The sequence below is a fragment of the Streptomyces sp. NPDC041129 genome (assembly GCF_055592265.1).
This window is the reverse complement of sequence record NZ_JBVIYV010000012.1, coordinates 55247-138270: the sequence shown is the minus strand read 5'-3', so window position 1 is coordinate 138270 and position 83024 is coordinate 55247. Positions and strand designations below refer to the sequence as shown.

The 83024-nt window shown below is 68.8% G+C and carries 79 protein-coding genes and 19 pseudogenes (1 of these 98 cut by a window edge); 59 read left to right on the top strand and 39 right to left on the bottom strand.

Features of this window, described 5'->3' with window-relative positions; translation table 11 throughout:
• The 3 genes and pseudogenes from ACZ6B1_RS30875 to ACZ6B1_RS30865 form a co-directional block, all read left to right on the top strand.
• On the top strand, nucleotides 1-2658 hold a 2658-nt coding region (locus ACZ6B1_RS30875), incomplete at its 5' end, for a Pls/PosA family non-ribosomal peptide synthetase (RefSeq protein ID WP_468783745.1).
• Between the two features lie 73 nt (nucleotides 2659-2731).
• On the top strand, nucleotides 2732-3931 hold the full coding sequence (locus tag ACZ6B1_RS30870) for a cysteine desulfurase-like protein (RefSeq protein ID WP_468783743.1): 1200 nt from the start codon (nucleotides 2732-2734) through the stop codon (nucleotides 3929-3931).
• Nucleotides 3932-4102: 171 nt separating this feature from the next.
• Nucleotides 4103-4197, top strand: a pseudogene (locus ACZ6B1_RS30865).
• Between the two features lie 130 nt (nucleotides 4198-4327).
• Here the strand turns inward: ACZ6B1_RS30865 and ACZ6B1_RS30860 are convergent.
• The 3 genes from ACZ6B1_RS30860 to ACZ6B1_RS30850 form a co-directional block, all read right to left on the bottom strand.
• Entirely contained in the window at nucleotides 4328-4735 is a 408-nt protein-coding gene (locus tag ACZ6B1_RS30860) for a hypothetical protein (protein ID WP_468783741.1), read from the bottom strand.
• Nucleotides 4736-4872: 137 nt separating this feature from the next.
• Nucleotides 4873-5439: a thioredoxin family protein gene (locus ACZ6B1_RS30855; protein WP_468783739.1), complete on the bottom strand. Its 567-nt coding sequence runs from the start codon at nucleotides 5437-5439 to the stop codon at nucleotides 4873-4875.
• A 250-nt stretch (nucleotides 5440-5689) separates the two neighbouring features.
• Nucleotides 5690-5863 carry a hypothetical protein gene (locus ACZ6B1_RS30850; RefSeq protein ID WP_468783737.1) on the bottom strand — a complete coding sequence of 58 codons (174 nt, stop codon included), beginning with the start codon at nucleotides 5861-5863 and terminating at the stop codon, nucleotides 5690-5692.
• Nucleotides 5864-6198: 335 nt separating this feature from the next.
• On the opposite strand from ACZ6B1_RS30850, the pseudogene ACZ6B1_RS30845 reads away from it, so the two are divergent.
• From ACZ6B1_RS30845 to ACZ6B1_RS30825, 5 genes and pseudogenes are all read left to right on the top strand, one after another.
• A pseudogene (locus ACZ6B1_RS30845) lies at nucleotides 6199-7290 on the top strand (pre-toxin TG domain-containing protein); the annotation flags it as partial.
• An 88-nt stretch (nucleotides 7291-7378) separates the two neighbouring features.
• Nucleotides 7379-8044: a polymorphic toxin-type HINT domain-containing protein gene (locus tag ACZ6B1_RS30840; RefSeq protein ID WP_468783735.1), complete on the top strand. Its 666-nt coding sequence runs from the start codon at nucleotides 7379-7381 to the stop codon at nucleotides 8042-8044.
• Complete coding sequence (locus ACZ6B1_RS30835; protein ID WP_468783733.1) at nucleotides 8041-8463, top strand: DUF4279 domain-containing protein; 423 nt, start codon at nucleotides 8041-8043, stop codon at nucleotides 8461-8463. The genes ACZ6B1_RS30840 and ACZ6B1_RS30835 overlap by 4 nt, the downstream gene beginning before the upstream one ends.
• 248 nt (nucleotides 8464-8711) lie before the next feature.
• Nucleotides 8712-9185, top strand: a complete 474-nt coding sequence (locus ACZ6B1_RS30830) for a VOC family protein (protein WP_468783731.1) — start codon at nucleotides 8712-8714, stop codon at nucleotides 9183-9185.
• A gap of 624 nt (nucleotides 9186-9809) precedes the next feature.
• A complete protein-coding gene (locus tag ACZ6B1_RS30825; RefSeq protein ID WP_468783729.1) occupies nucleotides 9810-11024 on the top strand; it encodes an MFS transporter in 1215 nt (404 codons plus the stop codon).
• Between the two features lie 402 nt (nucleotides 11025-11426).
• On the opposite strand, the gene ACZ6B1_RS30820 is transcribed toward ACZ6B1_RS30825, so the two are convergent.
• Nucleotides 11427-11768 (bottom strand): hypothetical protein, encoded by a 342-nt coding sequence (locus ACZ6B1_RS30820; RefSeq protein ID WP_468783727.1) that lies wholly within the window; start codon nucleotides 11766-11768, stop codon nucleotides 11427-11429.
• Nucleotides 11769-12292: 524 nt separating this feature from the next.
• Between ACZ6B1_RS30820 and ACZ6B1_RS30815 the strand changes: the two genes are divergently transcribed.
• From ACZ6B1_RS30815 to ACZ6B1_RS30790, 6 genes and pseudogenes are all read left to right on the top strand, one after another.
• Nucleotides 12293-12778 carry a DUF427 domain-containing protein gene (locus ACZ6B1_RS30815; RefSeq protein WP_468783725.1) on the top strand — a complete coding sequence of 162 codons (486 nt, stop codon included), beginning with the start codon at nucleotides 12293-12295 and terminating at the stop codon, nucleotides 12776-12778.
• A 396-nt stretch (nucleotides 12779-13174) separates the two neighbouring features.
• Entirely contained in the window at nucleotides 13175-13759 is a 585-nt protein-coding gene (locus ACZ6B1_RS30810; RefSeq protein ID WP_468783723.1) for a DinB family protein, read from the top strand.
• Nucleotides 13760-13895: 136 nt separating this feature from the next.
• Nucleotides 13896-14087, top strand: a pseudogene (locus ACZ6B1_RS30805) (hypothetical protein); the annotation flags it as partial.
• Nucleotides 14088-14327: 240 nt separating this feature from the next.
• Nucleotides 14328-15530 carry a hypothetical protein gene (locus tag ACZ6B1_RS30800; protein WP_468783721.1) on the top strand — a complete coding sequence of 401 codons (1203 nt, stop codon included), beginning with the start codon at nucleotides 14328-14330 and terminating at the stop codon, nucleotides 15528-15530.
• 187 nt (nucleotides 15531-15717) lie between these two features.
• Nucleotides 15718-16239 carry a hypothetical protein gene (locus tag ACZ6B1_RS30795; protein ID WP_468783720.1) on the top strand — a complete coding sequence of 174 codons (522 nt, stop codon included), beginning with the start codon at nucleotides 15718-15720 and terminating at the stop codon, nucleotides 16237-16239.
• A 60-nt stretch (nucleotides 16240-16299) separates the two neighbouring features.
• On the top strand, nucleotides 16300-16437 hold the full coding sequence (locus tag ACZ6B1_RS30790; protein ID WP_468783718.1) for a hypothetical protein: 138 nt from the start codon (nucleotides 16300-16302) through the stop codon (nucleotides 16435-16437).
• Between the two features lie 301 nt (nucleotides 16438-16738).
• On the opposite strand, the gene ACZ6B1_RS30785 is transcribed toward ACZ6B1_RS30790, so the two are convergent.
• Nucleotides 16739-17464, bottom strand: a complete 726-nt coding sequence (locus ACZ6B1_RS30785) for a DUF2625 domain-containing protein (RefSeq protein ID WP_468783716.1) — start codon at nucleotides 17462-17464, stop codon at nucleotides 16739-16741.
• A 20-nt stretch (nucleotides 17465-17484) separates the two neighbouring features.
• Between ACZ6B1_RS30785 and ACZ6B1_RS30780 the strand changes: the two genes are divergently transcribed.
• Nucleotides 17485-17634, top strand: coding sequence for a hypothetical protein (locus ACZ6B1_RS30780; protein ID WP_468783714.1), 150 nt, complete (start codon nucleotides 17485-17487; stop codon nucleotides 17632-17634).
• Nucleotides 17635-17788: 154 nt separating this feature from the next.
• Here ACZ6B1_RS30780 and ACZ6B1_RS30775 read toward each other — a convergent pair.
• The 3 genes and pseudogenes from ACZ6B1_RS30775 to ACZ6B1_RS30765 all read right to left on the bottom strand — a co-directional run bounded on the left by ACZ6B1_RS30775 (nucleotide 17789) and on the right by ACZ6B1_RS30765 (nucleotide 20886).
• Nucleotides 17789-18572: pseudogene (locus ACZ6B1_RS30775) on the bottom strand (TIGR03084 family metal-binding protein).
• A gap of 431 nt (nucleotides 18573-19003) precedes the next feature.
• Nucleotides 19004-19948, bottom strand: a complete 945-nt coding sequence (locus ACZ6B1_RS30770) for an MBL fold metallo-hydrolase (RefSeq protein ID WP_468783712.1) — start codon at nucleotides 19946-19948, stop codon at nucleotides 19004-19006.
• Nucleotides 19949-20088: 140 nt separating this feature from the next.
• The gene (locus ACZ6B1_RS30765; RefSeq protein ID WP_468783710.1) at nucleotides 20089-20886 is read right to left on the bottom strand and encodes a DUF427 domain-containing protein; all 798 of its coding nucleotides are present in this window, start codon (nucleotides 20884-20886) and stop codon (nucleotides 20089-20091) included.
• Nucleotides 20887-21099: 213 nt separating this feature from the next.
• On the opposite strand from ACZ6B1_RS30765, the gene ACZ6B1_RS30760 reads away from it, so the two are divergent.
• From ACZ6B1_RS30760 to ACZ6B1_RS30730, 7 genes and pseudogenes are all read left to right on the top strand, one after another.
• On the top strand, nucleotides 21100-23283 hold the full coding sequence (locus tag ACZ6B1_RS30760; RefSeq protein ID WP_468783708.1) for an MMPL family transporter: 2184 nt from the start codon (nucleotides 21100-21102) through the stop codon (nucleotides 23281-23283).
• Between the two features lie 77 nt (nucleotides 23284-23360).
• On the top strand, nucleotides 23361-23588 hold the full coding sequence (locus ACZ6B1_RS30755; RefSeq protein ID WP_468783706.1) for an aldehyde dehydrogenase family protein: 228 nt from the start codon (nucleotides 23361-23363) through the stop codon (nucleotides 23586-23588).
• Between the two features lie 72 nt (nucleotides 23589-23660).
• A pseudogene (locus ACZ6B1_RS30750) lies at nucleotides 23661-23771 on the top strand (aldehyde dehydrogenase family protein); the annotation flags it as partial.
• A gap of 164 nt (nucleotides 23772-23935) precedes the next feature.
• Nucleotides 23936-24025 (top strand): annotated as a pseudogene (locus tag ACZ6B1_RS30745) (hypothetical protein); the annotation flags it as partial.
• 166 nt (nucleotides 24026-24191) lie between these two features.
• Nucleotides 24192-24317 carry a hypothetical protein gene (locus tag ACZ6B1_RS30740; RefSeq protein WP_468783919.1) on the top strand — a complete coding sequence of 42 codons (126 nt, stop codon included), beginning with the start codon at nucleotides 24192-24194 and terminating at the stop codon, nucleotides 24315-24317.
• 156 nt (nucleotides 24318-24473) lie between these two features.
• Complete coding sequence (locus ACZ6B1_RS30735; protein WP_385015158.1) at nucleotides 24474-24674, top strand: DUF6229 family protein; 201 nt, start codon at nucleotides 24474-24476, stop codon at nucleotides 24672-24674.
• Nucleotides 24675-24775: 101 nt separating this feature from the next.
• Nucleotides 24776-27613, top strand: a complete 2838-nt coding sequence (locus tag ACZ6B1_RS30730; RefSeq protein ID WP_468783704.1) for a type 2 lanthipeptide synthetase LanM family protein — start codon at nucleotides 24776-24778, stop codon at nucleotides 27611-27613.
• 39 nt (nucleotides 27614-27652) lie between these two features.
• Here the strand turns inward: ACZ6B1_RS30730 and ACZ6B1_RS30725 are convergent, their stop codons facing one another.
• The 3 genes from ACZ6B1_RS30725 to ACZ6B1_RS30715 all read right to left on the bottom strand — a co-directional run bounded on the left by ACZ6B1_RS30725 (nucleotide 27653) and on the right by ACZ6B1_RS30715 (nucleotide 31087).
• Nucleotides 27653-28231 (bottom strand): GNAT family N-acetyltransferase, encoded by a 579-nt coding sequence (locus ACZ6B1_RS30725; protein ID WP_468783702.1) that lies wholly within the window; start codon nucleotides 28229-28231, stop codon nucleotides 27653-27655.
• An 800-nt stretch (nucleotides 28232-29031) separates the two neighbouring features.
• Nucleotides 29032-30114 carry a hypothetical protein gene (locus ACZ6B1_RS30720; RefSeq protein WP_468783700.1) on the bottom strand — a complete coding sequence of 361 codons (1083 nt, stop codon included), beginning with the start codon at nucleotides 30112-30114 and terminating at the stop codon, nucleotides 29032-29034.
• 655 nt (nucleotides 30115-30769) lie between these two features.
• Nucleotides 30770-31087, bottom strand: coding sequence for a DUF6924 domain-containing protein (locus ACZ6B1_RS30715; RefSeq protein WP_468783698.1), 318 nt, complete (start codon nucleotides 31085-31087; stop codon nucleotides 30770-30772).
• Between the two features lie 218 nt (nucleotides 31088-31305).
• Here ACZ6B1_RS30715 and ACZ6B1_RS30710 point away from each other — a divergent pair, with 218 nt between their 5' ends.
• The 4 genes from ACZ6B1_RS30710 (at nucleotide 31306) to ACZ6B1_RS30695 (ending at nucleotide 34770) form a co-directional block, all read left to right on the top strand.
• On the top strand, nucleotides 31306-31869 hold the full coding sequence (locus ACZ6B1_RS30710) for a hemerythrin domain-containing protein (RefSeq protein ID WP_468783696.1): 564 nt from the start codon (nucleotides 31306-31308) through the stop codon (nucleotides 31867-31869).
• Nucleotides 31870-32089: 220 nt separating this feature from the next.
• On the top strand, nucleotides 32090-32602 hold the full coding sequence (locus ACZ6B1_RS30705) for a hypothetical protein (protein ID WP_468783694.1): 513 nt from the start codon (nucleotides 32090-32092) through the stop codon (nucleotides 32600-32602).
• A 441-nt stretch (nucleotides 32603-33043) separates the two neighbouring features.
• Nucleotides 33044-33916 carry an SDR family oxidoreductase gene (locus tag ACZ6B1_RS30700; protein WP_468783692.1) on the top strand — a complete coding sequence of 291 codons (873 nt, stop codon included), beginning with the start codon at nucleotides 33044-33046 and terminating at the stop codon, nucleotides 33914-33916.
• Between the two features lie 428 nt (nucleotides 33917-34344).
• Nucleotides 34345-34770, top strand: a complete 426-nt coding sequence (locus ACZ6B1_RS30695) for a hypothetical protein (protein WP_468783690.1) — start codon at nucleotides 34345-34347, stop codon at nucleotides 34768-34770.
• Nucleotides 34771-35566: 796 nt separating this feature from the next.
• On the opposite strand, the gene ACZ6B1_RS30690 is transcribed toward ACZ6B1_RS30695, so the two are convergent.
• Together ACZ6B1_RS30690 and ACZ6B1_RS30685 are read right to left on the bottom strand one after the other, a co-directional pair.
• Nucleotides 35567-36322, bottom strand: a complete 756-nt coding sequence (locus ACZ6B1_RS30690) for a DUF6585 family protein (protein ID WP_468783688.1) — start codon at nucleotides 36320-36322, stop codon at nucleotides 35567-35569.
• A gap of 352 nt (nucleotides 36323-36674) precedes the next feature.
• Nucleotides 36675-37472, bottom strand: a pseudogene (locus ACZ6B1_RS30685) (LysR substrate-binding domain-containing protein); the annotation flags it as partial.
• Between the two features lie 5 nt (nucleotides 37473-37477).
• On the opposite strand from ACZ6B1_RS30685, the pseudogene ACZ6B1_RS30680 reads away from it, so the two are divergent.
• The 4 genes and pseudogenes from ACZ6B1_RS30680 to ACZ6B1_RS30665 form a co-directional block, all read left to right on the top strand.
• Nucleotides 37478-37579: pseudogene (locus ACZ6B1_RS30680) on the top strand (enoyl-CoA hydratase-related protein); the annotation flags it as partial.
• 127 nt (nucleotides 37580-37706) lie between these two features.
• Nucleotides 37707-37919 (top strand): hypothetical protein, encoded by a 213-nt coding sequence (locus ACZ6B1_RS30675; protein ID WP_468783917.1) that lies wholly within the window; start codon nucleotides 37707-37709, stop codon nucleotides 37917-37919.
• A gap of 115 nt (nucleotides 37920-38034) precedes the next feature.
• A complete protein-coding gene (locus ACZ6B1_RS30670) occupies nucleotides 38035-38280 on the top strand; it encodes a hypothetical protein (protein WP_468783686.1) in 246 nt (81 codons plus the stop codon).
• A gap of 408 nt (nucleotides 38281-38688) precedes the next feature.
• Complete coding sequence (locus ACZ6B1_RS30665) at nucleotides 38689-38958, top strand: hypothetical protein (RefSeq protein ID WP_468783684.1); 270 nt, start codon at nucleotides 38689-38691, stop codon at nucleotides 38956-38958.
• A gap of 109 nt (nucleotides 38959-39067) precedes the next feature.
• On the opposite strand, the pseudogene ACZ6B1_RS30660 reads toward ACZ6B1_RS30665, so the two are convergent.
• Nucleotides 39068-39520: pseudogene (locus ACZ6B1_RS30660) on the bottom strand (YidB family protein); the annotation flags it as partial.
• 119 nt (nucleotides 39521-39639) lie between these two features.
• On the opposite strand from ACZ6B1_RS30660, the gene ACZ6B1_RS30655 reads away from it, so the two are divergent.
• Nucleotides 39640-40305, top strand: coding sequence for a nitroreductase (locus tag ACZ6B1_RS30655; RefSeq protein ID WP_468783682.1), 666 nt, complete (start codon nucleotides 39640-39642; stop codon nucleotides 40303-40305).
• A 69-nt stretch (nucleotides 40306-40374) separates the two neighbouring features.
• Nucleotides 40375-40779, top strand: coding sequence for an IS5 family transposase (locus ACZ6B1_RS30650; protein ID WP_468783680.1), 405 nt, complete (start codon nucleotides 40375-40377; stop codon nucleotides 40777-40779).
• Between the two features lie 103 nt (nucleotides 40780-40882).
• On the opposite strand, the gene ACZ6B1_RS30645 is transcribed toward ACZ6B1_RS30650, so the two are convergent.
• The 3 genes from ACZ6B1_RS30645 to ACZ6B1_RS30635 form a co-directional block, all read right to left on the bottom strand.
• Nucleotides 40883-41302, bottom strand: coding sequence for a hypothetical protein (locus tag ACZ6B1_RS30645; protein ID WP_468783678.1), 420 nt, complete (start codon nucleotides 41300-41302; stop codon nucleotides 40883-40885).
• Between the two features lie 84 nt (nucleotides 41303-41386).
• Nucleotides 41387-41809, bottom strand: a complete 423-nt coding sequence (gene gvpJ, locus ACZ6B1_RS30640; RefSeq protein WP_468783676.1) for a gas vesicle protein GvpJ — start codon at nucleotides 41807-41809, stop codon at nucleotides 41387-41389.
• Between the two features lie 234 nt (nucleotides 41810-42043).
• Nucleotides 42044-42307: a hypothetical protein gene (locus ACZ6B1_RS30635; protein ID WP_468783674.1), complete on the bottom strand. Its 264-nt coding sequence runs from the start codon at nucleotides 42305-42307 to the stop codon at nucleotides 42044-42046.
• 206 nt (nucleotides 42308-42513) lie between these two features.
• Here ACZ6B1_RS30635 and ACZ6B1_RS30630 point away from each other — a divergent pair, with 206 nt between their 5' ends.
• Both ACZ6B1_RS30630 and ACZ6B1_RS30625 read left to right on the top strand, forming a co-directional pair.
• Nucleotides 42514-43704, top strand: coding sequence for a PP2C family protein-serine/threonine phosphatase (locus ACZ6B1_RS30630; protein ID WP_468783905.1), 1191 nt, complete (start codon nucleotides 42514-42516; stop codon nucleotides 43702-43704).
• Between the two features lie 12 nt (nucleotides 43705-43716).
• A pseudogene (locus ACZ6B1_RS30625) lies at nucleotides 43717-43845 on the top strand (fic family toxin-antitoxin system, toxin component); the annotation flags it as partial.
• A 175-nt stretch (nucleotides 43846-44020) separates the two neighbouring features.
• On the opposite strand, the gene ACZ6B1_RS30620 reads toward ACZ6B1_RS30625, so the two are convergent.
• Nucleotides 44021-45763, bottom strand: coding sequence for a serine/threonine-protein kinase (locus ACZ6B1_RS30620; protein WP_468783672.1), 1743 nt, complete (start codon nucleotides 45761-45763; stop codon nucleotides 44021-44023).
• An 87-nt stretch (nucleotides 45764-45850) separates the two neighbouring features.
• A pseudogene (locus tag ACZ6B1_RS30615) lies at nucleotides 45851-46021 on the bottom strand (dihydrofolate reductase family protein); the annotation flags it as partial.
• Nucleotides 46022-46428: 407 nt separating this feature from the next.
• On the opposite strand from ACZ6B1_RS30615, the gene ACZ6B1_RS30610 reads away from it, so the two are divergent.
• The 4 genes from ACZ6B1_RS30610 to ACZ6B1_RS30595 all read left to right on the top strand — a co-directional run bounded on the left by ACZ6B1_RS30610 (nucleotide 46429) and on the right by ACZ6B1_RS30595 (nucleotide 50177).
• Nucleotides 46429-46629: a hypothetical protein gene (locus tag ACZ6B1_RS30610; protein ID WP_468783670.1), complete on the top strand. Its 201-nt coding sequence runs from the start codon at nucleotides 46429-46431 to the stop codon at nucleotides 46627-46629.
• 12 nt (nucleotides 46630-46641) lie between these two features.
• Entirely contained in the window at nucleotides 46642-46830 is a 189-nt protein-coding gene (locus ACZ6B1_RS30605; RefSeq protein WP_468783669.1) for a DUF6879 family protein, read from the top strand.
• Nucleotides 46831-47040: 210 nt separating this feature from the next.
• Nucleotides 47041-47784 carry an HAD family hydrolase gene (locus ACZ6B1_RS30600; protein ID WP_468783667.1) on the top strand — a complete coding sequence of 248 codons (744 nt, stop codon included), beginning with the start codon at nucleotides 47041-47043 and terminating at the stop codon, nucleotides 47782-47784.
• A complete protein-coding gene (locus ACZ6B1_RS30595; protein ID WP_468783665.1) occupies nucleotides 47781-50177 on the top strand; it encodes a glycoside hydrolase family 65 protein in 2397 nt (798 codons plus the stop codon). Before ACZ6B1_RS30600 ends, ACZ6B1_RS30595 begins: the two co-directional genes overlap by 4 nt.
• Before the next feature lie 702 nt (nucleotides 50178-50879).
• Here the strand turns inward: ACZ6B1_RS30595 and ACZ6B1_RS30590 are convergent.
• The 6 genes from ACZ6B1_RS30590 to ACZ6B1_RS30565 form a co-directional block, all read right to left on the bottom strand.
• Nucleotides 50880-51302, bottom strand: coding sequence for a hypothetical protein (locus ACZ6B1_RS30590; protein WP_468783663.1), 423 nt, complete (start codon nucleotides 51300-51302; stop codon nucleotides 50880-50882).
• A gap of 160 nt (nucleotides 51303-51462) precedes the next feature.
• Nucleotides 51463-51753 (bottom strand): hypothetical protein, encoded by a 291-nt coding sequence (locus tag ACZ6B1_RS30585; protein ID WP_468783661.1) that lies wholly within the window; start codon nucleotides 51751-51753, stop codon nucleotides 51463-51465.
• A 585-nt stretch (nucleotides 51754-52338) separates the two neighbouring features.
• Nucleotides 52339-52482: a hypothetical protein gene (locus ACZ6B1_RS30580; RefSeq protein WP_468783659.1), complete on the bottom strand. Its 144-nt coding sequence runs from the start codon at nucleotides 52480-52482 to the stop codon at nucleotides 52339-52341.
• A 34-nt stretch (nucleotides 52483-52516) separates the two neighbouring features.
• A complete protein-coding gene (locus tag ACZ6B1_RS30575; protein WP_468783657.1) occupies nucleotides 52517-53089 on the bottom strand; it encodes a hypothetical protein in 573 nt (190 codons plus the stop codon).
• 223 nt (nucleotides 53090-53312) lie between these two features.
• The gene (locus ACZ6B1_RS30570) at nucleotides 53313-53774 is read right to left on the bottom strand and encodes a hypothetical protein (protein ID WP_468783655.1); all 462 of its coding nucleotides are present in this window, start codon (nucleotides 53772-53774) and stop codon (nucleotides 53313-53315) included.
• Between the two features lie 238 nt (nucleotides 53775-54012).
• Nucleotides 54013-54249 carry a hypothetical protein gene (locus ACZ6B1_RS30565; RefSeq protein ID WP_468783653.1) on the bottom strand — a complete coding sequence of 79 codons (237 nt, stop codon included), beginning with the start codon at nucleotides 54247-54249 and terminating at the stop codon, nucleotides 54013-54015.
• 691 nt (nucleotides 54250-54940) lie between these two features.
• Between ACZ6B1_RS30565 and ACZ6B1_RS30560 the strand changes: the two are divergent.
• Nucleotides 54941-55243, top strand: a pseudogene (locus ACZ6B1_RS30560) (WhiB family transcriptional regulator).
• Nucleotides 55244-55419: 176 nt separating this feature from the next.
• Here ACZ6B1_RS30560 and ACZ6B1_RS30555 read toward each other — a convergent pair.
• Together ACZ6B1_RS30555 and ACZ6B1_RS30550 are read right to left on the bottom strand one after the other, a co-directional pair.
• A complete protein-coding gene (locus ACZ6B1_RS30555; RefSeq protein ID WP_468783651.1) occupies nucleotides 55420-55632 on the bottom strand; it encodes a DUF4287 domain-containing protein in 213 nt (70 codons plus the stop codon).
• 69 nt (nucleotides 55633-55701) lie between these two features.
• A complete protein-coding gene (locus ACZ6B1_RS30550; protein ID WP_468783649.1) occupies nucleotides 55702-56373 on the bottom strand; it encodes a DUF998 domain-containing protein in 672 nt (223 codons plus the stop codon).
• 117 nt (nucleotides 56374-56490) lie between these two features.
• On the opposite strand from ACZ6B1_RS30550, the gene ACZ6B1_RS30545 reads away from it, so the two are divergent.
• The 4 genes and pseudogenes from ACZ6B1_RS30545 (at nucleotide 56491) to ACZ6B1_RS30530 (ending at nucleotide 59161) form a co-directional block, all read left to right on the top strand.
• On the top strand, nucleotides 56491-57114 hold the full coding sequence (locus tag ACZ6B1_RS30545) for a TetR/AcrR family transcriptional regulator (RefSeq protein WP_468783647.1): 624 nt from the start codon (nucleotides 56491-56493) through the stop codon (nucleotides 57112-57114).
• A 334-nt stretch (nucleotides 57115-57448) separates the two neighbouring features.
• Nucleotides 57449-57751: a DUF4259 domain-containing protein gene (locus tag ACZ6B1_RS30540; RefSeq protein ID WP_468783645.1), complete on the top strand. Its 303-nt coding sequence runs from the start codon at nucleotides 57449-57451 to the stop codon at nucleotides 57749-57751.
• A 489-nt stretch (nucleotides 57752-58240) separates the two neighbouring features.
• Nucleotides 58241-58415 (top strand): annotated as a pseudogene (locus ACZ6B1_RS30535) (pentapeptide repeat-containing protein); the annotation flags it as partial.
• A 383-nt stretch (nucleotides 58416-58798) separates the two neighbouring features.
• The gene (locus ACZ6B1_RS30530) at nucleotides 58799-59161 is read left to right on the top strand and encodes an STAS domain-containing protein (RefSeq protein ID WP_468783643.1); all 363 of its coding nucleotides are present in this window, start codon (nucleotides 58799-58801) and stop codon (nucleotides 59159-59161) included.
• A 345-nt stretch (nucleotides 59162-59506) separates the two neighbouring features.
• Here the strand turns inward: ACZ6B1_RS30530 and ACZ6B1_RS30525 are convergent, their stop codons facing one another.
• Entirely contained in the window at nucleotides 59507-59857 is a 351-nt protein-coding gene (locus tag ACZ6B1_RS30525; protein WP_468783641.1) for a helix-turn-helix transcriptional regulator, read from the bottom strand.
• Nucleotides 59858-59986: 129 nt separating this feature from the next.
• Here ACZ6B1_RS30525 and ACZ6B1_RS30520 point away from each other — a divergent pair, with 129 nt between their 5' ends.
• Complete coding sequence (locus ACZ6B1_RS30520) at nucleotides 59987-60466, top strand: STAS domain-containing protein (RefSeq protein WP_468783639.1); 480 nt, start codon at nucleotides 59987-59989, stop codon at nucleotides 60464-60466.
• 133 nt (nucleotides 60467-60599) lie between these two features.
• Nucleotides 60600-60697: pseudogene (locus tag ACZ6B1_RS30515) on the top strand.
• A gap of 766 nt (nucleotides 60698-61463) precedes the next feature.
• On the opposite strand, the gene ACZ6B1_RS30510 reads toward ACZ6B1_RS30515, so the two are convergent.
• Nucleotides 61464-61733 (bottom strand): DUF4190 domain-containing protein, encoded by a 270-nt coding sequence (locus ACZ6B1_RS30510; protein WP_468783637.1) that lies wholly within the window; start codon nucleotides 61731-61733, stop codon nucleotides 61464-61466.
• A 231-nt stretch (nucleotides 61734-61964) separates the two neighbouring features.
• Nucleotides 61965-63221, bottom strand: a complete 1257-nt coding sequence (locus ACZ6B1_RS30505; RefSeq protein ID WP_468783635.1) for a PP2C family protein-serine/threonine phosphatase — start codon at nucleotides 63219-63221, stop codon at nucleotides 61965-61967.
• 203 nt (nucleotides 63222-63424) lie between these two features.
• Between ACZ6B1_RS30505 and ACZ6B1_RS30500 the strand changes: the two genes are divergently transcribed.
• The 3 genes and pseudogenes from ACZ6B1_RS30500 to ACZ6B1_RS30490 all read left to right on the top strand — a co-directional run bounded on the left by ACZ6B1_RS30500 (nucleotide 63425) and on the right by ACZ6B1_RS30490 (nucleotide 64349).
• Complete coding sequence (locus ACZ6B1_RS30500) at nucleotides 63425-63595, top strand: hypothetical protein (RefSeq protein WP_468783633.1); 171 nt, start codon at nucleotides 63425-63427, stop codon at nucleotides 63593-63595.
• Nucleotides 63596-63758: 163 nt separating this feature from the next.
• Nucleotides 63759-63887: pseudogene (locus ACZ6B1_RS30495) on the top strand (IS5/IS1182 family transposase); the annotation flags it as partial.
• A 93-nt stretch (nucleotides 63888-63980) separates the two neighbouring features.
• Entirely contained in the window at nucleotides 63981-64349 is a 369-nt protein-coding gene (locus ACZ6B1_RS30490; RefSeq protein WP_468783631.1) for a hypothetical protein, read from the top strand.
• A 21-nt stretch (nucleotides 64350-64370) separates the two neighbouring features.
• On the opposite strand, the pseudogene ACZ6B1_RS30485 reads toward ACZ6B1_RS30490, so the two are convergent.
• The 4 genes and pseudogenes from ACZ6B1_RS30485 to ACZ6B1_RS30470 all read right to left on the bottom strand — a co-directional run.
• Nucleotides 64371-64550: pseudogene (locus ACZ6B1_RS30485) on the bottom strand (ATP-binding protein); the annotation flags it as partial.
• 157 nt (nucleotides 64551-64707) lie between these two features.
• Nucleotides 64708-65577: a hypothetical protein gene (locus tag ACZ6B1_RS30480; RefSeq protein WP_468783629.1), complete on the bottom strand. Its 870-nt coding sequence runs from the start codon at nucleotides 65575-65577 to the stop codon at nucleotides 64708-64710.
• 96 nt (nucleotides 65578-65673) lie between these two features.
• The gene (locus tag ACZ6B1_RS30475) at nucleotides 65674-70221 is read right to left on the bottom strand and encodes a caspase, EACC1-associated type (protein WP_468783627.1); all 4548 of its coding nucleotides are present in this window, start codon (nucleotides 70219-70221) and stop codon (nucleotides 65674-65676) included.
• A 3-nt stretch (nucleotides 70222-70224) separates the two neighbouring features.
• Nucleotides 70225-70617: an effector-associated constant component EACC1 gene (locus ACZ6B1_RS30470; RefSeq protein WP_468783626.1), complete on the bottom strand. Its 393-nt coding sequence runs from the start codon at nucleotides 70615-70617 to the stop codon at nucleotides 70225-70227.
• 271 nt (nucleotides 70618-70888) lie between these two features.
• Here ACZ6B1_RS30470 and ACZ6B1_RS30465 point away from each other — a divergent pair, with 271 nt between their 5' ends.
• The 3 genes and pseudogenes from ACZ6B1_RS30465 (at nucleotide 70889) to ACZ6B1_RS30455 (ending at nucleotide 72052) form a co-directional block, all read left to right on the top strand.
• Nucleotides 70889-71176, top strand: coding sequence for a SpoIIE family protein phosphatase (locus ACZ6B1_RS30465; protein ID WP_468783624.1), 288 nt, complete (start codon nucleotides 70889-70891; stop codon nucleotides 71174-71176).
• A gap of 5 nt (nucleotides 71177-71181) precedes the next feature.
• Nucleotides 71182-71590 (top strand): annotated as a pseudogene (locus tag ACZ6B1_RS30460) (PP2C family protein-serine/threonine phosphatase).
• A 252-nt stretch (nucleotides 71591-71842) separates the two neighbouring features.
• Nucleotides 71843-72052 (top strand): hypothetical protein, encoded by a 210-nt coding sequence (locus ACZ6B1_RS30455; protein ID WP_468783622.1) that lies wholly within the window; start codon nucleotides 71843-71845, stop codon nucleotides 72050-72052.
• Nucleotides 72053-72508: 456 nt separating this feature from the next.
• On the opposite strand, the gene ACZ6B1_RS30450 is transcribed toward ACZ6B1_RS30455, so the two are convergent.
• Together ACZ6B1_RS30450 and ACZ6B1_RS30445 are read right to left on the bottom strand one after the other, a co-directional pair.
• Nucleotides 72509-73864, bottom strand: a complete 1356-nt coding sequence (locus ACZ6B1_RS30450) for a DUF8189 domain-containing protein (RefSeq protein WP_468783620.1) — start codon at nucleotides 73862-73864, stop codon at nucleotides 72509-72511.
• Nucleotides 73865-74182: 318 nt separating this feature from the next.
• Nucleotides 74183-75418, bottom strand: a complete 1236-nt coding sequence (locus ACZ6B1_RS30445; protein WP_468783618.1) for an esterase/lipase family protein — start codon at nucleotides 75416-75418, stop codon at nucleotides 74183-74185.
• A 373-nt stretch (nucleotides 75419-75791) separates the two neighbouring features.
• Between ACZ6B1_RS30445 and ACZ6B1_RS30440 the strand changes: the two genes are divergently transcribed.
• Nucleotides 75792-76004: a cold-shock protein gene (locus tag ACZ6B1_RS30440; RefSeq protein WP_468783616.1), complete on the top strand. Its 213-nt coding sequence runs from the start codon at nucleotides 75792-75794 to the stop codon at nucleotides 76002-76004.
• A 307-nt stretch (nucleotides 76005-76311) separates the two neighbouring features.
• Here ACZ6B1_RS30440 and ACZ6B1_RS30435 read toward each other — a convergent pair whose 3' ends face one another.
• Nucleotides 76312-77064, bottom strand: coding sequence for a helix-turn-helix transcriptional regulator (locus ACZ6B1_RS30435; protein ID WP_468783614.1), 753 nt, complete (start codon nucleotides 77062-77064; stop codon nucleotides 76312-76314).
• Between the two features lie 120 nt (nucleotides 77065-77184).
• Between ACZ6B1_RS30435 and ACZ6B1_RS30430 the strand changes: the two genes are divergently transcribed.
• The 6 genes and pseudogenes from ACZ6B1_RS30430 (at nucleotide 77185) to ACZ6B1_RS30405 (ending at nucleotide 81267) form a co-directional block, all read left to right on the top strand.
• Complete coding sequence (locus ACZ6B1_RS30430; RefSeq protein ID WP_468783612.1) at nucleotides 77185-77736, top strand: DUF2231 domain-containing protein; 552 nt, start codon at nucleotides 77185-77187, stop codon at nucleotides 77734-77736.
• 76 nt (nucleotides 77737-77812) lie between these two features.
• Complete coding sequence (locus tag ACZ6B1_RS30425; protein ID WP_468783610.1) at nucleotides 77813-78268, top strand: hypothetical protein; 456 nt, start codon at nucleotides 77813-77815, stop codon at nucleotides 78266-78268.
• Nucleotides 78269-78357: 89 nt separating this feature from the next.
• Nucleotides 78358-78651: pseudogene (locus tag ACZ6B1_RS30420) on the top strand (GTP cyclohydrolase I); the annotation flags it as partial.
• A 72-nt stretch (nucleotides 78652-78723) separates the two neighbouring features.
• Nucleotides 78724-78975: pseudogene (locus tag ACZ6B1_RS30415) on the top strand (thioredoxin domain-containing protein); the annotation flags it as partial.
• Between the two features lie 72 nt (nucleotides 78976-79047).
• Nucleotides 79048-79824, top strand: coding sequence for a hypothetical protein (locus ACZ6B1_RS30410; protein ID WP_468783609.1), 777 nt, complete (start codon nucleotides 79048-79050; stop codon nucleotides 79822-79824).
• Between the two features lie 1023 nt (nucleotides 79825-80847).
• Nucleotides 80848-81267, top strand: coding sequence for a CBS domain-containing protein (locus tag ACZ6B1_RS30405; RefSeq protein WP_468783607.1), 420 nt, complete (start codon nucleotides 80848-80850; stop codon nucleotides 81265-81267).
• A 278-nt stretch (nucleotides 81268-81545) separates the two neighbouring features.
• Here ACZ6B1_RS30405 and ACZ6B1_RS30400 read toward each other — a convergent pair whose 3' ends face one another.
• A complete protein-coding gene (locus ACZ6B1_RS30400; RefSeq protein WP_468783605.1) occupies nucleotides 81546-81785 on the bottom strand; it encodes a hypothetical protein in 240 nt (79 codons plus the stop codon).
• Between the two features lie 118 nt (nucleotides 81786-81903).
• Here ACZ6B1_RS30400 and ACZ6B1_RS30395 point away from each other — a divergent pair, with 118 nt between their 5' ends.
• A complete protein-coding gene (locus tag ACZ6B1_RS30395; RefSeq protein ID WP_468783603.1) occupies nucleotides 81904-82317 on the top strand; it encodes an SRPBCC family protein in 414 nt (137 codons plus the stop codon).
• A 369-nt stretch (nucleotides 82318-82686) separates the two neighbouring features.
• Here the strand turns inward: ACZ6B1_RS30395 and pdxR are convergent, their stop codons facing one another.
• Nucleotides 82687-83024, bottom strand: partial view of a MocR-like pyridoxine biosynthesis transcription factor PdxR gene (gene pdxR / locus ACZ6B1_RS30390; protein WP_468783601.1) — the 3' portion only. Its footprint extends 1105 nt past the window's final position; the window shows 338 of its 1443 coding nt (coding positions 1106-1443); its start codon lies off the right edge, out of view; its stop codon occupies nucleotides 82687-82689.

Here is an 83024-nt window from a genome sequence, read left to right as displayed (position 1 = left end):
ATGGCGCAGTTCTGTGCTCGGGTGCGGAAGCGGGACGACCTGCCGACGGTGTCGATGAAGGACATCTACCGGTACCCGACGATCCAGAGCCTGGCCGAAGCGTTGACCGCCGGCGCTTCCCCCCGGGCGCCAGCGGGCACTCCAGCCGACGTGATGGTGTCGACGGATTCGTCGACCGGCACAGTGGCGCTGCTGGCTGAGGTGCTGGCCGGTGTGCTGCGTGCCGAGCGGGTGCCGGTGGACGGCGACTTCTTCGCAGATCTGGGTGCTGATTCGCTGGTGATGGCGCAGTTCTGTGCTCGGGTGCGGAAGCGGGACGACCTGCCGACGGTGTCGATGAAGGACATCTACCGGTACCCGACGATCCAGAGCCTGGCCGGAGCGTTCACTGAGGCACCCGCTGCCGTCCAGTCCTCGGAGCCCTCGCAAGCCCCGTCACAGAGCGATTCACGCGTCCCTGCGGAGAGCGGCTCCCGGCCCGTCCTGTCGGCTGCGCCCCAGTGCGGCCCATGGCGGCACGCGCTGTGCGGGACGGCTCAGCTACTGATGTTCCTCGTCTTCTCCTCTCTGGGAGCCACGATCGCCGTCCTCGGCTACGAGTGGACCTTGGAAGGCAAGGGGCCGGCAGGCACCTACTGGAGGGCGGTGCTGTTCAGCGCGGCGTTCTTCGTCGGCGCCTGCGCGTTGCCCGTCGCGGCCAAATGGATGATCATCGGCCGCTTCACTCCTCGCCGGATCCCCCTGTGGGGTCCCGCCTACCTGCGCTTCTGGTGCGTCAAGACCCTCATCCGCACCAGCCCGGTACGTCTGTTCATCGGTTCACCGCTATACGTGCTTTACCTCAGAGCGCTCGGCGCGCACATCGGAAAGGGCGTCACCTTCCTGTCCCGAACCGTCCCGGTCGGCACCGACCTCCTGACCATCGGTGACGACACGGTGGTCCGCAAGGACGTGCTGTTGTCCTGCTATCGCGTGCACGACGGCTACATAGAGACGGGCCCCGTCACCCTCGGCGACGATGTGACCGTCGGCGTTCAGGCCGTCGTCGACATCTACACGTCGATGGGTGACCACAGCCAACTGGGACACGCCTCCTCCCTGCACTCGGGGCAGGCGATTCCGGCCGGAGAGTCGTGGCATGGGACGCCGGCGGAGCCGACGACGACCGACTTCCGCACCGTCGAACCCGTCGCGTGTGGCCCCCTTCGCAAGGTCCTCTACAGCCTGTCGGAACTGCTGGCCCTGCTGCTGGTGTACCTGCCCCTGGCACTGGCCGGCGTGAGCCTCGTCTTCACCGCGGTGCCGCAGCTCAACGCGGTGTTCACGCCGGGGCCCCAAGCCTTCACCAGTCCCGCGTTCTACGTCGAGGCACTGGCCGCGTCCCTGGTGGCCTTCTTCGGGGGCATCGTCGCGGGACTGCTGATCGTAGGCACGGTCCCGCGGCTGCTCAGCCTGGCGATCGAGCCGGGCCGGACCTACCCGCTGTACGGCTTCCACCACGGCATCCAGCGGGCGATCACTCGGCTGACCAACTTCAGGTTCTTCACCACACTCTTCGGCGACAGCTCCGCGATCGTGCACTATCTGCGGTGCCTGGGATACGACCTGTGCCATGTCGAACAGACCGGGTCGAATTTCGGCTCGGTCGTCAAGCACGACACCCCGTACCTCAGCACCGTGGGCACCGGGACGATGGTCGCCGACGGGCTCTCCATCATCAACGCCGATTTCTCCAGCTCGTCCTTCCGGCTCTCCCGCACCTCGATCGGGCCGAACAACTTCATCGGTAACCGCATCGCCTACCCCGCGGGCGGCCGGACCGGCGACAACTGCCTGCTCGCGACCAAGACCATGGTCCCCGTCGACGGCCCGGTACGCGAAGGCGTCGGACTGCTCGGCTCACCCAGCATCCACATCCCGCGCTCGGTACTGCGCGACACCCGCTTCGACCAGCTCGCCCAGGGCGCTGAAATGCGCCGCCGACTCGCCGCCAAGAACAGGCACAACGCGGTCACCGCGAGCCTGCATCTGCTGGCGCGCTGGTTCCACTTCTTCGTACTCGTCCTCATCGCCATGACCGCCGTCGAGCTCTTCCCGACCCTCGGTGCGCCGGTCTATGCGCTGGCGGGCCTGCTCACCGTCGTGTTCACCGTCTTCTACTTCGCCCTGATCGAGCGGACCGTGACGGGATTCCGTCCGCTCAGATCGCTGTACTGCTCGATCTACGAGCCCGATTTCTGGGGCCACGAGCGCTACTGGAAGCTGACGTCGCACGAGTACGTGCAGGCCTTCAACGGCACGCCGTTCAAGGCCCTGGTCTGGCGGCTGCTGGGCGCCAGGATCGGACGCCGGGTCTTCGACGACGGCTGCGCGATCACCGAGCGGACCCTCGTCAGCATCGGAGACGGAAGCGCTCTCAACGCCGGCAGCGTCATCCAGTGCCACTCGCAGGAGGACGGCACCTTCAAGTCCGACCGCGCCACGATCGGCGCGGGCGCCACCATCGGGGTAGGAGCCCTTGTGCACTACGGCACCACGATCGGCGACCGGGCACAACTCGCCCCCGACTCCTTCCTGATGAAGGGGGAGGAAGTCCCCCCTGAGACACGGTGGGAGGGAAACCCCGCCCAGGAAGCGGGTGTCGTCCGCGATCGGTAGGTCCACCGCCCGATCTGCAGCTGACCGTCCAGAGGCCCCGCCCGACCGCTGTCCCTCCCGAAAAGCTGAGGCCATGGCCATCGACCTGAACGCTCTGCGAGCCCACTTCCCCTCCCTCGACACCGGCCTTGCCTTCTTCGACGGCCCCGGCGGAACCCAGACCCCCCGCCCCGTCGCCGACGCCATCACCGCCACCCTGACCGGCCCCCTCTCCAACCGGGGCGTCACCAGCCCGCCCGAACTCAATGCCGAACACTCGGTGGTGGCGTTCCGGTCCGCCTACGGCGACCTGCTCAACGTGCCCGCCGACGGCATCGTCCACGGTCGCAGCGCCACCCAGCTCACCTACGACTTCTCCCGTCACCTCGCCAAGGACTGGAAGAGCGGCGACGAGATCGTCCTCAGCCGTCTGGACCACGACTGCAACGTCCGCCCCTGGGTTCAGGCCGCCCAGCGCGCCGGCGTGACCGTCCGCTGGATCGAGATCGATCCCGACACCACAGACCTCGACCTCGGGTCCTTCCAGCGGGCACTCTCAACGCGAACGCGTCTGGTCGCCCTCACCGCGGCCTCGAACGTGCTGGGCACCAAGCCGCCCGTCCCGCAGATCGCCGACCTGGCGCACGAGGCCGGCGCCCTCGTGTACGTGGACGGCGTGCACTATGCCGCCCATCACCTGGTCGACGTGTCCGCCCTGGGCGCGGACCTGTTCGTCTGCTCCCCCTACAAGTTCCTCGGACCACACTGTGGCGTGCTCGCAGGCTCCCCCGAACTCCTCGAGACGATCCAGCCCGACAAGCTCGTTCCGTCGTCCAACGCGGTGCCCGAGCGCTTCGAGTTCGGCACTCTGCCCTACGAGATCCTGGCGGGCGCCACCGCCGCCGTGGACTTCCTCACCGCCCTCGACCCCGGCACACGGACGACGCGTCGAGAGCAGCTCACTCAATCGCTGGGCTCCCTCCACGCACACGAGCAGACCCTCCGTACCAGGCTGGAAGAGGGTCTGCGAGCCTTCGGAACCGCAGTCACCCTGCACTCCAAGGCAGCCGACCGCACCCCGACCCTGCTGATGAGCTTCGACGGACGTGACGCCCGCCAAGCCCAGGCGCACCTGGCCGCTCGCGGCGTGGTGGCCCCTGCGGGTTCGTTCTACGCGTACGAGCCCTTCGACGCCCTCAAACTCCAGGACCCCGCACTGCGAGCCGGCCTCGCGCCGTACAACACCGTCAACGACGTAGACCGGCTCCTCGAGGGCCTGTCCACGTTGGTCTGATCCGGGCCGGGCAGAACGAACCAGCACGCTCGCATCGTCCATGTCGTCCATCGGGCCGCGCACCATCAGTTCTCGGGGCGTCGAGTGACGAGCGTGTCAGGGCGCCGTCAGCGGGTCCTGCCACAGTTGGTCCTGTGAACGGCAGCGGAGAGTCTCCGCAGCCGGGAACAGGGAGAGGTGCCCGGAGTGGTTGATCGGGGACCAGCGAGCTCGCCTCACGGTCGGGCCCTTCGGGGCCCACGCAGGTTCGAATCCTGCCCTCTCCGCCGTAACCCCTGAAGGGGCGGTGCGAGCTGCCAGGGGCCGTGCATCAGCCCGCGAGTCACCGGGCACCGTCATGTCTGCTACTCACTTCCGGGTGCCGGGCGCGCGCCGTACCCAGAACCCACGCATCGGCTAGCCGTCGGCCGGAAGCGTCAAGGTGACGGCACGATCGCGTACGGGTAGCAGACACCCCTCGCGCTCGCTGCACGCGCCGTAGGTGAGGAACACCCGCGCCCGGTCACGGTCCGTGCCCTCGACCCGCCGGACGGGGAGTTCGAGGGTGACCCGGCCATCCTGATAGACCGGCAGCCGGACGTGGAGGCCCTCGGGGCGCAGTACGCGCTCCTGGGCGTCGGTGGTCGCCGGGCCCGTGGGCCGCAGGGCCCCCGCAGCGCGGATGCGGGTCGGGATGCCGATTCCGTCGACGCCGCCGTCGGGAAGGGCCAGGCTGTACAGGTGGAAGCCGGACCGCTCGGGCCGCAGGTCGGCGAGGACCCGCAAGTCGTTGTCGCGGGACTCCACCCGGACCGACACAGTCACGCCACCGTCCGAGAAGGGGGCGGCCACGGCGGCGGGACCGCTTTCCCGAACCCCCGCACAGCCGGTGAGAGGAAGGGCAGCCAGCGCCAGCGTGAGTGCCACGCTCGTGGTCGCTCCGCCGGCTCGGAGCCGGGCGATCACGCCCATCGCTTCAAGAACTCCTCGACCTGGTCGGCCGACATGGTCCGCGCATTGGCGAACTCGCCCCGGTCCGTAGCCACCTTGGTCCTGCCGGAGGCAGGGTCGAGGACGACCAGTGCCGGTATACCACTCGTCTGCAGGTTCACGTAGCGCGCGGCTACATCCAGATTGTGATCGAACTCGCCGACGTCAACGGTCACTACGTGGTACCTGGCAAGCGTCGCGGACGGCCCCGGATCCTGGAAACGCGCGCCCAGGACACGGCAGTCCAGACACCATTCGGCGCCGAAATCGATGAGGACGGGACGGCCGTCCTTCTTCGCTGCCTTGAGAGCGGCCTTGATCTCCGCTGCGGCGTGTGCGTGTGGGTCGTAGCCGTGCGGCGGCTTCGCGGGCGCGGCGGACGCCGTGGGCGTGGCGGGCGTCGCCAACCGGGTGGCGGGAGCAGCCGTGACGGAAGGAGGGGTTTTGTGGGATGTGGTGGGCGCACCGGCACAGCCGGTGAGTGCCAACAGAGCGGTTCCGGCCGACAGCAGCGTGGCCGGGAACAGGTGACGCCTCACGTGACTCCTCGTCGTCTCTCCGTCAAAGTCGGCCTGTGCGGGCCTCGAGGCCGTTCCCATCCGCGTGCGGCCTCTTCGGGGGCTGGATGCGCACGGGTGATCCAATCACGCGTTCGACAGCCAGGCGTACCGGTTTTGACCTGCCTTGTGTCCAACCACAGGACACTGCGCCGCGATCGACCTCTGGCGGCTCGTAGGCGGCGCCGCCTTCTTCGTAGCGTGTGCCCTCGGGCGGATACTCATGGCACGTTCAGGGCGTCGCGTACGGCAGCCGCAGACCGAAGTCGATGCTCCGATCCGCCTCCCGGAGGATGCGAGCGGCTTCGGCGTTCACCTCAGCGGGGACATCGCCGCGTTCCCCGACGAGCTTGTCGTAGATCGGTGCATCGCCCCAGGTGTACCGCATGTGGTCCTGCTGATTCACTGCCGTGTCCCTTCCCCGTGTACACAAACGGCTAGTGAGTCTACGGGCGCACGGCAGGCTCGGTTGTCCACCCTCAGACCCCGGCGTCCCTACCGCCCCGGTGGTCTGCCTGACCTGCCCGCCCCCCCACCCGCGTCTCGTACCGGTGCAGGCGGTGCCCTCGTCATGTCGCCCCGCAAGGCGCTCAGTTGAGCATGACCGAAGGTAACGGTCTACGGTGACGGCGACCACGCGTTCGATACGCGCGCAAGACCAGGGCGGCCCGGCCGCCCAGGGGGAAGCGCCGACCCACGCCGCACGACGCGGCGCTGTGAGGTCTGCGCCCTGAGGAAGAAATGTACCTGCACGCAAAACAACAGATCGTCACGCTCGCGACCGCCTTGTTGCTGACCGTGGGCGCGGGCACCGCCGCGGCGGCCGGACCCGCGCCGAAGCACGAACCCGAGCCCACCCTGCTGGAGATCGCCACCAAGGTGGCGCAGTACTCCGACTGCGGTTCCCAGCCGCTGCTGGAACGGCCCGCCTGCCTCAAGGAGTTCGCCCTCAAGTCCGCCAAACTGGGCCTCGGCGTGGGCGTCTTCCTTTACGTCACCCGTGACGCGATGAAGGACGAGGGCGCCTCTTTCAACGGACTGGAGAAGGAGCTGACCGAGCTGTACAAGCTCAAGCCCCAACTCCTGCTCGATCCGGACAAGGAGCCGGACCCGGAGAAGAAGAAGCAGATCTTCGAGCAGACGCTCAAGGCGCTCAAGGCCGCCAAGCCGCACATGGACAAGCTGCGCACCGACCTCGTGAAGGCGTCCCGCTTGCTCGACGCCCACACCGAGTCGGTCGAGGCCCTGGCCGTGCTCGCCGTGGTGGTGGGGGACTACTACCCGGACCCCAAGCCCGTCGACGACCGGCCGCCGAAGGACACCTGGGACATCGCGGGCTTCTTCAAGGACGTCGGCAAGAGCCTGGACCAGATCAACGCCGGCTTCGACAAGATGAACGGCGCCCTCGATGACATGAACAAGGCCACGGCCGAGGTCAACAAGGGCCTGGACAAGGCCAACAAGGGCATCGAGAAGGCCAACCGGGGGATGGACAAGCTCAACGAGGGGATCAAGGAGGCCAACAAGGGGCTGAACGAGACCAAGAAGGCCGTCGACGGCATCGGTAAGGGTGCGTCGAAGCTCCACCAGGTTCCCGAGTTCGACTTCGACTTCTCGCGCCTCGCCGACCGGATCGGTTCGAAGGACACCACTCCCGAAGAACGGGCCGCGCAGGAGCGGCGGATGTCGCTGCTGCTCAACCTGCTGCCCGGGATCGGCGACGGCAAGGGCGTCCTCGAAGCCATCATCGGCACCGATCTGGCCACCGGCGAGAAGGTGAGCAACACCGACCGCCTGCTGGGCTCGCTCGCGGTCATGCGCTGGCTCAAGTACGGGGGCAGGTTGCTCCCGGAGGACATCCGCCCGCAAGGGCGACAAGCCGCCCCCGTGCAACAGCTTCCCGGCCGGCACACGGGTCCTCATGGGCGACGGCACCACCACCCTGCCTATCGAGGAGATCACGGCCGGCGACAGTGTCCTGGCCGGCGACCCGCAGACGGGGACCACCGGCGCGCGCTCGGTGGAAGACACGATCTACACCCCCGAGGACGAGGACTTCACCGGCGTGCGCCTGGCCGGCGACGCGGGCGACGGAGCGCCCGCGCTCACCGCGACCGACCACCACCCCTTCTGGGTGGAGAACCGCGGACGGTGGACCGACGCCCGCGACCTGAACTCCGGTGATACCCTCCGCGCCCCCGACGGCACCGGTGCACGGATCGACCAGGTCACGCACTGGAAGGAGCCGGAGGGCGCCTACAACCTGACCGTCAACGACCTCCACACCTACTTCGTGCTGGCGGGGACGACTCCCGTACTCGTCCACAACGCGTCGTGTGATTTCATCCGCGGAGAGATCCCCGACGCCGCGGCCATCGACCGCGGCTCACTGGTCAAGATCAAGGAGAAGCAGCTCGAGAAGGCGCTGAAGAGCGTCGGCGAGGACCCGCACGCCTTCAAGGCCGACTGGGTGGGGAAGAACAACGTGTCGCGGTTCGACGCGATGCGCGACGGAGAGGGCAGGGTCGTCCTCGTGAGCAAGGACGGAAAGATCTTGGTTCCGACCAACTACAGGTACCGGCCATGAGCGCCTTCCGGATGTACCTGAGGGTCGTCAGCGAGTCCCTGCAACCGGAGGAGATCTCCGCGCGGCTGGGGACCGGGCCCGACGAAGCGACCGCGATGGGCAGCCGCCGGCGCCCCCAGTCGCCGCCGCGCGCGCACACGACCTGGATCCGGCACGCCTCGGCCACGGACGGACCGGGACGGCCGGAGGATCTCGAACCCGTGATCCTCGGCTGGGGACCGAAGTTCGCCGCGGCCCTGGGACGCCTGGCCGACTCCGGCGACGCCGAGATCTCCCTGGCGATCGTGCAGGAGCTCACCGACCCGGAGGACCCGCAGCAGAAGGGCATCTGGCTGGGCGCGGCCCTGCTGGCCTGGCTCGCGGAGGCTGGAGCGTCGCTGGACATCGACCAGTACGTGTATTTCTGCGACGACCAGTGAGCGGTTCGCTGGTCGGGAAGCGGGCACTGCCCGGGAATTCCTGACGCCTCAGGGCCCGACCGGGCCGAGACCCCGGTGTCCGCGGAACACCGGGCGCACCGGGGTCTCGGCCGCACAGGGAAAGCAGCCTCCGCGCTGCTGAGGCGGCGTCCACGTCGGACCGCTTCTCCGCGGCAAGGAGCGGGCCCCGGCAAAGGGGCGTGCCGACTGAGAGTGCCGCACGGCCATCTGCGCCGTACGCTCGACACATGTCCGACGTCATGTCTTCGGGCGCAACGGCCGACGACCTTCCCGCACCGGCCGAGGGCTTGGTGCTCACGCACTTCCTCACGGTCAGCGACGTCCCCCGCTCACGGGCGTTCTACGCCGAGGTACTGGGTGGGAGGGTGGTACTGGATGAGAACCCCTGCATCGTCAAGGTCGCCAACGGCTGGATCATCATGAACCCGGGCGGCGGGCCCACCGACGACAAACCCGATGTCGTCCTGCGCACTCCGGAGGACCCCCACACCGTCTCCAGCTTTCTGAACGTTCGGGTGGCCGACATCCACGCCTTCTATGCCACGGCGAGCGCCAAGGGAGCCGAGTTCCTCACCCCGCCCATCGACCGCCGCGCCGAGTTGCGCTGCTACATGCGTGATCCGGACGGCTACCTCATCGAGGTGGGCCAGGCCACGGGGCTGCTCAAAGGCATCCTGGCGCGCGTCGACACCGAAACCTGACGAAGGCGCCCCGTCCGGGATACGTCCCTCATGCCGCACGACCAGGCATGAGGCCTCAGTCCGGCCGCCTTCGCAGCGGAGCAGGCTGACGATCAAGCAGCCGGAACCCGACGACGACGATCGCTACCAGGAACTCGTCACCGACGCCACCCCGGTGATCGCCGCGTTCGGGCCGGGCCGTTCGCTGGTCTCCCAGGCGTAGCGGAGACACGTGTGCCAAGGTGGACGTCCTGCCCTACCCAGGCGTCCACGAGCGCCGGCTCATCGCCCGCGGCCAAGGTTGTCACCAGGCTCCCGCCTCGGCGAGACGCCTGGAGGCAGCCGGTGGCGCGTCCGGACGGTGACCCTCCGGGTCGATGGCGGAGTCCCAGCGGCTATCCTTGCTCACCGGCCGGGGCCGACTGCCGCAGCCAGGGTGTCCGGGCCCAGCCCGATGCCGCACATCGCCAGGCGATCTTGGAATGGATTCCTCCGCTCCAGTGCTGCATCCCTATGGGCTCCCCCTCTTCCCAGGGCGCTTCGGGTCATGACGACTGGCGCGACCGGGCGAGGAAACCGCGGACGAGTCCGCACCGCCCCGCCCCTGGTCCCCGGCCCGTCGTCTTTGAAAGGTTCTCCTGCACCATGCCCTTGGCTCTGCTGGCCCTGGCTGTCGTCGCGTTCGGCATCGGCACGACCGAGTTCGCCACCATGGGGCTGCTGCCCCAGATCGCCGACGGAATCGGTGTGTCCGTACCGCACGCCGGCAATGTCGTGTCGGCGTACGCGCTCGGTGTCGTCGTGGGCGCTCCGCTGCTGACGGGCATATGCGCGCGTGTCCCGCACAAGCGGTTGCTGCTGCTCCTGAGCGGACTGTTCGTGATCGGCAACACGGCGTCGGCCCTGGCCCCCGACTTCGGCACGCTCTTCGCCGCCCGCTTCCTGGCGGGTCTGCCGCACGGTGCGCTGTTCGGCGTCGGCGCCGTCGTTGCCTCGCGGCTGGTCGCTGCGGACCGGGCGGCACGCGCCGTGTCGAAGATGTTCCTCGGACTGACCGTCGCCAATATCGTCGGGGTTCCGGCCGCCACGGCCCTCGGCCAGCATCTGGGCTGGCGCTCCGCCTACGGGGCGGTCGCCGTCATCGGACTCGTCGCGCTGGCCGCGCTGGCCGCCTTCGTCCCGCACCAGCCGCGCGGGGAGCAGTCCGGCATCCGGCACGAGCTGCGGGCCATGGGCAACAAGCAGGTCGTCATCGGTCTGGCCACGGCCGTCGTGGGCTTCGGCGGATTCTTCGCCGTGTACAGCTACCTCGTCCCGATGCTCACGCACCTGACCGGAATCTCCGACTCGTCGACGACCTGGGTGCTCGCGCTGTACGGCGTCGGCATGACGCTGGGCACCCTGATCGCCGGACCGCTCACCGACCGCGCACTGCGCCCGACGATGTACTGGGGACTCATCCTGCTGGCCGCGGCCCTGGTGGCGTTCTACTTCGCGGTCCACAGCACCGTCCCTGCCCTGGTGACGATCACCTTCATCGGCGCGATGGGCTCCCTCATCACCACACCCGTCCAGATGCTGCTCATGGCCAAGGCCAAGAACGCCCCGACGATGGCGGCGGCCTCCAATCACTCGGCCTTCAACCTGGCCAACGCGGGTGGTGCCTGGCTCGGCGGCTTGGTCATCTCGGCCGGCTGGGGCTGGGCCGCGCCCAACCTGGTCGGCGCGGCGCTCGCCGTGGCCGGTCTGGGTCTAGCCTTCACGGGCGGTGCCATGGACCGGGGTCAGCGGCGCTCCGAAGTGATCACGCAGGCATCGCCGGCGGCCGAGCGGAAGGCACCGGTCCCCACCGCGGACTGACCGGGCGAACGGGACTCTCTGCGTCCCGGCGGGGCGTCGTGTCCGGCAGCCAGGCGGGGGTACCCGGACCGGCCTGGTCCCGTGGCGGCCGCGGCGGGGTGCGCCGGCCTTGTAGTCCTTGGGGCCGAAGACGCTGCTCATCTCGTGGTCAGGGACGCAACCGGGCGGACCGGGGTTGCCGGCGCCCACAGTGATGGCCAGGACCGAGCGGTCGCCGCCCGGACCAGTGATCTGGCGCTGCACGAGCAGCGCTTTCGCCGTGCTACGCAGGCGAGTTGCTGCTGCGGCCCCGGACCGGCGTCCAGACCTCCTGTGTGCGGGCCCGGCACCCCGCCGCGCCTGCGACATGCTTGGGGTGCGGATAGGGCCGCATGGTCGTCGCCCTTCCCACGGCATGAGGGGTCAGGTGAGAGCGTTGCGCAGGTATGCGGGCAGTGCCTGACAGATGGCCGGGTCCGCTTTCCAGTCAGGGTCCATGAGTTGACCGGGGGTGATGACGCACTGGCCGACGCTGTCGGCGCGGACGACAACGCGGAACGTTTCACCCCGGCTGTCCCGGCCGGCGAGGTATGCGGCGAGGACGGCCCGGCCCAGCTCGGTGGGATCCACGTTGGTGGTCGCACGACCGAAGTCTTTGCAGATCCACACGCCGCTGAACCGTTCGTGCATCAGGATTTCCCACCGCACGCAGCTGGTCATGTCTTCGCCGAACACAACCGCGATCATCCCCCGCGAGTCGGCCACCCGTACCGCTACCTGCGAGTACTGGCCGGAAAGCGCGCCTGCATGTGCTCAGTTCGTGAGATTCGGGAAGCTACCGCGGCGGTGATCAGGGCCCAGCAGGACGCCAGTGTGTACAGGCCGAGGTCCTTGGCGCACTGCACGATGGCCGCCGCTGTCTCGGTCGCGCCGGCGAGCTGTGCGCTGACACCCCAGGTGCCGCTGACAGGAGCGCCGGATCCTGCCATGGCGGTGTGAGATTGATCCAGATCGCCACGGTCGACAGCCAGCGTGGACCCCGAGGATCCACCGCGCACCGCACGCAGACCTCAGTTGCGAACACTCCGGCCGCCCCTCCCGCCGAGACGCCGAAGATCGGTCAGCTTCGATTCGAAGCCACCTGGCCTGCGAGTTCGCCCGTTGAGCCGGCAAACCCCGTCACCGCCGATCCGGCCAATTCGAAGTGCGCCTCATCCGAAAGGCCGTGATGTACGGAAGAGGAGATGAACACGCCGAGCAGTAAGGTCCACGTACCACGAGGAGACGGTATGGCCGATTTTGCCGATTGCGAAGTCGAGTCCGTATGGGACTATCCGCGGCCGCCCGCCGTGCTGCCGGACAACCGCCTTGTCCGAGTGGAGTGCGGTGGCCAGGTGGTGGCCGAGACAAGGCACGCGGTCCGGGTACTGGAGACCAGTCACCCTCCGACCTTCTACATTCCGCCGGAGGACGTCCGGTCGGATCTGCTGTTCCTCACCGAGGGCCGCACCTGGTGCGAGTGGAAGGGCAGCGCTCGTTACTGGGATGTGATCGTCGGTGACGTAGTGCGAAGGCGGGCCGCTTGGAGTTACGCGAACCCCGAGCCCGCCTATTCGGTCCTCGAGGACTACTTCGCCTTCTACGCGAGCCGTGTCGACCGCTGTCTTGTCGGCGGCGAAGAGGTACAGGCTCAGGAGGGGGACTTCTACGGCGGCTGGGTCACCAAAGATGTGCGAGGGCCCTTCAAGGGCGCGCCCGGAACGCGAGGGTGGTAGGCAGATCTCGCAGCAACCACTCAGGTCGGCAACCGCCGTCTTTGGCAGTCTCGTGATGACCGTCCGCAGCCGAGGGCCGAGCTCCGGCGGAAGGGCCCAGGCTGAAGCAGGGGAGTGTGCGGCGGCCAGCAGCAGGTCGCCCGCGGAGAAGCAGAGGTCGAGCAGCTCGGCGACGGCTTCCACAACGCGGTCCAGGCGGTCGCCCGCGTGCACGACCCCGCTCGCGCCGCATCAACACCCTCCGAGATCTTCGCCCCGGTGCTGATGTCGCCTGGCGTCGTGGGCCGCGTGCCGCCGTCGGGGCGGCGGCCATTGCCAGGCCGCGGCTCTGCCAGTCGTCGCCGACCACGTACGGGATCTTAAGACCACGAGCAGCCCGTGGCAGGCTCATGCCGCGTGATCGATGAATTCGCGAAGGACAACCTGCACGGGAGACTGCGGCGGGACCGCACGGCGCTGCTCTGGAAACTCGACGGCTTGTCCGAATACGACGCCCGCCGACCTTTGACGGCGACCGGGACCAACCTCCTCGGCCTGGTCAAACACGTGGCCACCGTCGAGGCCAGGTACTTCGGCGAGGTCTTCGACCGCCCTTCCCCGGAACCGCTGCCCCGGTGGCAGGACTACAACGGCGGCGATCTGTGGGCGACCGAGGACGAGACCCGCGATCAGATCATCGGGTTCTACCGGCGCACGTGGGAACACTCTGACGCGACGATCAACGAGCTTCCCCTCGACGCCCCCGGCCACGTGCCGTGGTGGCCGGAGCCTGATCCCAACACGAACCTGTTCGCCATCATGGTCCATGTCCTCGGCGAGTCCATCCGGCATGCCGGGCACGCCGATATCCTGCGCGAGGGCCTGGACGGCCGGACCGGGGTGCGCGCCGAAAACGAGAAGCAGATCGACGAGGAAGCCCGTGCAGCCCACTGCGCGAAGATCGAGCAGGCCGCCAGGTCGGCCGCACCCATCAAGGCCTAGAGGTCGTCTCACGTGACTTGATGTCGTGCGGGCCGACGTCGCGGCACTCGACGGTGAGGTCCTGGTCTCGATGAAGACCTCCTCGCGTGGCACCCCGGAGTCGCGGACGGCGTAGCCGACCTCGCGCTCGTTACCGGAAATCCGGCTGCGCAGCGCGCCTGGCGACAACATCTTCGCCCCACCCTTCGCGCCGCACCGTGATGAAAACCCCGATCCCGCAGAGGAGGCCGTGGTCGTCGTCGCCCGCGGCACCCAGGAAGCGACCATGGTGAACCTCCCACAGAAAGCCCCTGCCCTCTCAATCAGAGCCACGGCCGGCGCTGGATGAGTGGGCCGACCGGTGGAATGGGTGTGGTAATCCCGCCGGAATGTGTGCAGTGATCGCTTGGATCACTCAGTGCACCGCGTGGATCACTCGGAGCATGGTGATCGGATGCCGGTGTACAGCCAGGAAGGTGATCATGTGACGACTTCCCCAGGGTCCGACCCAGGGACCCGTTCCGGCGCGTACGTGATGGGGCGAAGAGGCCTGAGATGCCCATGCTCGCGGACGGAAATGGTATGGGTCGTGCTGGTCCTGCTCGCGACGGCGGTGCCCGTGGGCTTGTGCGGCTTCAAGGACTTCAGCCAGGCTCTGACTTTCGCGGGTTGCGTCACCGGAGCGGCCCTCATGCTGGCGGCTCTCATCATGCTCGTGGGTATCGGCGCGGTCGTGGACTGCTGGGTCCGCGGGCCGAGTTCCAACTTTCGAGTGGTCGCGCTGATCTCCACCGGCGTGGCGCTGCTGACGAACGTCCTGCTCGCGTTACAGGCATGGAATGACGGCGAGAAAGCCGTCTATCAAGTACTGTCCATTGTGCTCAGCGTAAGTTCGCTATCCACTGTCGTCCTGGTGTGGCGAAGACTGGATGAGATCCCCACTCCGAAGCGGGTAGCTGCGGCACTCATCATCTCCACGCTAGTAGCGGTCGCCAATTTCGGCTACCAGTACCTTTTCCAGCCGTACCGGCGTGAGGTCACCCCTCTCGTGCAACTGAACCCGGGCAAGGCAGCGCTCAGTGCGGACGGCAAGATGTTTTCCGTGCCGGTCGACATCAAGCTCGTGAATCACAGCGATACGGGCTTCTACGTGCTGGGCGCCGAGTTCCATGCCATGGGAGAGGACGTGACGGTGAGCCCGACGGACCGGTCCCCGGCGAAGTGGCGAAAGGACGCCGAGCAATGGGCTCAATACCGGGAGAAGCACCCGCTCACCCGCAGGGAGGTCTACCAGCCGGGCAAGCTGGTGGCGGCGCAGCCGTGGATGCTCCCCGGAAATTGGGTCGAGGAGAACGACGAGTTGCTCACGCGGACCGTTGTTCAGCTTCCCAGCGATACGAATTTCGACAAGTTGACGTTCTACGCCACACTGAACCTGGCGCGCAAAGACCGGCTCAATATGGATTCATTCGGAGGCTCCAGCTACTCCTGGCGGGGCGTTGCGGTGCCCCAATGGATGGACCGAAAAGAGCTCGACACCATTATTCAAACGGCCGAGATGCAAGAAAGTAATGCGATCGATCACATTACGAGAAAGAAGCGCCGCATCACTACCTATTGGCGCTTTGGCGCACATGGTGTAGACGTGGTGCCGGTCATCGCGCCAGTAGGTGAGGAAAACCGTACGCCCTCCGTGCAGGAGGACCGCGAGGTGCGGAGCCGCTACGGCCTGCTCGACGTCTTGGCAGGCCCGGTCGAAGTGACCCTCGACGAGATCAAGGCTCGGCGCTGACCAGCCCCTGCGGTCACATCATGTGATCCCCACGTCGCGCAACGGCGCCCACGATCGCGCGGGTCGCGCCCGGGCACACCAGGCCGCCGCAGCCGGCTCGTGGCACCCAGGCTTTGCCGTCGGCGATTCCCCTGGTCAAGGTTGAGTGCGGCGGGAGTTACTCGGGTGAAGGTGAGTACGGGTACTCATGTGGGCAGTGATCAGCGTCCTGCATCTTTCGTGCATGCGGTCGACATCCCTCTCGAAGCCTGTTCTGGTGGCCGCGCTCGGCTGCGTCGTCCTGTCCGGCTGCGGAACTCAGAACGCCGATCCCTCGGATGCTCCCGAGCCGCCGAAGTCGACCCCTTCCCGTGCCAAGCTCAAGTCGCTCCGGGAAGTGCCGCTGACCGACATCGAGAAGTGCGGCGGCAGAGCACACGCAAAGCGAGTCAGCGAGGCGTTCAAGAACACGAAAACGACCAGCTACCAGGCCATGCATAAGAAGCTGACGGGCCTGGACTACCCGGCATCGCGGATTCACCAGATGCCGAGCCATGCGGGCGCGCCACGGGCAAGGCTCGACCTGCGCTTCATGGGCGACCACTTGGCTTTGGAGGTCACCGGCACCAGCAGCGGGGCGACCGTCGAAGCGTTCGGGGCTCCGGAGGCGGAGGACGTGAAGTTGGCCGACGTGAAACGGAAGCCGAAGCCGGACGCGCCCAGGTTTTGACCCGCACTCGTCGTTCGCCCCGGACGGACGCTGCGCCGCCGCAGACAGTCGCCCCAGGCCGTGACGCTGCCCCTGGCCTTCGCCGGGACCAGCCGATGGAACAAGAGGTGCCGCCTGTCCGAGCCGTCTTCACACGACGACCTGCGCACTGCCGCCTACGGGCTCATGGACGCCGCAGGACTACAGGGGGACGCCTGACCGGGCTCCGACTGCGGCGGAAAGAGCGGCACGACACCGACACCGAGACCGCCCAGCAGATCACCCTCGACCACTCCGGCGAGGCCCGCTTGGTGGCCGAGGCCGCCATCGACCGGGTCTGGGACGAGTTCGGCGCCCAGGCCATCGGTCGCGCCGCAGCGTTCCCAGCCGCTTCCTGACCCGCACGGCCTGACGGAGGCTGCGCAGGGGCGCCCACACCGCAGAGCCGGCACTGCCCATGAGTGCGGGAATCCGGAAGTCTCACGTCAGATTGGCGGCCCAGAGGTCCGACCGAGGCACCTCACGCCTCGCCGAGAAATCCGGGATCTGCCGGCCCCATCTGCCGGGCGAAATCGGCTGCCACCCCGATGACCTCACGGATCGGCACCGCCCGTCGGCTCGTGGCTGCGAGATCCGCTTGGGCTTCTTTCGACCACAGGAACGGAAACACGGTGATTCCCTGGGACGGGGCGAGGGCGGCCGCCTCATGGCGCCAACCGGGCCAGCGCAGGCCGTCATAGAACGTCTCCAGTCGGCCCGAGAGCAGCCAGGAAACCCACTCGGAGAAGCCCATATCCATGGCTTCCCACTCAAGCGTGTCAGGAGCGAAGTAGGTCATCTGCCCGGGAACCCCCGGCCGGCCCGCTGCCGAAGGGTCATGGCCGTTCAGCGCGAAGACCCCGCCCACGACGTCGTGGGCGGCGACGAGACCAGTCGCAGGATGCCACGCGGGATCGAAGACCGCGGGAAACCTGTTGATCCGCCCCAGGCTCGGCACAGTCCCCTCAGCGGCTGAACCACCGCCGAACACTCGAACCCACCCATCGTCCAGGAGCAACCCGCCCGTGTTCAGAACGAGAGCACCGAGTACCGATCGCGCCGTGACCTGCATCTGCAAGAGGCACCGACGTCCCTCACGCCGGTCGGCAGGAAGCACCTCCGCGGGCACGGTTGTCGCCGCAAGCGCCTCCTGAAGCTCAGGCCATGCCGGATCATCCACATCGGCCAACTCGTCGATCTCTCGCATCCGAGGATGATCGCATCGACATGCTCAAGCTTGCCGTGAGGGTGCCACCGCTCGCCGAGGCCAGGGAGCCTTCGCGGGGGTCCGGCGCCGTGCCCCACCCCACCGGCGCCGGCGAGGGCGCCCACCCGTGCCGCGGACTGATCGCCTCCGGCAAGGAAGAAGGCGCGTAGGGCGCTACTGGTTCGCGGCCTGGCGTGAGTCGCCGACGGCCTCGGAGTTGTCGCACCGGCACACACGACGCGATCATTCCGGGACCGTCGCCGTGTCCGGAGGGCAGATCGCAACCGTCACGGGTCTCGCACGGCCCAAAGCCCCGACACGCTTTCAGAGGAAGACGCGCGCCACCTCCAGCCATTTCTGAGCGTCCTCGCCGGTCGCCGTCATGTCGGTCTCGGACCAGGGGCGACGCCGGGTGACACACAGGCAGAAGTCGATGGCGCCGCCCTGTACCCGTTGCGCGGCGGCCTCGGGGCCCCACACCCAGGTCCGTCCGTCAGGTGCCGTCAGCTCGACGCGGAAGGGGTCCGCCGGCTCAGGCAGTCCGACGGCGGCGAAGGACAGCCCCCGTCCCAACACCCCCAGCGACGCCACGTGCTGCAAGTCGATCCGTCGGGCGGTGCGCCACGCCCACCGCATCGAAGACGTCCTGCCCGTGTGCCCAGGTTTCCATCAGACGAAGTGGCGCCATCAGAGCGGGGGTCACCTTCGACATGTACCAGGGGAATGCGTGGTTCCATGGCGTGTCGCGCAGTGCCGCCGCCAGTTCCGCTCGACCGGCCCGCCACTCGTCCAGGAGTACTGACCGCGGTAGGGCCGCTCCCTCGGCGGCGGCCCTGTCTGCGTACCCGCTGCCTTCGGCTTCCGCCCGCCTGAGCTCGGCGTCGAACGCGTCCGGAGTGCGTAAGGCGCTGAGTGCGTTCGCGTCCGCCCAGGCGAGGTGGGCTATCTGGTGGGCGACCGTCCAGCCCGGCGCCGGTGTCGGTATGGACCAGTCGTCCACTGCCTCGACCAGGACATCGAGTTCGTCGCCCTCAGCCACCAGCGCGGACAGGACATCGGCGTCATCTACATCGGGGACGGCGCGGTTGTAGTTCAACATGTGCGCCATGGTCCAACCCCTTCCTGACCACTACCGGCATGATCGCCTGGTCAGGCGCAGTACTCGCGCCACGAGGTTGCGACGGCGGCTGGTGTCGCCTCGGCATGTTCCGCTCCCTGCCTGACGTGCCGTCGGGCAGGGAGCGGATTCGGCGGAGTCGGCTCGGAGTTGCCAGGGGCGGCGCCGAGGCCGAGCACCCGCTGGGTGCCGTCGAGACCGCAGTGGTCGCCGGCAGATGGGCCGCGCCAGTAGCCGTGCCCGGCGGCGTCAGCTCTTCCTCACCCGTGTTCTGCGTCTGGTGCCGGGCGTGCGTGCTGCGTGAGGTGGTCCGGTGCCCTGGCCTCATCGCCTCCGTCTCACCCGCCACCCTCCAGCGCCTACTGGGCAAAGCTCACGGACGGCTCGCAGGGTGCTTCCTGGTCTTCGGCGAGGTCTCGCCCTCAGGCCAGGCAGGTGAGGGGGCGTCCACCGTTGTAGGCGACCATGTCGCCGAGGGCGGCCGCTGCGTCGATGGTCCGGCCGAGCGGGCCGTCCTCCAGCTCCGCGTACGCCCGGTGCAGGTTGCCGACGATGCGCTCGGCGTCGAGCAGCCCGGCGTACTCGCCCAGGTCGGTCTCGCGGGCGGTCTCCAGGGGCGTCAGCCCGGCTTCGCGACCCGCCTGGGCGGTGCGCTGCACGAACCGCAGGTAGCCGAGCACCTCGTCGATCAGCTCGGGACCGGTGACCCCGCCGTGGCCGGGGACGATGGTCGTCGCGCCCAACGGCTTGACCACCTCTTCCAGCACCTTCACGGCACCGGCCACGGAGCCCTGCAACAGGAAGGGCGTGCCGCCGTTGAACAGCAGGTCGCCGCTGAACAGGACCCCCCGTTCGGGCAGCCAGACGATGGAGTCGTTGGTGGTGTGGGCGGCCGTGCCGACGTGGCGCACCTCGCTGCGCAGGTCGTCGGACCACACCGTGACGCCCTCCGTGTAGGTGAGGAAGGGCGGTTCGATCGTGACGTCACCCCACTCGACGTCGGTCCAGAACGCGGCCGCCGCGCCCGGCTCGCCCCATTGCAGGACGCTCGTCCTGGTCGCCTCGTGGCCGACGATGGTGGCGCCGTCGAACAGGTGGTTGCCAAAGGTGTGGTCGCCGTGGTGGTGGGTGTTGATCAGGGTCCGTACCGGCTGGGACGTGACGGTGCCGATCGCGTCCAGGTAGGCCCGCGTGCGCCGCACGGTCGAGCAGGCGTCCACGCTGATCACGCCGCGCCGCCCCACGAGGAATCCGGTGTTGTTGATCCACCAGCTGCCGTCGGGCTGTACGTAGGCGAAGACGTTCTCGCTGACCTCCTCGACTCGGGGCGGAGGAAGGAGGTTGACGTCGTGGTGGACACTGCTCACTGCGAACTCCTGTCAGGAGGAAGGGAATCTCCCCGAGCGGGAAGGTAACTCCCGGCCGGACTCGTCGAACTCCGCGGGGATCATCGCACCGGAGATCCACCAGCCGGTACCCCGACCCGGGGCGACCGGCGGCCGGCGCCTCAGGAGCGCCGGGTGAAGTGGGTGACCGGGCGTTCCAGTCGTTCGCCGTCCACGATGATCTCGACCGCCTCGTTATAGAACGCGAGCAGCCCCCTGACCGCGCCCACCTGGGGCAGCGGATCGGCGTAGCTCCACAGTACGTCGGCCGGGACGTCGTCCCCGCCGCGCCAGGACCAGTACGCGGCGGTGCCCTTGTAGGGGCAGCCGGTGCTGTGGTCGGTGGGCTCGAACAGGTCCAGGCGGACGTCCTCGCGGGGAAGGTAGTAGCGGGTGGGCAGGCCCGTCTCGAAGAGCAGGACCGGGTGGCGGGTGTCGGCGACCGGTGTGCCGCCGATCTCGACCTGGACGTGCCGGCTGCTGGGGAGGGCGTCGACCCGCTTGTGCGGGTCGCGGGGGTGCACGAAGATCTCCTCTTCCTCCTCGTACCAGTGGTCGAGGCCGGTGCCGGTGCGCCAGGCCCACTCGAATGCGATGTGGTCCGCCAGGGCGTCCGAGGGGAAGGTCCAGGCGGCGTTCGCCCGCGACGCGCCGCCGGCCTCCAGATCGTAGAAGACCGTCGACCCGGTGTGGGTCCCGGTGGGCGGGTTCCGCGCCGGACGCAGCAGGTCCTCGCGGACCTCGCCGTGCGGAAAGGCGTACAGCGGCACCGGTACGCCGGGTTCCCACACGAGGACGGGACGGCGGCTGTCGACGACCGTGACCCCGGCCGTACGGCCGCGCACCCAGCGGCCGCTGGGTTCCCAGAGGATGCCCTCGGGAGTGCGGTGCGGCGGCCCCGAGACGCTGTTCGTGGTCATGTCCGGTGCTCCTTCCGGCCCCGCCGGCGGCGCCGCCCGATATCCGGTCGTGCCGTGGCGCGCCTGCTGGAATGATCCCCTTGCGTGGTCACTACTCTGTGACCCTAAGACAACCATTCGGCCGGTGCGTTGGACGCGCGCCGGCCGGGGTCGCCGATGCCGGGGACCGCTCCCCGGGCTGCGGTGATCTTCCTGTCCAGGAGGACCCCCCGCATGTTCCGACGCATAGGCAACGCTGTCGTCCGACATCCCGTCTGGACGATCGTGGCCTGGCTGATCGCCGCGGTGGCGATCGTCGCCACCGCTCCCGGCCTGCCTTCGAACAGTGACGAGAGCAGTTTCCTGCCGAAGAGTTACGAGTCCATCAGAGCGGCGGACCTGCAGCAGAAGGCGTTCCCCAGCGCCTTCACGCCGTCCGCGATCGCGCTGTACCAACGCACCGACGGCGGTCGGCTGACCGACGCCGACAAGCAGGACGTAGCCCGGATCACCGCCGAGTTGGGCAAGAAGCACATCGACCAGGTGCAGAAGGTCGTCCCCGGCCAGCCGTCCAAGGACGGCAGGTACGACCTGACCCTGGTCCAGATGGACAGCAAGAAGGCCGGCCAGCCCGAACAGGCCGACGCGGCCAAGGTGTTGCGCGACGACGTCAAGCAACTCGCCAAGGGCACGCACCTGGAGGTCAAACTGGGCGGCTCCGCGGCCCAGGCACTCGACCAGCAGGACTCGTCCAAACGCGGACAGGCACTGATCGGCATCGGCACCTTCGTCATCATCCTGGTGACGCTGCTGATCATCTTCCGGGCGCCGATCCTCGCCATCCTGCCGCTCATCCTGATCGGCCTGGTGTCCGCCGTCGCCAACGGGCTGATCGCCTATGCCACCAAGCTGTTCGACCTCCAGGCCAACAGTTCGATCTCGTCGATCCTGATCGTCGTACTCTTCGGCGTGGGCACGGACTACTTCCTGTTCCTGATGTTCCGCTACCGCGAACGCCTGCGCGCCGGCGACGAACCCAAGCAGGCCATGGTCAACGCGGTCGACCGGGTCGGTGAGGCCATCGCCTCGGCCGCCGGGGCGGTCATCATCGCCTTCCTCGCGCTGGTGCTGTCCACACTCGGCTTCCTCAAGCAGATGGGACCGGCGCTCGCCATCGCGGTCGCCGCCACGCTGGTCGCGGGCCTGACCCTGATCCCGGCCGTGGTCTCGCTCATCGGACCGAAAGTCTTCTGGCCGTCCAAGTCCTGGCAGCGGGAACCGGAGAACGCCCGCTTCGCCGCCCTCGGCCGCGGGGTGCAGCGCCGCCCGGCGCTGACCGCCGGACTGTCCGGACTCGTCCTGGCCGTGCTGTCGCTGGGCATTCTCAACTTCAACGCCACCTTCGACCTGGCGTCCGGCTCCATGCCCAAGACCAAGGAGTCCATGGTCGCCCAGGACGAGATGCAGAAGGCGTACTCGGCGGGCGCGGCCGCTCCCACCGACGTCTACCTGTCCAGCACCAACGGCAAGCCGCTGGACCGGGCCGCGTTCGACTCCTACGCGCGCAAGCTCCGTGCCGTGGACGGGGTCGCGGACGCCCGGATGACCCAGGTCAACAAGGCGGGCACGACCGCGGACTTCACGGTCACGCTGAAGTACGAGGCGTCGACGGACAAGGCCATCGACGCCGTGGGCCGGGTGCGCGACGTCGCCCACGCCGACGCCTCCGACGGCACCGAGGCCCTGGTCGGCGGCATGTCCTCGATCTACAAGGACATCGACGCCGCGGTCAACCACGACTACCGCACGGTCTTCCCCGTCGCCGCGATCCTCATCATGATCATTCTGGGGCTGCTGCTGCGCAGTGTGGTCGCACCCTGGTACCTGATGGCCTCCGTCGGCCTGGGCTTCGGCGCCACCCTCGGTGCCACCGTGTGGATCTTCCAGAACGGCCAGGGGCATTCGGGCCTGATGTTCATGCTGCCGGTGATCATGTATCTCTTCGTGGTCGCCATCGGCACCGACTACAACATCCTCATGATCGCCCGGCTGCGCGAGGAGGCCCGCGAGGGGCGCGAGCCCCGCGAGGCCGCCGGCATGGCACTCCGGCACGCCGGGCCGACCGTCGCCGCGGCCGGCTTCATCCTGGCGGCCACCTTCGCCACGATGATGCTGGCGGGCAACTCGCTGCTCACGGAGATGGGTTTCGCCGTCTCCTTCGGCATCGCGGTCGCCGCCTTCGTGATGTCGATGTTCTTCACGCCCAGTCTCACGGCGCTCATCGGGCACGCGGCCTGGTGGCCGGGGCACGGTGACCGGGCCGCCGGGACCGGGACCGGCTCCGCCGGTGCGGACCCGGCACACGGGGGCGAGGGCCGCGACAGCCTCGCCCACGATTCCGCGGGCCGCGGCAACTAGCGGCAGCGCGACGAGCGGCCCCGCCGGGCGGTGTTCCGGCGGGGCCGCTCCCGTTCGGCCGGGGCCCGAGGGCTTCCGTGAGGTGGCGCCGGGGGCAGCAGGGACGGGGCTGGGGGTTCTGCGGTGAGGGTCTCAAACCGTCCGACGGCACGCCGTCCTCCGCCGTGCTGCCGGCCCGGCCGGCCGCCGCGCACCTGCCGCCCGGTGTCCTCAACGTGGTGTGCGGCGACCGCGACACCGGCGGCCTGCGCGTCGCCCAGCCCTGTGTCCGTCTCTTGGCCGTCACCGCAGGCGTCTGGGCCTGACAGCAGATCGCGCCGCCATGGCGGCCCCCGCCCTCTGGCGCCTGCACCTGGAAACCGGCGGCAACGCGGTCGGTGCTGGTCCACGAGGACGCTGGTCTCGATGACACGGTCGAGCAGTTGTCGTCCCTGGCCTTCTGCACCGCGGGCCAGGACTGCACGGCCGCCACCCGGATCCTCGTGCACCACGGGGCCCACGGAGGTGTTCCTCGAGGCCTTCGCCGACCGGGCAGCGCGGCGGACGCCGGGCGCTCCGGACGACGAGCACGCCGATTTCGGCCCGCTCGCCGGCGCCGCCCAACTCGCCACCTTACGACTCCTGCCGGAGCAGGCTCCCGGACCATGCCGGGGTGGTCCCCAGAGGCCTGGCGCTGCCCGGCCCCGGCTTCTTCCACCAGCCCACGGTGGTGGCCGGTGTCAGGCAGGAGGACGAAATCGTCCGCGGCGAGGTGTTCGGTCCGGTCGTCACGATCCAGCCGTTCACGCGGAAGGCCGAGGATTTCGGATGGCGAACACCGTTCCGCAGACTCTGGCCGCAAGTGTGTGGACCCGCGACCACGACCGGGCCATGCGCGCGAGCCGAGCGTTGCATACGGCATCGTCCGGGTGACCATCCATGGCACGAACGCCTCGGAGATACCCCTCGGTGGAGTGCGTCACTCCGGCTGCGGCAGCGATCCGTCCCTCACCGGACTGCTCGACTACACGCAGGTCAAGCACCTCATGTTGTGAGGGGGCGGCGGGCGCGCCGTACCGCCCCGGTTTCCTGTGGGGGGCATCAGTATTACCGGCGGACTGTGGCCGGATCAGGCATCTGACGGGTGTTCGGATGTCGCGATACTCGGGAGGCCGGGCAGTCCGCCCGAACTCACCCTCCGGAGGCCGTAGATGCCGCAGTCCAGTGTTCACACCGCCGCCGTGCTCGAAGCCTGGCTGTCGGGCGCCGAGAGCGCCCAGGGCCAGATCAACCCTGCCGGCCCGCTGTACGTCGGCGGCGCCGCCACGGAGGCCGCGCTCACCGACCCCAGCGACTCCCTGTACGGCTTCTGTTCCAGCCCGAGCGGGTCGCACGGCAGCTGGTGCTGCTGATCGGGTGAGTGGGGGAGCCGTGCGCGAGGCGGCGCGGCTTCCCCGTCCTGTCGGTGGGGCCCCAGCGGGGCGTGGACGTGGTGTGAGGGAGACGGCGAACGGTGAGCGGACCGGTGGCACAGCGGCAGGAGACGGGCGAGACCGAGTGGTTCGCCCGGCCCGTACGAAACATCGCCCGGCCGTGGCGGGACGAGCTCGCCCGGCGGCTGGCCGCCGTGGACGACCTGAGCCGCGCGGAGCGCGTCACGGTGCTGGAGGCCGGTCACACCGCGCTGCTCCGGTCCCTGCACGCCAAACTGTCCCGCCTGTTCTTGATCGAACTGCACGCGCTGCGCATGACGGCCGGGGGCGGAGCCGTACCCGAGGACGCGGGGGCGGGCACCGACACACGGACCTGGACCGAGTTCATCGAGCAGGCCGGGGAGGACGGCTACCTCGACCGGCTGGCGGGCCGGTACCCGACCGCCGCAGCCCGCGTCGCCTCGGTGGCCCGCCTGTCGGTGGCGGCGACGACCGCTTTCGCGCAACGGCTGGCCGAGGACCGGGTGTTGCTCCGCCGGCTGCTGGGGGAGCAGGCGGGCGAGTTGCGCGCCGTCACGTTCGGGGCGGGGGACAGCCACCGGGGCGGCCTTACGGTCAGCCGGGCCGACTTCGCCGGCGGGACCGTGATGTACAAGCCGCGTCCGCCGGAGACCGACGTGGCGCTCGGCGGGCTGCTGGACGAGATCTACGCCGACTTCCCCGGCGCCCCGGCGCCCCGGGAACGCATCCGGGTGCCGCGCATGCTGGGGCGCGGAGGTTACGGCTGGGCCGAGTTCGTCGGCCACCGCTACTGCGCCGACGACACCGAACTCGCCGCGTTCTACCGCAACATCGGTCACTGGCTGGCCGTCCTGCGCTTCACCGGCGGCACCGACATGCACGCCGAGAACATGATCGCCGCAGGCCCGGTGCCCGTGATCGTGGACGCCGAGACGCTCTTCGACGCCCCCGGTCCCTTCCCGCCCAGCGGCCGGGGCGACGCGGTGGACGTGGCGGCCGCCGCGATCCGCCGCACGGTGCTGCGCACCGGGCTGCTGCCCGTGCGCGGCACCGGCTTCGCGCTCGGCGGGGTGGACATCTCCGGGGTCGGGGCGCTGCCCGGACAGCAGCCGCTGATCCCGAACCCGGTGATCGCGCACGGCGGCACCGCGGCGGCACGCTTCCAGGTGGACCTGGTGGCCATGCCACGTGCGGGCAACCACCCCAGTCCCAACCCCGTGCTGAGCGCGTACTGGGACCGGGTCCTCGCGGGCTTCAAGGAGATGACCGCGCACCTGCGCCGGCCCGGGACCGACCCCTGCCGGCTGTTGCGCCGTTTCGAGGGTGCCCGGGCGCGCCGGATCCTGCGGCCGACGCAGGCGTACGTCGACATCGGCCGGATGCTGTGGCACCCGGCGTCGCTGCACGACGAGCCTGCGGCCGTGGAACGGGCCCGGGACATCCTGCGGCGCAACGCCGAGGTGCTGCCCGGCGCGCCGACGGACCGGGAGACGATCGACGGCGAGATCGCGGATCTCCTGGTCGGCGATGTCCCCATGTTCACCTTCACCGTCGACGCGGCGGCCGTACGGGCCACGCTCGAGGACTGGCGTACGGCGGACCTCGCGCTGGAGGAGTCGGTGATCCAGGACGCGCTGGTGGGTGCCTACCTCAACGAGCGCTCGCTGCCCGCGCGGGTGCAGGAGGCCGCGCGCGATCCGCACGCACGCGACGCGGAGCGGCGGCGCCGGGAGCTGGCCGCGCGGATGGTGCGGCGGTTGTGCGACGGCGCGGTGCGCGGCGAGGACGGCACGGTCACCTGGATCAGTCCGGTCTTCACACCCGCGGGATGGTCCATCCGGGTGCTGCCCGCCGACCTGTACACCGGGCAGGGCGGGGTGGCCCTGACCCTCGCCGAGTACCTTACCGAGGCGCGCGCCGGACGAGCCGACGAGGTGCCGGGCGTCGCCGAGACGTTCGAGGGCGCGCTGCGGGTGCTGGCCCTCACCGAGGAGCGGACGCCGACCCCCTCGGCCGGGGCATTCAGCGGCGCCGCGTCGCAGGTGTGGACCTGGCTGGCGCTGCACCGGGTGCTGGGCGAGGACCGGCTGCTGGGGCGGGCGGCCGGCCGGGCTGAGCTGCTGGAGGGCCCGCTCGTCGACGACGACATCGAGGTTGACCTGCTGAACGGGGCAGCCGGCGGCATCGTCCCGCTGCTCGACCTGGCCGAGGCGACAGGACAGGACCGCTGGCTGGCCGCCGCCGCGCACATAGGGCGAAGGCTGATCGGGCTGGCCGCCGTGGACGCGAGCGGCGCGCGCTGGACGACCCGGCTCAACCCCGAGGGCATCGGGGGCTTCGCCCACGGCGCGACCGGCATCGGCTGGGCGCTGGCCCGGCTCTCCCTTAGCGAGGCGGGGTCAGTGGCCGAGCGGCGTGACTGGAGCCGGCTCGCCGAGCGGGCCTTCGCCTACCAGGAGTCCCTCTGGCGGCCCGGAGCCCGCAACTGGCAGGACGTCCGGGTCGGCGCAGAGGAGGACTTTTTCACGAGCTGGTGCCACGGCAGCGCCGGGATCGGGATCGGCATGCTCGACCTCCACCGGCGCACCGGCGATCCAGCCTGCCTGGACATGGCCCGGCGGGCTGCGGCCGCCTGCGCCGCCGAGGGCTTCGGCTGGAGCCACACACTGTGCCACGGGGACCTGGGGCTGTGGCAGTTCCTCACCGCCATGGAGTTCGGCGAGCGCGCCGAGCTGGACGGCGAGATCCTCACCAGTCTGGAACAACGCGGCCCGGTCGGCGGGCTGGCCCGGGAAGCCTTCTCCCCGAGCCTCATGTCAGGGCTCGCGGGCGTCGTGCACACGCTGCTGCGCATGCACCCGAAGGCTTCCCTGCCCGATCCCCTACTCCTCGACTGACCCGCCGGGGGCCCCGGATCAGCCCGTCGCAGGGCAAACTCAGTGGCCGGGAACCGGCTCGGACGACGGCTGCCACTCCCGCCTGATCAGCCCGTAGACCCACGAGTCAGACACCTCGCCGTTGACGACGCAGTCTTCCCTCAACGTCCCTTCACGAACGAAGCCGAGCTTCTCCAGCACGCGGGCAGAAGCCACGTTGCGCGTATCGGTCTCAGCTTGGACGCGATTCAGGTCCAGCGTGTCGAATGCCCACCGCAGCAGAGCGCGCGCGGTCTCGGTCGCGTAGCCGTGGCCCCACGCTGCCTCGTCGAAGCAATAGCCGAGCGACGCGCTGCGGTAGTCCGGATTCCACCTGGTCAGGCTGCACCAGCCGATGAACGCCCCGTCGGAGACCCGATCTACGGCCAGCCGCGCCCCGGTGCCGTCCTGTGCCATCTGCCGGCATGCTGTGATGAACTTCTCGGCGCGCACGCGTTCGCTCCACGGTGGCGAGTCCCAGTAGCGCAGCACGTACGCGCTGCTGTGCAGTGCGAAGAGGTCGTTCGCATCCGCGTCTTCGAAGGCACGCAGTCGAAGGCGAGCGGTGTGCAACGAGGGGGTGGGCAGCGATGTCCTCATGTTCCCTCCCCTGAGCGGTGGCCGATCAATCAGACATCCGATGCGGGCCACTCACAACGGGTTTTCTCAGGGGCCGGTAGAACGACGCGTCCGCTCATCGGCACGACCGAGCGCCCCGGAGGCAGGCAGCTCCACGACCCTCTCCCGAGCCCCTTCGGCCTGCCCGGTGATCTCCCGCTCCTCCAGCCGCGCCGGCAGTACCCCCGCCGTCAGCTTCCCACCATGCTCCGCGCCAGGGCGGCCGGGGAGGTGCCAGTCAGCATCTTCGGCACCCGGTCGCTCATCGCCCACCCGGGATTCGGCCGAGGGCCCGTGCTCAGAGTTGCGCACCAGCCTGCGGTGGAGAGTTGAGCCTTCTTTGGTCAGAACACCGCCAGACGGGACGGCGTCAACGGTTACGGATTCTCGTGGTCTCGGCGACGGTCAGCATGTACGCGGCGCCTGACACTCCCCAAATCCCGCATGCCGCGCCCATGACCTGACATGGCGCGAGCCGATGCTCGCTGCGGCCGTGAACATTCCGCGCTACGTGTACTGGCTTGAGGAACAACGCCGCTGGAAGGCGGGGTTGGACCCCTACTCCGGCGAGCCACGCCCAGGTGACCAGTTGCCCGCACTCGACCGGGGCGGACGCGTGGCCGATCCGGCCCGGTGCGGGGCATGCGGCCCGGATGCAGCGAATTCCGTCGGTTTCCCCCTGTCCTCCGGTTCGGCAAGCTCGAATGGTGCTGCCACTGAACGTGTCGACCGCAGTCGCGGCGCACCGCATGCTTCCACTCGTCCAGCAGAGGATCGCAGCACTACGGCTGGAAGGCTTTGATCGTCGTCTCGACCATGTTGGCGACCGGCATCAACTCGGGCATCGTGGGATTCCCCGGCACTTTCAGGTTCTGCCAGATCACTGCAAAATCGATGTCGCGGCCTCTGTCATGTGCGATCAGCGCCTCCGAGACCACCCGCTCGATCACGCCGGCGCTGTTCCGCTTAAGCGGACCGATTCCAACCTTCGAGTGCGTTGCGGAAATATCCCCGTTAGGCCAGATAAACAGCTGATGAAACCAACTCCGCCCGCCCGGCGTCAGCATGGGAATCAGGTCGGTGAGGCTGCCGCTCTCCAAGGTTCCGGAGAACATTCGCGTGAGGAGCTTCGCCATGTCCACAGCTGTCGTGGCCTGGGCAACGAGCGCATCATTGACGGATGCGATCGTCACCGGGGTCCATTGCCCGATGTAGTCGCCGGCAAGCCAGATGCCGCGCTGGTTCGCTTCATCAAAGAACCCGTCGTCACCGGCCTTGGCGTTCATGAACCCGAAGGTGACGCCGTGGATGCACTCCGCCGCAGGGGCGTCCTGCTGTTGGATGAGCATTCCTCGGAGCTGGGTCCGGTAGCCGAAAGTGAAGTCGACGCCGACCGGCGTCCCGCTCACGTCGAGCTGCGGTTCGAGAACCGTCTGATATGCAGGAATGATCTTGGCTTCGTCGGACTCGTTCGGGTAGGTCGCCAGGATTTTCGCAGGCGTGGCGCTGCGGATCTCACCGTTGAACTGGCTTGCCAGGGCTGCAAAGAAGTCATCCGATGTGGCGGGTGCCTGGGAAGCGCGCAGGCCTTCAGCGAAGAATCTGAGTGTATGTGCGGCATACATGGCTAAGAGCTTGACCATGCTCGCGGAATAGTGGACCTCATTGTGGCGATGCCCGGCCCATGGCAGTGATTCGTTGCCCGTCAGTGCGACTACGGTGAGACCCACCCGCTCCAGCGCTGTGAGGTCTGAGCCCGACAGTCCGTTCATGAACGAATCGAGTGCGTCCTGCATGCTCCTATTGCGTCCCGGGTCACCCTCCGGCTCAAGGTTGTCCGGATAGGCACCGGTGAACATTTCCATGGTCGTTTGCTCCTTATCTGTGTGTACAGGGCCGACGGAGTCGTCAGTCATGGTGTGCTCCATTCAGCCTGACTCTGTGAAACAGGGTCGGCCTTCGGTGGGCCGCAACGTCGCAACTCAGGACGAGAGTTGCTAATAGGAGTGCCTGTCTCATCAACGCATCGCGCCCGCCGCGCCTGCCGTAAACGGGGATCCTGGGGTCGCTAACCCAGACAATCTTCGCGTTCGCAAGGCCTTCGTCTCCACGATGAAACGGCTCGTCTCATCCCGCAACCGGGTCCGACCGCTGAGGTGGTTCTGGACATGGGATCGGTTGGACGAGCAGGTCAGGGCGATTCCATGACTGTGTGACCCGCAGTCCCAAGCGCGGCTTTCCGATCACCCGATCGGTGGGCTGGTCGTGGGAGATGGGCAGATTCCTGATGCCGCGTGGGCGGTGATCGAGCCGTTGCTGCCGCCGGTGGGTGGGGGCCGGCCAGGGGCAGGTGACGTGATCACCCCATGTCATGGATCTCCACGGCGATCCAGCTCATCATCGATCCGACCGGCGAGGTTCTGTGGATCTCGCCCGCACTGCCAGGCGCGTCATCGCTAAAGCCGTCCTCACCCCGGAGAGGCAACGCTGAAAGCGTTCATTGACTGAAATGTCAGGAAATCACCGAGCGGGAACCCTGAACGTCCGCCCGGGCTCGTCCGAGAGGTCCGCAGCTAGAAGCGGGTGACCCGGATCCTGCACCGCGGATGCGTCAGCGAGGAACATGTAGATCAGCTGGTCGTCTTCGCCCGCAGCAGCCTCTTCAGCCAACAAGGCCTGGACCTCCACGCCAGCAAAGCGAAGCTCGCTGACATACGTGGCATGGGTGTACTCACAAGCTGCGTCGAGTGCGACTCGAACCGCGTCCCAAGCTCCCTCGTCACCGAGGTGGGTACGCAGGACCAGCGAGGTCAGGTCATCGGGCTGAGGCAGAGGCATCTCGCGATCTCTCTCTTCCGCTGATTCCGTCCTAGTCCGTCAGTCTCATGCAGGCCGCCTGATGCGTACGTCCGCCAACCCCATGAAACAAGGGTGACGAGGTGCGTCCGATCGTATGAGGAGGGGGAGACAGGCCTGCATGATCCGCGTCGGATGGGCACACCTGTCTGGTGGGCGGGATGGTCCCGCCTGCGCGACCAGTGAGAGGCGGCTGGACGATGGGGCATGGCGGAAACGTGATCGACGAGCTGATGGCTGATCATCGGGAGGTCGAGGAGATGTTCGACCGGCTCCAGGGGATGACGACCGGCAGCGGGCAGGAACTCCGGAACCTGGTGGACGAGATCACCATCGAGCTGGTTCGGCACTCAGTGGCCGAAGAGCAGCATCTGTATCCGGCGGTGCGCGAGCACATCGAGGGCGGCGACCGGATGGCAGACAAGGAGATTGAGGATCACAGAAAGGTTGAGATGATCCTCAAGGAGCTGGAGAAGACAAGCACGGACGACCTCCCGACGAGCCCGCTGCTGCCGCAGCTCATGGACGAGGTGACCGCCCACGTCCAGGACGAGGAGAACAACCTCTTCCCGATGCTGCGCCAGGCCTGTTCATCCGAGGCACTGAATGATCTCGGAGACAAGATCAGGCGTGCCAAGGCCATGGCCCCCACCCGCCCGCACCCCTCCGCTCCCGACACACCGCCGGCGAACAAACTTCTCGCTCCGGGTGCCGGCCTGGTGGACCGGGCCCGCGACTTCGTCACCGGCCGCGGCAAATCCTGACACCCACAGCCGTCGACAGACGAGGCTGTTCGGGCCCGGCTCGCAGACCTTCGAGCCGGGCCCCGGGCCCCGACCAGCTGTGGTGTGACCTGGGCCCTTTTCCCGGCTTGCACAGTTGCTTACCGTGGTGCGTTCACGAGCGGGGCAGCGCGGCTCCGCGACGCAGCTCGCGGAGCCGATCACCGGCCCCCGGTGAGCACGCTTTCAAGGAACGCCCGCCGTGCCCGACGACCTGACACCTGTCATAGCCGCCTCCACCCGCTGGCTGCTGGCCGCCTACCCGCCCCCGCCGGGCGCTCTCAGCCGGGCACTGGCCGAGGCACAGGCCCGACAGGCCGCCACGCTCGCCGCCGTCCTGCGCTACCCCACCAGCATTGACGTCCAGCTCCTGCACCTGCTCGCCCCGAGCGGATCCCACCGGCTGGACTGGCTCACCGGATGCGACCCGCATCCAGATGACACTGATTGGCGGACCTGGGTCGACGAGACCGTCGTCAGCTGGGCAGCCTGCCTTCTGGCTGATCTCGCCCTGGCCGCCCGCGCCCATCACGCCATCACCGCCCCCGAGCACCACGGGGAAGCCGGCAGCCCACTGCGGCTGACCGACCCCAGCCGCCGGGACACCGAAGCCGCCCCCCTGCTCCGCCACCCCGACCTGCTCGAGAGCATCGCCGGCCTGCACCGGCGCCAGCTCATGGAACTCCTGGAAACCGACCGCGCTGGACTGACGTGATCTCCTTGCCGCGGCGCGACGGCGGAGGCTGAGCAGAGCGAGCAGGTCGTCGCCTGCCGTAAGCGGGCAGGCGGGCGGCTGTGCCCCCCTGCTCGGCTCAGGCGGGCAGGCGGGCGGCTGTCCCCCCTGCTCGGCTCAGGCGGCCGCATCCGGCACCGTGGCTCGAGGCCCAGCTTCGGTTCGGTCCGCAGTGGCTGCCCTGCATGCCGTAGATGACGCCTGCGTGCCCAGCACCAGCTTCGGGGACACCGACGCCGGCGGACTTCTTCGCCTCCGCCTGGACGGCGATACCCCCTGCGGCGGGGCGGCGCACCTCGGCCGCCGCTCCGATCTCCAGCCGGCGCACCCCGACCGTTTCCCGGTGGTGTGTGTGGCAACCCGGGGGCCGTCGAAGTGTCGCTGCCCCGTGTGTCACGGAGCGTTTGCCCGAAAGGGGATTGCATGAGCCAGCATCCCGTGCACAAGTATCCCGAGCCCGACTTCCCTGACCAGGATCAACAGCACCCAGGCTGGACCGGCCCCATGGACCCGCCGCCTGACCACGGCGAGGATACCTACGAGGGCAGCGGACAGCTGGAGAACCGGGCGACGGTGGTGACCGGCGGAGACTCGGGCATCGGCCGTGCTGTGTGCCTCGCTTTCGCCCGCGAAGGAGCTGATGTTCTCTTCTCCCATCTTCCAGAGGAGGAAGAAGACGCTCATGAGACGGCGCGGCTCGTGGAGGAAGCGGGCCGCAAAGCGGTCGCCGTGCCGTGCGACATCCGGAAGGAGGAGCAATGTGACCGGCTGATCGAACGTGCCGTCGGCGAGTTCGGGCGCATCGACGTCCTCGTCAACAACGCCGCCTACCAGATGTCACAGCCGGACGGCATCCAGGCGATCACCACGGATCAGTTCGACCGGGTCCTGCGGACGAACCTCTACGGCATGTTCTGGCTGTGCAAAAAGGCGCTCCCGCACATTCCGGAGGGTGGCTCCATCATCAACACCACCTCGGTGCAGGCCTACAAGCCCAGTCCGCACCTGCTGGACTACGCAACGACCAAGGGGGCGATCGTCACATTCACCCAGGGGCTGGCGCAGATGGTCGCGTCCGACGGCGTCCGGGTCAACGCCGTGGCACCTGGACCCGTGTGGACGCCGCTGATCCCGGCGACGCTTCCCGACACGAAAGAGTTCGGGAAGCAGGCCCCGTTGGGGCGGCCGGCCCAGCCCGCCGAGATGGCGCCCGCGTACGTCTTCCTTGCGTCTGAGCGGGCGAGTTTCATCACGGCGGAGATCTTGAACGCCACCGGTGGAACGCCGCTGCCGTGACGGCTCAACGTGTCGAAGTCGGCCACCCGCAGACGACGCGTATCTGAGATGTCAGCGAGGTCGGGCTTTCCTCCTGGGCTGGTCCGCGAGGCCGGGGTGACTCGCAGTTCGGAGTCTGCGTGACCGCTGAACCCGGAAGAGTGGACAGCATCAACAGCAGTCGACGGGTGGTGAGACCGGAGCTTGATGCTGTCCAACGAGGTCGGCTCGGTGTCGGTTCTCAGTGGGCGACGACGCGCACAGGGTGCAGGTGCTGGTCGGTGGCATCTGGGAGGAACATACCGGCCGCGACTCCTGTGGTTGGTGATCGGACGCCGTGACCGTTTCCGGCCCAGGTCGGCCGATCAGCCATCTGTAGATCACCGCAGCTTTCCAAGCTGAGAGCTTGTCAGCACGGCGGGTCATTCACGCTGGGTAGGGTTGGCTGGATGTGTTACCTGGCAGAAGTGTTCATCATCGGGGCCCTGGAGCGAGGCCGGCCAGTGGAACAGTTCCTCGGTGCGACCGGCGCCTCGGGACGGCTTGGGGTCAGGTACGTCGAGGTCCGTCCAACGAAGGCGTCATATGAGGTCTACGTCCATACCGTCGAGGACGTCGGCCATGAGAGGTTCTTCGACCTGGTCGAGTTCCCACCACTCAATGCCGACGAGGACGAGGAAGGGTTCGGCCGACTCGTGGCCGCGGCAGAGCGCCCATCTACCGCACTGGCGGCTGCCGAGCAGGTAACGGGCGCAGTGCGGTGGAGGTGGGTCAATGAGACTCTGGCCCAGGACGAGTATCGCGACTTCGTTCGAGCAGGCCGACCTGAGGATCGGTCCGCCGACGGACACCCCTGGCCAAGTCGCGTCAGCTAACCGTCCATGAACACAGGTGAACCCCCCTAGACACGGTCCGTCCGCCCGCACCCCATAGATCGGCGGGTTGCAGATGGGGTCGCAGTGTCCGAGGAGCTGGCGTTTGCTGCCGCGCGGAGCAGCTCCGCAGTGTCATCGAGCACGGCCGCCGCCGCATCTGGATCGAGGTCCTCGCTGCGGCCCGCTGAGAGGGGGCCGGCCCGCGGCCGATGGCGGTCCGGCCGGTAGGGCACGGCACTTGAGGTGCGGCCCCATCCTTATCAGGTCGATCACGGGGCACCGTCAGCACTGGGCAACCGCCTTGGCACCTCGACGGATGGTCCGCTTGGACCCGGCGCCGGCCGTCGCTGTCCGCCCTTGTTGGTGTCAGACGCTGGTGTCAGAGTCCTCCGCATGCCCGGTCCTAGCGAGGGGCTTGTGTAGAGGTCACCATGATTCGGCCTGCAAGAACAATCGGATCACCTCCACGAAGATCCATGTGGAGAACCCCAGACAGGCAAGCCACAGGCCCCACAGGATCCAGCGGGCCTCTCGTCGCATATGCATGAGGCGATCATCCTCACTCCTGGCGCTGTCGTCGGCCGGTTTCACAGCCACGCGGCAGCAGTGGGCGTCACCCTGTAGCACTAGTTTGGAAGATCGTGGATGCGGATGGCGGTTGACCTGGTGAGACGGCAGCTCGACGTGGTTCCCCGTTCTTTCCCGCCGTGCGCTGCTAGCAGCAGTACGCCGGCTGGGGAGGGCTCCACATCTGCGACTGCCCCTCCATGCGTTGCCCTTGACCGCGCTCCGGCCGTCAGGCGTCCTGGCGCGGGCCGCCGTATCGGAGCTGCTCCATGAGGGCGAGGAAGAGGAAGAAATTCGGGATCTTCTTGACCGGAATCCTTGCCCAGGGCAGTTTCTTGCCGGCCTTGCGCAGCACCAGCACTCCCTGTGAGAGCTCGGCCTTCTCGATCTGCGGCCACGTCAGGCTGTCCTTTGAGGTGGCCACACCGCCCAGGTTGACCGAGAGCTCCCCGTAGGCCAGGGTCCCGCCCTGCTCCAGCCCGGCGAGTAGTCCGGGGAGCTGTGCCCGGGTGATCTCCTGCTGCAACGCCGGGCCCCAGCGCTCGGGCTGGTCGTAGAAGCCGGTCACCTTGAGCGTCGTACCGTCCGCGCGATAGAGCGTGTAGACGTAGGTGGTGCCGACATATATGCCGTTTGCGTACCGCTCGGTGATCTCCTGAAGCACCGTCATCGTGTCCCAGCGGAAAACGGACACTTCGCCGCTCTTCCCCACCTCGGCCAGGCCATGTTCGAGGAGGTGCAGTCGGCGGCCGGCCTGCTTGCGCGAGAGATTGGGCGTCTGGGCGGCGAGCCAGAGGAAGTAAGCGCCCAGGGGAGGAAGGATCAGGGAAACGGTCCCCATGAGCAGAAGGGCAGCGATCCGCACAGGGCCGACACGCTTGGGCAGGAACGTCTCACGCAGTTGTCCGAGCCCTTCGGTCCCCAGAGGTGCCGTCGGGGGGGCTGATGACTGCCCGGAGTCTTGCTGAGCGGCGGATTTCACCATGAGTTGTGCTCCATACTTGGTGTTTCAGAAATTCAGTGACCATTGTGCGGTCGGACCCGACAGCGGTACGCGTCGGGGGGCTTGGCGGCCACCGGAACCGGCACGCCGGCCGAGGATCCACAGCTTCCGTCTCACCTGCACCCAGCACTCTCCCCAGCTCCCATCCCGTACGCCGTCGACCCACACACCGTGGAGCGGGAGTGGTTCATGGCGTCCAGATGGAGCGCGCCACTGTACGAACGACCTGGACGCCATGGGCCGCGTCTGCTCGGCTCTGCCTGGGTCGATGGTGTGCGGGATGGGAGCCCGCAGTATCCGCCACAACGGATCCGCGGTCGGCGACCGCACCCACCTACCGGACCCAGTCATCCCCGGGCTTGATGAATGCCTGCCGGCTGTACGCAAGCAACTCACGTATCCCGGGACTGTGCGCGCTCTTCCAGATCAGGGCGAGCATTGCGGGTGTATCGACGTCATCGATGGTGTGTGCGGTGAGCCGGTCACGGTAGCGCGCGGCCATGGAGTCGCTGAGGATGGCTACGGCGAGCCCGCGGGCGGCGAGATCGGCAATGGCGTCGGCGGCGCTGGCTTGAAGTGCGATCGTGGGTTGGAGGCTCTGTGCGGCGCAGGCCTGGTCGAATACCGTGCGCATGCCGGTGCCGCGCGGCATGCACACGATCGGGTGTGCAACTAGGTCACGCAAGGCGACCCGTCGCTGTTTCGCCAAGGGGTGACCGGCCGGGACTGCCGCGACGAGCCGCTCGCTGATGAGGGTCAGCGCGTCCAGCCCGTCGGGGGTGGCGGTTGCGGCCCCGATGAGTGCCAGGTCGATGGTGCTGGCGCGCACCTTCTCGATGAGCCGGTCGGAGCTGTCCTCCACCAGTGAGATCTCCACGCCGGGATGCGCTTGGTGAAACGTGGCGAGGGCGTCGAACAGCGGCGTGAGGGTGCAGCCGATGACCATTCCGACGGTGAGCCGACCGCGGATCAGGTCGGTCACCTCGCCCAACGCCTGGCCGACCGCCCCAGCGGCGGCGAGCGCGGAGCGGGCGTGTTCGAGCGCGGCCTTTCCCGCGACCGTGAGGGTGACGGTGCGGGCCGACCGGTCGAACAGCTCGGCGCCGAGTCCCCGTTCCAGCTGGCGGATCTGGGTGACGGGGCTTCGCCGGCATCACACGCGCCCGGATCAAGACCCCGCTCATCGCCGCCGTCGAGGGCTATGCGCTGGGCGGAGGAACCGAGATGGCACTCGCCTGCGTCTCCGAAAGGGCTGTTGGTCATCTCTGCCCGGCGGCCGTTTCGGGCGGCACGATGCCGTAGTGGACCTCGGTCTGGCCGAAGGTGGCGTTCCGCGCAGACCAGTGCGGGACGCCGGCTGGCGGAGATGCGACCGGCGAACGTGCGCAGCCAGTGGCAGCCCACCGAAAATCACGTCATCGGCGGTGAGTCGGAACAGCTCGGCGGCCACGACACGGCAGAGGTCGCCGCGTACAAGTATCCGCGAAAGGTATGGTTCGTGGACGCACTCCCCAAGGGACCGACCGGCAAGATCGTCAAGCGGGAGATCGTCCCGCCCAATGAGCCGGACACGCGATGAGGCGACTGGGCTCGTTCACGCCGGCAGCGTCTCGTCTGCTGGTGGCACAGGCCGTGCCGCCCGAGTGCGCAGGCCAGGCACTGAGTGCAGCAGATCGCAGCAGGCCCGCCCGGAGGTGACCACGGCGGTCCACGAGAACATGCCCTCGGCGCTGGCCGAGCGTCCGCCGTGCCTCGAGGCCGCCGCCCGCTACTGCGCCTGCCCTGTCCCCGAGTGCACGCCCGCCCTGCAGGACAGGGTCGACGAGCTGAGCGCTCGGCGGGACGCGATGCTCACGGCCCTGCCGGCCGTGCGTGCCCGGCACGACCCCTCCGCCCCGCACGGTGCGGCAGCCGGTCCCGATCCCGAGCAGGGACCGTGAGGCGGCGTCAGGGGAGACTGGCAATGCTCGAAGTCAGCTGTGGCGGCCGCCTGTTGTCCGTGAATCTCTACTGGACGAATATGGGTGTTTCCCAGGAGAACGACTGCCCTTCCCCGTAGGAGCCCTGGAGTACGCAGTGCGTACCGGCAGTGGCCTCACTGCCGGCTGGTCAGTACCGGTCACGCTTCCGTGGGACAGCATGACCGCGCCCGCGCTGGCGTCGTTCAAGGGCAAGCTCCACTGCGTGTATGTCCGGCCCGACCAGGCGGTGATGTGGACGGTCATGGACGGAACGACCTGGAGTGAGCCCCAACAGATCCACGGGTGGGCTTCCCTCTACGCGGTCGCGCTTTGCGAGTTCAGCGGCAAGCCCCACCTCGCCCTGACCGGTAGGGACGACGTACTGCGATGGGCGACCACCAGCAACGGCACCTCTTGGACCGAGGTGACGTCGGCACCATCAATGCGTGGCCCAGCCCGCACGGCCCTGCCCTCGCCGTCCATCAGGACGACCTGTGGGTCTTCCACCGCGATACGGAGGGCCCGCTGCGCTTCTGCCGAGAATCCCAACACTGGGGCGCCTTGAATTCTGTCGGCTGGCAAGCGCTGGCGAAGCCCCTGGACGAACCGTCAGCGGCCTCCCACAACAGCAAGCTCTACGTGATGTACCGCAGCTGAGCCCCGCAGTACGTGAACACCGCTGTGCGGCGGCCCCGCCCCCGGTCGGGGCCGCCGCACGCGGTCGTCACCGACTGTGGCTCCGTGCCCTGGACCTTGCTCTACTTGGCTACTGGAGAAGCTTCAGAACGGCGCTCGGAAGCAGGTTTGCCTGCGCGATGACGGATGTACTCGCGCACTGGAGCGTTGGGGACAGTACGAGCACAGGCTGCGCCGGGGAGATGGCCTCCTTGGCTGCCTCAGCGGGAAGGGCATCAACCAGTGGCGGGATCTCCTCGGCGAGGTTGGCCGCGACCTCCGCTTCACTCAGGCCGGCCTGTTCAGCCAGGGCGCTCAGCTCATCCGGTGCGATCTGGGCGGCGATGTCTCGCCACTGATGGGGCTCGTTAGCGCCTTCACCGGCCCACTGGTCGGCCTTCTCCGGGATGACGTGCCGGACTCCTCGTCTGCACGGGTAACGGCGGGTTCGGCGGTTGCTGTAGCCCTTGTAGGCGCTGACACCGCCCGGCTTGGTGCGCGGCCTGCCGCAGGTCAGCCGCGGCACGCGGATCCTGTCCAATACTCCTCATAGTCGTATCAACGACTGACTGATCGTCGGAACGTCGTCCAGCCCCCAGCGATGCTCGGTCCTGACCGCTGAATACGGTGGAGGGGCCCGGTTGAATGAGAGGACGCGAAGACGTGGATGTGTATGAGGCCGTCGACAGCCGCCGGGCCGTACGGGCGTTCAGCGATGAGCCGGTGCCCAAGGAGGTCCTCGAACGAGTGCTGACCGCAGCAACGCGGGCTCCGTCCAGCGGGAACCTCCAGCCGTGGCACATGTATGTCGTGAGCGGCGAACCCTTGGCCGAACTGAAGAGGCGCGCGACGGCCAGGGCACTGGCGGGAGACCCGGGTGATGAGCGGGAGTATCCGATGTACCCGGACGAACTGACCTCGCCGTATCTGGACCGCTTCTCCGCTGCGGCGGCTCAGCGATACGGAGCGCTGGGGATTGAGCGCGACGACGCCGACCGGCCCCGGAAGATCGCTACCTTGAACTCGGAGGCGTTCGGAGCGCCGGTCGTCTTGTTCTGCTACCTCGACCGGACGATGGGGCCCGGACAGTGGGGTGATGCGGGGATGTACTTGCAGACGGTCATGCTGTTGCTGAGGGCGGAAGGGTTGCACAGCTGCCCCCAGGTGATGTGGACCATGTACCGCAAGACCGTCAGCCGAACAGTCGGAGCCGATGACGAGCTTGTGCTGTACTGCGGCATCTCAGTGGGATTTGAGAAGGAAGGCGTGCCAAGGCTGCGTACCGGGCGGGCGGACATGACGGAAACGGTGATCTTCATCGGAGTGTGACCGCTGACGGCCGAACCGACAGGGCAGGCCTAGAGATCGTCTTCAAAGGTGATCAAGTGATGAGGGATCATGCTTGTCGTGGTGCGTCGTCATGAGCTTTCGGATGCCGAGTGGGCGGTGTTGTCGCGGTTCCTGCCGAGTTCGGGGACCGCGGGGCGGCCCCGTTTGGACGACCGGGTGGTACTGCACGGGATCGTGTGGAAGCTGCGGACCGGATCGGCCTGGCGTGACGTGCCGGAGCGTTATGGCTCCTGGCAGACCTTGTACACGCGTTTCCGCAGGTGGACTCTGGACGGCACGTTCTCGCGCATGCTGCGGGCCATCCAGGCGGAGAGAGACGCGGCCGGAGACATCGACTGGCTCGTCTCGGTCGACTCCACCATCGTGCGGGCACACCAGCACGCCGCCGGCGGCAAAAAGTGTGAGCGGGCTGGTGCCCAGGGCAGCGGCAACGTCGAGAGCGAGATGGAATGAGGCCGACGTCCATTCACTCTCGGCCTCATCGTGTCGCGCCGTGTCGTCCCATGCCGGCGACAGCCTCAGCTACTCCCGTCGGGCCCTTTCCAGTGGCAGTGGTTCACCCAGCGTGAAGAGATTGTCTTCGACCTCGCCGGTTGCGCAGCACGTCACCCCTCTCAGCGATGAGCCAGGCCGACCCGTCGCCCTGCGCGCCGTAGTAGTTGGCCTGCGCCCTGCCGTATTGCGTACTCAGTTCGGTGCACAGACGTAGCACTTCGTCGCTGCGCTCACCGTCGCACGGATCGCACCACCAGCCGACGACCCGCGTCCACCCGTAAACTTCGGGGCTCACGTATACCCGAGCAAGGCCGTCGGGATTTCCGCCCGCTTCCCCGTGGCCGTCCTCGTCGATGATCGCTTCGGCCTCCGCGAACGTCAGGATCCTGAGCTGTGACCGGTAACATGGTGTCGTCGTATGGATCGACGCATCCGAGCAGGGGGCGACACCCGCCTGCTCGATCTCCGCTCCTATCCGCATCAGGCGGAGCACAACCTCTTCACCGTGGTCGGCGCGGCCACCTCGCCCTGGCGCATCACCCCTACGGCCGCGGGGGCCCCTCCGTCATTCCTCTCTCCTGCGCGGGGCCCGGTCGTCCTGCCGCTCCCGGCCCTCGCCGCGGGCCTGGTTGAAGGCGTCGGAGATGGTCTCCGCAGCGCCGGAGAGTGCTCCCTTGGCCTCGCCGTGGGTGCCGGACTCGGACAGCTGTCCGCCGTCGGACTGGGTGGGCTTTCCGGTGAGATCCGTGAGTCCGGCCGGCTTGTGGGGCCCGGCTTCCAGGTCGAGGCGGTTGCAGGCCTCGGCGAAGCGGAGGTAGGTGTCGACGCTGGCGACCACGACCCGGATGTCGATCTTGAGTATCTCGACCCCCACCAGGGAGACCCGTACGAACGCGTCGATCACCAGTCCGCGGTCGAGGACGAGTTCCAGGACGTCGTAGAGGCCGCTGGATCCGCCCCCGCCTCCCTGCTGCGTGGTCATGGTCATCGCGCACCATCCCCTTTGTCTTCTGTCTGTGGCCCCGTCGGCCCACACTGCAGCAAGGCCGCCGCCTCGGCGCGTCCCCTGCGGCGGCGCAGGCCTTCGCCTGCGAGTAGCCCCCACCACCCAAGGCGAAACGCCGGTGCGGGACCCACGCCTGGGCTACAGCGGCTGCAGACCGCCCTGAGCAGCCGGGCGCCCGCCCCCGGTGCGGAGGCGGGCGCACTCGCAGCGCTGCTGTCAGCCGGCATTCCTCACCGCGTGCAGGGAGCCGCTGAGGGTGCCTTCCTGCTGCTCGTAGTGGGAGAGGGCGAGGCCGAGGCCGATGAACGTCGGTGCCCATTCGCCGACGAAGATCCCCCACCGGTCGGCGCGTTCGATCCCGGCCTTCTCGGCCTTGAGGCTGGCGCACCAGGAGGCGAAGCTCAGGCCGATCGAGGCCAGGCCGGCGATGTAGGCGTGCTCGCTGCGGATGCCCACGTCGTGCATCTTCTTGATCACCATGGGACGGTCTCCGTTCTGTTGGGGCGCCTGTCCGAGTAACCATTCCCCTTTCACATCATTCGCCCCATAAGTGCACATTCGCATCAGGGGGCCTGTCCCGACCGCCGGCAGCAGCCGGGCCACCGGGGCGGACCGGCGGGAATCTGTGCGCGGACTGACATCCAGGACCGGCTCGCCGGGAATCGGGTGGGTGGGAGGTGCCTGTGCTGGATGGTGAGGGCTTGGGCCTGGATGAGGTGCTGCGCGCGGCGGAGGACGCCGCGCCGGTGGAGTCGGTCGACGTGGTGGCCCGGAACCTGGAGAAGCGGTTCTCGGCGAGCGAGGTGTCGTTCTGGCTGGTGGACGTGGTCGGGCAGGAAGCCGTCCGGCTGCCCAGAGCCGGCACGGCCGCGGAGAGGCGCGGTGAGACCCGAAGACGCGCATTGGCGGGCAGCGTCCACGACCGGGTGCTGCGCTCCCAGCGTCTGCACCAGGAGCCGGACGAAGAGGGGGGCTTCCGGTTGGTGGCCCCGGTGACCAACCGCGGCGACTGCATCGGCGTCCTGGACCTGGTCGTACCCGAAGTGGACGACGCGGTGCGGGACGGGGTGGTGCAGGCCGCGCACGCGCTGGCGTACATCGTGGTCACCGACCGCCGTTTCACCGATCTCTACCACTGGGGCCGGCGCACGACCACGATGAGCCTGGCCGCGGAGATCCAGCACCAGCTGCTGCCCTCGGCGTCCTGCTGCGAGGCCGCCCAGTTCACCCTGGTCGGGGGTCTGGTCCCGGCCGACGAAATCGGCGGCGACACCTACGACTACGCCCTCGACCAGGACGCCCTGCACCTATCGATCACTGATGCGATGGGACACGACACGGCCTCCGCGCTGCTGGCCACCCTGACCGTGAACGCCCTGCGCGGCGCCCGCCGTGCCGGGCGCAGCCTGCTCGAGCAGGCCCACGCCGCCCACCGGGCGATCACACGCCACGGCCGCGGCATAACCACCGGCCAGCTGCTGCGCGTCCAACTGGAGACCGGCACCTGCGAACTGGTCAATGCCGGCCATCCATGGCCGCTGCGCCTGCGCGACAAGAACGTGGAGGAACTGCCCCTCACGGTGAACCTGCCGTTCGGCGTGCCCGCCCCTGTCGCCTACGAGGTGCAGCGCCTCCAGATGAAACCCGGCGACCGTCTGGTCCTGGTTACCGACGGCATGCGGGAACGCGCGGCCGCCGCCGTCGACCTTCCCGCCCTGATCCGCGCCACCCGTGAGGAACACCCCCGTGAAGTGGTCCGGGCCCTGACCTCGGAGGTCCACGAGGCCTGCCGAGGCTCCCTGCCCGACGATGCCACCACCATGGTCCTCGATTGGCACGGCAGCCGTACGGGGCAGCGCCACCTCGGCGGCGGCTGAGAACACCGACCGGATCGAACCGGGATCACCGTCGAACCGGCCCGCGAGGACGCCATAGCTCTCAAGGACCTCCTTCTCGACCCCGTCTGCACCGCGGGGAGGGTTGCTGCTTTGCTGCGGCCCTGGCCCACCGCCACCTGACGCCCGCAGTTCGGCCGACGTACTGGAAGCGGCCTTCGGCGTCCTAACTGCCGAGCAAAAGCGCCGCCGCACACACCCCCGCTGTGCTGGTGTTGCACTGGTTCCGCGAAGGGTCTTACGTGGACTGCCTGGCGCGCGACGCGGGTGTCTCGCAGGCCACCGGCTGCCGCTACCGTCAGTCCTGGGCTGGCATGACTCGGGTTACTTTGCCCTTAAGGTCGGCATTGAGATAGCCGGTGACGTGGTCGTCGGCGAGATAGACGGCCAGTCCCAGCGGGGTGCCGAACGTGTCGTCGGCAGGGCGGACCAGGACGTAACGCATGGTTGGTCGCGTCACGTTCAGGTCTCTATCGGCCCGTTTCAGCAGGGCGGGAAGGACGTCCCAGTTGAAGTCGTTCAGGCTGAAGGGGCGTTCACCGCCGGTGATTGCGCTGCTGATGATGCCCTTCTCGACGCCCTGGCCGGGGCGGTAGGTGTAGCTGTCGTATTTGGTGTTGCTGCCCTTGACCATGATTTCCGCCGACACGTAGTCCGGATAGACGGTGAGGTCGCACGCGCGGTCCGTGCCGGTCGCGGTCTTGAGCTCCTTCACCGCCGTCCGGATGCCGTCCGGGGTGAGCAGACCTGTGTTCCCGTGAGCTTGGGGCGTCGGTGCTGAACGGGACGCTCTTGTCGGTCCGGGAGTCGGGTCTTTCGCACTGGCCGAGGAAGAGCCAGGTGTGTTGCCGGCCTTTCCACCGTCGTTGGCGCCTCCGTCCGGTATTAGGGTCCACACCAGGACTCCTGCCAGCATGGCCCCGATGACGGAGGAGACGATCGCGATCCGGTTCTTCGCGCGGCCGCCTGGTCGTGACGGCGTCGGCCGTGTGGGGCGCACCGGGTAGGGGGTCGACGGCCCGGTGGGGCCGGGCACGGCGTCGTGCGGAGCCGACGATGCGAAGCCAGTCGGCGGCCCGAAGCCCGAAGGCGGTCCGAACCCGGCCGGTGCCAAGGGTGTGGGGGTTGGCCCCGGCGGAGGTGCCAGCCGGTACGAGGTGGACCCGCCCGCGCCGACGGGAGAGCTTTGAGCCGTGTTCCGGTCTTTGGCCGCGTCCGCGAGCATCTGGTCGGCGCTCTCCGCGTCCGCCCGGCCGGCTGGGTCTTTGACAAGCACGGCGTTCAGGAAACTGGTCAGCGCTCCGGCCTGCAGGGGCGGCGGAAGTTCCTCGCTCAAGAGGGCCGCCAGCGTTGCGAGGGTGCTTCCCCTGCGCAGCGGGTGCTGCCCCTCGACGGCGACGTACAGCATCATCGCTAGCGACCACAGGTCGGAGGCCGGGCCGCCCTCGCCGCCGGAGATACGCTCGGGCGCCATGTAGTCGGGCGTTCCGATGATGGACCCGGTCGCAGTCAGGGCGGTCGACTCCCTGATGGCCGCGATGCCGAAGTCGGTGAGGACGGGACGTCCGTCGGGCCTCATCAGGACGTTGGCAGGCTTCACATCCCGGTGCTGGATACCGACATCGTGCGCGGCGCGTAGCGCGGCCAGCACGTCGCGGCCGAGCGTAGCTGCCTCGACGGGCGCCAGCGGCCCCTTCTCAAGCCGGTCCTGGAGCGATCCGCCGGTCACCAACTCCATGACGATCCATGGGTAGGTGTGCTCCCCGTCGTCCACCACGTGGTGGATGGTCACCACATTGGGGTGGTCGACACGGGCGAGCGCCCGTGCCTCGCGCAGTACCCGAGCCCGGAGCATTGCCGCGCCCTGGGGGTCATATTCGGCAAGACCCGGATCGGGGGGCCGTACTTCCTTGAGCGCGACGGCCCGGTCAAGGACCAGATCGCGCGCCCGCCACACCATGCCCATGCCGCCGCCACCGAGCCGCGCCTCCAGCACGAAGCGCCCGTCTATGACCCGTCTGCCGGATTCGCTGTCGCTCATGGCCAGGAGCCTACGAGATTCCGGTGGCGCGGTGCCGCGCAGGTGACCTCACCGTCCCGGGCCGATGCGTCCTGCTCTTACATCCGGTCAGCGGACGACGCCGAAGACCTGCTTCTGCAGACCGTTGGCATAGACCTCGTGCTCGACGAGCTTGAGCTTCTGGGTGTCCTTGTCCGTGGCGCTGAAAAGCCGCTTGCCCGCGCCGAGCAGGAGCGGGAAGACGAGCAGGTGGTAGCGGTCGATCAGGCCGGCGTCCGAGTCCTCGGTGTCTCATGTCCAGCTGGCGGCAGATTCGGTTGGTGTGTGCTTCGACCGCACTCGTGGCCTCGGCACGCCAACCATGATCTATGACTGTGGATCATGGAGAAACTCATCGACTGTCGCCAGTCATTTCCGGCGGCCTTGGCCACCGGATCCGCTCGGGAGCCGCACGCGCTGTGGAGTCGAGGTCGGTGATCCAAACGAAACGGCCTAGTCGTCCCCGCCCCCGCGGGGGTAGCTCCAGCTTGGCGGATTCGGGGAATTCCACCTCGCGTTGGTCCTCGGGCCCGCGGGGATGGTCCCGTCGTGGTCGCGCCTCCGGTCAGCGCTTCGGTTGCACACTGTTTCCTTAACGCCTGCCAGGACTACCGTGCGCGCCAGCCCACCCAACGGAGGAAAGCGCCATGACTCGCAGGCTGTGGAAGGTCGGAACCAACTCCGGGAACAACGGCTGCCCAACCCTGTACACGGACACCGGGAGCGGCGCGTACATCGTCCAGGGCGACCCGGTTACGGACCCGGCCGAGGTGGAGCAACTCGATCTCGCGCCGGGCGAGGCCGCCGTCACCGTGCCCCGGGAGCTGCTCGCCAACTACGGACCGTAAGGGCCCGTGCACGTGGCCCAGTTCATCAGCCTCGACGAGTTCGACGGCATGTTCACTAGGCTGCGCCACTCCGCGTGGCGGCTGGAGACCCGCCGCCGCTACGTCTGGGACGAACGAAAGGACACCTACCGTCAGTTCCTCGCCGATGGCCGGGCGGCGCATCCCGTGCAGGAGGCTGCGTGGTCGAGGTACGCGCGGTAGGCCTGCTGCGATCGGGTGGCCTGAGGGTTGGCGGCAACCCGTTGAACGAAGCCGGCGCGGCTTGCCCGCCTCTGCCGTCCGATCTGGCTCACCGCCGCCACCCACGGGTAGAGATCGCCGCATGGATCGCGTGGCCCAACCGGGTGCCTTCACGCGTGCCGGAGGGTGTCGCCCCGCCGTCGGCCGCGGACGGCTCCTAGCCTCGACGGCATGCTGGGGCTACCTGCGCACGTCCGTGCCTGCCTGTTCGACCTCGACGGAGTGCTCACCCAGACCGCGAAGGTGCACGCGGCCGCCTGGAAGGAGATGTTCGACGACTATCTCCGCGACCGCGCGGCACGCGAAGGCACCGCGTTCGTGCCCTTCGACGCGGTCGAGGACTACGACGAGTACGTGGACGGGCGGCCCCGCGAGGACGGAGTGCGCACGTTCCTCGCCGCACGCGGGGTGCACCTGCCCGAGGGAGCGCCGGACGACCCGCCGAAGGCGGAGACCGTGAATGGGCTGGGCACCCGGAAGAACAACCTGGTGCTGCGCCGGATCCGTGACGAAGGGGTCGAGCCCTACGAGGGTTCGGTCCGCTTCGTGCACGCCGTGCGGGAAGCCGGACTGCGTACCGCGGTGGTGTCCTCCAGCGCGAACTGCCGGGACGTCCTGGTGGCGGCCGGCATCGAGGAATTGTTCGACGAGCGGATCGACGGCGTGGTGGCGCACGAACGCGGGCTGCGCGGCAAACCCGCACCGGACACCTACCTGGAGGGCGCAGGCGCTCTGGCGGTGGAGCCCGGCCGGGCCGCGGTGTTCGAGGACGCGCTCGCCGGGGTCGAAGCGGGGCACGCGGGACGGTTCGGCCTGGTCGTAGGGGTCGACCGGGTCGGCCAGGCGGAGCAGCTACGGGCCCACGGCGCTGACGTGGTGGTCCGTGACCTGGCCGAACTTCTGGAGTCGCGGTGATCACTCATCCCAGCTTCACGGTCGAGCCGTGGTGCCTGCGCGAGACCGAGCTGAACCTGGACGTGCTCGCGCAGAGCGAATCGGTGTTCGCCCTGTCCAACGGGCACATTGGATGGCGCGGAAACCTCGACGAGGGGGAACCGCACGGACTGCCCGGCGCCTACCTCAACGGCGTTCACGAGCGGCATCCGCTGCCGTACGCGGAAGCGGGCTACGGATATCCCGAGGCCGGCCAGACGATGATCAACGTGACCGACGGCAAGATCATCCGGCTGCTGGTCGACGACCACCCGTGCGATCTGCGCTACGGCCGCCTGCTGGCGCACGAGCGGGTCCTGGACTTCCGCTCCGGCATCCTCAGCCGCACCGCGCGGTGGACCTCGCCTGGCGGCCGCACGGTCCGGATCACCTCACAGCGGCTCGTGTCGTTCACCCAGCGCGCGGTGGCCGCCATCGTCTACGAGGTCGAGGCGGTCGACGGACCGATCACGGTCGCCGTGCAGTCCGAACTCGTCGCCAACGAGCAACTGCCCCGCATCGAGGGCGATCCGCGCGTCGCCGCGGCGACCGAGTCCCCGCTGGTGGCCGAGGAGTCCTTCGCGCAGGACACCCGGTTGCGGCTCGTGCACTGCACCGACCAGAGCGTGCTGCGGGTGGGAGCGGCGGCCGACCATCTCGTCGAGGGGCCCGAGAGCGCCCGCTGGACGGCGCAGTGCGAGCCCGACGTCAGCCGTCTGACGGTGACCGCGGACCTGACCCCCGGGCAACCGCTGCGGCTGGTCAAGTTCGTGGCCTACGGCTGGTCGGGACAGCGTTCACTGCCGGCCGTGCACGACCAGGTGGACGGCGCGGTGGCCGCTGCGGTCAGCACTGGCTGGGGCGGCCTGGTCGCGGCTCAACGGGCCTACCTGGACCGGTTCTGGGCCGGCGCGGACGTCGAGGTTGAGGGCGACGCGCAGATCCAGCAGGCGGTGCGGTTCGCCCTGTTCCACGTACTCCAGGCGGCGGCCCGCGGGGAGAACCGGGCTATCCCGGCGAAGGGACTGACCGGAACCGGATACGACGGACACTCCTTCTGGGACACCGAGTCCTACGTCCTGCCGGTGCTGACCTTCACCGCGCCGGAGACAGTCGCCTCGCCGCTGCGATGGCGGCACCGGACGCTGCCGGCGGCCCGGGAACGCGCGCGCCAACTGGGGCTCTCGGGAGCGGTCTTCCCCTGGCGGACGATCGACGGCGCCGAGTGTTCCGCTTACTGGCCGGCAGGCACGGCCGCCTTCCACATCAACGCCGACATCGCCATGAGCGCGGTCCGCTACGTCATGATGACGGGCGACGAGGAGTTCGGACGCCGTGAGGGGCTGGACCTCCTCGTGGACACCGCCCGGCTGTGGCGCTCCCTCGGCCACCACGACGCGGAGGGTGTGTTCCACATCGACGGGGTCACGGGACCCGACGAGTACAGCGCCATCGCTCGGGACAACCTGTACACCAACCTGCTGGCACGGCAGAACCTGCGCGCCGCGGCGGACGCGGCCACGCTCTACCGGGAGCGCGCCGAGGAACTGGGCGTGGACGACGAGGAGGCCGCCGCCTGGCGGGACGCGGCGGCCCACATGGCGATCCCGTACAACGAGACCCTCGGCGTGCACGAACAATCGGCCGGATACACGCACTTCCAGCGCTGGGACTTCGAGGCCACCCCGCCCGAGAACTACCCGCTGATGCTGCACTACCCCTACTTCGACCTGTACCGCAAACAAGTCGTCAAACAGGCCGACGTGGTGCTGGCCATGCTGGCGTGCCCCTACGCGTTCACCGACGAGGAGAAGGCCCGCAACTTCGCCTACTACGAGACACTCACCGTCCGCGACTCCTCCCTCTCGGCGTGCTGCCAGGCGGTGCTCGCCGCCGAGACCGGGCACCTGCGGCTGGCCTACGCCTACCTCGGCGAGGCCGCGCTGATGGACCTGGACGACCTGGAGCACAACACCCGCGACGGGCTGCACATCGCCTCCCTCGCCGGGACGTGGATCGCCCTGGTCGTCGGCTTCGGGGGCCTGCGCCGACACCTCGGTGACGACGGAAAGCCGGACCTGCTGGGGTTCGCACCGCGGCTGCCCGAAGCGCTGTCCAGGGTGGCGTTCACCGTGGCGGTGCGCGGACGCAGACTGAAGGTGGACATCGGTCAGACCCACGCCCGCTACCGACTGGTCGACGGCGCACCGCTGGAGGTGCTTCACCACGGGGAACCACTGACCGTGACCGCCGAGGAACCGGTGGACCGCCCGATGCCGGCCGCCCACGCACTCCCTGAACCTCAGCAGCCACACGGCCGCCGCCCGCCGGGCCGGCCCGGCATGGAGGAAGCCCAGGCGGAAACACAGGAGTGACACTAACGTCCGCACCTGCCGTCCGTCGGGCCCGCTCCGGTTGGCCACGTTCTCGGCGCGCCGGGTGGCTTCTTCCTCACCGACCCGACCAGCAGCCTGGCCGCCGACGACGCCCCGCTGGGCCCGTACTCCGCGGCGGGGCATGACGGTATCTCCTGGTGCGGGGGCTGGGGTGTCGAACGGCCGCGGGCCCTGGGGGACTTCGCCCGGGGCGGTGAACCGATGGTGACAGCGCACGGACCGCGAGCGGGAGCCGATCACGTCGGCCCGGAAACGACGTACCTTCCCCGGTCGACGCATCAACGCGCAGAGTAGACCTCGAGAATGCGCTCCTGCCGCTCCTCCTCTGGGGTTCTGCTGTCGGTGTGTCGGTGGCGTGGTGCGGGTGGGCTGGAAAACACGGGCGTCAGGAGATCTTCAGGTGGTGCTCGCGTGCTTCCTCGTAGAAGGCACGGGTTGCGTCATGGTCGAGGTAGAGCCAGCGCGCGCAGTGATGGCCGCCTTCGCCCTCGCCCGGCTCGGGCCGTCGCGCCGGCCTGCTCGACGGCCACGATGGCCGGGCCGGCATCGGCTCACCCGGCGGCGCCGTCCGGGCCGCGCTGCGCGTCCCCTCTGACACGGGTGGGCCCCCGCGAGGGAAGGCCCACGCGTCAGGAGGCCCGCCCAAGTCCGCGCCAGGTATATCGGTGGTGTCCCGACGCTTCAGGGAAGCGGCGGTCCGATCAGCGCGGCCTCGACCGCTGCACCCGTCATGTCGATCAAGACCGCTTCCCGGCGCATGTCCGCGGGAACGTGCGCATGTGCTTCGGGGCCGCAGAAGCAAGTGCCCCGGCTCGGATCGAGGATCACGGCTGCCAGCCGTGCGGCGAGTTCTGCCACGATGGCGAACACCCCGAGGCCTGAGTGCGGACGCTCCACAAGAATGCCGGTCTGATCAACGAAGATCTCGGCCTCACTGCCGTCATTGGCCCTGACCCAGTACTGCAGGCTCCCGTCCTCCGCCATCGTCCGGTCGGGGTCGCCCACGTCGTAGGGAGTGAGAACAGAGCGCACCACCTCCGTGTCCAAGACAACGGGAGCATCGCTGCCCTCGACGAACTTGTAGATCGACGGGCTGTAGCTCACACAACATCTCTTTCTTCCCTGGGGCTGGCCCCGTGCGACGGCAGGCGCACTCGTCGTGACGCTACGACACCTGCTCCCCTTGAACTGACCTCGTCACAGTGCGCCGGTCTCAGCCGCGACCGGCGCGTCGAGCACGGTCGCGGACTTCACCGGCGCTGTGTCACTCGTTCGAGTTGAGCTCGTCGTACACCAGGTCCACGAGCCTTTCGGCCTCGGGCGTACGGGGGTCGGGGGAGACCTCGTAGTACCCGCCCAAGGTCATGATCACGTCCTTGTGGGAGGCGTCGTGATCGTGCTGACATTCTTCCCGTTCCTTGGAAGTCTTGGGGTCGGCACTCTGCCACCACCAGATCATGCTCCGGATCTCGTCCTTCGTCAGGGGGCCGTTAAGTGTGATGTCCCTGCCTTGGACCTTCGCCGTGATCCTCGCCGAGTCCGCGCCGGTAGCCATGCGTTCTCATCTCCTTCCCGCCAAGCGGACGCCGTCAGCGCCCTGCGTCGATCACAGCAGCGGCTACCCGGCCGAAGGCCATGTCCCACGGTCCGAACCGGACAACAAGCGGAGGAGCTCTCTTGCTGCGGCCGCCCGACGATGCGGTGGCGGACGGGGCTTCTCGTCCTATGCCAGCCCCCTCGGCGTGGACGTGGCCGAAGACGCGGGTCATGTGGACCAGCGTTCGGCGCAGCAGCTCCTGGCGCTCGGCACGCCGCAAGGAGGGCTCGGCGGTGATGACCGCCATCTCCTACCGGGGTACCCGGCTGCTGGGGCCGGTTCGGTGCTCAGCCGCCGCTCGGTCGTGGGCGGGGCCGCCAAGCGTCGTAGGACCGGTCGCCGAACACCGCAGGCAGCGGTTCAGCCGCCGTCTCGCCGACGACGGCGGAGTCCATCACACCGGGAAGCGCGATCATGGCGGCGGCCGTCGTCAACGGACTTGGCAGGTGGGTCCGTCTCTCGTGCGCGCTGGACAGATCTCCACCGCCGGGATACGCGTGCGGTCGTTGCCGGGCTGTGGCCAGGTCCGGGGGCAGTTGGGGTTCAGTCCGTCGGGGGAGCGACCGTGACGAGCAGGGTGTGGGTCACCTCCTCGTGCAGGGCGCCGTCCAGGCCGAGGGACACGGCGGCACGCGGCACCGGCACCGCGGCCCATTTGTCGGCTTGGCTGCATGGGCTCGTGGACATGAACCTGGTCCCGGGGGTTGATCTAGCACTGACGTCACGGTCGCGGCGTCAGCGACGGCGGGTCGAGATCGTGGTCGGGTACCTCTGCGCGTGGAGTGTGCGCAAGGCCCGGCGAGTGGGTGATCGCGCGGACGGGGAGGTCGACCGGGCGCTGGACGCGGGAATGGACCGCCTGCATGACCTGGTCAGCCAAAAGCTCGGAGAAGACCCCGCCCTGCATCGGCTCACGGAGGAAGCAGCTGGCGAGCACGGAGCTCCCAGCGAGCGCACGCGGCAGCGAGTCCACCTCGCCCGGGAAGACGCCGCCGACCATGATCCTGCGTTTGCCGCCGACCTCGAGCACGCCGTCCAGCGCGTGCAGGTTCGGGTTCGGGAGTGGGAACCGCTGTTCCGGCTCCTGTTCCCGCACCCGACGCCGGGGGTCAGCAAGGGCCTCGACGCAAGTCTTGCCCTGCTTGAGCGTTGGATTGTGCGGCCCCGGGACACGACCGTGCCGGCCAGCATCGAAGCGGCCGCCGAGAAGATCAAGACAGCGGTGGCCACGCTCCGAAAGCGGGGCGATCTCGCCGACGCCTGGCCGGTGCGCGTAGCGATCGACACGAACCATGCTGCTCGACGACCCGGACGTGGCGATCTACGAGCACGTCGAACCCAAGGGCGACAGGCTGCCGAATTGGCTCGACTTGGACGTGCCCGACGACCGTTTGGTGGCTTCTACGTTGCTGCTGCAGTCCCGGCACCTCGGCTCCGCCGTCTACGTGGCCACGAGGGACATCAACCTGCGGGCGGCAAGCTTGACCCTCTCGTTCAGCGTCGTCGTGGCTCCATGGTCACGGTGCGGCGGCGCCGTCCGGGAGGGGCACGGCCGCGTTGAGTGCCTTGGCGACCGCGGGGGTCAGGGGGTGTCCGGCGAGGACGTGGCGGACGGCGTCGAGGGGAACGGGCCGTTCGTAGTAGTCCTCGAACCATGCCTGAACGGTCTCAGCGGAGCGGTCGGTGAGGAGGCGAAAGAGGAAGCCCGAGCCGTCCGGGTCCTCGCTGCCCTCTGGGAAGGCGATGGCCGAGCCGGTGCGCCAGACGGTATCGCCGGTCGCCTGACACAGGCAGGCGGTGACCCGAGGGGCGTCGATGCCCTCGTCGTGGAAGGCGGGCTCGTCCAGAAGCGGGCACAACGCCGCGGGCACCTCGTCGACGACACCGGGCCAGACCTGCTCGTCGTCCGTGGCGTACGGACTCATCTGCGACTCGTGGTCGAAGCCGCGTATGAGCACGCCGGCCGGGGTGAAGAGCACGGCGAAGTCGTCTACGGGCGCAACGTGGTGCCACCCGCCGCTCTCTGCGCGGCAGCCGGGGGCGGAGCACCCGAAGGGACCGGCCGCAGGACCGCCAGACCCGGGGCCGCAGTTCGGCCACTGCCGAGTCTGTGTGGGCTCGTCGTCCAGCCGCGCTGCCGACTGCGGTGCGCCCGCCGTCTGCCGTCGCGCAAGGTGCCAGCGCCCCAAGTCTTTAGGCCTGTCCTCAAGGAGTGGCTTAGAACAAGGTGTCGGTGTTCTCGGAGTCCTCGGTGAGTGTCGGGGCCGGCGTGCGGGGGCGGCGGGGACGCGGCGGCTCCGGGTCCTTCCCGAACAGCGCTTGGGTCCCGCAGTCGTCGGGCACGGCGGGCACCGGCCGACACACGGCCGCGTCGACCAGGTTGAGCGGGGCGGAGTCGTCGAAGTCGGCGCGCTTCATACGGGTCCAGTCGCGGCCCTGGGGTATGGCGGTCACATGCGGTCTCCTATCTGTGCGCTCGGGGCCGGGGCGCCGGGCGGCGCGCCCGGCGAGCCACCTCACCCCGGCGGCCGTACGGCGGACAGGCTGAGAGCACCCACAGCCTGTCGCACCCGGCAGCCACGCTGCCCAGGAACCTACCCGGCCTCCCAGAGCGCGAGACCTGGTTGGGTCGCACCGGCTCACCAGGACACCACACGGCGGCCTGCACACGATCAGGAACAGGCTGCCCCCCTTCAGTAGCACCCTGCCCAGGGGCCCAGCCGCACCCCGGTCGGTGTTGTGTGGCCGGGTGCGCCCGCGAGCGGCGCAGGACTCCCCGCGTCCACGCGCACGCCCTATGCTGGGCGAGCGCGTTTCAGGGTGCGGGGAGCGACGAGCTTTCACATGGGGCCGGTCGGGCCGGGTGCGAGGACGCCGTCCGTGGGCGCCCGGGCACCAGGCCGCCCAGGCCTACCGCAGAGAGCGCGCCTCGCGTACGGCATGGGGCCGGCACGTGCTGACCCGCACCGTTGACTGTGGCTGGTGCAGCAGGTGGGAGGGCTCGCCGCGGTCCGCACCGAGGCGGCTCGGTGCCTGCTGTGTGACGGCCCCGTGGACTGCAGGGTCCGCTCGACCGTGCTGCAGCCGCTCTGACCAGCGCCGTGAGGTCGAGCTGCCGCAGGCCGTGACGGGGAAGGGGGAGGCCATGGTGAGTGCCCGGGGCCACTGGAGTGAGTCCGCCGCCTGCCGGAGTTCCTACCCCGACGAGTTGTTGGTGAACGGCAACCCGAGCCAGCGGCGGGCCAAGGAGCTCTGCACAGGCTGTCCGGTGCGCATCGAGTGTCTGGCCGAAGCCCTCGACCACCGCATCTAGTTCGGTGTCTGGGGCGGTATGACCGAGAGGGAGCGCAGAGCACTGCTGCGCCGCAAGCCGAACGTTTCCTCGTGGCGAAAGGCTCTGGAAGGGACCCGCCGCGCATCCGGGCGCCAACAAGCCGGTCAAGGGTGACAGGCTCCCCCTGACGTCATCTCATATGCCATGGTTCTGTTCACGAGAACCGACAGCGGTTGTTCGTCACTTTGGGAGGCGCCCCGAAGTCGGCGTGTTCGATGTTCACGAGAACCGACTGCACCTTGGGTCGGGCATGAGGCCCGCCGGCCGTAGAACTCATGCCCGACCTGAGGCTAGTTGCTGGCGCTCTCGGCGAGGGTGTGGGCGACAAGGGCGTTGGCGTGCCCGTGACCGAGGCCGTGCTCGGCCTTGAGCCATGCGACGAGTTCCATGTGCTTGGTCAGGGGTGAGGTGCGGATCAACGCCTTCCACTCCTCGATCGGGCGGCCGTACTTCTTCTCGATCGACGGGAAGTAGCTGGCGGGGCCTTTCACCGGTGCGGTCATGACGAACCATCCTGTCTGTCTGAGTGCGGTGGTCTCGGGTTGTGGCCGTGTGAGCGGGAGTTGGAGCCGCTACCGCCGTGAAGTGGGCGCGAGGCTGGCCAGCCGGGTGGTGGCTGCGGTGAGCGCGAGCAGGCCGAGGCCGGCTGCGGCGGTGAAGGCCGCCACGGTGGTGGCGGAGGCGGCAAACCCCGCGATGACCACTAGCGGCAGCAGGCGGTAGGCCAGGGCCCAGCCGTGCTGGCCGTGGGCAGCGAAGTATCGGGCCAGCACGAGGAACGCGGCGCACAGCGCGAGGTAGCCCACCGTGCCGCTGAGCATGTGGACCGTTCCGTGCCCGCTCAGCGTGGCCGGACCGTCGGACGTGCCGGCTGGGAAGCCCGCACCGGGGTCCGCTTTGAAGACTCCGGCGAGTAGGAAGGACGCACCGAAGACGCCGACCAGGCGCGGCCCCCAGGTGCCGCCGGTGGTGCGGCCAATCGTCCGCCGCAACCCCACCGCTCCGGCAGTGATCAGCGTACCGGTGACCAGGAAGCTGGTGACCTGGATCCAGCCCAGCGAACCGAGGCTGAGCTGGCTGATGGCATTGCGCCTGAAGTCGAAGCCGGTACGCGTCAGGCCCTCGATCACCCCCACCGACAGGAACAGCGGTCCTGCCGCTGCCCCGCAGGCCAGTAGCGCGCGGGTGGCGAACTGAGCCGAGGCAACACGGTTGGTAGCCGGTATGCGGATTGCCTGAGTCATACGAATCCCCCTAAACCGAGACCACACGAGAACTGGACTGTCCAGTACTACGGAACTAGACGGTACAGTACTAGCATCGGAACTGGACTGTCCAGTACTCTCCTCGGAGGAGGCGACATGGAAACGAACGAACCCGGCGGACGCTCGGCCCGCAAGCACCAGGCGATCATGGAGGCCGCGACAGCGGTGTTCATGGCGAAGGGCTTCGCCGGCACGAGCATGGACGACATCGCCAAGCTGGCCGCCGTGTCCAAGCAGACGGTCTACAAGCACTTCGCCGACAAGGAGAAACTGTTCGCCGAAATCGTCCTGGCCACCACCGATCGGATCGAGTCCGTGATCGATCTGGTGGCCGGCATCCCCATCGACGCGGACGCACTGGAGGAGAACCTGCTTAGGCTGGCTCGCCAGTTCCTGACCACCCTCACCCAGCCCCAGGTGCTCCAACTGCGACGCCTCATCATCGCCAACGCCGACGCTTTCCCCGACCTGGGCGCCACCTGGTACGAGCAGGGATTCGAGCGGGTACTGGCCACCCTGGCCGACACCTTCCACCGCCTGGCCGACCGGGGCCTGCTGCGGATCGACGACCCTCTCCTGGCCGCCAACCACTTCGCCGGCCTGCTGCTGTGGATCCCGGTGAACAAGGCCATGTTCCACGGCAGCCCGCAGCACACCCAGCCCGAACTCGACCACTACGCCGACGAGGGCGTCCGGACCTTCCTCGCCGCATATCGCTGACCCCCGCCGAACCGGACTCTCCCCGACGACGCGCACGCCCCCAAGCCACCGGTCAGGTCGCCGGTGCTGTCCAGCCCGTGAACATTTCGATTCTCAGCGAAAGCCGGCTGCCTCCCAAACCCGCGAACGAGTGCTGCCCGTTCTCGTGAACAGAGCCACGGCCAGGACCGCCAGCACCCAACGGCCCTCATGGAAGCTGGGACGACGTCTTAGCGTGCTGTGCAAGGGTCGTGAGGGGACGCATGCTGGCGGCGCCAACTCCTGGCACCGTGACCGATGTCAGTGGCTCCTGGAACCATGCCTTCGTCCAAGACAGTCGTGTCAGGAGCCACGCATGGGAACGTGGGGAACCGGTCCGTTCGACAGCGACCTCGCCGCAGACTTCGTCGATGGACTTGAGGGGCTCGCCCACCGGCAGGTCATCGACGTGCTGGAGCGGGCGTTCCAGCAAGTCACCGATTCGGGAGAGCGCGTCGATGGCGTAGACGGGGCCGGAGCCGTTGCCGCCGGTGCTCTCGTCGCCAGCACCTTCCCGGACAGCCCCATCGTGTCGCCGAGAACCCGGGCATCTTCCACCTACCCCGCGACGTCACAGGCCCAGCCGGCTTCGGGAAGACGTGGATCCGCACCGCGCTAACAAACGGCCGACAGGCGGCGAGCAGCGACATGGCCGACAGCCCTTGTGGACCGCCTACCTAAACAATCTTGCAAGGTGGCCCGCGGAAACGCCGTACGGGACGTGACGCAGCTGCGCCGTGTTTGCCCCGGGGTGCCGAGTACGGCGCCGACGCACGCCCCGTGCCGGATGAGGGCACGTCTCCTGCACGCGGCAAGTACGCGAGATGTTCGTTTGACGTCGCGGGAGGTTGTCACCGTGCTCCGTGGCCGTGGCCGTGGCCGTCGCCGTCGCCGTCGGGGCTCCCGCGCCGACCTGCAACGGTCAGTGATTAGCTCGGTGGCTTTGTTCACTTGAAGTGGTTCTGGCACGGCTTCCGTGAAGCGGTCACAATCAATGATCAGCGGGTGTTTCGAGTGCTTGGAGGATCTGTCGCACTTCCTGGCGCCACTGATCGGCTTCGGCCCTGTCCACCCAGCCGGTCGCCATCTCTGATCCGTCCCGGAGAACCTGCTCGACGTACGCGGGCTGAAGCCCGAGCAACGCCTGAACTCCAAAACACTGTTTGACCTGGTCAAGCTCTCCTTCGGCGTGGTGGCCGGCGCGGGTGCCCTGGTCGCCTTGGTCGTGGCCTACCGACGAGGACGGCGCCCTGCGTGACGCCGCGCGCCTGCACACCGAACGCCCCGCTTGGCTTGGACTTGGCGACGGTGGGGTCACCTGCGCCGAGTGGACTGATCCTGGCAAGAGGCTGGTAACGGACACCTACGTGAGATCAGGGCAGGGATGCGGCCGGGGTCGAAGAGCCGTTTGCCACCGGTGATTCCCTCTGCGAGCAGCCAGGCTGTCTGCCGGGGATGGGGATCGCGGTCGGGCGCGTGAGTGTGGGACGGTGGGGGGGACACAACGAGACCGGCCGACCGCTCCTCTTGGGAAGGGTCGGCCTTTTGGAGAGCCGGGCGTTGCCCCCACCACGGGCACCCGGCCCCCGCCATCGTCGTTCACCCCCCTGCTTGGGAGGGTGCTTCGCCTTTGGGCTCACCAACCCCCGGAAAGGGGGCGCCCAGCATGAGGATCACCACCACCAGCGACGGCACCACGGCCCGTATCACCCCGCACGGGGACATCGACTTCGACACCCTGCCCCCGCTGCGCGCCGCTGCCGACACGCTCCCGGTACGTGTGACCGACCTGCTGTGGGACCTGAGCCACACGCCGTTCATGGACATCGCCGGCCTGCACCTGCTGCTCACCCCGACCCAGCCCGATGGCCGCGGCCGCCGCACGACCGTCACCGGCCTGCACCCACAACCCCTGCGACTGCTGCTCCTGGCCGCCGACACGAACCCCGCCACCTTCGACCTCGCCCGCCTGCTCTCAGACACGCCGCTCACCGACTTCCGGCAGCCGACGCCCGAGGGTCCCCGATGAGGGTCCTGGATCACCCTGGTGACCGCTCAAAGCGTCCTGCGCGACAGGCCCCAGCGACGGGGAGGTGCTGCGACCGGCGTCTGCCGGCCCCGCGGCCGGGGCCGGAGAAGCACTTTGTTGAGCGCAGCCGCGGGCGTCTTGTTCGGGCTGCGTGGGACTGCTCGCCACGGTACTCGCAAACACCGCCGGAGCCCTGCTCGGGCATAGCGCCGCCCGGCTCCCGGGCAGCGACGCGATCCCCCACTTGCCCGGTCCGGCCACGTTGCGCGCGAACTCCACCAGCCGCTGCGACGCCGGGCCTTGCGGCGGTGAGTGCGACGCGGTTGGGGGACAGAATCAGTCGTGTCACGCCGGCGCGGTCGCTCGCTGGGTGGATGGCCCGGTGCGGTGGGCTTCGTCCTGCGCGAGCAGGGAGAGGAGTGAGGCCACGGTCACGCCGAGGTTGGCTTCGGCGGGATGGCGAAGGATCCTGGTGGGGTCGATTCGGTAGGTGTTGCCGCGTCCCTCGCGGGTGTGCGAGAGGTAACCGTCCTGCTCCAGGTCGGCGATGATCTTCTGCACCGCCCGTTCGGTGAGGCGGCAGTGCGCGGCGATGTCCCTGATCCGAGCGTTCTGGTTGTCCGCGATGGCAGCCAGTACGCGGGCGTGGTTCGTCAGGAAAGTCCATCCATTGTGTGGCTCGGGCGCTCCATCCATGCCGTGAGTTTACCGACTCAGTGTTCACGCACACAAAAACACGTACTACAGTTCATGCATCAGTTGACGTGTCTGGGTCGCGGAGGGCAACGTTGCCCCGGACTTCAATGGCGCATGAGGGAGTGAGCCATGCATGACCAGTGCGAGCAGGGCCTGCCCCTCAGAACGTCGGGTCGGCCCAGTCAGTACACCGAGAACGACGAGCCGCTGCCGCCGGGCCAGGCGGGCATGTCGTGCACCTGGCGCGGCGACCGGATACGGGTGACGGTCCGAGGGGAACTCGACCTCGACTCGAGTAAGGGGCTTCGTGAGGACCTGGGTGAAGTGCTCGCCGGCCCGACAAGTGGAGTGGACCTGGACCTGAGCCGGCTGGACTTCTGCGACTGTGCCGGCCTGAACGTCCTCCTCGACCTCCGGCGCAGCGCCTTGGAGCAGGGCAAGACGGTAGTCATCCGCACGAGCAACCCGGTGATCGACAGGTTGCTCACCCTCCTCGGGGCGCAAGACCTGTTCGACCCCGCGCCACCGCAGTGCGAGGAGCGAGTAACCCCGCGCCTTGCCATCACGGGCCGCAGAGTGGGCGGCAGCCTCAGACCACCGGATTGCTGAACCTGGACCGGGGGCAGCGCTCTCGCGGACTGGCGGACACTCTGCTGGCAGCCCGTGTCAGGGTGCGGTCAGCGGGTCCTGCCACAGTCGGTCCAGTGAACGGAAGCCGGGCAGTACCGGCAGCCGGGATCAGGGAGAGGTGCCCGGAGCGGTTGATCGGGGACCAGCGAGCTCGCCTCACGGTCGGACCCCTTTTCGGGGTCCACGCAGGTTCGAATCCTGCCCTCTCCGCCGGACCAGCCGCGTGGGGACCTGAGCTGCTTTTCCCCCCGCTGAGGGGGGACAATGTGTCCGCTGCCGCCATCGCCTGCGGAGGAAAGTCGTATGCCCAGACCCTTTTGAGCTGTGTTGGCGTAGCGGCGTTGTAGTGGCGTCAGGATTTGAGCGAGGCCTGGGTGGTCGCGGGCGGTCAGCCGCTTTCCATGGCGGTCGGTGGTGACGGGCGTGTCTGACCCTGCGAACGGCTGCAGGGTGTAGCCGCCGCCGCCGTCGGACAGGGCTGGATTGATCACGAAACTGTGCCAGTGGGTCGCCGGCGGCTTTGTCACTCACCACGGACAGCTTAGAGGCGTACTTCCACGTTGCTTCACTACCGAGGTAGGAGAGGTGGGCCGTGGCCGTGAAAGGCACGGTGTCACCGTTAGTGCTCTCGGGCGTCAGCGACGGGGACGTGACACCGGTCGTGTCTCGGAAGGCAGCCAATTCGGTTCGCGCGTGGCGGGGGTTTGTGGTCAGCAGGGCGGCTTTGTCCAGGTCACCGGTCTGCCAGGCGGACAGGGATGCGTGAGCGGTGGCAGTCACCTCGTCTGATGCGGGGGTGTCCTTGGCCACGTCGCACGCGGTTGCACCGGCCATGAGGGCGGCCGAGAGGCCGGCCGGAGCGCCGGTGCCGCCGTCCGCTCATGCCGACGCCGCCCCCGGCGGGGCCGAGAGGCGGCGCAGGTGCGTATTCCCTCGCGGCGGTGCATAGAGTCCGTCCGCGGCCAGGGTGTGCAGGTCAGCCGATGTGCCAGGTGAAGCTGCCGCCGTTATTGGCGGCGATGACGAACATCACGATCATGAGAAGGATGTCGAGCACTCCGAGGCCGATGTCCCACTTCGCCATAACGGAGCCGGTCTGGCGCAGCGCCACGGCTCCGAAGACGACGGCCAGCGGCCCCAGGATGATGGGCAGGATGAACAGGCCGACGATGCCGCAGACCAGTCCCGCGATTGCCAGTCCGCTCGTCCGGCTCGTCTTGTGCGTGCCTGTGCTGTAGGACGACATCGACATCTCCCAACCTGTTGCGATGAGGTTCTTTTCTCTCCTTTTGGTTTCCTTCTGGTTGCCCGAGACCGACGGGTCATGCCTTCGCGGGCGCGAGTAAATCCTGGCGCGCGGAGCACAGTTGGGACCTGGTGCCGCAGCTTTCTTGTGTAGTAGCGGGCGCCTGTGGTGAGCGGGCTTCAGTCGAGGAGGGAGTCGCCGATGCTTCACCGATGCTGACCCGGCCGGTCACTACCGCTTGGTCGTTCGGTCCAGGTGGACGACGACCAAGGCGATGTCGTCATCGGCGCCACTGGCGACGTCTAGGCGGGCGAGGAGGGCGTCGGCGAGGTGCTCCGCGCTGAAGGCGGTGCAGGTGGCGAGCGTGGAGGTCAGCCGGGACAGGCCGACGTCGATGTCCTCACCGCGGCGTTCGATCAGGCCGTCGGTGTAAAGGATCAAAGTGTCGCCGGGAGCGTAGGTCACGGTGGCCTGGGGGCGGGGGACGTGTTCGGGGCGGGCACCCAGCGGGGGGTCGGTGGCCTGGTCGAGCAGCTCGCAGGTCCCGTCCGGGTGCAGCAGCACGGGAGGGGGGTGGCCGGCGCTGCTGTAGAAGAGCAGGTGGCTGTGGCAGTCCACGAGGACCTCGACCGCGGTCGCGGCCAGTGCTCCCTCGACGGAGCGCGCATACAGTCCCAGGACCTCCAGGGCTTGGGCAGGGCCGTAAACAGCGCGTGTGGCAGCACTCAGCGCGCTGCGGAGCCTGCCCATGACGGTGGCGGCCATCAGCCCGTGGCCGACCACGTCGCCGACTGTGACCGTGAAGCGGTCGATGGGCAGGTCCACCGCGTCGTACCAGTCGCCGCACACGTTCAGTGATCCGGTCGCGGGCAGGTAGCGCACGGCGACATCCGGGTGCCGAGCCAGGTCGGGGGAGTGGAGCATGGCTTCTTGGAGGGCGACGGCGATGTGCCGTTCCCGGGCATGGGCCTGCCGCAGTTCCTCGTTCAGCCGCTGCAGCTGCCGTGCCCGGGAGTACAGCTCGGCTTCCATGGCGGCCTCCCGGCCGGGGCTCACCGACGGCAGGTCCGCTGTGCGGCGGGCGCGGACGACGTCGGTCATATCCTCGGACCGGTGGATGATCCAGGCGACATCTCCGTCCGGGCCGAGGACAGGCACGTTGATCGCGGTCCACCACCGCTCCTTGAAGACCCCGGGATTGCCGGCGACCGGGACGTCGTACTTCTGCAACGCCATGTGATCCGTCTGGCGGGAGGACAGGACACGGTGCAGTGAGTCCTTCAGCGTCGCTACCCCGTCGGCTTCCGGGGTAGCGGGATTGTCGGGGAAGGTGTCGAAGAGATACTGCCCGACCAGCTCATTCCGGGTCCGCCCGGTCACCGCGCAGAAGGCCGCGTTGGCGTCGGCGATCACCAGGTCCGTGCCGAGCACCAGGCACGGGCTCGGAAGGGCGGCGAACACCCCTGGGTAGTCGATCTCGGGTTTCACACGCATTTCCTGCCAGTGGCTCGCTCTTCAATCTACGAAGGGTCCAGCTCCCGCGCCTGCCGAGCTCGCTCGTGGGCAGCGGATCGCAGCCTCTACACCGACGTCCAACACCGCCTCGAACAGATACGGGAGCGCACCACTGCCGACCGCGTCACCCTCCTGCCGCCCACCTCGCCGCTGTTTTGAGCCCTCACTGGCTCGGCGTGCATGAAGCCATGGTGCCGGGCGCCGTAGTCCCCGATCCCGATGAGGTCGCCTGGTATGGCTGGCTGACCGAGCCGGAGCTCGGCCCGGCCCTGCTGGAGTGGCGTTTCACCCCCGACAGCTACGAAGCCTTCAGTCGTTACCTCGTGTTCCGGAGCGCGCAGTCCTGACCTCTCTCGCCTCTCGGGCTGGGATGCATGCTTGCGGGTAATGCGCCTGGTGAGGGGGCATGGAAGGAGCCACCGGCGCCCTCCTGCGCTGCTCGCCAAGGCCGAAGGCTCCGGCGCCTACGCGACCGCGAAGGATGATGATGCCGGGCAGCCGGTTCGCGCTATTCGGCGCGTGGTGCCGGAGAAACTGGTGGTGCGTCCGCAGGGCGCTGGACGTCGGCGTGCCGGCGACCGGGAGTGTCTGGTCGCGATCCTGTTCGTGGCGACGACCGGCTGCACCTGGCGGCAGCTAGCGCTTTGCTAGATCAATCCGACCGCGCCTATGGTGCGACGACGTCGGAGGCGGCGCCCAGCGAACGGCGCCTGGAGTATGGGGGCGGTCGTCGTGGGCGTGTTTGTCCGGATCAGGGGCTGGCTGGAGTGCGATGACCGGCAGCTCGTCCAAGTCAAGGAGATCGTAGGAGCGGACGATCCCGATCGGACATATGGCGGAGGCTGGGGCTTTCCCGCGAGGCAGTACAACTTCACCAATTGGGTCTTCTTCGGGGCCGAGATGCGCGCGCAGTCCGCCGACTGGTTCCTGGAGCAACTGCGCCGTGTGGCGCGGGTCCCGGCTTCCGACGACGACAATGACCTGATCACCGGACTGTTCCTCGTCAGCCACGAGTCCCATGGCATGAGCGAGTGGCAGGTTCGCGACGGCATCGTGTTGATCGGAACCCCGAGCGGGGCGTATCAGTTCCTCGACGAGTAGGGTCGGCGAGAAGCCTCCGGCTCAGGCCGCGTCGGTGTTGCGTTCGATGGCGGCGAGGCGGTTCTTCAGCCGGTAGCTGGGGCCGTTGATGGAGATCACTTCGCAGTCGTGGAGGAGCCGGTCAAGGATGGCGGTGGCCAGGACCGGCGTTGCAGGCACCTGCAGCCAACGAGCCAGGAGAACCGTTCCGGTCGTGATCAGGTGGATATTCGATCCGTTCTTGCCGCGGCCGATCGGATTCGGTCCGGGCAGTGCCCCTTTTTCGCGGCCCAGAGACGGGTGGTCGGAGCTGTCACAGTGGGTCGTGGTCGCCTCTCCGACCGCATTGTGTCCGTGTGTGGAGTCTGTAACCCGCCGGTCAGTCCGCAGAAGGCTGACGGGACATCAGCCAGTCCCGGAGTTCACCGTGGCGGAACTCGTAGGCGGAGCCGGTGATGCGCAATAGGCCTGATTCGTAGGCCCAGTTGAGGAACGCACCAGTGCGCCAAGGCAAACGGCCATGGCGCCGGAGGCGAAAGGTCAAGAACCACACGAACCAGCGGGCAGGCTCCAGGAGGAGGGCGTAGCACAGCAGGATCAAGACGTTCGTGGTGATGCCGGCCCAGCCGGGAAGGTTGAACGCCGCGTGGCCCGTGTAGAGGACGATCAGTGCGCCTGCGGCCACCGCAGCTGTCAGCAGATTGTGGCGCAGCGGCGTGAGAGGCTCCCCGGGCTCCGCGGCATCGGAGTGATGGGCTGTGAGGAGTGGCCGTTTGTCGGTCACGACGACCCAGCCACTCACCATTGTGCTGCCGAGCCGAGAAAGGAGCAGCAGTGCGGGAACAGCCACCCACAGGATGACGATGGCCAAGACCACCTGTTCCGGCCAGAACGGCGCGGTCTCGTCGGTGGTTAATCGGGCTGTGACGGCCGGCCGGGTCTGAAGGGTGATGAAGAAGCTGCCCACTGCAGCAACGTTCCAGTTCACCAACCACAGCAAGGAACGCAGCGCGGCCCTGAATTCGGCAACAGCGTCCGAGTGGCGGCGTACGCGTTCGAAGCGCAGAGTACGGGGACCGTGGGGGTCAAGAGCGGAGAAGATCCCCAGTTGCGCGCTCGCGCCGAGGCAAATGAGGAGGTTCCACAGTGGGGAGCTGGTCAACCAGGGGACCTCCGCTTGTGTGTTGGCGTAGGCACTGGGTGCCAGCGCCAGTGCTCCCAGGAGGGTTCCCACCGCTGCGGCGATCACCTGGGCTGCCCTCCCCCAGGGACTCTGACTCTGCTATCGCTTCGCGGTTGCGCTCGAAGTTTGCCCCGCCGCTCCCTCGGTTTCGCGCGAGCCCTGTCAGCAGGAGGGGCGGTAGTCGAACTGGGGGAAGAGGGTCTTCCACTGGTCCGGCTCGACGCCCAGCGGGTGGGTCGCGCAGAGGCGGTCGTAGACCTTCCGCGGATCGCGGTCGAGGAGGTAGGTGTACTCCGGGCCGCGGTCGCTCAACCGGGCGTCCGCCACCACCGTCATGAACGGCGTTCGCCCGGGCAGCAGGTCCACGCTCCGCACGCCCTGAAGGGTGGCGAAGGCGGGCATGCGCCACCTGCCGTCCGCGGCGACGTCCCAGACACGGTACGGCTCGGCGGTGAGCACGCGGCCGCCGTCGAGGTCGGGCGTGATGGCGGTGACCTCCCGGTCGAGGCGCTGGGCGTGCCGGAGCACCGGGTGGCGCGGGTCGCGGATGTCGTAGAACCGTACGGTGCCGTCCTGGAGGGTCGTCGCGAGCAGACCGCCGCCGACCGGGGTGTAGCCGCCCGAGGCGGCCGGGAGCGTCCCCACGGACTTTGGGTGCCGAATGTGCCGCAGGTCGTACAGCCTGGCGGTCTGGGCGTCGCCGTCGGTGAGCAGGAGCCGTAGGGAGTGGACGTAGGTCGCCCGGGCGATAGCCGCGCCCTTCAGCGGCTCGGGCACACGGAACGGGTGCGCGGGGTCGCTCAGGTCCCACAGGCGTAGGTCGGGGCCCCGGCCGCGGCCCTCGGCCTCCACGGTCGCAAGCGCTCTCGGGCCCATGAAGACCATGCTCTCGGGCTCGGCCGAGGACGTCACCGGGATCACCGCGCGCCGCACCGGCCGGATCGGGTCGCTCAGGTCCCAGATTGCGGCCTTCGGTTCCGATGAGCTCCCGACGACCAGCAGCCGGCCGTCCTCGGAGATGGCGGTGCGCACGTTCGGCGAGCGCACCGGGATCTCGGCGCCCGCCACCGGCGGCCCGTCGCCGCCGAGGTCCCAGATCCGGAAGGCGTGCTCGTCGGTGCCCTCGGTCCAGCGGTGCGCGAGCAGCACCGGCCGGTCGCGGCCGGGCAGGAAGTACTGCGCCTCCCACGGTCTGGGCACGGTGAACCGCAGCTTCGGCGACCGCCCGCGCACGGTGTCCGCCCCGCTCATGTCCCAGACGCGCGGCACGCTCTGCAGGGAGCCGACGACCGTCTCGCGGGTGAGGACGAACCGGCCGTCCCGCGTGTACGGATAGGCCCCCGGGTCTCCGTCGGCGAGGGTCCCCCGGAGGGCGAGTCCGGGCGTGTGCTCGGGCCAGAGGCGTACGTTGCCGCCGACGTCGCCCACCGCGAGGTAGGCCCCGTCGGGGCTCCAGGCCACCGCCTGCGCGGGCTCGCCGCTCGGCACCGAGCCGCGCTCGTTCACCGAGGACAGCAGCTCCGGTCCGTCGCGTTCGGCGACCCTCCGGATGGCGGCCCGGCCCGGCCGGGCGCCATACGCGGCGGCGAGGGCGGAGCCGTCGGGGCTGAAGCCGAGCGAGGGCAGGTTGCTGCCGTAACCCCATCTGTTCTCGAACGAGTCCGTGGGTTTGATCCGGGCGAGCCGCCGTCCGCCGTCCCGGACTGTCCACCAGGCCATCGCGCTCTCGCCGCCGGTCGCCACGAGCGTGTCCCGCTTCGGGTGGAAGGCCACCGCCATCACCGAGTCGGCCGTGGCGGTGGTGAGGAGGGCGGGACGGGCAGGATTGCGGACGTCCCACAGCCGCACCTCGGCCGGGCGCTCCTTGCCGGAGGCGTCCTCGCTCACGCCGTTGCCGGTGGCGAGGAAACGCCCGTCACGGTTGAATGTGACGGCCATCAGGTGGGCCCGGGCGACTTTCCTGTCGTACAGCGGGCGCGGAGCGGACGGCACGGAGACGTCCCACAGCCGCAGCCGCCCGTTCTCCCCGCCCGCAGCCAGGGTCCGCCCGTCCGGGCTGAAGGTAAGGCTGTACGACTGTTCCTTGGCGAGCTTCAGGGCCCCGAGCCGCTTCGGGTGTGCGGGATCAGCCGCGTCCCACAGCGTCAGCGCGTTCGTGCTCAGCGCGGCGAGCAGCGGGGAGCGCGGGGAGAAGGCGAGGGGCGCGGTGCCGTGCAGTTGCTCCAGGGCGGCGCCGCGCACCGGTGCGGTCGGGCGGCTCAGGTCCCAGAGGCGGACGACGCCGGTGCGCTGGCTGGTGGCGAGGACGCGGCCGCCGGGCCCGTACGTCAGAGCGACCACCGGCTGCCGGACGTCACCGCGCAGGTCGACCTGCGGCCGGGAGAGGTAGGCGGCGTAGAGGCTGGAGCGGGTGGTGCTGGTGTCGGCGGTCCTGTACGCGGCGAGGCTCAGGCGCAGCGCGGTCTGCGGGTCGCGATCGCGCATGGTGTCGGCCTGAGCGGCCAGCTGCTCGGCGACGGCGACGCTCTCGCGAGCCTCGGCGTCGCGCTGGGCGCGGTCGGCCCGCACCGCGAGGAAGGAGGCGAGGACGGCGAGCGCGGCCACGACCGCCCCGACGCCGGTGCGGATCCGACGGGTGCGGCGCTCGGCCCGGTCGCTGGCGGCGAGGAAGTCCCGCTCCACGGGCCGGAGTCGGGGGCCCTCGCCCCTGAGTTCCTGGCGCGCCGCCGCCAGCTGGTCGCCGCGGTACAGGGCGCTCTTCTCGCGGTCCGCCTCCGCCCAGCTGTCGGCCGCGTCGCCCACCCGGCGCAGGACGAGCAGCCGCACCCGGTCGTCGCGGATCCAGTCGCGCAGCCGGGGCCAGCCGTGGAGCAGCGAGTCGTGGCACAACTGGGCCTCGCCCCGGTCGAGGACGACCAGGCGGGTGTCGGCGAGCCGGTCGAGCAGCTCGCGGTCCTCCCGCTCGGCCTCGCCCTCCGCCTCCGGGACTGGGAGGCGGCGGCGGGCGGCCCGGCCCTCGGTGTCGACCAACGTCACCATGCGCAGGAGGAGTTCGCGTAGCCGCTCGCGGCCCGCCGGGTCCAGCGCGTCGTGCAGCTCGTCGGCGACCCGGGCGACCGAGCCGCGGATGCCGCCGGCCGCCTCGTACCCGGCGAAGGTGAGCTGGGTGCCGCGGCGCCGGGCCCAGGTCTGCTGGAGGGCGTGGGCGAGGAACGGCAGCGCGACGGAGTCGGCTTCGCCGGCGGGCGCCTCCCGGCGCAGCTCGTGCAGCAGATGGCCGGCGAGCCCGTCCTCCAGGCGCAGGCCGGCGTGCGCGGCGGGCCGTTCGATCGCGGCGAGCAACTCCTCGTCGGACATGGCGGGGACGGTGAACTGTCCGGCCCGCAGCATGCGGGCGAGCCGCGCGTCGCGCATGCAGGGCTCGTAGAAGTCGGCCCGCAGACCGAGAACGATCCGCGGACCGGTCGCCGCTCCCGCGCCGGAGACGGCCCGGACGAACAGCTCCCGCTCCTCCGGGTCCGCGCAGTCGGTGAAGAGTTCCTCCAGCTGGTCGATCACTAGGACCTTGGGCCCGTCGGTCCCGAACCGCCCGGCGCCTAGCTCCCGTTCGACCTCTTCGAAGGGTCGGTCCACCGCCCGCGCCCAGCGCTCGACCAGGGTGCGGAAGGGCCGCGCGCCCGGCCCGTCGACCAGCAGCACCCGTCCCGTGCCCCGCTCCTCGAGGCCGGCGACGAGCCCGGCCCGCAGCAGCGAGGACTTCCCGGCCCCGGAGGCGCCGACGAGCACCACCGGCCCGTCGCCGTGCGTCACCCGGTCGAGCAGCCCGTGGGCCAGCTCCTCGCGCCCGAAGAAGAGATGGCGCTGCTCGGGCAGGAACGGGCGCATGCCGGGGTACGGGCAGGGGCCGCCGCCCGCGGGCACGTCGGCTTCCTCCGGGGGTGCCGGAGAGCCCGCGTTTCGCGCCACGACGAGATCCGCGGCCCGGCCCACGCCGTCCGCGTACGGGCGGGCGGGGCCGCCCTGGAAGCGCCGGTCGAGGATCCGGTAGACGTCGAGCAGGGTGAGCCAGCGCGGCCCGCTCGGATCGCCGTCCGCCAGGAGCCGCACCAGCTCGCCGCCGAAGAGGGTGTACGGCTGGTCCACGGGCGCGAAGGAGGCGGCGTAGCCGGTCGCCGAGGCGAGCAGGAAGCTGCCGGGCGGGCGGGCGGTCGCGTACGGGTCGCGGTGGGCGTCGCTTGGGGCGGCCGCGGCCCGGCCGGAGAAGCAGCAGTCGAGGACGACGACCGCGCGGGCGGGCGCGTCGCCGAGCAGATTGCGCACCTCGGCGTACGGCACGGCGGTGACCGTGTCGTCGGGCCGCACCGTGGCCGCGGTGGCCAGATAGAGCTGACCGCCCGGGCCGAGCAGGCCGTGCCCGGTGAAGCAGAACAGCACCACGCCGCCCGCCGCCGCCTCGACGGCGTCGCGGAGCGCGGCGAGCACCTCCGTCGGGCCGGCCGGGTCGATGAGCTCGGTGACCCGGCCCGCCGCCATCCCGCACCGCTCGCGCAGCACCCGGGCCAGCTCCCGCGCGGTGTGCGCGGCGCTCGGGAGGTCGGCGAGCCGCACGCCGCCGCCCGGGCCGCCGCGCTCGCCCGCGCCCTGCCGTCCGGTGCCGACGACGACGGCGCGGCAGGCAGGTCCGGCGAGATCCCCCCATCTCTCCGTCACGGCTCAGGGGTTCTCGGGATCCGAGGTCTGCCGCGCCGGCTCCTCCAGGGCCCGCGCCACCTCCAGCGCCAGCTCTCCGCTGCTCTCCGGCGTGAGACCGCGCACGCCTTGGGAGGTGACGACGACCTGAGTGCCGTCAGGCTTGGTGATCGTCACGGTCTGGCTGCCGCGCCGGGTCTGCAGCCAGGCCACCACGCCGGCCGCCAGCGTCACGGTCAGGCCGCCGGGCTGGAGCAGCAGCTCGATGACCGCGCCAAGCCCGCCCATCGATCCGGGCGCCGGCGACGCGGGGACGAGCGGGACGACGGCCGGCCGCAGCTCCGGGTCGCCGCGCAGCCACTGCCGCAGCTCGTAGGAGTCTTCGGCGGTACCGCTGACCTCCAGGGCGATTTCCACGTGCGCTGACCTCCGTAGCGCTCCGTCGCGGCGGAGCCGTACGAGGCTACGCCCGTAACTCCCTTACCTCCAGGTCGGTTTCGGTCGCCAGGTGGTTGGAGTCCGGCACCGAGGAGCGCGGAAAGGAATCGCAGACGGGTGAGTCCGCACCGGGCAGGGAAGCCGGTGGCGCGGGTGGGACGGACGTCATCGACCGGGCGGGTGATCCCGGTGCGGTGGCCTTTGGCCAGCATGGGCGGCCAGCCGGGCGCGCCACTCCTGCAGGAGCTTCATGGGCAGGTCGTCGAAGTTCTCCTTGGCGCCGTACACGGCGTCCCGCTCGACGGCGATCTCCTCGTCGAGGAGCTACCTGCCCGCCAGCGAACGCACCGAAATAGGCGGCGACTTCTACGAGGCCGTCACCACCCCCGCCGGACTCGTGGTGGCCGTCGGCGACGTCGCCGGCCCCTCACTCGACGCGGCCATGGTGATGGGGCAGGTCCGCCACGCACTGCGCGGCTACGCTACCGAAGGACACCCCCACCGCGGGCCATCCTGTCCCACCGCGACCACCTGCTGACCTCGGTGAGACCGGGCGCCAGCGTCACCCTCTGCGTCATCCTCATCGAAGCCGACTCCGACATCCTGCACATCGCGAACGCCGGACACCTGCCACCCCCGATCCGCAACCCCGACGGCACCACCCGGTACATCCGCGAACACGGCCCCCCTCCTCGGCCTCGGCCTGACCCACCCGCCCGCCCACCGGGTCACAGTCGAACCCGGATCACTGCTCGTCCTCGTCACGGACGGACTGGTCGAACGCCGCCACGAAGACCTCGAACACTCCCTGCACGCCCTCGCCGAACTGGTCGGCGACATCGGCACCAACCCCGAAGAGGCCTGCACCGAACTCTTCGCCAACTTCCTCCCCAACGGCAGCGACGACGCGGCCCTGGTGGCAGTCCGCGTGAACGCACCCAACCCACGCTGACCCGGCCACCCACCGAAACCCCGGACCGATCCCCGCGTCTTCGCCTGGCCCGGGCGGCTGAGAACGACCGGCCGGCACACCCTCGCGCCGGCCGGACGAGAGGCAGCGACGCTGGTCAACCGCTCTGCGTGTCACACGAGGCCGACACGGCAGCCCTCCACACAAGGAGGCGATGGCACTCGAAAGGACACGACAGAGTCCGGCCCGCCACTGCACCCGCCGCACCGGCCTGACCCCGGACGGCAGCCGAACATGACCGGACAGCACACGCGTGACGAGAGCAGTCGGCACGAGCCTCGGCAGGCGCCGTACGGTGAGGCCCGCTGGCCGATGGCCGCAGCCGTCATCGCCGCCGCGGTACTGACCCTGCTGCTGCCCGACGACCTGCGCCTGGGGCCCCGCTGGGCGCTCCCCCTCGTCGAAGGGCTGCTCCTGGTGGCGCTGATCGCCGGCGCCCGGTGAATTCTCGCTCCCAGCGTTCCCGTTCGGCTTGGCACGGGTCCAGTGGCGGTCCATTCCGAGATCCCGGGGATCTGTTCGTTCCCATACTGGCTGCGCCCCGAGGAAGGCATCTCCTACACGGCGGCTCTGCAACGCCTCCGGGCCGACCACGGGGAGCGGACCGCCAAGCCGGTCCCTCGTTGCGAACCGGGCCGCTGGCACGCTCACGGACCGCTTCGCGATGGCATGCGTTGGCTGCCGCCGCTGGTCACGGCGCAGACGTGCATACACGTGATTCCTGGAGGACCATCAGGCGGTGGAACACACCAGGGCCGTGCAGGACCACGCCCGCGACGCCTGCGTTCCAGACGGTCATATGCTGTTGCCGACCGAGGATGCGTGAGGCCGCCGCCCCGCCCGCCGCACAGCCCCGCACTCCGGTACTCCCGCGGTGCGGGGCCGTCCGCGTCCGGCCGTCTACATCGAGTGGCCGGTGCTGGATGTGGCCGCTTCTGCGGCCCATGCGCGTTGTTCTTCGGCGAGGCGTGCTTCGTCTCCGGCGGTGTCGGTGCCGGCGGCGCGGTTGCCGTAGCCGCGGTGGACGACGAGGAGCTGGTTTTTGTCCCCGTACTTGTCGCGGTAGGCGATCACCGCGGGGCCGGCTCCGCTGGAGTGGGCGGGGAACTGCTTGTCGGTGCTCCAGCCGCCGTTGGTGGTGTAGGTGGCCCACCAGAGTTTCTGGTCGTTGCCGCCGTGGCCGCGATGGATGCAGTACAGCTTGCTGTCGAACACTGCCAGGCCCGGCCCTTCCAAACTGTGATGGGCGTCCAGTTGGCGCTCGGTACCCCATCCGGCGCTGGTGCTGTAGCTGATGTGCTGCAGGGCTGTGGTGTTGTTGCCGCGGTACACGCAGTGGAGCCTGCCGTCGTAGACCGCCAGGGCCGGGTTCGCCGAGGTACCGACGTTCAGCTTGACGTCGCGGGTCCATCCCGTGGATGAGGTCCAGGTGGTGTGCCACAGGTGCGCCGAATCGCTGCCCCGGTGGACGCAGTGAAGCTTGCCGTTGAACACCGCCAGGGCTGGGCCCACGGAGCTGGAGTGGGCGCCGAGACGGGTGTCTGTGCTCCACCTTCCGGTGGCCGGGTCAAAGGTGGTGTGCCACAGGTCCTTGTCGTTGCCGCTGCCCCGGTGCACGCAGTGGAGCCGCCCCTCGAAGGAGGCCAGTGCCGGTCCGCCTTCGCTCGAATGCGCCCCGAACAAAGTGTCCTCGCTCCATCCCTTGTCCGGGTCGTAGACCGTCCACCAGAGCCTGGAGTCGGACGGGGAGCCGCGGTGGGCGCAGTACAGCCTGCCCTGGTGCTCGGCCAGCGCCGGATTCGAGGCGCTGTGGTGGGCGGTGAACTTCTCGTCCTTGCTCCATTCCTCCCGGGTCTCGAAGACCGTCCACCACAGGTTGGTGTCCTCGTTGGGCTTCAGGCTGATCGGAATGAGCATGCCCGGAGCGATCCAGGGAGAGACCAGCTTGCAGCCGTAAGTGCTGCCAACCTCCTTGATCCACAACGCCTTGATCTTGCAGTACGCCTCAACGATCTTGTTCATCGGCGACGGCAGCGCCTCTCCCGCCACGTCACCGATCAGTTCCGCGATGTCGCCCGCCAACGCGGCCGCCTCAGCGTTGAGGTGGATCTCAAAGCCCCACCAGAACGTCTTGACCGAGACGTCGTAGCCCCGCGCGTCGAGCTCCTTGCGGGCCGCCTCCGCCTTGGCGACTTCCTCCTGTGACGGGAGTGTCGCCCGGCTGCCGTCCTCAAGAACGCCGCTCTCTCGCGTCACTTGTTCTTCTGTCGCCACCCTGCGCTCCTGCCTGCTGTCGCAGCAGAGTCACAGCCCGAACCTGCCCCGGCCCGTCGCGGACGGTCCAAGCCCTGCCCACTGCTCGCCAAAATTGGGTTGTGCAGCTCGTCCATCAGCCGGTGCTGTTGGTGCCTGCGCTAGTCCCTCCTTCATCGCCTCGAACCCCTTGGACCGTTGTGGCGGTGGCTGTGTACCTGACCGTCTCGCCCAGCAGGGCCTGGTGGGGGCGCGTGGCCGTGGACGGGCGGACGCCCCCACCGTGTCACGGGCCCATCGGCGCGAGGTGTGACGGCGAGATCATTTCGGGAGCCGCTCCATGATCCACTCGCACAGTTCGGCGGTGATCTCCGTGTGGGCGGTGGTGGTGGAGGAGCACAGGAACTCGTCCAGTTCGCTTTCCTCCGGGTCGAGCCCGCTGATCTTGACGTAGAGGTCGTCCTGGTTGCCGATGTCGCGGATGGCGACGGCGCTGACCGAGGGGACGAAGCAGACGGTGGGGTGCCGCAGGTCGGTCGTGCCGCCCTTTTCCTTCAGGGCCTTGGCGATGATTCCGTAGGAGTCGAGGGTGCCGCCGGGGGCGCCGTCGAACTCGGGGAAGTCGTCGGTCTTGACGGTCTTCGAGGCCGCCGGCAGCAGCCGCTTCAGTTCGGCGACCGTGACGCCGTTCCCGGTGGCCTGGGTGTAGAAGGTGGTACCGGGGAAGACGGTGGCGCCGGTTGACTTCAGGGCCATCTGGCCGGGCGGGACATTGACGCCGGTGCCGTCGCCGGTGCCGTTGGCGACTGCGATCTTGCGAGGACCCTGAGGCCAGCCGCCGATGTCTTCCAGTTTCTGCAGGAAGTCGGTGCGCATCGGGTCCTGCTGGTTGGTGCCGTCCGCGCTGTTGTAGTGCCGGTACAGCATCTGCCGCGAGGCCGGGCTGTTGATCTGCTTGGCGAAGTCGTTCTGCCCCTGACCCGGCAGGGTGGGGATGAAGTGGGCGAACGCCTGGATCCCGATGGGGATCACACCGCCGCGGTGCGGGGTGTCGTAGGAGAAGTACAACGCGGTCTCGTGGGCCACGTGCTCGGACTCGAGCTCGGCCAAGGCGTAGCGGGTGATGAGGCCGCCCATGCTGAAGCCGCCGACGGCCAGCTGGCTGCTGTCCACCCGCTCATCGACGGCGCGCCGGATGGCTGCTTTCGCGGCCTCGGCGTTGGTGAGGATGGAGGCGGTGCGCTCCTGGAAACCGACCAGGATGACGGTTCTGCCCTGCTTGCGCAGCTTGGTGATCAGGGGATAGTCCCGGTTGAGGCCCGCGTAGAGCGCGGTCAGGTCGCTCTTGCCCAGGTTGAACCCGTCGGCCATGATGACCGGCTGGCTGACGCCGCGTGAACCCTCGCCGTAGTAGACCCACGCGAAACCGTGCGGCAGGTCCCACTTCTGGTCCGGATCCGGCACCGGATACGGCAGGGGAGATACGGACGTGATCGGGTCCCCGAGCGTCAGCCGGCCGATCTCCTGCTCGATGTTCTGCTCTGCAGCCAAAGCCATTCCCCTGTTCTTCACGCGCATGCAGCGCCCCCGGCGAAGCGAGGGCGCTGCATGCGGACTGGTGAGGAGATGTATGCCTCATCACCATCCTTCCTCCCGTTTGACGGCAAATAGGAGACTGGCGGCATCTATCACCTATAGGACTGGTACAAGCCTGAGGAGGGTTTATTTCGCTCCGCCCCCAACCAGGTTGCGCCGACGGGGTTCCGACAGCAGGCGATCTTGCCGTTTGCCAGGTGAGTTCGATCGCCTGGTTTCGTCCACTTTGTGCGACAAGGTCGAAGATTCCCAGAATCGTCCCCGCCATACGGAATGATCAGCTCATTGGGCGTCCTGCACGTCCAGTCCGAGTACGTGATTCGAGGGAGTGGATATGGCGGAGCGGCAGTCCGGCACCGTGAAGTGGTTCAACGACGAGAAGGGGTTCGGCTTCATCACGCCTGAGACCGGGCCGGACCTCTTCGTGCACTTCAGAGCGATCAAGGGGAACGGTTTCAAGAGTCTCAAGGAAGGCCAGAAGGTGTCCTTCATCGTGGTGCAGGGCGAGAAGGGTATGCAGGCGGACGAGGTGGTGCCGGAGGCCTGAGCCCCCGGATCAGGGAAGCGTCTGTCGCCGATCCGGGTACCGGCTGGGTGTGGTCGATCCCCGGCCCCGGAGACAGGCCCCGGCCAAGCCCGTGCCTCCTTCTTCTCGCCGTCACCCCTTCCCAGGAGTCGTCACGCCCGCGTCCACGGGTTCGGCATCATTGCCGGTGCCGGCCCGGGTGGGCGAGCAACCAGTTGCGGGTGCAGCCCGCGCGGTGTCGTGGAGCGTGTCTGCCTACGCGCGATCCCTCCGCTGTGGGCGGTGTCGTGCATCGGGGCGGCCCGCAGGGGGAGGGGCCGGCGTCGGATCAGTGGTCTTCGGCCATCGGGTCATCACGATCGGGGTCGCTCGTGCCCAGCCGCACGCAGCATTCTCCTGTCTCGGGAGCCAGGACAGCCTGCACCCCGCTGACCTCGAGGCCGCCCAGGTAGCCGGCGAGGAAAGCCTGGTTCATGCCACACACGAGGTCGGGCGCTTTGGCGGCCAGCGGATGGAAGGGACAGTTACGCAGCCGGAGCCGGGTGGGGGTTTCCCGGACGGGTTCGTAGCCGTATTCGTCCAGCAGGTGCTCGCAGGCGGTCAGCCCGCGCTCGGGGCCCAGGCGGCCCGGGCGGGTCTCAGCCCGCGCGGTCTGGCCCATCCGCCGGCCGCGTTGTTCTGCGGTACGCATGGCTGCCTGCGCAGCGCTTTCGTCTGCGCCCTCGGTCAGGACGGCTTCCAGGAGAAGGTCGGCCAGGAGTTCGTGTCGCCGGTCGGGGATGTTCACGGTGATCTGGGCGTCGGTGGGCTCGTACACCTTGGGCTGCCTGCCGACCTTGCGGATTCCACCCGGGGTTCCGTAACGCGCGCGGAGCAGGCCGGCATCGACGAGCTTGTCGAGGTGGAACGCGGCCAGCTTGCGGGATATGCCGACACTCGCGGCGGCCTCGTCGCGGGTGACAGCGCGGCCGGCACGCCGGATGAAGAGGAACATGCGCCGCCGCGAGTCCTCGCTCAGGACGCTGACGGAGTCGATGGCGCGGTCGGCCGTGTCGGCGCGCGGGGTCGGATCAGAAGCCACACCACCACGGTAACTCCCATCAGCGCGGGCACAAGCATTCTTTCAGTCCGATCACCTGGGCATCTTGACGCCACCCTTGAATAGAACCAAGATTTATTGGTGAAACTATGGGAGGTTGCGATGGCTGATCAGTCACAGATGCAGCAGGCGAAGCGTCCGGTCACCGCCTCGCTCGCCGGCCCGTACGGCCACCCGTTCCACCCGATCCTGGTGACCGTGCCGATCGGTGCCTGGGTGACCAGCCTGGTGTTCGACATCGCCTCTCATGTCGTGCACCGTTCGGGTTTCCTGACCCAGTCCTCCGAGTGGCTGATCGCGGTCGGCGTGGTCGGTGCCCTGCTGGCGGCCACGGTGGGATTCCTCGACCTGTTCGCGATCCCCACCGGCACCCCGGCCTTCCGCACCGCTCTGGTCCACATGGCGCTGAACCTGCTGGTGACCGTCGCCTATGCCGTCAACTTCCTGTGGCGCTACAGCACCTACACCGACGGCGGCAGTGTCGGCATCGGTGTACTGGTGCTGTCGGCGATCAGCGTGGCCGCCCTGGGCGTCTCCGGGTTCCTGGGGGGCAAGCTCGCCTACCGCTACGGCGTACGGGTCGCCGACGAGAACACCCAGGCAGAGGGGTACACGCCTGGCCGCAGCCGAACAGGCGGCCGCTCCGCTGTGTGACCCGGCCCGCTCACCCGCGGCAGCCGGCGCCTCTGGCTGCCTTCGACATCGCATCGCATCACTTGGGGAGTTCCTCATGGACATCGCCGCACTGATCACTTGGATGGTCACCGCCCTCGGCGGCTTCTACATGCTCGGCACCTGGATCCAACGCGGTGGAATCCGCCAGCAGCAGTCCGGCACAAGCCGACTGCCCGCACCGGTGGTCTTCGGGCACTTCGCCCTCGCCGCGCTCGGACTGGTGGTCTGGATCATCTACGTCGTCGCCGACAAGACCGCTCTGGCCTGGACCGCGTTCGGCCTGCTGCTGCCCGTCGCCCTCCTGGGGTTCGTGATGCTGGCCCGCTGGATCCCCGTCTACCGCAGCCGCACTGCGGTCATTGCGGCTCCGGCCGCCAGCGGACCGGGAGCCGAAGCGGCCGTTCCTGCCGAACGGCACTTCCCGCTTGTCGTAGTGGTGGCGCACGGCCTGCTCGCAGTCGTCACCCTGGTCCTGGTCCTGCTCACCGCCCTGGGCATCGGCGGCAGCTGACATGACCGAGCGCACGCCCCCCACCACCGCCCGAATAGACGCCACTGCGGAGGCGACGGCACCCGCACGACCTGCCCTGCGGGTCGTGCATGAGCCTGGCGGCGTCGACCTGGCCGCCGCCGAAGCGGCGGCCGACCCAGTTCCTCACCGCGCTCGGCATCTACACGACATCGGAGAGCCTGCGCGGCACACCGGGCCGGATGGCCCGCGCGTATGCCGAACTGCTCAGCCCCCGCACCTTCGACCTGGCCACCTTCCCCAACGACGAGGGTTATGCCGAACTCGTCCTGGCCCGTCGGATACCGGTCCGGTCAGTATGTGAGCACCATCTGCTGCCGTTCGTCGGCACGGCGCACGTCGGCTACCTGCCCGGCGCTCGCGTCCTCGGGCTGTCCAAGCTGGCTCGCGTCGTCGAGCACTTCGCCTGCCGCCCGCAGGCGGAAGATCAGCAACGCATGGAAAACTGGTTCAACCCAGCCTGCTCCAAGTGCAGCTCAGCGCTGCCCCTGATCGACGCCGAAGGCGCCGAAGGCGCCCAGTACACAGTGCGGCACTCCCTGGAACAGCCACCCACCCCACAGGAACTCGAGCAGGTCCCGGACCGGCTTGGACTGGAGCCTTGGGACATCATCCGGCTCACAGAACCCGCCGCAGCCGAGATGGGCATGGAAACCTGGACGCGGAACGCCGCGAACCGCGACCGCTGGACTGATTGTTCCTGGGGCGAAGGGCTCGCCTATAGTCGCGGCTGCACGTGATGGGGCGGTAAGGGTGGGTTCGTGGTTTTGAGCAAGGCGAGACGGCTGGCAGTACTGGGCGCGGTGGGAGTGGCACTGGGGCTGACTTCTTGCGGGAGCGGGGCAGGGGACGCGGGTAAGGACAGGCAGGGAACCAACGGCGCACTGCTGTCGCAATCGCTTCGACTGTTCGGGGATGCGTCATCGGTGCGTGTGACGGCCAGGGCTGCGGTGGCCATGGGAAGCAGTGTCGAGATCAGTGTCGACCGTGAGGCGAACTGCCGCGTTGATGCGCAGAACGAAGCCTTCCACGTCGCTGTCCAGAGCGGTGGCCGTGCGTGGATGCGCTGGAGTGACGGCCTCCTGGAGCCGAACAGCACCCTTGGTGCAGAGGAGAAGGAGCTGTACGAGGGACTCCATGGCAAATGGCTGGAGCTGGACCGGGCCGGCAGGATCCGCAAGAGCATGGTCGACTTGTGCGCCCTGAATGCCCTGCACACAATCGCCGAGCAGCTGTCGGGACCAGGCCAACGTGCCCACCGTGAGCCCGTGGTCACGGAGAAGGGTGAGCGCCTCGTCCCTCTGCGCCAGGGCGAAGAGGGAAACTCACTGACCGTCTTCGTCAAGGCCGACGGCCAGCCGTATCCGCGCAAGCTTGTGGTGGACATGCCTACATTCGCGCCTGAACCGGTCGACTTCCAGATCGACGCCTACGGTGATCCAGTCTCGGTGAAGCCTCCGGAGACTGCGGAGACCGTGCGCTCGGCGCGCATCGAAGCCCTGGCGGAGCGGCACCTCGCGGCAGGTCTGCCCAGCTGATCAAACGAGGTCGCGCAACTATGCGGTCGGTGGGGTGCGGGTCGGGCCAGCACGACCCATGCGTGTCCGCTCAACTGGGAGCTGACCGACCAGTCGCTGGGCCACGGCCCCTCACAGGAACTCTCGAAGGACACTACCCGGGTGCGGCACTTGGAGCTTGATCAGACGATGAGGGTCAGGCCCTGGGAGCCGGTGTACTGGTGGGTGGCGTGCTCGGCGTAGATCTTGATGTACGCGGGAGCGGTGTTGGACCGCAGGAGGCTGGGCGGTAGTTCTGGGTGAGGGTGTCCGGATCAACGAACCCACCATGTGGCGGCCGAAAATCCTGGTGGACCCATGACCACCAACGGGCCTTCTTCGGAACCGTGTTCGCCTGCGCTCGGCCAGAGAATCCCGCATCCCTTCAGCCCTCGATCGGACGCGAGTACGGCGGCCGCCGTCCGCCGGTGAGTGTAAAGCGTTTGGCCGAAGGCCGACGGGTTCGGGAAGAACGGACCGCAGGCACTGCGTACCGGCTAACGATAATCATCAGGAACCCCCGTCGTGCGTCTATGCGTGGTCGCGTCGGCGCAGACCGTCGATCGCGGCTCTCGGAGCGGCCTAGACACCAGGCCTCCGACGCTCCGGCGCGGCTCCGCGACGGCACCGCCTCCCCGCCGCGTGACCTGCCCGGCATCCACGGGCACCGGTCATACCGATTCCGGCCACCGTCCTCATCCGCTCGGGGGATGCCGCCCGGATCCGCTCACGGGGGTGGCCCCCGGGCTCAGGGCGCGGCGACGTCGGTTGTGCACCGGGCCAGGGGCTGGGAAGGCAGTGGGCTCGGAGACGGGAGCAGAGCCCCGAGCACGCCTTCTCATGCGAGCGATTTCAGCAGGCGGCCGGCGGGACCCTCCCGTGCGAGGGCGGCCGACGGCGGTCATTGGAATCTGGCCGGCCCTCCGGGTGCGGTGGAGCCGGACTCGGGTACCCGGCCGGCGTAGCCCAGTGGGCGCTAGATCTCAACCTGGCAGAGGAGGCGTCATGACCCAGCATGTGCGGGACATCATGACCAGTCGGCTGGTGACCGTGGAGCCGCAGGCCTCGGTGACGGCGGTGGCGCAGAAGATGCGCGACGAGGACATCGGGATCGTGCTGGTCACCGAGGGCGACGATCTGAGGGGCCTGGTCAGCGACCGTGACCTCGTGGTGCGTGCCATCGCCGAGGGCGGCGACCCCGATGAGAAGACGGTGGCCTCCGCCTGCAGCGACGACCTTGTCACCATCACCCCGGACGAGAACCTCGACCACGCGGTCGAGCTCATGCGCGAGCATTCCGTCCGCCGCCTTCCGGTCGTCGAGGAGGGCCATGCCGTCGGCATCGTCTCCATCGGCGACCTGGCGATCGAACGCGATGCACGCTCGGCACTCGGTGACATCAGCGCCGCCAGGCCCAATCAATAGGACACCCGTCACAGCGCGAGGCGCGCAAGGCAGCTGCCTGCGGCACCATCGCTGCACGTGAAGTCAGAGCCCGGTCCAGCTACCGGGCCTGGCTGCGTGAGGGGAGGGGTGCCTGTCCGGCGAAACTGAGTCCCGTCCAGCGGTCACGGCACTTCCTCGCGTGGCGAACCCGGACAGCAACGTCGGGGCCGGCCGGGTGGCGCCCATAGCGCCGAGCGATGAGGCCGGCGGGTGGTCTGATTGAATGATCACTCGTGAGGCACTTGACGCCCACCGCCCTACATCTGACTGGCCGCACAGTGAGCACCGCCCCCCTGCGCCATACCCTGCTCGCTCTGCTCCAGGAGCGTGGGAGTCTTGCCGTCGTTAGCGATCGCTTGCACCGTGAAGTACGGTTCCCGCGCGGTAGAGCAACGCAGCGGCCCCGCATGATGCCGCTTCGCTGCGCCAAGCTCCACGCGAACGGCCGACGCGCCCTCGGCATCGGTGGCCTTCACGCCGGAGGTGGCCAGGCTCATGGCGGGTGCGATGGGCGTGCCCAGGACAATCGCCGGCAGTCAGCAGTCACTGCGCAAACCGGGCGACGGGATGCATTCCTCGTTTCGGAACGGTCCGCCGTTGGGGACATGGTGGGCTATGGGTGATTACAGCGACAGCATTACCGTGCACGTCCCGCCTAACAGGCTCTTCGCCTACCTGTCCGACGTGCAGCACCTGCCCTCCTACATGCCGCGGCTGACCTCGGCGCGCCCTCACAACGGCGACAAGGTGACCGTCACCGCTCACATCGATCCTCCCGACGCCCCGGAACAGGACGTGACCAGTGAGGCATGGGTGCGTGTCCTCGAAGACGGCAAGAGATTGGAATGGGGCGCGCCCGGGCCCCATGACTACCGTGGCCGGCTGCATGTCGACGACGGTGAGGAAGCCGGCACCTGCCGACTGACCGTGGAACTGCACACCGAGCACACGGAGGGCGAGCACATCGATCACGGCATGCGGGAAGCCTTGAACGGGATCAAGCGATCGGTCGAAGCGGCTGAAGGCTAGCCCAGCGTTCGCGCACGCCGCCAGGTCGACCGCCACAACGGCACCATCACCAGCTGGGCTCTGGCCCGAACACGCACCGACGTTACGCCTCCCGCACTGCATCTGGTGGACGGATTCCGCGCCGGTGAGTACCGCCTCTCCACCTGCTGATCCGCGGTGCCCGGGAAGCGAAGAGTGCTGGGGACAGTTGTCGTAGTCGATCGGCACCTGCCGCGTGCAGTGCCTGGCGCCGCGCAGGGCCCGCGGAAGCAGGGAGGTCGTGGGCGTGCGGTGCGCATCCAGTCGACGCCCCTGTCGGGGGCTCGGATGGGTGGGGCGGGGCCGGACTGCTCTGTGCGCTCAACACCGCGACCGTGGCAGTACACGCGGTCAGCTCCGGACGCCTGCCTCCGGCACCCGGCCGTCGCCGAGGAGGCCACCGACCGCCGCGATCCCCTCCGCGATCGCCCGCTCGGGCACGTCACCGAAGCCGAGAACGAGTTGGGACGGCTCCGTGCCGCCCGAGGCACGGCACGCGCTCATCCCGTACAAGCCGACCCGACGGGCGCGCGCCGCCGTGATCACCGTCAATTCGTCTGTTCCGTCCGGCAGATGGGCCACGGCGTGGAACCCCGCCGCGAGGCCGGTCAGGCGCACGTCGGGGGCATGCTCGGTCAGGGCGGCGCGCAGCGTCCGGCAGCGGGCCCCGTACAGGGTGCGCATGCGGC

What these genes read in the sequence shown, in the direction of transcription:
- ACZ6B1_RS30725 (WP_468783702.1), bottom strand. Translation starts at nt 28,231, where the DNA reads ATGAGGACATCGCTGCCCACCCCCTCGTTGCACACCGCTCGCCTTCGA.
- ACZ6B1_RS30840 (WP_468783735.1), top strand. Translation starts at nt 7,379, where the DNA reads ATGGGCGACGGCACCACCACCCTGCCTATCGAGGAGATCACGGCCGGC.
- ACZ6B1_RS30465 (WP_468783624.1), top strand. Translation starts at nt 70,889, where the DNA reads ATGGGCAGGTCGTCGAAGTTCTCCTTGGCGCCGTACACGGCGTCCCGC.
- ACZ6B1_RS30825 (WP_468783729.1), top strand. Translation starts at nt 9,810, where the DNA reads ATGCCCTTGGCTCTGCTGGCCCTGGCTGTCGTCGCGTTCGGCATCGGC.
- ACZ6B1_RS30735 (WP_385015158.1), top strand. Translation starts at nt 24,474, where the DNA reads ATGCCGCAGTCCAGTGTTCACACCGCCGCCGTGCTCGAAGCCTGGCTG.
- ACZ6B1_RS30580 (WP_468783659.1), bottom strand. Translation starts at nt 52,482, where the DNA reads ATGTCCACGAGCCCATGCAGCCAAGCCGACAAATGGGCCGCGGTGCCG.
- ACZ6B1_RS30530 (WP_468783643.1), top strand. Translation starts at nt 58,799, where the DNA reads ATGAGGATCACCACCACCAGCGACGGCACCACGGCCCGTATCACCCCG.
- ACZ6B1_RS30525 (WP_468783641.1), bottom strand. Translation starts at nt 59,857, where the DNA reads ATGGATGGAGCGCCCGAGCCACACAATGGATGGACTTTCCTGACGAAC.
- ACZ6B1_RS30760 (WP_468783708.1), top strand. Translation starts at nt 21,100, where the DNA reads ATGTTCCGACGCATAGGCAACGCTGTCGTCCGACATCCCGTCTGGACG.
- ACZ6B1_RS30610 (WP_468783670.1), top strand. Translation starts at nt 46,429, where the DNA reads ATGACTCGCAGGCTGTGGAAGGTCGGAACCAACTCCGGGAACAACGGC.
- ACZ6B1_RS30620 (WP_468783672.1), bottom strand. Translation starts at nt 45,763, where the DNA reads ATGAGCGACAGCGAATCCGGCAGACGGGTCATAGACGGGCGCTTCGTG.
- ACZ6B1_RS30635 (WP_468783674.1), bottom strand. Translation starts at nt 42,307, where the DNA reads ATGGTGATCAAGAAGATGCACGACGTGGGCATCCGCAGCGAGCACGCC.
- ACZ6B1_RS30675 (WP_468783917.1), top strand. Translation starts at nt 37,707, where the DNA reads ATGCGACCGGCGAACGTGCGCAGCCAGTGGCAGCCCACCGAAAATCAC.
- ACZ6B1_RS30700 (WP_468783692.1), top strand. Translation starts at nt 33,044, where the DNA reads ATGAGCCAGCATCCCGTGCACAAGTATCCCGAGCCCGACTTCCCTGAC.
- ACZ6B1_RS30520 (WP_468783639.1), top strand. Translation starts at nt 59,987, where the DNA reads ATGCATGACCAGTGCGAGCAGGGCCTGCCCCTCAGAACGTCGGGTCGG.
- ACZ6B1_RS30405 (WP_468783607.1), top strand. Translation starts at nt 80,848, where the DNA reads ATGACCCAGCATGTGCGGGACATCATGACCAGTCGGCTGGTGACCGTG.
- ACZ6B1_RS30455 (WP_468783622.1), top strand. Translation starts at nt 71,843, where the DNA reads ATGACCGGACAGCACACGCGTGACGAGAGCAGTCGGCACGAGCCTCGG.
- ACZ6B1_RS30780 (WP_468783714.1), top strand. Translation starts at nt 17,485, where the DNA reads ATGCTCAAGCTTGCCGTGAGGGTGCCACCGCTCGCCGAGGCCAGGGAG.
- ACZ6B1_RS30835 (WP_468783733.1), top strand. Translation starts at nt 8,041, where the DNA reads ATGAGCGCCTTCCGGATGTACCTGAGGGTCGTCAGCGAGTCCCTGCAA.
- ACZ6B1_RS30690 (WP_468783688.1), bottom strand. Translation starts at nt 36,322, where the DNA reads ATGGTGAAATCCGCCGCTCAGCAAGACTCCGGGCAGTCATCAGCCCCC.
- ACZ6B1_RS30645 (WP_468783678.1), bottom strand. Translation starts at nt 41,302, where the DNA reads ATGCGGATAGGAGCGGAGATCGAGCAGGCGGGTGTCGCCCCCTGCTCG.
- ACZ6B1_RS30695 (WP_468783690.1), top strand. Translation starts at nt 34,345, where the DNA reads ATGTGTTACCTGGCAGAAGTGTTCATCATCGGGGCCCTGGAGCGAGGC.
- ACZ6B1_RS30665 (WP_468783684.1), top strand. Translation starts at nt 38,689, where the DNA reads ATGGGCGACCACCAGCAACGGCACCTCTTGGACCGAGGTGACGTCGGC.
- ACZ6B1_RS30395 (WP_468783603.1), top strand. Translation starts at nt 81,904, where the DNA reads ATGGGTGATTACAGCGACAGCATTACCGTGCACGTCCCGCCTAACAGG.
- ACZ6B1_RS30765 (WP_468783710.1), bottom strand. Translation starts at nt 20,886, where the DNA reads ATGACCACGAACAGCGTCTCGGGGCCGCCGCACCGCACTCCCGAGGGC.
- ACZ6B1_RS30545 (WP_468783647.1), top strand. Translation starts at nt 56,491, where the DNA reads ATGGAAACGAACGAACCCGGCGGACGCTCGGCCCGCAAGCACCAGGCG.
- ACZ6B1_RS30600 (WP_468783667.1), top strand. Translation starts at nt 47,041, where the DNA reads ATGCTGGGGCTACCTGCGCACGTCCGTGCCTGCCTGTTCGACCTCGAC.
- ACZ6B1_RS30575 (WP_468783657.1), bottom strand. Translation starts at nt 53,089, where the DNA reads ATGGTTCGTGTCGATCGCTACGCGCACCGGCCAGGCGTCGGCGAGATC.
- gvpJ (WP_468783676.1), bottom strand. Translation starts at nt 41,809, where the DNA reads ATGACCATGACCACGCAGCAGGGAGGCGGGGGCGGATCCAGCGGCCTC.
- ACZ6B1_RS30510 (WP_468783637.1), bottom strand. Translation starts at nt 61,733, where the DNA reads ATGTCGTCCTACAGCACAGGCACGCACAAGACGAGCCGGACGAGCGGA.
- ACZ6B1_RS30445 (WP_468783618.1), bottom strand. Translation starts at nt 75,418, where the DNA reads ATGGCTTTGGCTGCAGAGCAGAACATCGAGCAGGAGATCGGCCGGCTG.
- ACZ6B1_RS30430 (WP_468783612.1), top strand. Translation starts at nt 77,185, where the DNA reads ATGGCTGATCAGTCACAGATGCAGCAGGCGAAGCGTCCGGTCACCGCC.
- ACZ6B1_RS30400 (WP_468783605.1), bottom strand. Translation starts at nt 81,785, where the DNA reads ATGAGCCTGGCCACCTCCGGCGTGAAGGCCACCGATGCCGAGGGCGCG.
- ACZ6B1_RS30555 (WP_468783651.1), bottom strand. Translation starts at nt 55,632, where the DNA reads ATGACCGCACCGGTGAAAGGCCCCGCCAGCTACTTCCCGTCGATCGAG.
- ACZ6B1_RS30815 (WP_468783725.1), top strand. Translation starts at nt 12,293, where the DNA reads ATGGCCGATTTTGCCGATTGCGAAGTCGAGTCCGTATGGGACTATCCG.
- ACZ6B1_RS30585 (WP_468783661.1), bottom strand. Translation starts at nt 51,753, where the DNA reads ATGGCTACCGGCGCGGACTCGGCGAGGATCACGGCGAAGGTCCAAGGC.
- ACZ6B1_RS30870 (WP_468783743.1), top strand. Translation starts at nt 2,732, where the DNA reads ATGGCCATCGACCTGAACGCTCTGCGAGCCCACTTCCCCTCCCTCGAC.
- ACZ6B1_RS30440 (WP_468783616.1), top strand. Translation starts at nt 75,792, where the DNA reads ATGGCGGAGCGGCAGTCCGGCACCGTGAAGTGGTTCAACGACGAGAAG.
- ACZ6B1_RS30715 (WP_468783698.1), bottom strand. Translation starts at nt 31,087, where the DNA reads ATGCCTCTGCCTCAGCCCGATGACCTGACCTCGCTGGTCCTGCGTACC.
- ACZ6B1_RS30720 (WP_468783700.1), bottom strand. Translation starts at nt 30,114, where the DNA reads ATGGAAATGTTCACCGGTGCCTATCCGGACAACCTTGAGCCGGAGGGT.
- ACZ6B1_RS30785 (WP_468783716.1), bottom strand. Translation starts at nt 17,464, where the DNA reads ATGCGAGAGATCGACGAGTTGGCCGATGTGGATGATCCGGCATGGCCT.
- ACZ6B1_RS30795 (WP_468783720.1), top strand. Translation starts at nt 15,718, where the DNA reads ATGTGGGCAGTGATCAGCGTCCTGCATCTTTCGTGCATGCGGTCGACA.
- ACZ6B1_RS30830 (WP_468783731.1), top strand. Translation starts at nt 8,712, where the DNA reads ATGTCCGACGTCATGTCTTCGGGCGCAACGGCCGACGACCTTCCCGCA.
- ACZ6B1_RS30710 (WP_468783696.1), top strand. Translation starts at nt 31,306, where the DNA reads ATGGGGCATGGCGGAAACGTGATCGACGAGCTGATGGCTGATCATCGG.
- ACZ6B1_RS30540 (WP_468783645.1), top strand. Translation starts at nt 57,449, where the DNA reads ATGGGAACGTGGGGAACCGGTCCGTTCGACAGCGACCTCGCCGCAGAC.
- ACZ6B1_RS30650 (WP_468783680.1), top strand. Translation starts at nt 40,375, where the DNA reads ATGCTTGTCGTGGTGCGTCGTCATGAGCTTTCGGATGCCGAGTGGGCG.
- ACZ6B1_RS30550 (WP_468783649.1), bottom strand. Translation starts at nt 56,373, where the DNA reads ATGACTCAGGCAATCCGCATACCGGCTACCAACCGTGTTGCCTCGGCT.
- ACZ6B1_RS30425 (WP_468783610.1), top strand. Translation starts at nt 77,813, where the DNA reads ATGGACATCGCCGCACTGATCACTTGGATGGTCACCGCCCTCGGCGGC.